Origin of the sequence: Klebsiella sp. I138 (assembly GCF_051131765.1) — a bacterium.
Lineage (GTDB): Bacteria > Pseudomonadota > Gammaproteobacteria > Enterobacterales > Enterobacteriaceae > Klebsiella.
Genome location: NZ_CP180447.1, coordinates 5,110,607 through 5,225,949 on the forward strand (window position 1 = coordinate 5,110,607; position 115,343 = coordinate 5,225,949).

Genomic DNA, 115,343 nt, shown 5'->3' on the forward strand with positions numbered 1-115,343 from the left:
CGGCGATGAAACTCATTTCCATGGTGCGTTTTCTCCACCGTGGCTTAAGGTATTGTGCATAACTGTCTCCCGCTCGTATTCGTGTTCTGTAGAGGAAAAGAATATCGGCATTTACGGGAAATGAGCTTTCAATGTTATGCTGAAAACCACCTGTTAAAGAGAAAATCTTCCAAATGGACAGCATAGATCGAAAAATTATTGCTGAGCTGCAATCCGATGGCCGCCTGTCGATTACGGAACTGGCCGAACGGGTCAATTTGAGCCTGTCGCCCTGCCATCGGCGGCTACGTGCCTTAGAGCAGGAAGGCGTTATCACCGGCTACCGCGCCAGTCTGGATCCCATCAAAATGGGCTTTAACTTTCTGGCCATCGTCTTTGCGACGTTAAAAGAAGGCGATAAAAAAGCGGTAAGCGCGTTTGAAGAGGCGGTTGAAGAGATCCCCCAGATCGTGCTGGCCCAGCGGCTGTTCGGTGACCCGGACTATTTGATGCACGTCGTCACTCGGGATCTGCCGGCCTTTCAAAAACTCTATGATGATAAGCTCTCCGCGATGCCCGGCGTGCAGCATCTGCGCTCGACGCTGGTGATGAAAACCGTGGTGCAGGATCGCCCCTTTCCCCTGGAAAGCTTAAACCCGCCGCGTTGAGCCGCCCGGTGGCCGTATTTGAGGACAGAAAATAATGGAAGCAGAGAGTCAGCGTTCGCAGCTGGCCGCACGGATCCGCACGTGGGCGCACGGGAACGATAACGTCCGGGCGCTGGTGCAAACGGGATCGCTGGCGCGCCGGGACGGGCTGGTGGATGCCTTTTCGGATCTGGATATGGACATTATTGCCCAGGATCCGGTCGGGATGGCTAAAAACGATGACTGGATCCATCGCTTCGGCGAGGTGATCACGATCCTGCATCTTGATGCCGTGGACGCGCAGTCCTGGCCTACGCGGCTGGTTATTTATGCCGGTGGCATTAAAGTCGATTTCACGCTGGCGGGGCTGGCGCGTCTACAGAAGATGGCGAGCCCCGCGGGGCTGGATCCGCTCTACGAACGAGGTTATCAGCTGCTTGTTGATAAAGACGCCTTCGCTAAAGCACTTCCGGCGGCGACGTACCGCTTCCCGGTTCATGCCATGCCTGACGAGCAACGCTTTCTCGCACGTGTTGAAGAATTTTGGTTTGAGGCGTTCCATGTTCCCCGCTATCTGGCCCGGGATGAGCTCTTACTGGCTAAGCAACGCGACGGGACCATGAAAGAGCTGCTGCTGGAAATGATCGAGTGGCACGCCATCGCCCGTCACCCCGAGCCGGTTGATATCTGGCATCTGGGGAAGGGGATCCGGCACTGGGCGGGAGAAGCTATCTGGGCAGAATTACAGGCCACTTATGGCCATTTTGATGCGTCGGATGCGCGGCGAGCTTATCAGGCAACCACGGCGCTTTATGCCAGACTGGCCAGAGAGGTCGCCCGTATTCAAGGCTGGCCTTACCCGGAAAGCGTAGAGCGGGCGCTGCGTTAGACCTCAGGCGCCGCCGATGACGGGAGCGAAGGCAGGCGTGGACACCGCGCCTGCCCGTTGGTGCTTAACTTACCATTTTTCGTCGCGGGCATCCTGGCGGCCATCGCGACGGTTATCGCGTTTATCATGGCGGCAGTTGGCGTTGCTTTTGTTGTTGTCTTTGACGCACTGTTGTTTGACATCACGTCCACCCTGGCGGGAATCCTGACGGGTGTCCCGTGCGTCCTGGCGGTTATCACTGCGGTAAGTTGCCTGGGCCGACAGGGCTGGCAGCAACAGCGCCGCAGTAACCAGAGAGAGAATGAGCTTTTTCATAAATGTTGCCTTTCTGATAAACCAAACAGCTGATATATGAATAATAATTAAGCGCTATTGTGACGTGGAAATATTTTTTATCTCTCAGCAATAACTGCCTGTTTATTCATTGTTTTGTTTAAAATTAAATTTGTCAGAGGCGAGTGTTTCCCTCAGGTGGGGTTGCCGGGCCAGCATGTACTCCTGTGGACTGACCCGGTTTGTGCGCTCTACAGGGCCGGCAGCCGCTGACGGGGGGCGGCGGGCTGGCGAATGCTGAACAGCGCCACCAGAGCCAGCAGAGCAAAGGCCAGCAACATCAGCGCCACGGGCACGTAGCTATCCCATTTTATCAAAAATGCGACCGCCAGCATCGGGCTTATCCCGCCGGAGATAACGGCTCCAATCTCATGGCCGAGCGCCAGGCCGGTATAGCGCACTTCCACCGGAAACAGCTCCGCCATCATGCACGGCTGAGCGGCGATCATCGCCCCGTGACACACCGGCAGCGCCAGCAGCATCGCCAGCAAAATAGCCGGGAAACTATGCATCTGCAGGAGCCAGAAGAACGGAAAAGCAACCAGCGCCATGCCTGTCACGCCGATATAATAGAGCGTTTTCCTGCCGATACGATCCGACAGCCAGCCCCAGGCGAGAATGGTGACGATCTCTACCGCCATTGCAATGGTCACGGCGGCAATCACCTGGCTGGTTTCAATGCCGATATGTTTGCAATAGACCACTGAAAAGGTGAAAAAGATGTACACCGCGCCGTTTTCCGCCAGCCGCAGGCCAATGGCCTGCAATATCGCTTTCGGATGATGTTTAAAAGCGCTAAGCACCGGCAGCTGCGCCTCTTCTGGCTGCGTTTTGCGGGCGACGAACTCGGCATTTTCCTCGATGTTGCGCCGGATATAGACCCCCACCAGAAAGATAAACAGGCTCAGCAGGAAGGGGATGCGCCATCCCCAGGCCAGCACATCTTCCTGCGGCAGCAGCTGTACCAGATAGAAAGCCAGCGACGAGAGGACAAAACCGCCGGACACTCCCACCTGGCTCCACGCGGTGTAGTAGCCTTTTTGTTTTTCCGGTGCATTCTCGCTCAGCATCAGTACGCCGCCGCCCCATTCGCCGCCGGAGGCGACGCCCTGAACGAAGCGCAGGCTAATTAAAGCGATCGGCGCCAGTACACCAATATGTTCGTAGGTTGGCAGCAGGCCAATCAGGAAGGTACTGGCGCCCATTAACGTCAGGGTGATAATCAGGGTCATTTTGCGGCTGTATTTATCGCCGAGATGACCGAAGGCGATACCGCCTAGCGGCCTGGCGATAAAGCCGATGGCGAAGCCGGAAAAGGCCAGGAAGGCCCCGAGCAGCGGATCGTCGGTTGCCGGAAAAAATAGCGGACCGAAGACCAGCGCTGCCGCCGTACCGTACAGAAAAAAGTCATACCATTCCAGGGAGTTACCCAAAAAAGAGCCGATAATCAACTTGCGCATTGATTGGGGCTTGCTGACCGGCGTCTCGCTCGCAGTTCCAGACATCACATGTACTCCAGTGCAGGTGAAAAGAGGGCGCCGAAGGGCCGGCGCCATGATGCAACCCGACTCTTACCGGGGCGGCATAATGCGATAGGGTATTTTGAGTTATGGTGAACCTTAGCGGTACGGTTGCGCGCTAAGGGTATGGAACTGGCGGTTGAACCACACCAGACCGTCGCCGGCCTGCTGATGGCGAATCTGTCTGACTTCGCAATAAAACACGCTGTGACTGCCCACTTCATGGCTGGTGGAAATAGTGCAGTCTACATTGGCGACGGCGGAGGCCAGCACCGGCGAACCGGTTTCCAGCGTCAGCCACTGGTCATGCAAAAAACGCGCCTCCGAACGCAGCTGACTATTGGCGAAAACGCCGGAGAGGTCCTGATGCTGAGCGGAGAGCACGTTCACACACAGCACGCCGTTCTCTTTAAACTTGCTATGGGCAAAAGAGGAGCGGTTCATACAGACCAGCAGTGTCGGGGGGGAATCGGTGACGCTGCATACGGCAGAGGCGGTAAAGCCAAAGCGGCCTGCCGGGCCATCGGTGGTGATTATCGTAATGGCACTACCCAGCTGTGCCATGGCGTTACGGAAATCAGATGTCAGGTTCATAGCGGTATCCGTTATTTCAGTTTGACGTATTCGAAGCTTTCGATAACCAACCGGGGCGTTTTGGCCCGCGAACAGCACAGCAGAATCTGGTCGTTAGCTTCGCGTTCTTCATCGGTTAAATACTCGTCGCGGTGGTCCGGCACGCCGCTGCACACGTTAGCGAGGCAGGTTCCGCAGACGCCCTGTTCGCAGGAGACTTTGACCTTGATCCCCGCTTTTTGCAGCGCGGCGACGATGGTTTCGTTCTCCCCGACGGCAACGGTGACGCCCAGTTCAGGGACGTCGACGGTAAAGCTGTCGCCGCCGGTTTCCACTTCCCGGTTAAAGAATTCCTGATGCAGCCGTTCGGGCGGGTAGCCGCAGCCGCGCGCCGCATCGGTTATTCCGCCCATAAACCCTTCCGGGCCACAGACGTAGACATGGGCGGCGGCGTGATGCGGAGCCAGCACCTCTTCTGGGCGGAATCTTTGCCCTTCGTCGCTGATATGCAGATGGACACGGTCGCTAAAGTGACAGTCTGCCAGCTCGTGCAAAAAGGCCATCCCGTCGCGGTGGCGTCCGCAATAGTGGATCGTGAACGATTTTCCGGCGCGGAACAGCGCATCCGCCATCGCCAGCATCGGCGTAATCCCGATCCCGCCGCCAATCAGCAGGCTATAGCTGGCGTTCATCTCAAGAGCAAACAGATTGCGCGGCGGGCTGATAACCACCGTTGCGCCGACCTGGAGCTCGTGCGCCGCCAGCGATCCCCCGCGCGATGCCCGATCCCTGAGAATACCCAGACGATACAGCTCCGGATGATGGGGGCTGCTGCACAGCGAATACTGGCGAACGATCCCTTCACCGAGATAGAGATCGATATGCGCCCCGGCGCTAAACGGCGGCAGGGGAGATCCGTCCAGCGAGGTCAGCGTCAGGACCGCCACATCAGCGCCCTGGATTTCGCGTTCTGCGACGCGTACGGTCAGTGTTTCAGCCATCTTATTTCTCCACCCTGACAGGGCTTAACGCATATAAATGCCGCCGTTAATATCCCAGGTTGCCCCGGTGATAAAGGTGGCGGTCGGAGCGGCCAGCAGTTCGACCGCCCGGGCAACCAGCAGCGGATCGCCAAGGCGCTTCATGGGGATCATCTCCAGCAGCGCCGGCATTTTTTCTTCCGGTACCGCCGCGTGAACGGAAGGTAAATCGAGCGGGCCAGGGGCAATGGCGTTGACGCTGACCCCGGCGGCGCTCAGCGCACGGGCGAACACTTTCGTCAGCGTCAGAATGCCGCCTTTCGACGCCGCATAATGGGCGCCAGAGGCGGTGCCGCCGTTTTGCCCCGCCAGCGAAGCGAGGTTGATAATGTTGCCCTGTCGACGTTCGCTAAAATAGCGGCCGACGATCTGACAGCCGAGGAAGGTGCCCCGCAGATTGGTGCTGGTGACGCGATCGAACTCCTCAACGGAGATCTCCATGATCGGCGTGGTCAGGGTGAGCGCGGCATTGTTGACCAGCACATCCAGCTCGCCAAAATGCGCGCAGATCTGTGCCAGCGCGGCGTGAAATTGATCGGGTTCGCGGATATCCAACGCCAGAGGCAGCAGTCGCTGCCGATCGGCATCGATCTCTCGGGCGCTTTCGCACGCAGCGTCGAGGGAGATATCCGCCATTGCTACCCGATAGCCCTGCTGCCACAGATGGCGGCTAATCGTCAGCCCCAGGCCGTTGGCCGCGCCGGTTACTAATACGGTTCTTGTCATTGCCGCCTCACAGGATGTAGCCAATGCTATGCAGATAGTCGTCGCCGTTAATCAGCCGGACGACCTTCTGCGCGATCAGAAAGCGATCACCCTGCGGGACCAGGGTGTAGCTCAGGTCAGCAACGTAATGGTGCTCGTTACCTTTGCGGTATTCATACAGAAACTGGGCGCAGCGGATCTCAACGCGCTCGTCGCTGGCATCGGTCAGGCGATGGCGGCCGGTCATGCGAATGGTGCGTGCGCGCGGTGTCGTCGAGATTGACTCGCCGCTGTACAGCCGATGGACGCGCTTTTCGCGCATGGCCTGATTGTCATAGGCGTAATTCAGCGCGTTGGCGAAATCGGTGGTCTGCTGGTCGACCGGAATGATGTACATCCCCTGCGGCTGCCACAGCGCCAGCCATTCGCGGAACTCACCCTGGTCGAGCAGATCTGCTTCATGATTAATAAAGTGAATGGCGGCGGTTAAGATCTGTTGTGCGCTCATTGTTGCCCCCGGCTTTCTGCGGTCATGTACTTTTTCCATTGCTGATAGGCGGCGCGCATGCCGGTTTCGGCGCTGACGTCGCTGCGCAACCCATCGGCGGTGCGCGTTTCACCCGGCAGACCGCGATTGAGCATGATCCACAGATCGTGACCCGCGCCCCCGCCGCGCTGAACGCGCTCCCAGGCCTCGGAGTCGTCCGGTGTGCCAAAGCCCATCGGGCCCTGGAAGTGTTCATGCATCCGTAGACGTGCCTGGTTGGCTATCGCCGGGCCATCTTTCATGGTCAGCACCACGTGGTGGATTTCGGTTTCCTGCACCGAGACGGGTTGCAGGACGCGGAAGAATGCCATCGAGCAGGCGATGTTGGGGAACAGGTTCAGGTTGAAACCGCTGCCTCCGACTGCGCGGACGATGCGACGAACCTGCAATTCTTCGTGGCCTTCTTCACGCAGCGCCTGAGCCAGTTCGAGGAAACGGTCCGGCACCGGCGCGTCGAGGTTCTCCTCAAGGTCAATCAGTTCCGGGATCATCACCATCACGCTATGACCGTTGCCGAGGTCTTCGACAAAGCCTTTGCCGTCGACGAAGTTGAGCATCTCTTCCGTTTGCTTATCGACCGAGCTAAGGAACGACTTGTGCACGATGGGGAAGTGATAGCCATCGGTGGTATTTTCCAGCTGAATCTTCCAGTTGCCTGGGAAACGGAAGCGGTGAGCGGTGGTGGCTTGTAACGGGTAGCCCGCCCCCTGTTTCATAAACAAATCCATCCACTTCATGGCCGGCCCGAGGAAGTCGGTCAGCGGTTCCATTTCGTGGTTGAAGGTGGCGAAAATCATCCCCGCATAGCTTTCGCTACGCAGACGCACCATGCCGAGCTGGTCTTTTTCCAGGGTATCGCCGTAGCTTTCCGGATGTGGCACGCCGCGCAGGGCACCGTCGAGGCCGTAGCCCCAGCCGTGATACGGGCAGACGAAGCTGTTGGTTTTCCCGCTGCGATGTTCGCAGACCGTTGCGGCGCGATGGCGACAGCGGTTAAGCAGAACGTTGATATTGCCTTTGCGATCGCGTACCACGATGACCGGCTGTGTTCCGACCATAGAAGACTTAAAGCTACCCGCGTCGGGGACTTCACTTTCGTGCCCGACCCAGACCCAGGTCTGGTTAAAAATTTTCTCAATCTCCAGGGCGAAAATATCGCCGGAGGTATACAGCGAGGTGTGAACCCGGTCAGACTGCACCAGGGTGGACAGCGCGGCGGCGTCGTAGCCGCTCTCAATATTTTTTACCGGAATACATTCAGACATTGCTTAATCTCCTGAGCCTCCGTGATGTTTCAGCGGGCAGACGCGTGGCTGCCCGGGAAATCATTCCGGGGACTGCGTAGTGTCAGGGACAGGTAAATCCGCCTGCGAGTGCCAGTAATCCACCGGGCGACTCAATAAGTTACGGGTGGTGAAATGGTCTATGAGCCAGCGTGCGTCTGCTTTTTTAAAGCGAATAACCAACTCCGCGCTGTTGAGATGCGATCCTCCGGCGCGGAAAGTCGAAACCTGCAACATTTTCCAGCGTCCGATGGCTTCACTCTCGGCGCAAATATCAATATATTCGGCCGTTAAATAGTGAACGTTAATGGCAAAGTGCGACGGTTCACTAATATATCTGGCCATCATTCGGGCAATATTTTGGCGTCCGGAATAACGCCCCAGCTTGTCTTGATATAAACTACCAATGCCTTCCCAGACCGCCTCTTCGCAAAATAAGTCAGCAATCTGTCGGGCAATATCCGGATGGGATAAATCGTCGCATAAATGCATATACTGACTCATCAGGTTGCGGATTTGATTGGCCGCTTCGAGTTTGTCCAGACGCTGCAGGCACTGTTCTGTATTCATGGGTTAGGCCTGAATAATTAATTCACGCCCGGTACGGGCTTCGACTTTGCAATATTTCCACAGACGGTCTGGCCCCAGGCCGACCTGAACGCTGCGAAACAGATTGCAGGCGGCGGTGACGGCGTCAAAATCACGTGCGTCGGCAAGGACGTAGGTGGTCCACGGCCAGCCGGTAGACGGCCCGACCATGACCCGATCGTCATCCATGTTGCCAATAACTTGAATGCCGTCGGTGTGTTCAATGCCTTTCATCATCTCGCCGAACGCGGCCCAGACCTGCTTGCCGACCTCCGGGGTGGCATCGAAAAAGTTCTGATTTACGCCAATACAAAATAGAACGCGGATCATCGTCATACTCCTTAAAGGGTTATAAATAGCCGGGCAGCGGCGGGTGGCCGAAGAACATATTTCCGGCGTTGATGTAGGTCAGTTCGCCCATAAAGGCGTGCTGAGTAATGACCATGGTGTCGCGAGCGTAGCGCTGGAGCGGGCTGCGCATGGTAATACCGGGCATTCCGGCCAGCTTTAGCGCGCGGGTGGTCACGGATGAAGAGACGCGGGTGACGTGCGTCGACGACAGACGCAGGGCGCTGATCATCCCTTCATCGGGCTCATCACCGCGTAAAATGACCTGCCAGACATCGTCAATGGCGTCGTAAAACCAGCAGCGGGCAGAGCGCAGCTCCGCTTCGCAGTGGGCAATGTCCATCTGCGCGAACTGGCGGTCGGCCAGGCAAGGGGCGCCGGTGACCGAACTTTGGCGCTCGGCGATGGCGTAGATTTCTCCGAGTGCGGCGCGGGCGATACCCAGCGCCACCACGGAGAGTACCTGCGTCGCCAGCGACAGCACCGGGTAGCGATACAGGGCGCCGTCGAGATTGAGTTCGCCACCGCGGATAAAGGTCCACTCCGCGGGGACAAAAGCATCCTTGAGTACCACGTCGTGACTGCCGGTGCCCGCGAGACCCACGGTATTCCACACCGGATCGATGGTGAAGCTAGCGGCGGGTAGGACCGCAATGCGCGGCAGCGGGCGGGCTGAGCCATCGTCCGGCAGAATGCCGACGCCAATCAGCTCGGCCCCGGTGCAGCCGCTGGCGAAGCTCCAGCGCCCGCTGATCTGAAAGCCACCGTCCTGAGCGATGGCGTTCTGCGGGGGAAAAATACCGCCGGCAAATACGACATCCGGACCGTGGCGGTAGATCTCATCCAGCGTGCTCAGCGGCAGGCCGCCAAGATAGAAGGGGTTCATCCCAAAGCTTGCCACCCATCCGGCGGAGCCGTCGGCGGTAGCGATGGTTTCAATCAACTGGCAGAATTCTGCCGGCGAGATTTCATCGCCGCCATATTGCGCAGGCACCAATGCACGGTAAACACCAATATTTTTAAAACGCGAAATAATATCGTGAGAGATATATCGCTGTTGTTCAAACTCCTCGCTGCGATTTTTTAATTCGCCGAGTAATTCGTTTAATGCATTATTGCTGGCGAGCGGGGTCTTTTCCGCGCGCAGAGTGGCAGATGAATTTAACATGCGACTGAGCCTCTTCCAGTTAAATAGAATAAACTTTTATACCCGGTATATTTCAGGCGGTGCGCGCGTGGCGACATCCATTTACCTGAACCACGGTCGTGCAGCGGTTCGGCAGCGTGAATTATTTAGGGCTTATTATTTTATTTGGCCTGCGAGTCTGACTTTTATGGCAATTTCGCCATCAGTGATTCAGCAAAACAGAGTAATTCAAATTCTTTATTTTTCCCGGCAACGATTTGTAGGGCTACCGGCCGCTGGTTTATCTCGCCGACGGGAAGCGTCAGCGCCGGATGACCGCTTAAATTAAACGGGCGTACCAGCCGGGTCAGGTTTACCACATTGAGTGGATCCGCCGCCTCTTCCAGCGTCGGCGGGCAGGCCGGCAGCGTAGGCAGTAAAATAAACGGCGTACGGGCCAGTTGAGCATCGACCGCGTCGGTAAACGCCTGGCGAGTGCGCTCTGCCGCCTGGCGCTGAGCCGGGCTAATGTCAGCGCCAGCGCGAATGCGCACCGCGACATCCCGGGCCAGTGCAGGCTCCTCAACGATGGAATGAAAGGCCTGCCAGTTTTCCTGGGCGATGATCGTTAGCCCCGCCTGATGCGCTTCGGCGAACCCTGTCAGCATCGCTTCCGTGGGAAGGAGCCCCGCCTGTGCCAGACGGGCGCGAATCAGCTGTTCAATATCTGCCGTGGCCTGGCCGAAGAGGAACGCCGTGGCCGCGGGGTAAGCGCCAGCGGCAGGGGCGACTTCGCCAAGGACCCGCTCCAGCACCGGGCGCAGCGTCGCAACCTCGCGGCTGAAAAAACCAACGCAATCCAGGGAGCTGTCGGCGGGCATCACCCCTTGGCGGCTCACGCGCCCCCATGTCGGTTTCAGACCCACAACCCCACAGCAGGCGGCTGGCATGCGCACGGAACCCCCGGTATCAGTGCCAATCGCAAAGTCGACCTCCCCGGCGGCCACCACGGTTGCCGAACCACTTGATGAACCGCCGGGAATCAACGCCGGATAGTGCGGGTTGACCGGCGTTCCGCTCCAGGTATTGATCCCGGTAACGCCAAAGGCCAACTCATGAAGCGTCGTTTTTCCCCGCAGCTGACACCCGCTATCCAGTAGTCGTTGAATCACCGCCGCGTGTACTTTCGCTTCCGGGGCATCTTGCCGTACCGGGCTGCCTGCACGAGTGGGGTAGCCCGCGATATCGAGAGTATCTTTGGCCGCAAACGTCAGCGCTCCGCTACCCAGCGTAAAGCGCGAGATAAACCCGGAATGTGCGGACGTCCTGCCTGTGCGATGTTCATTAGCCATGGTTCACTTCCCGTTTAGCGATACCCGGTGAAGGACGGGTGTATAAAAAACAGACTGAACTGAATCTGAGATAATCTTGTCATTAAAACTTGAAACTTCAAGTAATTTGTAACGTATTTTTCACATCGTTTTTGGCTATAAGAACATTTTATAAACAAACAATAATTTTTAATTAATTGATTTTTATCTTTATTTTGTGGTGCCTGTATTTTAATCTCTTGAGGGCTGTCACAAAATAAACCGCAAAATATAAGTTAATAAAATGATAAAAAAGCGTGCGAAAAACGAGGGGTAAGGTGATAGCACGATAATAACCTTTTTCTTTAAATGGCCATTATCGTGTCGTCAGAAAGGAAATCAGTCGTTGAGGTTATGGAGCAGCAGAGACAGAACGTGGTTCATTTTCTTTTCTTGCGCTGGCGTAATGCCTTTAAATGCCCGGGCGAACACTTTTTGGCTCAGCACCTGGGCCTCGGCAACTTTTGCCTGACCTGCGGGCGTGAGCTCCGCTTCCGTGACCCGACCATCGCTGGTGCTGACGTGGGTGGTCAGCAGTCCGTCGTCACGCAGGCGGCCGACGATTTTGGTGACGGTGGGCATTTTACTGACGGCGTATTCGGTGATGCGGGAGATACTGGCCCTGTGATACTGATGGACCAGCATCAGCACCCGGAAGCGGGAAAGATCGATGTCGATTTTTTTTAATTCGATCTCCATCAACTGCGTATACTTTGCATAAACGTTGACCACCCAGAAGAAGGGAAATTCTTCTTTATGAAAGCGGCTCTCGTGGCTGTCTGGTTGCGCTGATGCGTTATTGTGTTCCACAAGCCTCTCCTTGCCCGACGACGGTAGAATGGGCTGATGGTATGCGTATTTAGCGGGCAATGCAAAATGCAATCGACGGGGAACAGGGCAGGCTGGCGGGCGCTCTCGCCGGGACTGCCGGGTGGAAATTCAGACTCACTTAATGGCTAAAAATGATGACAACTCGCACTCTGACACGTGACTGGCGCCTGCTGTCGCTGGGGTTGCCGCTCCTGGTCCTGCTGTGGGGCGGGCTAGCGCTACATGCGCATTGGGGGGCTTTTCTTCAGTGGTGCCTGGCAACGCAAATCACCCTGCATCGCTACCTGGTGATGTATCTTTTACAGCTTAACAACCATCAATATAGCGGCGGGATGTGGCTGCTGGGCGGGGCATTTCTGTATGGCGTTCTGCATGCCATTGGCCCCGGGCACGGTAAATTTATCGTCACCACCTACCTCAGTACCAATCAAGAGAGCCTGCTGGCCGCGAGAGTGGTGCCGTTTCTTGGCAGCCTGATGCAGGGCGTGAGCGCTATTCTGTTTGTCTTTATTCTGGCGGTGGGACTGAACCTTGCTTCCGGCGACCTCAGCACCAGTCGCTGGTACGTGGAGAAAATCAGCGCGCTGATGGTGGGCGCCTTTGGCGCGTTTGTGATTTATCAAACGCTTAAGGGGCTGCGGCCGCGAAAAATGGCCATCAGCGCCCTGACCCCGCTGGACGAACATAGCGAAAACTGCGGCTGCGGGCACCACGGCGTTGGCCGCGAACTGGCGCATGTTGACTGGAAAACCCGGGTCGGCGTTGTGCTGGCAATCGGCGCCAGGCCCTGCAGCGGAGCGATAATGATCCTGCTGTTTTCTAATGCGTTAGGGATCGTTAGCTGGGGCATTGCCGCAGTGATGACGATGTCATTGGGGACGGCTTTATCGATTCTCGGCCTCTCGCTGGCGGTGCGCTATGCGCGTGAGCGGGCGGTCAGCCTGTTTGCCGGGAATAGCGGCCATCTGACATGGCTGGTACCGGCGGTAAAAATTGCCGGCGGGGCGATCCTTATTTTATTTGCCTGCGTGTTGTTTCTGACCGTGATCCCGATGAGCGCCAACGGCGATTATATTGCCGCCGGTTGTTAGCGCGCTTCCAGCAGGCGCATAAAGACCGCAAGCGCCTGATCCAGCTGCTGGCGCTGCTCTGCTGAGAGCCCGGCCAGCAGCTGGCGTTCGTTTTCCACGTGGCTTTCCACCGCCTCATCGATTCGCTCGCGTCCCTCTGGCGTCAGGGCGACCAGCAGACTTCTCGCATCGTCCGGGTCAGGTAATCTGGTGATAAAGCCCCGTTTTTCCAGTGCCTTAAGGCGATGCGTCATGGTGCCGGAGGTGATCATCAGCGTGGAAAAAAGCTGGGTCGGGGAGAGGATAAACGGTGCGCCGGCCCGGCGAAGCGTAGCCAGCATGTCAAATTCCCAGCGCACCAGATCGTGGCGGGTAAAGGCGGTTTCTATCCGCGGCTCCAGCAGCATGGCACAGCGCTTCAGGCGACCGAGGGGGCCCATTGGGCTGCAATCCAGATCCGGGCGCTCCCGTTTCCACTGTTCAAGAATACGATCTACGGCGTCAGCCTGGGATGATTTGTCCAATTGTGCCCACTTATCTTGATATCAAGACATTTATCGATACATACTTTAGCGACTAACTTACCTTGATATGAAGATAAAATCATGACCTTTTTCTCGCGCTCTCCCGCTGTCGATTTGCTGCTGACTGCCTTAGCCCCGGCTATCTGGGGGACGACCTACATCGTGACCTCCCAGTTTCTGCCGCCGGACAGACCTTTTATCGCCGCGCTGCTGCGGGTGCTCCCGGCGGGGATCGCGCTGCTCATCTGGTGCCGCTGTCTTCCTCTGCGTAATGAGTGGTGGAAGCTTGTTGTCACCGGGGTGCTCAATATCGGTGCCTTTCAGGCGCTGTTGTTTATTGCCGCTTACCGTTTACCCGGCGGTCTGGCTGCGGTGATTGGGGCAATCCAGCCGCTGCTGGTCATGATGCTGGCCTGGTGTGTGGACAGGCAGCGTTCGCCGTGGATGGCGGTACTCTCGGCATTCACCGGTATTATCGGCATGGCACTGCTGCTGCTTTCGCCGCATACGGTACTGGATCCGCTGGGGATTATGGCGGCGTTTTCAGGCGCGGTCAGCATGGCTCTGGGCACCTGGCTGTCCCGCCGCTGGGCGATTTCGTTACCGGTTGTGGCGCTGACCGGCTGGCAACTGCTGATTGGCGGTGCGGTGCTGGCGCCCGTTGCGTGGTGGGTTGATCCGCCGCTGCATGGGGTGACATTGACCCAGGCTGCCGGCTATCTGTGGTTGTGCGTCGCCGGGGCAATGCTGGCTTACGGGTTATGGTTTCGCGGGATTAGCCGTCTGCCTTCGGTCGCGGTGTCCGCACTCAGTCTGCTGAGTCCGGTAACGGCAGTGCTTCTGGGCTGGATCTTTCTGGGACAGAGGATTGAGGGTGTGGCGCTGGTGGGGTTGATCGTGGTGTTGCTGAGCGTGTTGTCGATTCAGCGTGCATTAACAAAAAAAGCCCCATAAAGGGGCCCGACATTGCTGCATGGTTATTGTGAAGCGGGAGCGAAACGGGCCGCCGTCAGGCGGCCAGTCCGGCAGCTCCCTCTGCAACCATTCTCTTATTTGGACAGCTCAGCGGTCATATGAACCTGATTACCGGTATAGGCTTCGGTAATGTGGTAAGACGCGCCCTGATCTTTAGCGATGGTCGCAATTTTTGCTTCTGCGCTGTCCAGAGTATCAGCGGTAACGCTGACCGGGTGCTGAGCGAAGCTGGCGAAAGAAACCAGAGAGAGCATACCGGCAGCGGCAAGTAATTTTACGTTTTTCATGGTGTTTTTCCTTTTAACTTTTTAGGTGGAAAGCGCTGTGCTTTCGATGGGTTTATAATAAGCCTGCTAACTATAACAGGCGTTGCAAAAAGTGCGATTTAGATCACACTTTTGTGGCGGTAAGATGACGAAAAGTGGATGGTCTCTGTATTTTTTAAATAAAAAACAATTGGTTGATGTGCATTCTGGCGAGCGCGATGAATTAAAAAAATGTTGCTATGGCTGCGTGTTTATTTGAAAAGCATCGAAATGCATTGCTTGCATGAATGTATTAGGGGGGAGAGCCGCATTTTTTATGGTTTATCGCGGACCAGGGGAATGCCGGTAAACGGTGGTTTGCGCGAAGCTTTGTTGTTGCCAGAACGGTGGAATGTTCCGTTCACCACACGTCCCGCGCCTCTCTGTAACCTGCGCGACAGATGAACGGCCCAGGGCCGGTTTCGCCCGGCCCTGGGAACCCGGCATTTCGGCAAGAAAAATCGTCGCTTCGCGATACCTTCGTCTCCGCCGTCTGGCTGTTCGGGGACGGCAAGATGTCACTTCCCTGTAAGGCTTGCCTCCGCCAGCATCCCTGCTGGCGGCCCCGGTCAGTCGCCTGCGTCTCAGCGATTTTTAGCTGCGCCACCCCCCTGCGGCATGTCCTGATATTCCATGCTGACCATTCTGCCGCTGAAAAACCTTCAGCAATGATATCGCGACGGGACGGCCAAGGGATGACAGCTCGGGGGGTAAGGCGCGTCAGGAAAACGGGCGGGAACGCAGGTGCGCATCCAGGACTGGCCGCCAGGACAAAAACGTCGGAAGCGTTTTTGAACGACGTTGACGTCGGCCCCGAAGGGGGGAGTCCCAGGGACGGGACGAATAAGGCGGCCAGAGGGCAGGTCGAGACAGGGACGTTGAGTCCAGCCCGGTCCGCCAGATGAAGCCGGAGTGGAGCATACCGCGCAGCGGCCGTTTTCAGCACAATGCCGGGGGTCATGGGGGGCGAGCGAAACGCCCCCCATGCCGTTCACCCGCAGCGGGTGCGAGAAAAGTGCCGGATTCATCGTGAACGGAACATGCCACAAAAGTGAACGGAATACTCCACAGAACACATGCACCGAAGTACGAAAAACACCTTCACGCGAACCACCGTAAAAATGAAATCCCTGACTTAAGGCTATCCGGCAGAGAGGTTGAAAGCTGGTTGCACCGTATAAAACATCGGCAATCTTTGTGAGATGACTAATTCTTACCCCACTGCCGGATCGGTCAAGCGACCGTTAAACGAGCGGCATTAGGGAAGGGCCCATTTTTTAGGGCGGGCATACTTCGCTTCGCGGCGAAGTATCGGGCAGTGTTGGTACGATAAAGTGGCGTCACGACTGATTGAGGAAGGACGACACGATGATTGCGGTACTCTTTGAAGCCGAAGTTACTCCTGAAAAACAGGCCCGGTATCTTGCTCTGGCGGCGGAACTGAAGCCGTTGCTCAGCACGCTTGACGGCTTTATCAGCATTGAACGTTTTCAAAGCCTGACCACGCCAGGCAAGATCTTGTCCCTTTCCTGGTGGCGTGATGAAGAGGCGGTGCAGGCCTGGAAAAATAATCTCTGCCATCAGGCGGCTCAGGAAGAGGGCAAGGCGCATATTTTTGCCTCTTACCAGATTCATATTGTGCAGGTTATTCGCGGCTGGGGTGCAGAAAGGCGGGAGGGGCACGGCGATGTATGATATTCATGTGATTCTGCCGAATCGCCCCGGCCAGTTGGCCCTGTTGGGGCAAACCCTGGGCAAACATGGCGTGGGACTTGAAGGGGGCGGCGTTTTCACCGTCGGGAATCAATGCCATGCTCATTTTCTGGTGACTGACGGGGAGCGGGCCCAGGCGGTGCTGGAACAGGCGGGGATCCCGGTGGCGGGCGTTTACCTGTCGCTAATTCGCCGTTTAAAACAGGAACAGCCCGGCGAGCTGGGGGCGATAGCTCACGCCCTGGCCGGGCACGGGGTGAATATCCTGACTCAGTACAGCGATCATGCTAATCGTTTGATTCTGGTGACCGATAACTTTTCACTGGCGCAGGACGCCACGCGTTCCTGGGCCACCACGTTGTGAGGCACTATGCTAAAACCTGACCACGTTATTGCCGATGATGAGTCGTTGGCCGTTGCCATCGCGGCGGTGGCGTCCGCCATGGCCGATGCTTCACGAGTGAAAATGCTCTGCGCATTAATGGATGGTCGCGCGTGGACTGCAACGGAACTTGCGACGGCGGCCGAGGTTTCGGCCTCGACCGCCAGCGCCCATCTCAGCCGTCTGGTCAGCGGTCATTTGCTGGTTTGTCTGGCACAGGGCCGGCATCGTTATTACCGGCTGGCGAGCGCCGATGTTGCCGGGCTGCTGGAGAATATGATGGCGATGGCCGGAAAAAACGCAATTGTGCTCACCACCCGAACCCCGGTGAATTTGCGTACGGCGCGAACCTGCTACGATCATCTTGCCGGTGAAGTGGCGGTGGACATCTATGATTTTTTATTACGTGAAGCGTGGATCGCTGCGGACGGGAGTGCGCTGACGGCGAACGGTGAGGCGCAGTTTGCCCGTTTAGGGATGACGTTGCCGACCGAAAGTCGGCGCAGGGTGTGCTGCGCATGTCTGGACTGGAGCGAGCGGCGTTTCCATACCGGCGGCGCCGTAGGGGCCGCATTGTTACGCCATGGCCAGCAAAAAGAGTGGTTCACCCTGACGCCAGGATTTCGCGAGGTGAGCATCACACAGAAAGGCAGGAAGGCGCTGTGCCAGTACTTTCACCTGCCGCTGTAACGTGCCGCAAACTCCAGGCCGCAGGTGGCAATCCCTGCGGTTGCAGCGAACGTTTTTTATTAGACAATTCTTCGCTATTTCAACATCCCCTGTCACCGTATTATTCAGATTGTTCTCTATAGCCAGCGGATCGCATTATTTGGCATGATACTCTTTGCTCCATATATATCTCCTGCGCCTTACTCCTCCTGATGTAAATCACTTTTTATTCGTTTTTAACTATTGTTAATCGTTCATCAATAGCTAAAATTTATCATCATCCCGATGTAACAAGTTATAAGCAAATGTATATTTGTTGGCGAAAAATAGCATTCTTTGACGCCGACAGCATTAACGAATTCTTTAAAAAGAGTTCGCGTCCTGACGCCTTAAATATTGCGGCTTCCGGTCAGTCGAAGTTTCTATTCACAGTTGCACAAGTGAGCATCGCATAACGCTTCTGACTATTGTGCAGGTTTACTGTTGGTTTATTGATATAAAACTCACTCTGACAAGGAAATGGCAATGAAAAAGGTTCTTCTCTCTGCAGCTATGGCTACGGCATTTTTCGGTATGACTGCGGCAAATGCTGCTGATACAACCGTTGGCGGTGGCCAGGTTAATTTCTTCGGTAAAGTTACCGATGTATCTTGTACTGTTTCCGTCAATGGCCAGGGTAGCGATGCTAACGTTTACCTGTCTCCGGTTACCCTGACCGAAGTTAAAGCTGCCACTGCTGATACTTACCTGAAACCTAAATCATTCACCATTGACGTGTCTGATTGCCAGGCTGCAAACGGTGACAAACAAGACGATGTGAGCAAACTGGGTGTGAACTGGACCGGCGGTAACCTGCTGGCAGGCGCAACGACTCAGCAGCAGGGCTACCTGGCGAACACCGAAGCCTCTGGCGCGAAAAACATTCAGCTGGTTCTGTCCACTGACACAGCTTCTACTCTGACCAACAAAATTATCCCAGGCGTGAGCACTCAGCCGAAAGCGAAAGGCGACGCAACGGCAGTTCAGGACGGCGCACGCTTCACTTACTACGTTGGCTATGCAACCAGCACCCCGACTACTGTCACCACCGGTGTGGTTAACAGCTACGCTACCTACGAAATTACCTACCAGTAATTATCGTCTGGAAATAAAACCGCCTTTATCCGGGGCGGTTTAAAACAATAATAAAGCGGCAATGGCTGCCGCTTATTTTTTTCTTCTGAGGTCAGCATGAAGCATATTGTCCTTTTTTTCTGTTTCATTTTTAGTTTTGCGGCCAATGCCAACAATATTATCGTCAACGGCACCCGCTTTATTTATCCTGGAAATGAAAAAGAAATAACGGTACAGCTTTCTAATACCGCAGAACGTCCGGCCCTGGCGCAGGCCTGGCTGGATAACGGCAATGCCGATGCCACGCCGGATACGATTACCACACCATTTATTATTACCCCACCTATTTCGCGCGTTGATGCGAAGAGCGGTCAGACATTACGCATTAAATTGGGTAGCGCGGCCGGGCTGGCACAAAATAAAGAAACACTGTGGTGGCTGAATCTGCTGGAAATACCGCCGGTGGAGGCCAGCCAGAAAAATGAAGGGCAGAATATCCTCCAGTTGGCGATCCGTTCGCGCTTTAAGTTTATCTACCGTCCGACCGGACTGGGCAACCGCGACGCTGCGCCGGAGAAATTAGCGCTTTCAGCCAGCGGTAGCACCCTGTCAATCAGCAACCCTACGCCATTTTATCTCACCGTGAGCCGTATTACCCGCGACGGTGGCAAAGCTCTGAACAGCAAAACGGTGATGCTTGCTCCGCAGTCCAGTCAGACCGTTGCTCTCTCTTCCGCCGTGAACCGGGGTGAGACTCTGACTATCAATAATATCAATGACTATGGCGCAGATGTGGCAGTGAAAGTAGCCGTTAAATAAGGGACACTATCATGAAGCAGAGGACCATCTGCCCGGGAAAGTTAAGTTCAGCGATTGCGATGGCGCTGTTCTGCTTTCCGCCATTTTCCAGCGGACAGGAAAACCCGGGAACGGTATACCAGTTTAACGACGGTTTTATCGTTGGCAGTCGGGAAAAGGTCGATCTGTCACGCTTCTCCGCCAGTGCTATCACTGAAGGGACCTATTCGCTCGACGTTTACACCAACAACGAGTGGAAAGGGCGCTATGAGCTGAACGTCACTCGTGGCAACGATGGCAAGATGGGGGTCTGCTACACCCGTGAAATGCTTGAGCGCTACGGCATTGCCGCAGAAAAGCTCAATCCTCAGTTGGGGAAGCAGGAAGGCTACTGCGGGCGGCTGAAGGACTGGCGTAACGAAGAAAACGTAAAAGACAACCTGATTCAGTCCTCTCTGCGACTGGAAATTTCCGTACCACAAATCTACGAAGATCAGCGCCTGAAAAACTTTGTCAGCCCGGAATTCTGGGATAAAGGCATTGCGGCGCTGAATCTCGGCTGGATGGCGAATACCTGGACCAGCCACACTTCTGCGAATAACGGCTCTGATAACAGCAGCGCCTATCTCGGCGTCAACGCCGGTCTCTCGTGGGACGGTTGGCTGCTCAAGCATGTCGGTAACCTTAACTGGCAGCAGCAGCAGGGGAAAGCGCACTGGAACAGTAACCAGACCTATCTTCAGCGGCCGATCCCGCAGATCAACTCGATCGTCAGCGGCGGGCAGATTTTTACCAACGGCGAATTTTTCGACACCATTGGTCTGCGCGGGGTAAACCTGGCGACCGATGACAATATGTTCCCGGACGGGATGCGCTCTTACGCGCCGGAAATTCACGGCGTGGCGCAGAGCAACGCCCTGGTGACGGTGCGCCAGGGTAACAACATTATCTATCAGACCTCGGTCCCGCCGGGTCCGTTTACCTTGCAGGATGTTTACCCATCTGGCTACGGTAACGACCTTGAAGTTTCAGTCAAAGAGGCCGATGGTTCGGTGCAGGTCTTTAGCGTCCCGTATGCCTCGGTGGCACAGCTGCTGCGCCCTGGGATGACCCGCTATGCATTGTCGGCCGGTAAAGTCGATGACAACGGACTGCGTAATAAGCCGATGCTCTACCAGGCCACCTGGCAGCATGGTCTGAGCAACCTGTTTACCGGCTATACCGGCGTCACGGGGTTTGATGATTATCAGGCGTTTCTGCTGGGGACCGGGGTGAATACCGGTATCGGGGCGCTGTCATTTGATATTACCCAGTCGCGGTTGAAGAGCGATACCCTGGATGAGAGTGGCCAGAGCTACCGCGCCACCTTTAACCGAATGTTTACCGATACCCAGACCAGCATTGTACTGGCGGCCTATCGCTACTCCACCAAAGGCTACTACAACCTGAACGATGCGCTGTACGCCGTCGATCAGGAGAAGAACCACAACAGCAACTACACCCTGTGGCGTCAGAAAAACGGAATGACCTTTACCGTTAACCAGAACCTGCCGGAAGGCTGGGGTGGTTTTTATCTGAGTGGTCAGGTGTCAGATTACTGGAATCGTTCGGGAACTGAGAAGCAGTACCAGCTCAGCTACAACAACATGTTTGGCCGCCTCTCGTGGTCTGCCAGCGCGCAGCGCGTATATACGCCGGATAACTCAGGCCACCGTCGCGACGATCGCGTCTCGCTGAACTTCAGCTATCCGCTGTGGTTTGGGGAAAACCGGACCGCCAACCTGACGTCAAACACCTCGTTTAATAACTCACGCTTTGGCAGTTCGCAGATCGGGATTAACGGTTCGCTGGATACTGAGAACAACCTCAACTACGGCGTCTCAACGACCACGGCAACCGGCGGCCAGCATGATGTCGCCTTGAACGGTAGCTATCGCACGCCGTGGACCACGCTGAACGGCAGCTACAGCCAGGGCGAAGGCTATCGCCAGAGCGGGCTGGGCGCCAGCGGGACGTTGATCGCCCACCGCCATGGCGTGGTGTTCTCGCCGGAAAGCGGCAGCACGATGGCGCTTATCGAAGCGAAAGATGCCGCAGGCGCCATGTTGCCAGGTTCACCGGGGACCCGGGTTGACAGCAACGGCTACGCCATTTTGCCTTATCTGCGCCCTTACCGGATTAACTCCGTCGAGATCGATCCGAAAGGCAGCCAGGATGATATCGCGTTTGATCGTACCGTGGCTCAGGTGGTGCCGTGGGAAGGGAGCGTGGTGAAGGTCTCCTTTGGTACCACGGTACAGAACAACGTCACGATTCAGGCGCGTCAGGCGAATAACCAGCCGCTGCCGTTCGCTGCCAGTATTTTTGATCCAAGTGGAAAAGAGATTGGCGTTGTTGGCCAGGGCAGCATGATGTTTATCAGTGACGCCAGCGTTAAGCACGCGACCGTTAAGTGGAGCGGCGGGCAGTGTACGGTGGAACTGGGTAAGGAAAAATCAAAGGAAAGTGTATGTCGCTGAGTAAACAACTGACGCTTTTTATTGGCTTAATGGCGCTGGGGAGTACCTCGGTCTGGGCTTCGTGCACGCGCCTTTCACAGCCGACGGTGAACCTGGATATGGCCGTGGGAAGGGTCGTCGTACCGCCCGATCTGCCGGTAGGTTCGGTCATCGTCTCTCGTGACTGGACGATGAGCGCTCCGGGTGGGGCCAGCTACAGCTGTACCAGCGGCACCAACCGGTTTGCGGCGAAAATCGTCTCCAGCGGGGCCACCGATCTGGGGAATAAGATCTATTCCACGAACGTGTCGGGTATCGGCATGCGCTTTAGCCGCGGCGGCGCAACGGTGAATATCACCTATCCCGATGTGTTCTCGTCGACCATCAACCGGAACACGAACTACTCGCTGGAAGGTTCGCGCTTTACGCTGGAGATTATTAAAACGGCGGCAACGACCGGTAGCGGCACCCTGGCGGCGGGGAAATACACTTCCTATGACTGGGAGAGGGGCAATAACCCCATTCTGGAAACCTTTCTGAGCGCGAACGCGATTACCGTGGTCTCTCCGTCCTGTACGGTGTTGAGCGGTAAAAATATGAATGTCGATGTCGGGACCATTAAGCGCAGCGACCTGAACGGCGTCGGTACCACCGCCGGCGGCAAAAATTTCAATATTGAGCTCCAGTGTAGCGGCGGATTAAGCGAAACCGGGTATGCCAATATTGAGGCCTCTTTCTCCGGGACTCTGGCGAGTAGCACCAACGTCAGGCAGGGTGCGTTGCTGAACGAAAAAGCCGGCAGTTCTATTGCCAAAGGGATTGGGATTCAGGTGTTGAAAGATGGCGTACCTGTGGAATTCAACAAGAAATACAATGCTGGTACCTTACGCAGCCAGGAAACGCGTTACATCACAATGCCTTTTCTGGCGCGCTTTTATCAGTATGCCGCGGACACGAGCTCCGGCGAGGTTGAGTCTCACATGATCTTTAACCTGACGTACGATTAATTCGGGAGGCGGGTATGAAAGAAAATGGACATAAGAAGAGCGGTAAACTGCGGATTGGCCTGGCAGCGATCGGTGGGCTGTTTATTGCTTCTTCCGCTTCTGGTTTTATGACCAATTATGATAACGGACGCGTTGATTTTGCCGGCCGGGTGACGGATATCTCCTGTAGCGTGGCGCTCAACGGCGGCCATAATGCCGGGAGCGGCAACGTCTGGCTGGCACCGGTGAGCCTGGCTGAAGTTCACGATCGCGGGGCAGGTGCATTTATGAAGCCGCAATCTTTCACCCTTGAGCTGTCGAACTGCCAGCTTCGCCATGATGGCGGCGCCGCGGATAAAAATGAGATCCGTGCGGTGAATGTACGTTGGGTCGATGGGTTTTTGGTCACTGCCGTGGCGAATGAAAATGCGGGCTATCTGGCAAACACGTTGCCGGATGGGGCGCAAAATATCTTTCTGGCGCTGTCCACGAATGATAATAATACGCTGGATAAGAGTAATAAAATTGTCCCCGCCGATCCGCAGCAAAACCGGGTACCGATTGTTGAAAAATCGGTGAATGGCGGCGTATTTACTTATTATATTGGTTACGTCACGCCGTCCCCGGAAAAGGCAACAAGCGGTCCGTTGACCAGTTGGGCAACCTGGGAATTAGTTTATAATTAAGGCTGATGTGTTTAGCGTATAAAAATACCGGATGGCTCCGGCATGTTTATGCGCTAATTCTTTCCTGAACCAGTTGCTCAATGCTGACTTCTTTCCAGTAATGGCCCTGAATAGCAAACCACTCCATTCCCTTAAGCCAGTTTTTATGCGCTGCGCTTTCCACTCCTTCAATAATCACATTATGATTGTTACGCGAAAGGAATGTCACCAGGGCATCCATTAGCGGCCGCCCGGACTCTTTCTGCATAAGATGCCAGAAAAAATCTTTGTCAATTTTGACGTAATCAAAATGATATCCGCGAATAGCGCTAATGCCGGCATAGCCAGAGCCAAAATCATCGAGCCATAATGTGGATGTCTGAGGGTTATGCCAGCTGGACAGTGCATTATTAAGTAAGCTGTTGGCATTTTCCGTAACTTCAAAATGCACACACTTCAAATGGTTAATGTATGCTTCAATTTGCGGTTGGTGCAAAATGCTAAGAATATGGTCGTCAACATTGATTGTGGCGGAAATACCATTATCAATAAACCATGCCTGATGTTTTTCAATGAGCGCCAGTTGCTCCATAAAAATACTTTCACGGAGTGCAGTATTGGCATGGCGGAAGAAAAATTCAGGCGCGACTGGAATAGAGTCGAAGCGGCTTAAACACTCCACTGCAACTAAAGTGTCCTGCGGCGAGAACATTTTTTGAAAAACATAACGAACAGAGATATCGCCACGGGATAAGTTATGGTCTGAAAATATTTTAGCGTTCATTTTCTCGCGTCAGGAACTTTACAAAAAATCGCTGCAGGGTGAAATTATTATAAGTGACCTTCCTGCAGTTTGGAATGTTTATTAAAAGTAACTTTTCAATTAATTTTCTGGTTTTGATTGATGGCCTGTTGTTTTTTAAAGAGACTTCAACTCAGGCCATTCTTAGCATCGATACATGTCGACTATTTTTTTGTTCATCGCCCGTGAACTGTTCATACCGAGTTTCTGCATGATATGAATTCTGTGACTGTGAACGGTTTTATGGTCAATATTAAGCAGTGTGGCAATTTTTTTGTTGTTGTGACAGGCAATAGTCAACTCCAGCACCTGCCGTTCTCTGGCAGAAAGCTTCTTCTGCAGCGGAATGCTGCTGCTGCTGCCAGCTGGTGTGCTGACGGCATGGGAAAAATCAGTTAGTGATGATTTTTCTGTAAGAATCATGATGTTATCTAAATCTATTAGTTCCCGAAACAGACTGGCGATGTCGCTCTTCACCATCAGGATGAGCCGGGAGCAGTGTAGTAAACACCAGCGCATATTGTTGAGCAATGACATCGTGTCGGCAGCAGAAAAGTCCTTATGAATGACGTTGAAAATAACGATGCCTGTCATGGGGGGCATTGCCCCCTGAGAGATATCCTGGTAACAAAGGGTGGTGATATTTTTATTGTTATCAACCAGGTACCGATGTATGGATTGGCCGATGAAATTATCATCGGTATACAGCAATATACTGTCCAAAAGGGTCAGACTCTCTTTTTTCGTTTGGCTTCCAGAATCAAATCGAGCAGCATCTTCTCTATTCTGATCTTATCTTCACGGTGACGGAATTTAAACTGACAGGACACCTGATGATAGCTTTCTCTGTTTTCACTGTCTTCGTCGAGCGTAACCTCAACAACATTCTTGATGACTAAATCGATGGTGATTTCTCCATACTCAGCCAGCGACAGAACTGAATTTTTCAGGATGGAGTTATGGGTGAGAAATTTCAGGTTCGGGTTTTTGGCCATCAGCGCGCAGCCGCCATCTGAAATATCTTTAATATCGAAAGCATAGTTTTCGCCATTCTTATGGCGGCCGCGGCAAAAAAAGTCATACCGGTGATGTAAGCGAAAACGAGGGTCGCGGCGTCGTTGCACCACCTGGATGCATTCAGGTAATGCAAATGCGACTTTATTACCGTGTTCCGGGTCGGTGCTGTAGCTTTTCTTTAACGACGAGCTGAACTCAATCTTTCCTGAATCACTATGCAGAATGAATTTATATTTATGCCCGGGAGGGATTTTGCTGTGGGTAACGATATGAAATTCAGCAAAATCTACCCGAGTAAGTTGGGTCATGATGTTTTTGTTATTAAAAAAAACTTCTATCTCGGACTGCTTTCTGAGTTCCTCCCTGAAAATAGCAATGATTTCATACCGACTGGTCTTTATTGTTCCCTCTGTCATGTAAATTCCTTGTAGATTTTTTATTGTGTGTAGTTAATTTTTCTTATAGCAATGCCAACATTCTGATTGCATTGACCAGATGTTTTTATGAGCATTTGATGTTATTAGCTATCTTTGTAGCTGAATTGATTTGTATAAACGTCGAATCAGATGTTGTTTTTCCTGTAATCAAGAGTTTTAAAATTTTATGGGAAGGCAAAAACGACAGAAGTCCCCAATAAGGAGACTTGTCAAAATAGTATAAATCAATGCTATGTATAGGGTTACTTGCTGCGGAACCGCAGAATAATGCAAACATGTACCCGTTTGTAGGATATATAGTGCCAGCAGTGTTGGCCTAATTCCAGGCAAATAATAGGAGGGCGAATGACGTTCTGTCGGCGCCTGTGCGGCAGAAGACCGCACAGGTTTGCCAGCAGTAATCAGGCCTTCAGATTATCTAATGTGGCGATCGCTTCGGGAGGAAGAGTTAATGCACCAGCGGCCAGGTTTTCCTGCAGGTGCTGGAGCGAAGATGTGCCGGGAATCAACAGAATATTGGGTGAACGCTGTAGCAGCCAGGCGAGTGCAACCTGCATCGGCGTCGCTTCCAGTGCGGCGGCAACATCGTTAAGTTCCTGCGCCTGTAGCGGGGTAAATCCGCCGAGCGGGAAGAAAGGGACATAGGCAATATTCTGTGCGGCCAGTTGATCAATCAGCACATCGTCCCCGCGATTGGCGACGTTATACTGGTTCTGCACGCAAGCAATCGGCGTCAGCTTTTGCGCATCCGCAACCTGCTTAGCGGTGACGTTGCTGAGGCCAATGTGGCGGATAAGCCCACGCTCTTTAAGCTCAAGCAGCGTGGTCAGCGGCCCTTCCAGCGAACCTTCTACCGGCCCGTGGGTGCCGAGCATGCTGCGCAGGTTCACGACTTCCAGCACGTCGAGCCCCAGGTTCCGCAGATTGTCTTCTACCGCCTGTGTGAGCTCTTCAGGCGACATTGCTGCCAGCCAGTTGCCTTTTTCATCGCGGCGGGCGCTGACTTTCGTCACGATACAGAGATCGTCGGTATAGGGATGAAGCGCTTTTCGAATCAGCTGGTTGGTAATGTGCGGGCCGTAAAAATCGGAGGTATCAATATGGTTAACCCCCGCGGCCACCGCGGCCTGTAGAACGCGGACCGCGCCGTCGGGATCGGCTGGTGGGCCGAAGACGCCGGGACCAGCTAACTGCATGGCTCCGTACCCCAGACGATAAACCTGGCGATGACCTAACGTGCCGCTTCCGGATAATTTGACGCTGGACATGGAGACTCCCCAATGATGTGCAAACCCTAAGTGTAAACCTGGCTGGGAAGTTCGGAAGGCGGGAATATTGGCAGAATGTGCGGCGGCAGGGAAACCGCCGCCGCAGAGGGGCTATTAGCTAAAGAACATCACTGAAACGCACAGCAGACCAACCACCAGGGTGATGAAATTCCCCACCGAACGGTAAGGTTTGAGCGCGGGAATGATATAGGTCGATAGCGTCGGCATGATGAACAAGATCATGGCGATCAGCGGGCCGCTGATGGCATAGATCATGGAGATAGCGTTCGGATTGATATAGCAGACCGCGAACGTCAGCGCCGAGACCAGCAGAATTGACATCGCGCGGTTAAAGGCGCGACTTTTGCGAATACCGACCTGGCCCAGCGAGGTTTTAACGATTTCGCTGGCGCCTTCAATCACGCCAAAATAGGTACCGAGAAACGACTTCGACATGGCGACTACGGCGACCACGATGCCGGTCACCGCGAGCCAGGCCGGAGAGCCGGGCATCATCGAAAGCGCAGAGAGGATCGTCACCCCTTCATTACGAGCGTTTTCAATATAGGAGGCCGGTATCGCCAGCAGGCAGCTGAAGACAAAAAACAGCACGCTGAGGCAGATGATGGTATAGGCCACCTTCATGATTTTTTTGCATTTACCCATGGCCTGCTCACCGTATTTCTCCTGCTGGTCGATAGCAAAAGTTGAAATGATTGGCGTATGGCTAAAGGCGAAAACCATCACGGGAATGGAGATCCAGATTTGGTGGAACGTATGCGAAGTCAGCTGCATCTGGCTGGTGAGGTGTTCCGGTTGCCAGTCGCCGATTAAATAGACAGACAGGAACAGGAAGCAGGCGATTAGCGGGAACACTAAAAAGCCCATCACCTTAATCGTGATATGACGTCCCATCAAAAAGATCAGGTTCAGCACCATAACCACGGCCAGGCTGAGCATCGCCCGAACGGCGGGCGTAATCGGCGTATGCCTTGCCAGCTGCTCGGCCAGGGAGTTGGTGATTGCCACGGCGTAAATCAGAACGACCACAAAGAAAGCCAGGAAATAGAGCGCGGTGATCAGATTGCCTACTTTCTTGCCGTAGTAATGGTTGACCGCCCCTGTGATACCGACGCCGGGGGCTACTTTTGCGGAAAGGATGAACTGGCTCAGCGCCTTATGTGGCCAGTAGGTTAACGGCCAGGCGACCAGCGCGGTGATGAGCAGAACAATGGCGCCGGCAGATCCTAGCTGGATCGGTAAAAACAGGGTGCCAGCGCCTACGGCAGTGCCATATAAGGCAAAACTCCAAAGAGTTTCTTCTTTAGACCAAATTTTAGACATTGTGTGAATTTATCAACCGTAAAACCAAAAAAAAGGAGTGTAATTTACCACAACAATGAATGAGTCGTTGCGATAGTTTCGGATGACAAATCAGGCTGAGGATCGCCGGACATCCTCCCGGCGATGGACAAATCATTAGCTACGAGCCAGGGTCCGCTGCTGACGGTACTTCAGTACACGCTCGCGCAGCGTATCCCACACCCAGTTAAACAGCATGGTGTAGGGCAGGAAGAACAGCATAAAGCCGATTTCCAGCATAAACGCCTGGATCAACGAGACCCCGAGAATGAGCGCGACGGCGGTGACCCCGATCAGGATAAACCCGGACTCGAAGCCGATGGCGTGCAGCGCCCGGACTTTCAGGGTACGCACCACGCGAGATACCGGCCAGAGGCGGTCAAAAGCGGCGTTATAAATCAGGTTCCATACCATGGCCAGCGTCGCGAGCAGGATGCTCAACCCACCCATTTCGACGACCGAGCGCTGCATTAACCAGGCGGCGGTCGGGGCGAGAATTAACGTGGCGAGTCCTTCAAAACTGACTGCATGAATAACGCGTTCTGTCAGCGTCTTGCGCTGAAAATTGTTCTGTTGCATGGCTTGCTACCTCCGAAAAAGCCGTTGTTCTCGTCGGTTCCTTTGCGAAACGGGGGGAACAGATTTTGAGAAATTCCTCCGCATTTTATGGATAAATATGATAAACAAAAGATAGGTTCCATCGATAAAGTAGATAGTTTATGCGCTATTCTCCAGAAGCACTCACCGCGTTTGTTGAAGCCGTAGCCTGCGGTTCGTTTTCTGCCGCCGCCCGCCGGTTACGCAAAAGTCAGTCCACTATCAGCACCGCCATTTCTAACCTCGAAGCCGATCTGGGCGTGGTGCTGTTCGATCGCGCGACCCGCCAGCCCACCCTTACGCCGCAGGGAGAGCAGGTGCTGAGTTACGTCAAAGCGATTCTGGCGGCCAGCGATCGGCTTGATGAGCTGGCGGTTTCACTCTCTGATGAAACGGAAGCGCGTCTCACTTTTGTCCTCTCCGACACCCTGCACCCGGATGTGCTGGAGGATCTGCTCCAGCAGTTCGACAGCCGTTTTCCCCATACCGAGTTTGAGTGCCTGATCGGGGAAGATGAGGATGTGATTGATCTGCTGCAAAAGGAGCGTGCGCAGGTGGGGCTGATTGAGGCCAGAGATAGCTACCCGACGGAGATAGGTAGTACCCGGTTGCCGCTACAAACGGCGATGGCTATCTATGTGGCGCCCGCGCATCCGCTGGCGGCGCAGGGGCGGGTGAACTGGGATGAACTGCACAGCTGGCGAGAACTACGCTTAAGTACGTTTCTGGCCAGCTCGCTGGAGCCGGCGAAAGGGCAGGTCTGGTCGGCGCCAAACTATTTGCTGCTGCTCAGCATGACGGTGCAGGGGCTGGGATGGTGTATTTTGCCCTGCGCGTTGGTTGAGGAGTTTGCCGGTTCAGGCTCGCTGGTGGCACTGAATATTCCCGGCTGGCCGCGGGCTATCTCCGTTGATTTGCTGTGGAATAAGAAGGCGCCGCCGGGAAAAGCCGGGAGCTGGTTGCGCCAGCATTTGCAGCGCCAGGAACCTTGAGGGTGAGGCAAATCTTTGTGATTCGCCTCACTTTTTTTAAACAATTGCGAAATTTTTTGATAACAATTCTCTACTATGTTGCTGTTTCTTTGCGCAGAGGCAGGGCAGAGGTAGAGGATGAAAGATGTCGTGATCGTCGGTGCGTTGCGTACCCCAATTGGGTGTTTTCAGGGAACGTTGTCGCGCCACTCGGCGGTAGAATTGGGCAGTCTTGTGGTCAAGGCGTTAGTGGAACGAGCCGGTATTGACCCGCAAAGCGTTGATGAGGTGATCCTCGGGCAGGTACTGACTGCGGGGACCGGGCAAAACCCGGCGCGCCAATCGGCGATCCGCGGCGGGCTGCCGAACACCGTTTCCGCAATAACGATTAACGATGTATGTGGCTCCGGACTGAAGGCGCTGCATCTGGCGACGCAGGCAATCCAGTGCGGTGAAGCCGACGTGGTGATCGCCGGCGGTCAGGAGAATATGAGCCGTGCGCCGCACGTTCTCACCGATAGCCGCACCGGCGCTCAGCTGGGCAACAGTCAGCTGATTGACAGCCTGGTCCATGATGGCCTGTGGGATGCCTTCAACGACTACCACATGGGCGTTACGGCGGAAAACCTGGCGCGAGAATACGGCATCAGCCGCGAACTACAGGATGCCTGGGCGCTCAGCTCACAGCACAAAGCCCGACGGGCGATTGATTCAGGGCGCTTTCGCGATGAGATTGTGCCGGTCACCACCGAGTTAAATGGGGCGCCGCGTACCGTTGATACCGATGAGCAGCCGCGGGTGGATGCCAGCGCCGAGGGGCTGGCCAGCCTGCTACCGACTTTCGACCGATTGGGGTCGGTGACCGCGGGTAACGCCTCCAGCATCAATGACGGCGCGGCGGCGGTGATGATGATGAGCGAATCGAAAGCGCAGGAGCTCGGTCTGCCGATCCTCGCGCGGATCCGTGCCTTTGCCAGCGTGGGCGTCGATCCGGCGCTGATGGGGATTGCACCGGTACATGCGACGCGCCGCTGTCTGGAGAGAGCAGGCTGGCGGCTGGATGAGGTCGATCTTATCGAGGCCAATGAAGCATTCGCGGCACAGGCGATTTCGGTGGGAAGGGTGCTGGAATGGGATGAGCGCCGGGTTAACGTGAACGGAGGGGCCATTGCACTCGGCCATCCAATTGGGGCATCCGGCTGTCGCATTCTGGTTTCTCTGGTGCACGAGATGATTAAACGTGATGCCCGCAAAGGGTTAGCCACGCTTTGTATCGGCGGCGGCCAGGGCGTCGCGCTGGCGGTTGAACGCGCATAGTTCCTCTTCGGTTTACCTTCTTCTCAAGCCTCCTCGTGGAGGCTTTTTTATGCAGATTTTTCCTATGGGTTAGGCGAAATTCAGCGAAATACGCCCGATAAAGGCGCTTTTTGTTGAGCTTTGTCACGTCTTGCTGTGCCATGTTTTTTGAAACAAATAATTACGATCTCGATCACTAAAACATGAGTGCTTAAAAAATAAAATGCAGTTTCATAAAATAGAAACATAATTTTAATTTTGAGGGGTACCCTATGTTTGCAAGATCTCTGGCCCTTGCTGCTCTCTGTGCCGCAACGTTTTCTGCTTCAGCCGTCACCGTCGATTTACGTCACGAATTCATTGATGGAGGTAAAACGGATAAGACCAATGCCGACCGCGTATCTGTCTCCCATCGTTTTTCTAACGGCTTCGGCTTCTCCGTAGAGGCGAAGTGGAAGTCAGGCGGTGATAATACCGATCAGCCTTATTCAGATTTCGTCGGCAACGGCCACGAAGAAACCATTAGCTGGCAGTGGAAGGCGAATCCAAACTTCTCTGTGACGCCAGGATTTAATATTGAGAGCAACGATAGCCGCTCAATTTACAAACCAAACCTGCGCGTACAATACAGCTTCGATAATGGTTTCTACGTGGCCGCTCGTTACCGCTACGACTACACCCGCTACCCGGCGAGCGCCGGAAAAGAAGACGATAAAGTGAACCGTGGCGATGCGTGGGCCGGTTTCGTTATGGGCAACTGGCGTACCGAGCTGAACTATGTTTATGCCCGCAGCACCGAAGGCGTGAACCGCAACGACAATAAGCCGTACTCCCAGGAGTACAACGTGAAGCTGGCCTATAAGCTGGACAAAAACTGGGCGCCGTATGGTGAACTGGGCAACGTTGGTGTGAATGACCGTAGCGATCGCCAGACCCGCTTCCGCGTCGGGGTAGCGTACACCTTCTAAAAAAACGATTCCGTCATGACCCCGGAGCCGTTAGCCGGGGTTTTCTGTTTTTGGGGCCGGGGAATAGGTTGGATAAATTGGGTGGCATATTCCTCATACTCCGGTCAGAACATTCCCGCTGCCTCAACAAAATATTCCACACGCCGGAACAGATTCCCCCTGTCATCAGCCCAAAAAAAGCCCTCCGCGAAGGAGGGCAAGGCCAGTGACAGAAACGACAGAAACACTCACTCAAAAAGGCGATTTCAGGCTGTTAACATCTCTGGGTTGTCGGGCAGCCTGGCAAGATAAAGCGCGGGCTTACCGTCTTTATCAGAACTGTACAGAATGGCGCTGTCGTCGGGTGTGAACGACGGGTGCGGGTGAGTCACCTGACGGCTGTTCGCCACGGTTGCCCAGGAGGTATCGTGACGAGCGACGCGATAATAGGCCTGCTTTGCGACATCAAAGACGTAGAGATAGGGGTCGTTATCAATGGTATAACCGCTGGTATCTTTCACATCCACCGGCGTCCCTGAGCCATCCCCGACCAGCAGCGTACCGTCGAAATTACTCATCAAATGCGAACAGGCGGGCATCTGCATCAGTGCGGTATTGATACCGGTGTCCGGATCGAAGCGGTAAATAGTACGTCCTTGCTGCCCTTTCAGATAAGAGACATAAATCAGCGCGGAGCCGTTCGGGACCCAGAATTCGTGCGTACAGCTTTCGCCCTCGGCATGCTCTTTAACTTTGCGGACGTTGCGGCCATCTTCATTGACCATCCACATACGGGCGTCGACCAGGTCGTGCGGCCCTTCGTGGCAGAAGGCGACAGTGTTGTCGTCAAACGGACGATAGATAGGATGGCCCAGCCATTTTTTCTCTTCATGGATAACGCTGCTCTCACCGCTTTTCAGGTCGACACGAAGCAGGCGGCAGCGCGGCCCTTTATGGAAGAAGTCATGAAAAAGCTGCCAGTCGTTAAGCGGCGTCCAGTCGCTTTTCGCAATTTCAATGCCGACCAGCTTGCTGCAATCGCTGTTGGCAACCCATGTACCGTAACCGACCCACTCATCCGGGACGCGGTAGACTTCACGCTCCTGCAGGGTCGACAGATTCACTTCCAGCAGCGTGCGGTCGTTTTTAACGTAATAGAAGGAGGAGTCATCCGGGGAGAGAAAGCCGCCGAAGGTGTTATCGCCGGCGCCTTCGGTGAGCTGAATAGCCTCGGCTTTGGCCACATTTAACAGATAGTAGTTCCAGTGGCCGTCAAACTCGCCGGCGAACAGCAGGTGGCTGCCGTCATTGAAAAAACACTTCTGATAGAAATAGTTACGATGACAGGTTACTTCCGCAGGGGTTAAGCGGGTGATCTCCGCGCCGGTATCCGGATCGCGACTGACTTCATAGTTCAATTTTACCCGCATGCCTTTAGCCATGATGTACTCCTTTTCCTTCCCGTGATGTCGCCTGTCTTGAGGGGACGTGTAGCCAGGTGAGGTTGATTTAAAAGATGAGTGTTAATTTATCAAAACGTTGTTTCATTATTTGTGATGGCGTGCGCAAATCACTATAAAATCTTGCTCTGGATCGCAGTTTCTTCGCTCTTGCGGCTGATGCCTCTGGGCGATCTTTGTTTTCATACCCGCTTTTTGCGTTCTGCTGTTGTTTTTTAAAGTTTAATTAATTCATTGTATTTTAATATATTTTCTAATTTTTTTCTTTGGGGTGATGCACCACTTCGTGATCCGTTTTGCATTTTTGATAAATAGAAAGTAAAAATATGAAACATCGTTTTAATAAAAATTGAAAACAACTTTTCTCAGGGGTAAGATGTCGACACTAGTAAAACGAAACTCTGTTTTATTTTTAAGATGGGTTGCACCCAGAGCGTTTCCCCTGGCGTCAGAAACCGCGAGGGTTGCGGATCGGACAAATAGAACCTTGCCTGTGCTGTACGGGCTCTGAAAGATTAAGGAACAAAGTATGATACTCGATGCATTCTCTCTACAGGGTAAAGTGGCTGTTGTGACCGGCTGCGACACCGGGCTGGGCCAGGGTATGGCGGTCGGTCTGGCGGAAGCGGGCTGCGATATTGTTGGTATTAATATTGTTGAGCCGGTAGAGACAATTGAACGCGTCACCGCGCTGGGGCGTCGTTTCCTGAGCCTGACGGCTGATTTGCGCCAGATTGATGGTATCCCTCAGCTGCTTGAGCGCGCGGTTGCTGAATTCGGCCATATCGACATTCTGGTCAACAACGCCGGTCTGATTCGCCGCCAGGATGCTCTTGAATTCAGTGAGAAAGACTGGGATGACGTGATGGATCTGAATATTAAGACCGTGTTCTTTATGTCCCAGGCGGCGGCAAAGCATTTCATTGCCCAGGGCAACGGTGGCAAGATCATTAACATCGCGTCGATGCTCTCTTTCCAGGGCGGCATTCGCGTACCGTCCTACACCGCATCAAAAAGCGGCGTAATGGGCGTAACCCGGCTGATGGCGAATGAGTGGGCGCAGCACAACATCAACGTCAACGCGATTGCGCCGGGTTATATGGCGACCAACAATACTCAGCAGCTGCGCTCGGATGAACAGCGTAGCGCGGAAATTCTTGATCGCATTCCGGCCGGCCGCTGGGGCTTGCCGAGCGATCTGATGGGCCCGGTGGTCTTCCTCTCCTCCAGCGCATCGGATTACATTAACGGCTATACCGTGGCAGTAGATGGCGGTTGGCTGGCGCGCTAATTTTGCGTGGCGATGGACAAGAAACCCTGCTTTGATGGCGGGGTTTTTTTATCCCTGATATCTGCTCCGGCATGATAAATAACGGACATTAATTATCCATATTGATACCGAAGTGAAATTGAATATCGTCCATATCATTTCTTCGCATTTTTATTGTTTATCCAATAAATAATGGGGTTTCAGCAACGGTGAAAGATGAAATCGTCATATCTGAAAGTTGAATGTCCATCACAAAACAAACCTTGCCAGCCAGTTAATCCATATTTTTGACGTGTCCTCCCTGACACATTGTCGCGCCGATCGCGTACTTTCACTGCACGTCTTACTTTGCTCAGGCAGGAAAAAATGACTTCAATCAGTGACGGCGCGACGGCCCTACCGCGTAGCCAGCGCGATACCCGACGTATGAACCAGTTTGTCTCTATTGCCGCTGCGGTGGCAGGATTGCTTTTTGGCCTCGATATCGGGGTGATTGCCGGGGCGTTGCCCTTCATAACCGAACATTTTGTCTTATCCAGTCGGCTGCAGGAGTGGGTGGTCAGCAGCATGATGCTGGGGGCCGCACTGGGTGCGTTGTTCAACGGTTGGCTCTCCTTCCGTCTCGGGCGTAAATACAGCCTGATGGTGGGGGCGGTATTGTTCGTTGCCGGATCCATCGGGTCAGCGTTTGCTGCGAGCGTAGAGATGCTGCTGGCGGCGAGGATTGTACTCGGCGTTGCGGTAGGGATCGCCTCCTATACGGCGCCGCTGTATCTTTCTGAAATGGCGAGTGAAAACGTACGCGGCAAGATGATCAGTATGTATCAGCTGATGGTCACGCTGGGTATCGTCATGGCGTTCTTGTCCGATACCGCATTCAGCTACAGCGGCAACTGGCGGGCGATGCTGGGGGTCCTGGCGCTGCCAGCTGTCCTGTTGATTATTCTGGTGATTTTTCTACCGAACAGCCCGCGCTGGCTGGCCGAAAAGGGGCGCCACGTTGAGGCGGAAGAGGTGCTGCGTATGCTGCGTGACACCTCGGAGAAAGCCCGCGATGAGCTGAATGAAATCCGTGAAAGCCTGAAGCTAAAGCAAGGCGGCTGGGCGCTGTTTAAGATCAACCGTAACGTCCGTCGCGCAGTCTTTCTTGGCATGCTGTTACAGGCGATGCAGCAGTTTACCGGCATGAATATCATCATGTACTACGCGCCGCGAATTTTTAAGATGGCGGGTTTTACCACCACTGAACAGCAGATGATGGCCACGCTGGTGGTGGGCCTGACCTTTATGTTTGCGACCTTTATCGCGGTCTTTACCGTCGACAAAGCGGGGCGTAAGCCGGCGCTGAAAATCGGCTTTAGCGTGATGGCGGTCGGGACGCTGGTGTTGGGCTACTGCCTGATGCAGTTCGATAATGGTACCGCCTCAAGCGGTTTATCCTGGCTTTCCGTCGGTATGACCATGATGTGTATCGCCGGCTATGCGATGAGCGCCGCCCCGGTGGTGTGGATCCTGTGTTCGGAAATTCAGCCGCTGAAATGCCGCGACTTTGGCATCACCTGTTCAACCACCACTAACTGGGTGTCGAACATGATTATCGGCGCGACCTTCTTGACGCTGCTCGATACGATTGGCGCCGCGGGGACCTTCTGGCTCTACACCGTGCTGAACGTGGCGTTTATCGGCGTGACTTTCTGGCTGATCCCGGAAACCAAAAATGTCACCCTCGAACACATCGAGCGCCGGCTGATGTCCGGGGAAAAGCTGCGTAATATCGGTAATTAATTACAGGGATGATCTCGGTAGCCACGGGCTGGTGACGCGCACCGTTTCCCGATGGCTATCGCCGTTAATGATGTGCAGGGCGCTCAGGCGCCCGATATCATAATGCGGCAGCTGTACCGTCGACAGCGGGGGTAAAAACAGATCGCCAATGCCGACCATATTATCGTAACCCACCACCGCCACGTCCTGCGGGATCCGCAACCCCTGCGCCAGCAGCGTTTGATAGACCATAAACGCGATACGGTCGTTGCCGCAGATAACCGAGTCGAATGATGGTTTTCCCCGGCCGATATTAGCCAGCACCACGGCGGGAATATCATGGTAGTGCTTGTCACCATACGCCATATAGCTATGAACCAGCGTGTCCGGGTCGATACCGGATTCCCGGCAGGCGCGTTCCAGACCCTGGCGGCGGCGGACGGTTGCAAGATGGTTCGCCGGAAGGTGTAAACAGAGCGGATTGCGATAACCTGCGGCCAGCAGTGCCTGTGTCGCGGCGTACTGACCCTGCTCATCATCCGGAATATAGCTGGCGACCGGGTCGTTAAGGCTTTCACAGTTGGCGAGCACGCAGGGCAGCGTGAGCAACTTGGCCGGAACAGGCACCTGACGCAGCCCCATGGTGGTGTAGATGATGCCATCGGGACGGTGGGAGAGCAGCAGATCGACGATGGTTTCCGGGCTGTCATCGGAAAACATATTCACCACGAAGCTGTTCCAGCCGTGGGCGCGTGCGGTCTCTTCGATAGACAACGTGATCTCGACCGAAAAAGGCGTGGTGACGGTATCCAGCGCCAGCACGCCAATGGTATTCGGCGTGGCGTGGGCGCCGCGTATTTTCTTCGCTGAAAGGTCGGGGACGTAGTTAGTCTGTTCGATAGCGGACTGAACGCGGGCCAGCGTTTCGGGTTTCAGACGTTCCGGGTTGTTTAGCGCCCGTGAAACCGTCATCAGAGATACGTTTGCCAGTTTTGCCACATCTTTCAAGGATGCCATATTTCATACTCCACCGTTACCGCCAGGCAACAGGCTATACAACTAAGTCGCTGATGTAAAAGGATCATACGATATTCTATCGCACGCGCTGTTCTCTCAGTGGTCGGAATCTTTGATCGCGATCTCACCTCTGTTATGTTAACGTTAACTTTTGTGATTAACATCATGTATCTCAGCAAAACGGCATGATTTATGTTTTTTGTTAACGTTACCATTGTACGCATTACTCCTACACGAGAATGTCTCGATGAAAGCACATCACTCTCACAGCTATCCGTTACTCAGTGCCTTACTGTTTTTCTTTTTCGTGACCTGGTCTTCTTCCGGCTCATTGCTCTCTATCTGGCTGCACCAGGAAGTGGGACTCAAGGCAGGGGATACCGGGATAATCTATGCCGTGCTTTCCGTTTCAGCGCTGTTTGCCCAGGTGTGTTACGGCTTTATTCAGGACAAGCTCGGGCTGCGTAAACATCTGCTCTGGTATATCACCGTGCTGCTGATCCTCTCCGGGCCAGGCTATCTGCTGTTCGGCTATCTGCTGAAAATTAACGTACTGCTCGGCAGCATCTTTGGCGGGATCTATATCGGTTTAACCTTTAACGGCGGTATCGGAGTGCTCGAGTCCTATACCGAGCGCGTCGCGCGTCAGAGTCAGTTTGAGTTTGGTAGAGCGCGCATGTGGGGTTCGCTGGGCTGGGCCGTCGCGACCTTTTTTGCCGGATTGCTGTTTAACATTAACCCGAAGCTCAACTTTGCCGTCGCCAGCTGTTCCGGTCTGGTGTTCTTTGTGCTGCTGGCCAGATTGAAGGTGTCATCCGCGCCGCAGGCCATGCAAGAAGCGATATCGGGCGGCAAAGTCACTCTTGAGGATGCGCTGCGTCTGCTGACTCTCCCACGTTTCTGGGCGCTGGTCTTTTTCGTCGTCGGGACCTGTATTTACGGCGTCTACGACCAGCAATTCCCGGTCTATTTCTCCTCGCAGTTCGCGACCTTGCACGAGGGGAACGCGATGTACGGTTACCTGAACTCTTTTCAGGTATTCCTTGAAGCGGCCGGGATGTTCTGCGCGCCGTGGCTGGTTAACCGTATTGGCGCAAAAAATGGTCTGATTTTCGCCGGGATGGTGATGGCGTCACGCATGGTAGCCTCCGGCCTGGTGGAAGGACCGCTGCTGATTTCCATCACCAAGCTGCTGCACGCGGTGGAGCTACCGGTACTGCTGGTCGCCATCTTTAAATACAACAGCTTAAATTTTGATAAACGCCTCTCTTCCACGCTGTATCTGGTGGGCTTTGCCTGCACGAGCTCGGTGATTGCTACGGTGCTGTCGCCGCTGGCGGGCTACAGCTACGAGAAGTACGGCTTCGCCCAGTCCTATCTGATTATGGGACTGCTGGTGTTCTGCACCACCTTTATCTCCATTTTCTTGTTGCGATCCAGTCGTTCATCTTCGGACCCGATGATGTCGCAACCCTCCGCTATCTGAATGAAAAGAGTGAAGACTATGATGTACACCATTGCCAACGCTGAACAGGAACTGCAGGCGAAACGCGAGACGTTGAACCTGCGCTGGTACCCTCGCTACCATCTCGCCGCCCGCGCAGGCTGGATCAACGATCCCAATGGCCTGGTCTGGTTTGACGGCTGGTACCACGCCTTTTATCAGCATCATCCCTACTCCACGCAGTGGGGGCCGATGCACTGGGGCCACGCACGCAGCAAGGATTTAGTCCACTGGGAGCATCTGCCGGTAGCGCTGGCCCCGGAAGGGCCGGAGGATAAAGACGGCTGCTTCTCCGGCTCTGCGGTAGTAGACGGTGATACGCTGGCGCTTATCTATACCGGACATAAATTCCACGGCGATGCCCGTCATGACGATAATCTCTATCAGGTGCAGTGCCTGGCAACCAGCCGCGACGGCATTCACTTTGAACGACAGGGAATGGTGCTGGATACCCCGCCGGGGCTGCACCACTTCCGTGACCCCAGGGTGTGGCGCGAAGGGGATAGCTGGTACATGATCGTCGGCGCCCGCGTCGGTGATACCGGCCAGGTGCGGCTGTTTCGCTCGGCGGATTTGCGCCAGTGGCACGCCGAAGGGATCCTTGATGAAGCCGAAGATAAGATGGGCTATATGTGGGAATGTCCCGATTTCTTCACCCTCGGCGGCAAGCGCGTACTGATGTTTTCACCGCAGGGGATAGCGGCGCAGGGCTATCAGAATCGTAATTTATTCCAGAGCGGCTATCTGCTCGGCAACTGGCAGCCTGGGCAGCCGTTTGTCCGGGAAGGTGAGTTCGTTGAGATGGACCATGGCCACGATTTTTATGCTCCGCAGAGTTTCCTGACCCCCGACGGCCGCCGCCTTGTTATCGGCTGGCTGGACATGTGGGAATCGCCGCTGCCGGAGCAGCAGGACGGTTGGGCAGGCATGCTCTCTCTTCCGCGCGAGCTGAGCCTGAGTGCCGATAACCGTCTACAGATGCGTCCGGCGAAAGAGGTGGAGTGCCTGCGCCGGGCCTGGTTCCCGTGGCCGGTTAGCACGCTGAAAAACCAGCGGTCGCTGATGGTGGAAAACGCCGAAGCGATGGAGGTTATCCTGAACTGGGACTGCGCAGCCAGTACCGCCGAGCAGTTTGGGCTGAGCTTCGGCGATGGCCTGCGCGTCTATGTTGATGCACAGATGCAGCGTCTGGTACTCGAACGTCACTATCCGCAGCACGGTCTGTGCGGTGTGCGTAGCGTCCCGCTCTCGCTGTCATCTCCGCTGAAGCTGCGCCTGTTTTTGGATAGCTCCTCGGTTGAAGTGTTCGTCAATGACGGAGAGGCTTGTCTGAGCAGTCGTATTTACCCGGACGCCACCCGACGGGAATTATCACTGTTTTCCTGGAGCGGTACGGCTTTATTATCAGAAGCCGGTGCCTGGCAATTAGAATAAGTTAACGGGATCTAGTCAATAACCTGTCCGTGGCGACGGGCGGGTTATTATTGCCATCATCGCCGGTTTTTCCATAAATAAAAAATATCTTCAATGAAATAATAATAAAGGGTTTGCCGATGAAAAATATCTGGGTCGGATGTTTGCTGACGTCTTTATTTACCCCTGCGGTGAGTGCACAGGAACCCGTTTCGCTTGAAGAGCGCCTGGCGCAGATGGAGCAGCGCCTGAAAGCGACGGAGCAGAGGGCGGCCAGCGCAGAAGCGGAGATTCGGGCGCTGAAGCAGCCGCAGAGCGCGCCGGTCAAGGTCAGTGCTGTGGCCGAAAAACCGACATTACAACTCAATCATGAGGGTGAATTAAAATTCTATGGTGACGTTGAGTTTAATATGGACGGTGCCAGTCGAACCGGCAGTCTGACATCGGTGAAAACCAGCGCAAATAAAAACTGGGCACCAGGAGATAAAGAACGCTGGGATATTAATGGACGAATATTACTGGGGGTCGATGGCCTGCGCAAAGGCGCCGACGGAAAATATGCAGGATTCAGCGTGCAGCCTCTGGCGGATATGACCGGGAAAATGAATCTCGATGATGCGGTATTTTTCTTTGGTCGCGAAGATGACTGGAAAATTAAAACAGGTCGTTTTGAGGCCTATGATATGTTCCCGCTGAACCAGGATACATTTATTGAGTACTCCGGCAATACGGCCAACGACCTGTACAGCGACGGCTACGGTTATATCTATATGATGAAAGAGGGGCGCGGGCGCAGCAGCAGCGGCGGTAACATCCTGTTTAGTAAAACCATTGATAACTGGTACTTTGAGCTGAACACGCTGGTGGAGGACGGAAGCTCGCTGTTCGTCGACCGCAGCTATCACGGTAATGCGCTGGATAACCGCAAAAACGTGGCCTACGTGCGCCCGGTCGTGGCCTGGCACTCAGGCGCCTGGTCGGTGGCGGCTGCGGCGGAAAGCAACCTGGTGAATAATGCTTACGGCTATGAAAAGCAGAACGGCAGCTGGGTTGACCAGTCAAGCCGTACCGGTTACGGGATGACCATGAGCTGGAATACGCTGAAAACGAATGCCGAGAACGGCGCGGTGGTTAACCTGAGTTCGGCCTATCTGGATGCGACAGATGAAAAAGACTTCAGCGCCGGAATCAATGCATTATGGCATCGGGTTGAGCTGGGCTATATCTATGCACACAATAAAATTGACCAGTTCAACATGTCAGGCGTGAGCGCCGAGTGCGACAGCGAGTGTGCGATTCTGGCGCCGGGGCGCTATGACATCCACACCCTTCATACCTCCTGGCACCTGCCAAACATCATGGATATGCCAAACTTTAATATTTATCTCGGCGCCTATGCGTCCTGGCTGGACTCTTCGGCGGTGAAGAGTGGCAACACCGATGAACGCTACGGCGCGCGGGTACGTTTTAAGTATTTCTTCTGATCACGCGGTACATGATGTCGGGGCCCGGAGGATCTCTCCCGGGCCTCGGCATCACCGCCATCACCAACGGCTGGCGATTGTTGCATCGCGGCGGCATGTCGTGACTATCTGCAATAGCGTCTTGAGTAGGCCTCTTTCAGTCTGGACATTGCCTCAATCAATACCGAACGAGGACATCCGACATTTATCCGCATATGCCCCTCTCCACCGGCACCATACTGAATTCCGGGGGAGAGGCCCAGCCGGGCCTCTTTGATGAAAAAGGAAGCCAGAGAGTCATCACTCAGCCCCATCTTTTCGGCATTGAGGAACAAAAGATAGGACGCGCCGCCATGGATAACCGATATGTTCGGACAGTGTTCGCTGATTTCCTTTTTAACGTACGCAATATTGTCTGACAGATAGGGAAGTAACTGTTGATACCAGCTATCGCATTCCGTATAGGCAGAGTAAAGAGCGGCCTGCTGGGCATAGTTTGTTTCTGCAAGGTGGCAGTTATCCAGAAAACTGTAGAATTTATCCCGCAGTTGGCTGTGTTTAATGATAATTACGCCCCCCTGAACACCCGGCGCATTAAAAGTCTTACCCATCGAGGTTAATACAATGGACTGACTATCAGTGACATTATCGACTGTGAAAAAAGGCGTGTGATGCTTTCCGGGTAACGTCAGATCGCAATGCACTTCATCTGACACCACAATAACGCCCTCTTCATGGCAATAGCGGTTCACCTTCGCCAGCGTTTCCCGATCCCACACCATCCCACCGGGATTATGCGGCGAAATCAACAAGAACATTTTGGCTTTTTTCAGCTTCTGCCTGAAGTCCGGCCAGTCAAATTCATAGATGCCATTACATTCAAGTAAACGAGATTGTATTAAATTTCGCCCGCAGCCGGGGACGAGGTTTCTGTAAGGATCATAGACCGGGGTACAGGTCAGAATATTGTCGCCCGGTTCACTCAATGCCAGTATGGAAAGTGAAATTGTTTTTATAACGCCGGGCGTAAAATGTAACCATGGCTCCATCAGGTCTGCGCGATACTGTTTTTGATACCAGTCAATAACCGATTTTTTCCAACCAGGGTAATCCATATTGTAACCCTGAACAGGTTGGGCTGCGACAGAGATAAGATTGTCCAGGATGGGCGTCGGCGTTTGAAAATCCATGTCGGCAATCCAGAGCGGTAATATATTCTCCGTGCCAAACATTTGCTTCGCTTGCCCATATTTACGACAGCCGGGATCTCGTGCCACAACGTTATCAAATAAAGACATTATTGCTCCATGTACAACGAATATTCTCAACAGAAAAAATAAAGATTACAGTGTAATTTAGTGTTCCAGAACGTGTTCGGGATCGTCATTTGGGTCATATCGGGCAATACCAATTCCAGTGGCTGCCCATAGCAGCGCAAAGATAATGCCGCTGTAACATAAAATAGCCCACGGAAGATAATCCAGGGTGGCCACGCCGAGCATCGTTGCACAATACACGCCGGAAGCAGACCAGGGGATAATGGGCTCTACAACCGTTCCTGCATCTTCTGTCGTTCGCGACAGGTTTTTTGCAGCGAGTCCTCTTCGTTTATATTCATCTTTGAATGCATCGCCACACAGTAGCAGCGGTAGCGTGCCGTTGGCGGTACAGGCGCAAATAGTCAATGCGGTCACGATAGTAATGGATACCAGCCTGAAGGTTGATTTCACCCCTTTGGTCAATCTCTGAATGACAGTATGGAGTGAACCGGTCGCGCTCATTGCCCCGGCAAAGCTAAATGCACTAAAGACGGTCACAAAGCTGCTGAACATTGAGATGGCGCCGCCGCGCTCAAGCAGGCGTGATAAATCTGAAGAGAGCGTAGAAACATCAATGCCTTGCGCCATTGCCAGCTTAAATCCGCTCACCACGGATTCACCTACGGATGAAGGCGAAAATGTCTGATAGACCAGGGCCAGAATTACCGATACCAGAGTAGACAGAAAGAGCATCGGGATGGGGGGTTTCTTTGTCAGCGAACCGTAGAGGACAATCGCCGGCGGCAGAATAAGGAGAAGGTTGAAATGATAGACTGTTGCAATCGACGTCATCAGTATCGTGATGGTTTCCGGAGTGCTGGCGGAGGTATCAATATTCAGACCCATATATGAATAAACAATACAGCAGATAATGAATCCCGGCCCGGTGGTCCAGATCAAATGTCCTATATGAGAGTATAAGTTCACCCCGGCAGCCAGGGCCGCCATGTTGGTTGAATCTGATACCGGCGACAGTTTATCGCCAAACCAACATCCAGAGACGATGGCTCCTGCGGCAATGGCTAAGGGGATATTAAGGCCAATCGCGACACCGATCATCGCAATCCCGATAGTACCAATCGATCCCCATGAGGTACCGGTACAGACTGATATCAGGGCACCAAGAAAGAATGCTGAAATATAAAAATACTGTGGGTTAATGATTTTCAGACCGTAGTAAATCATCATTGGAATGGTGCCGGAAACCATCCATGAGCCGATCAAAAAACCAATGCTTGCGACAATTAAAATGACCGGCAAAGCCTCAGATATTTTGTTGCAGATAGATTTTAAAATATCATCCCAGGTATACCCATGGGCGATAGCAATAAACGACGCTGCTGCGGTTCCGACAAGAATCATCGGCTCGGCACGAATATTGAAAATAAAATATCCGATGCTGATGCAACCAAGCATAATCACCATGGGGAGTAGCGACCAAAAGAATGAAAGCTGCCGCCTGTCTGTAGGGTTACAGTTATTTGATTTCATGTTTTATCCAGTTTTAGTTAATCAAATGTATGAGTCATTTGTTCATGACGATCTGTGCATTAATAAAAGCGATGGGCTGGAACGAAATCCTCCTCAGAGACTGAATACAATCCTTGCCATTTGTTTTAATAGTTAAGGCCGCGCGACATGCTAAGATAAATGATGGCGTCGCTGCTGACAAAGTTTTCGATATTGTATCGGCGGCATTCCTACATGTTTTTTAAAAATATTGTAGAAGCGGCTGCTGGAGTTAAACCCCGCCAGCATTGCTATATCCAAAATGGTTTTATCCGTCTCACTTAACAAGGCTCTGACGTGGTTAATACGCAATGTGGTAATGTATTGTTTCATGGTCATTTGCATCACTTTCTGAAATATACTCATCGCATAATTTGGATTCAATTTAACATGCCCGGTAATCGCATTGACGGTCAGCGGTTTATCGCTGTTAGTGGCAATATATTCCAGCATTTGGTTGACATAAAACTGGGCGTGTCGGGAGGTACCATGTTTATGGAACGGCGACGTTTTATTCACCGATACCGAATGCCAGCCAGAAAGACTAAGGCGTTTGAGCATCAGCGCAATTTCATCAATCGCCAGCTGGCGAATCTGGGGGTTATCGCTTTGTAGCTCATGCTGCCAGCGCTGAACTTCAAACACGCTAAGTTGCTGAACAGCCAGCGACTGGATCACCATGCCATGCGTGACGTGGTTTACCAGCTCGCGATCCAGTGGCCATGAGAGGAAAAGATGCATCGGCAGATTAAATATAGCCATCTGCTTGCAGTGGCCAGGATTCGTCAGCTGATGAGGCGTACAGGCCCAGAACAGCGTGATGTAACCCTGGTTGATCAGTACCGCTTCATCGTTGATCAGGTATTCCACATCACCATCAAAAGGAACGTTAATCTCTATCTGGCCATGCCAGTGGCTGTATGTCATCGCCAGCGGAGCGCGGAGCTCGATATCCATCCTCTGAGACTCAGAATAAAGGGCCAGCGGGCTTCTTGTTTGCTTATCGAAACTACGGCACATATGCGGATCGTGCGGCAGTCGCGGGAAGGTCGTGTCCACCATAGTAATGCTTCCTGAGTCATTAGGCTGATTGGTACGCTACGCCAGAGCATGTTCACAGCTTACCCGAAACAAAACTTCGTTTTCTCTACATTTCCGACAATTCATTCCCAGAAAATCATTTTTTTTGCTCCTGAAAAACCAATCTGAGTTTTTGGGAGGAATTCCTCTTAATCGTGCAAGGAAAGAGCGGACAGGAGAAAAACGACGCGCGTCAGGGCGGTGCAGAATGCGTCTTCGTGCAGAGAGGGGGTTATCCGCGGTAAAAGGGCAGGGCGAGGGTGATTGATACAGATTCGGGGGATGATTTCCCCGCAAGCAAAAAATAAACCCGGAAAAATCCGGGTTTAGCGACGTTCGCAGCGTTCATTTCAGGAAGAAACGGGAGCCACTTCAGCCAGGTACAGCGCCGGCATGCCTTCTTTATCAGAGGTAAACAGCACCCAGCGGTCATCCGGTGAAAAGGATGGGTGCGGGTGGGCAACCTGACGCTCGCCGTTGAGTACCTTCCAGGTGGAGTCGTGGCGACAGATGGCCTGCTGCTGACCCGAACGCAAATCAAAGACCCAGATGAACGGATCGTTCAGATGAATATCTCCGGTATGGTGCGGGGCGCCATCGCCGACGACCAGTGAGCCGTCGTGGTTGCTCATCAGATGGGAGCAGGGGGGAATCGTCATCAGCTGACTATTTTCCAGAGTCAGCGGGTCGGCGCGGTAGAGGTAGCGGTGCGGATCGTTTTCCCGATGGGCGACGTAATACAGCGCGGAGCCGTCCGGTACCCAGAACTCATGGGTGAAGCTCTCGCCCGGCTGGTGCTGACGCACGTTGCGCAGCTGACTGCCGTCGGGATTAATCAGCCACATTCTGGCATCGATCGCATCGCGCGGGCCTTCATGGCAGAAAGCTATCGTCTGGTCATCAAACGGTCGATAAATCGGATGGCCCAGCCAGCGCTTTTCCTGCAAGACCACGCGGCGTTCACCGCTGTGCAGGTCAATATTGATCAGGCGGCATTCGGGATGGGTAAAGTAAAAGGCGCGGAATTTACTCCAGTCGGTCAGCGGCTGCCAGTCGCTTTTTTTTATCTCGATGCCGACCAGTTTGCTGCAATCGCTGTTCGCCACCCAGGTACCATAGGCGACCCACTCGTCATCCACTTCGTAAATGACCTGCTCTTCCAGCGTGCTCAGATCCACGCGGCGCAGCTGCTGGTTATTTTTCACGTACCACAGCGCGCGGTCGTCGCCGGATAAAAAACCGCCGAAGGTATTGTCGCCGGGGCCATCGGTCAGTTGAATGGCCTGCTGTGCGGCGATATCTAATAAATAGTAGTTCCAGTGGCCTTCAAACCCGCCGCCGAAAATTAGCCGACCGCCGTCGCGGGTGAAACATTTCTGGTAGAAGTAGTTGCGGTGACAAATAACGTGCGGGGGCGTCATCCGGATCACCTGGCGACCGGTTGCGCTGTCTTCCGTGGAACGGAAATTCAGCGGGATGATTTTGCCTTTCATGACTCGCTCCTGACGAAAACCCCCGCAGCCTGGGCCGCGGGGGAGAGACAATAACAAACGATTAGCGCATGGCGCGCTTCAGAATGCGGTCCGACTGGCGCTGGAAGTCCGCGGCCGCTTCTTCAACGCTTTTCTGTCCGTAGTCGATGTACTGCAGCGACGTACCAAACTGGGCAACGATTTGCGGGTCGTCAAAGTACGGCGATACCGAGAGCTTCGCCGGCAGCGACTGCGCCAGCTTGAGCCCGGAAACGGCCGGATCGTCGGTTTTGATCGTGCCGTCTTCGGTCAGATAGTTCACCGCGGCTTTGCTCAAAGGCACCCCCCGCTCCAGCCCCAGCGTATCCACGCCTTCTTTGCTGTTCAGCAGGAAGTTAATCACCTTCGCCGCCGCTTCCGGGTTTTTCGTCGATTTACCGATGGAGAGCATCTGCGCCGGTTTAAAGAACAGGCCAGCATCGGTGGCGCCCGGCAGCATCGGGTAGTCGCCGAGAACCAGTTTCGCCGGTGGCTTCAGGTTGTCAGAATATTTGTTGATGGTGGAGTTCCACATATAGGTCCCCGCCCACTCGCCCTGAATCCACGGCTTCATTTCGTACATGTTGCTCTTACCAAATGAGGCGTAGTACTTGGTGTCTGGCATTACATGGCTGTCGATGAGCTTTTTATACATCTGGAAGAATTCGACCCACTGCTCTTTGCTGTAGGAGAATTTCTTCGTTTTTTCATCTACTGCCGGAATGTTGTATTTCTGCGTCATGTAGGAGTTGAGCAGCGCCAGCGTATCCTGATGCTCCAGCACAACCGGATAGTATTGTTTCCCCAGCTTGCTTTCGAAGGTTTTGCCTGCCGCCATCAGCTCATCCCAGGTTTTTGGGAATGTCACGCCGGCTTTTTTCCAGGTTTCGTCGTTGAAGTAGAACACCCTGGCGGTAACGGAAATCGGGATACCGTTGAGCTTGCCGTTTACCGTGGTGGACTGAAGCTCTTTTGCATCAAACTGGCTGAGGTCGATGACATCCTTCATCTTGTTCAGGTCGTAGAAACCCTCACCGTTTTTCGAGAAGATCGGCAGCCAGTTCCAGTTGGTCTGCATCACATCCGGCTCGGTCCCGCCGGCAATCTGGGTGGTCAGGCGCGAGAGATGGCCGTCCCAGCCGGTGTATTCGGCTTTAACGTTGATGTCCGGATTCTGTTTATGAAACTCCTCCAGCGCTTTCAGAGTGACCTGATGACGGCCGTTGCCGCCCCACCATGACATACGAAGATCGACATCCTTTGCCAGAGACGGTAACGCGGTAAGGCCCAGAGTGGCGGAGATTGCGGCGCTTAAAAGCACTTTTTTCATTTTAATACTCCAGTGATTACAGAGAGATGTTCTGTTCGGTGTTGGCATCAAAGAGATGGCACTTATTCATGTCGAATTTGAACCACACTTTGCGATGAAGCCCTTTATCAATCATCGGCTTCGCTTCGTCAGAAGGAACGCGAGCGGTCAGCTCATAGTCGGCGACCTTCAGGTAGACGAAAAATTCGTGCCCCATGTTTTCGACTCGCACCATTTCGCCTGAACAACCGCCTTCGGCGAACGGCTCATCGGCAATGGAGACAAACTCCGGGCGCACGCCGTAGAACAGCGACTGGTTTTTATGGCCGTCGACTTTATCCTGCAGGGCCGCACTTAATGGCAGCAGCTCGTCCCCAATAGTCAGATGCAGGCGACCCGCTTGTTCAACCAGCTTGCTGGGGCGAATGTTCATTTCCGGCGCGCCGATAAATCCGGCCACGAACATGTTTTTCGGTCTGTGGTACAGGTTGTCCGGGGTATCGACCTGCATGATATGGCCCAGCTTCATGACGCAGATACGATCGCCCATGGTCATCGCTTCGGTCTGATCGTGGGTCACGTATACGGTAGTGGCCGGCTTACCGGATTTCTTCAGCTGCTTGTGCAGGTCGGAAATGCGAATGCGCATGGAGGCGCGCAGCTTTGCATCGAGGTTGGAAAGTGGTTCGTCAAACAAGAACACGTCCGGTTTTTTGACGATGGCGCGTCCCACCGCGACACGCTGGGCCTGGCCGCCGGACAGCTGGCGTGGCAGGCGGTCGAGCAGCTCTTCCAGCTCAAGAATTTTGGCCGCTTCGTTGACCTGGCTTTCAATTTGATCTTTCGGCAGCTTGCTCAGCTTGAGGCCAAAAGCGAGGTTCTCACGCACCGTCATGTGTGGGTAGAGCGCATAGTTCTGGAACACCATCGCAATACCGCGCGATTTTGGCGCGAGGTTATTGACTATCTTCTCGCCGATACGGACTTCACCGCCGCTGATGGTTTCCAGCCCCGCCAGCATGCGCAGGGTGGTGGATTTCGCACAGCCGGATGGCCCGACGATCACCATAAACTCGCCGTCCGCGATTTTCAGGTCGATAGCATGTACCGCTTTGAAGCCGTTGGAGTAAACCTTTTCCAGTTTGTTGAAAATAACTTCAGCCATGATATTTCCCTCTTAACCTTTAATTCCGCTGCTGGTTACGCCCTGTACGAAGTAGCGTTGTGCCAGGAAGAACACGATGATGGATGGCAGAATGGAGATACTCGCCATTGCCAGAATTTCGTTCCACGGAGCGCCTTCCGTGACGTCGATGGACATTTTCAGCGCCAGTGCGATCGGATACTTATCGACGCTGTAGACGTAAATCAGCGGGCCGATAAAGTCGTTCATTGACCACATGAACTGGAACAGGGCGACGGAGATAATCGCCGGTTTTAAAATCGGTACGACGACGTACCACAGCACCTGGAAGGAGTTACAGCCGTCAATCTGCGCCGCTTCTTCCATATCACGCGGTACGCCGCGCAGGAACTGGATCAGCATGAAGACGAAGAACCCTTGCGTCGCAAATGCCAGCGGCAGATACAGCGGCAGGTAGCTGTTCAACATGCCCATTTCACGGAACATCAGGTACTGCGGGATCAGCAGGACGGTGCTCGGCAGCAGCATGGTGGTGATAAGCGTCGCGAACCAGAATTTCTTCCACGGGATCTCGAAGCGGGCAAAGCCGTAGGCCACGATGGTGGAGGAGATAATGGTCAGCAGAACTTTCGGGATCACATACTTAAAGGTGTTCAGCATGTAGTGCCCAAAGTTGTACTCGGTCCCGGTTTTCCAGCCGTTAATAAAACCGTCCCAGGTCGCGTGGGCAGGCCACAGGCTCAGGGTGGTGAAGATTTCATGGTTCGGTTTGAACGACGCAGAGAACATCCACACCAGCGGGTAGAGCATCAGCAGGCCGACGAACAGCAGAATCACGTAGCGGATTGACCGGCTGACTTTTTCACGGCGCAGAGTGCGGGCAACTTCACGCTCCGCAATTTCCATTGCCGGGGTGATTTGTTGAATATCAGCCATTTTTGCCTCCCTTATCGGCGGAGTAGAACACCCAATATTTCGATGACTTGAACGCGATGGCGGCAAAGACCGCGACCACCAGGAACAGCACCCACGCCAGCGCCGCGCCGTAGCCCATATCGAAGTACTTAAACGCGGTGTCGTAGATGTAGAGCGAGAACAGATAGGTGGAGTAGGTCGGGCCACCGCCGGTGATGACGTATGGACCGGTAAACTCCTGGAACGCCTGGGTGGTCTGCATAATGAAGTTGAAGAAGATAACCGGCGTAATCAGCGGCACGGTGACCTTCATAAACATCTGCCATTTAGAGGCGCCGTCGATCATCGCCGCTTCATATTGTGACTGCGGGACGTTTTGCAGCGCGGCGAGGAAGATGACCATCGCCGAACCGAACTGCCAGACGCGCAGCAGGGTAACGGACATCAGCGCCAACGATGGCTCGCCGAGCCAGTTCACCGGATCGAACCCCAGCACGCCGATAAAGCTGTTCAGCAGGCCATCAATAGCGAACAGCGCGCGCCACAGGACCGCAATTGCCACCGAACTGCCGAGAATGGAAGGGATGTAATAAGCGGTACGGAAAAAACCGATGCCGCGCAGCTTAAAGTTAAGGACAAACGCAATACCCAGCGCGAAAGCCAGTTTTAACGGAATCGTTAAAAAGACGTAAGCAAAGGTCACGCCCATGGATTTCCAGAAGAGGGCATCTTCGGTCAGCATGTAGCGATAGTTTTCAATGCCGTTAAACACCGGCGGACTCATCAAATCGTACTCAGTGAAACTGAGGAAGAAAGATGAAACAAAGGGAAAAGCGGTAAAGACTATCAGCCCGATGATATAGGGCGATATCCATGCCAATCCCAGCATCTTGTTTTCATTCATACATACCTACCTGGCTTACGAGTTTGTAAAACGGATTCGGTGTCATGGTTTTTCTGTGCCCAGTTACGGGCAGAGAGTGAATCGGTATCTGGTGTGTCAGCTGGCGTTGGCTTCCTTTTTAACCTTGTGTTTGTTATGGGCTTTTGCTCGCAGCTTCCCTGCTGAGCCTGGATGTTTCGGTTTTTACTTGTCCGGCGCCTTGATTTTATAAAACACCGTTTTAATTTTATTTTATTGCTATTTATTACAGAGTCATTCGATTCATAGCGGAAATGTGATCGAAGTCGAAACGATGTTTCAAAAAGTGAGATGGCAAGCATTTTCCAGAGATGGTGAGGGATGGCGTAACAGGAGGAAAATGAGGCCTGATGCAGAAATGAAGGAGATAAATGGTTAGCTAATTATGTTTATTTAACATATTTATTAACAAATTTATCTGGCGAAAAGGAAAAAAAAGGAAAAGGACTGTGGGGGGAAGGGGCACGGCGGAGATGCCCCCTGGAAAGGTGGGTTTTACAGGAAATCCTCACGAACCGGAGTAAAGGTATCCAGCAGGGTTCCCGGCTTCAGGCAGATGCAGCCGTGCATAATATGCGGCTTTTTGTAAAGCGTATCCCCGGCGCGGACGACGCGTTTCTCTTCGCCAATGGTGAACTCAAATTCGCCGGAAAGCACATAGGTCAGCTGTTCGTGGGGGTGATTGTGCATCGGCCCGATGGCACCCGCTTCGAAATTGACCTCCACGGCCATCATGTTGCCATCATGCGCAAGAATGCGACGGGTCACGCCATTGCCCAGATCTTCAAGGGTAGTCTCGTTGTGAAAAATAAACATCCGGCAGTCCTGTTGTTAAGTGAAACAATGTTTCATTTAATTTATCGCAGAATCACCGGGAAAGAAACGATCGACAAGAGAAGTGGAAAGTTGATCACAAGTTTGGTTCACTGGAGCAAATCATAATCAGGAGCAGACGATGAAAACGATTGGCCTGTTGGGCGGCATGAGCTGGGAATCAACGATTCCCTATTACCGCCTGATTAACGAAGGTATCAAGGCAAATTTAGGTGGCCTGCACTCAGCAAGCCTGCTGCTGCACAGCGTCGATTTCCATGAGATTGAGGCCTGTCAGTCTGCAGGGCAGTGGGATCGCGCCGGCGAGATCCTGGCCCAGGCGGCCGTAGGGTTGCAGCAGGCGGGTGCGGAAGGGATCGTCCTGTGTACTAACACCATGCACAAAGTGGCGCAGGCTATCGAAACGCGCTGTGAAGTGCCGTTCCTGCATATTGCCGATGCCACCGGGCGGGCGATTACCGCCAAAGGCCAAAGCCGGGCCGCCCTGCTCGGAACGCGTTATACCATGGAGCAGGATTTTTATCGCGGTCGCCTGCAAACACAGTTCGCTATCGAAACCCTCATCCCGGAAGCTGACGACCGCGAACGCATTAACCGGATCATTTTTGATGAGCTGTGCCTGGGGGCGTTTAACGACGACTCCCGCGATTATTACCTGCAGGTGATTGAGTCGCTGGCGGAGCAGGGAGCGGAAGGGGTTATCTTTGGCTGCACCGAGATTGGCCTGCTGGTACCCGCGCAGAGCAGCCCGCTGCCGGTGTTCGATACCGCCGCGATTCATGCTGCTGATGCGGTGACATTTATGCTCTCTTAAGCACCGCGTCGAGCGGGCGCTGTATATGCGTCAGGCTGCCCTGCAGGTGCTGGATAAATGTCTCGACCAGCGCCGACCCGGGACGATGCAGAGGGCGGATCAGGCTCACGGTAAAGGGCACGTCGACGCTAAAGTGCCGCACCACTACGCCGCTTTCGGCATAATCGAGGGCGGTGAGCGGGTTGACGACTGAGATCCCGACGCCCGCTCGCACCATTGCACAAATGGAGGCCGCGCTATGGGTCTCCACCACCATCCGGCGTTTAACCTGATGGTCAAGAAACAGGGCATCAAGCAGCTGACGGTAGCTGTCAGTACGCGACAGGCTGATATAGTTCTCACCGTGGAAATCGGCCGGAGTCAGCACCTGTTTACTGGCAAGCGCGTGGCCCTGCGGCAGCACGCAGACCTCGTTGAGCGTTAACAGCGGCGTTCGTTCGGTCCCGGCGGGCGTATGCAGGGTTTCCGTCAGACCGAGATCGTGGCGTTGTGCGGAGAGCCACTCCTCCAGCAGCGGTGATTCCTGCGGTACAATTTGCAGGCTGACCTCCGGATAGCGCGCCAGAAAGGGCTGCAGCAGCAGCGGCAAAAACGACTGGGAAAACACCGGCAGACAGACGACGGACAGCTCGCCCTGGCGGAATTCGCGCAGACTTTCGGCGGCGCTGACGATCCGGTCCAGCCCGTACCAGGAGCGCTGAACCTCTTCAAACAGTCGTAATCCCTGCACCGTAGGCTGCAAACGCCCGCGGGTACGCTCAAACAGCTTTAGTCCGATCACCTTTTCAAAGCGCGCCAGCTCACGGCTGACGGTCGGCTGAGAGGTATGCAGCAGGCGGGCCGCCTCGGTCAGGTTGCCGGCGGTCATCACCGCATGGAAGATTTCAATATGGCGCAAATTGACGGCAGGCATGGCGGCTCTCTGTTGATATTCGTTATCCATATCATTTTTGCATAGAGTCACGATAAAACGATATTTTTTATTCTCTTCAGGCTATGGCGTAATCATAAAAAAGACGCACAACACAGATAACGCCGGAGTTCACCATGCCACGCTCGCTTTACGCCACCGATACCGACCTGACCGCCGAGAACCTGCTTCGCCTGCCTGCCGAGTTTGGCTGCCCGGTATGGGTTTATGACGCACAGATTATCCGCCGCCAGATAGCCCAGCTCAGTCAGTTCGACGTGGTGCGCTTTGCCCAGAAGGCCTGCTCCAATATCCATATTTTGCGCCTGATGCGCGAACAGGGTGTGAAGGTGGATTCCGTCTCCTTGGGGGAGATTGAGCGTGCGCTGGCGGCGGGTTATGACCCGCAGCAGCATCCGGAAGATATCGTTTTTACCGCCGATCTGATCGATGAAGCGACGCTGGAACGCGTCAAAGCGCTACAGATCCCGGTCAACGCCGGTTCGGTGGATATGCTGAGCCAGCTGGGAGCCGTGTCTCCGGGCCATCGCGTCTGGCTGCGCGTCAACCCGGGCTTCGGTCACGGCCACAGCCAAAAAACCAACACCGGTGGTGAAAACAGCAAGCACGGGATCTGGTACAGCCATCTGCCGGCGGCGCTGGAAGTGATCCGTCGCTATCAGCTCCAGCTGGTGGGAATTCATATGCATATTGGTTCCGGGGTGGATTACGCTCATCTGGAACAGGTGTGTGGGGCGATGGTGCGCCAGGTGGTTGAGTTCGGACAGGATCTGCAGGCGATCTCTGCCGGCGGCGGGCTGTCGATCCCTTACCGCGAAGGCGAAGAGACGATCGATACCGATCACTACTATGGTCTGTGGAACGCCGCGCGCGAGCAGATCGCCAGACACCTGGGTCATCCGGTAAAACTGGAAATCGAACCGGGACGTTTCCTGGTCGCCGAATCCGGCGTGCTGGTCTCTCAGGTGCGCAGCGTAAAAGAGATGGGCAGCCGCCATTTTGTCCTGATTGATGCCGGTTTTAACGATCTGATGCGTCCGTCAATGTACGGCAGCTACCATCACATCACCGCGCTGGCGGCGGATGGCCGTGACCTGAGCGCCGCGCCGCTTATCGAAACCGTGGTGGCCGGGCCGCTGTGTGAATCGGGCGATGTTTTTACTCAGCAGGAAGGGGGTAAAGTGGAGACGCGTCTGCTGCCGGATGTGGCGCCGGGTGATTATCTGGTATTGCACGATACGGGAGCCTACGGCGCATCGATGTCCTCGAACTACAACAGCCGCCCGCTGCTGCCTGAAGTGCTGTTCGACAACGGCAGCGCCAGGCTTATCCGTCGTCGGCAGACGATCCAGGAGCTGCTGGTCTTAGAGCAGTTCTAAAAGTATGGCCCCGTCGTTACCGACTCACGCAATACCAGCGTGCCGGTGAACGGCGGGATCGTTTCGATCGGCTGGTCGTTGGCGAGTTTGATCGCCTGATCGATGGCGGTGGTGATCATATTATCGATCGGCAGATAGACCGTCGACAGGCCGGGCTCGAGCCATTTTGCGCTGGGAGCATCGTCGAAGCCGAACAGCGAAACGTCCTGCGGGATCCGCAGCCCCGCCTGATGCAGCGCTTTTGAGGCACCCAGTGCCATATCATCGTTACAGGAAAACAGCGCGCTGAACGTCGTTTTCTCATCAAGCAGCTCCCGGCAGAGTTCATAGCCGCGGGTCATCGTCGAGTCACCGTATTTTACTTTCGCCGGATCCCACGCGATGCCGTGTTTTTTCAGGGCCTTGCGGTATCCCTGCAGGCGAGCTTTTCCCGTAGGAGTATGCATCGGCACTGTCATGCAGGCGATATCCCGGTGCCCCTGGGTAATCAGATAGCTCACTGCCTGAAAGGCCGCATCTTCTTGCTCGAAGAATACGCAGCGTTCCCGCGCCAGGCTGACGTCGCGGTTAATCACGATAAGCGGCATATCGATGGATTCGATCAGCGACATGATCTTCTTTTCGCTCATATGGCGGGTATAGAGGATGATGGCGTCGCACTGACGGTCGGCGAGCATCTGTACCGCCTCTTCTTCGCGCTCCGGGGCATCGTGGCCGTCGGTGACGATCAGCTGTTTTCCCCAGGCCTCCGTCTGGCGAGAAGCCTGTTGCAGCAGGCGGCCAAAGTAGAAACCGTCGAAGGTAGAAACCACCAGTCCAATACTGTTGCTGGTGCGGTTCGCCAACGAACGAGCGAGAAAGTTTGGCCGGTATCCCAGCTCTTCCATCGCTTTAAACACCTGTTGGCGGGTGCTCTCTTTAACCTGACCTGTGCCGTTCAACACGCGGGAAACCGTCGCTTTAGAGACGCCTGCGCGAATTGAGACATCCAGCATTGTAGCCATTCATCGATTCCTGATTTCACGTGATAAGCCGAAGTTTATCACAGACATTCATAGGGATATGCGCTCAACCGGGCGCAAAGAACTATCGCGATCACGCTTTTTGCAGGAAGTGAACGCAAAATACCTTTTCCGTGCGTTCAGCCCTCCGGTACGGGCCGCTGCGCGCGCGGTATACTGGCAACCACAGGATTTTTCAGCAGGGGATTGGTCATGCATATTCAACCCTTATACGCGCTACCACAGCATGCCGACCAGGTCATAATGTGGCTCTGGCAGGCTTTTGGCGGCGAGACGCTGCCACAGGCTTTTTTTGCCAGCATCATCGCGCACAGCCAGACGCCGGAGGCGCTACCGCTCACCTTTGTTGCCGTCGAAGGCGAAATGCTTTTAGGGACCGTGGGGCTATGGCGCTGTGACTTAATCAGCCGCCAGGATCTGTTTCCGTGGATGGCGGCGCTGTACGTCGACCAGAATGCTCGCGGGCAGGGCGTCGCGGGAAAATTACAGCAGCACGTCATCGACTACGCCCGCCGGCTTGGGCATCCGCAGCTGTATCTTTACTCCGCCTGTCGCGATTTTTATGAGCGCTACGGCTGGCAGTATATCGGCGAAGGTCTGGACTACCCGGCCACCGCCGTCAGCCTCTATCGTTACGATTTATCGCCTTGTGGCGGTGTCATTACCGAGTGACGACGGACCAGCGTTGGGCTGAATAAATGCGTGATTTCAGGTGCCGGGCGCTGATCCGCCAGTGCCAGCGCCAGTTCTGCGGCCTGTGTCGCCATCGTTACGATGGGATAACGCACCGTCGTCAGGCGCGGGCGAACGTAGCGAGAGATCAGCACATCATCGAAGCCAATCAGCGAAATCTCGTGCGGGACGTCGATGCCATTATCATTCAGCACGCCCATCGCGCCTGCGGCCATTGAGTCGTTATAGCAGGCGACGGCAGTAAAATTCCTGCCGCGGCCCAGTAGTTCGGTGATGGCGTGTTCGCCGCCGCTTTCGTCAGGCTCGGCAAAGGTTACCAGCCGATCGTTGCAGGGCAAACCGCTCTCTGTTAACGCCGCGTAATAGCCCTGCAGGCGATCTTCAGCATCCGAAATCGCGTGGTTGGAACAGAGATAGCCGATACGCGTGTGTCCTTGCTGAATCAGGTGACGCGTCGCCAGCCAGGCGCCATAGCGGTCATCCAGAGCGACGCAGCGTTGTTCAAAGCCGGCCAGAATGCGGTTGATCAGCACCATCCCCGGGATTTGTTTCATCAATCCGGCGAGCTCGTCGTCAGGGATCATTTTGGCGTGCACCACCAGCGCCGCGCAGCGGTGGCGAATAAGCTGTTCAATGGCCTGGCGCTCTTTTTTGATACTGTGATATCCGTTGCCGATCAGCAAAAAATTACCGGTGTTGTAGGCCACCTGTTCAACGGCTTTGACCATGGCACCGAAGAAAGGATCGGACACGTCGCCCACCACCAGACCGACGGTCTCCGTCGATTGCTGCGCCAGCGCGCGGGCGTTGGCATTGGGGTGATAATTCAGCGTTTCCATCGCTGCGGTAACCGACTGGCGCGAGGTTTCACTGGCTTTGGGGGAGTTGTTGATGACGCGGGATACGGTAGCGACGGACACTCCAGCGAGTCGGGCTACATCCTTAATTGTCGCCATACCAGACCTTTTTTAGGGTAAGCGTTTACATAGTGGTTATGTTACGGGAAAGCTGGGCAGATTCAAGGCTGGAGGCGTTCGGCTTCACGCAAATGTGATGCAGACTTGCCTTAATGGTGAAAAAGTTACACACCCGACAGCGCCGGGAAGGAGAGACGAATGAAACGGCGATGGGAAGATTCACACCTTTGCTTACACTTTGCGATTAGCTGTTGCGAATGTTCGCTGGTCTCTCTATTCACTGCATTGATATTCTGGCTATCCCAGAGGTATTGATAGGTGGAGTCAACACTACGTTGGCCACTCTAATTACACCAGCCTGCGCAGATGCGCAGGTTTTTTTTTGCCTGCAGGATATGCCGTGATTTGCTCGCGGCGAAAACCCGCCGCCTCACCGCGCAATACAACGCTTTCCGCCCGCAGCTCACCCTTGTTACAGATAGCGAAAATGGCAATAACTGGTTGCACTTAGGCTTATTCCCTTGCGTTTATTTGCTGGTGCAGCAGGGGCGAAAACCGGGACAATCAGGGTCCCAGAGGTATTGATAGGTGAGTTTTTAAGTACGCATTTCGTACTGATTATCTTGCACCGGCCTGCGCAGATGCGCAGGTTTTTTTTATGCCAAATATTCCCCCCGCACTGCTTTCAAACGCCTTCTCGTGTAACCTGCAATGACTTAATCACCGGTCAAAGGGAGTTGTTATGCTGTTGGCATTTTTCAGGCTGTTGTTCAAAGGGTTGTATCGGGTCAGATTGACCGGCGACACGCAGTCCTTGCAACAACAAAAGGTCTTGATCACCCCGAATCACGTCTCTTTCATCGATGGGATCCTGTTAGCCTTATTCCTGCCCGTGCGACCGGTCTTTGCGGTGTACAGCTCTATCAGCCAGCGCTGGTTTATGCGGGTACTGACGCCCCTGATCGACTTTGTCCCGCTCGACCCAACGAAACCGATGTCAATTAAGCACCTGGTGCGGCTGATTGAGCAGGGACGTCCGGTGGTTATCTTCCCGGAAGGGCGTATCTCGGTCAGCGGTTCGCTGATGAAAATCTATGACGGGGCGGCGTTTGTGGCCGCAAAGTCGCAGGCAACGATTATTCCGCTGCGTATAGAAGGCGCGGAACTGACCCACTTCAGCCGCCTCAAGGGGCTGGTTAAGCGTCGCCTGTTCCCACGCATTCAGCTCCATCTTCTGCCGCCGACCCGCATTGACATGCCTCAGGCTCCTCGCGCCCGCGATCGCCGCAAAATCGCCGGGGAGATGCTGCATCAGATAATGATGGAAGCACGAATGGCGGTGCGCCCGCGAGAAACGCTGTATGAGTCGCTGCTGGCGGCGCAGGATCGGTTTGGCGCGCGGAAACACTGCGTGGAAGATATTAACTTTCAACCCGATACCTATCGCAAGCTGCTGACCAAAACCCTTTTTGTGGCGCGCATTCTGGAAAAATACAGCGCTCAGGGCGAAAGAATCGGTCTGATGCTACCCAACGCCGGCATTAGCGCGGCGGTTATCTTCGGCGCCATTGCCCGCGGGCGTATTCCGGCCATGATGAACTATACCGCCGGGGTGAAGGGGCTCAGCAGCGCTATTACCGCCGCCGAAATCAAAACCATTTTTACCTCCCGCACCTTCCTTGATAAAGGCAAACTCTGGCACCTGCCGGAACAGCTCACCCAGGTGCGTTGGGTATTCCTTGAAGACCTGAAGGGGGACGTGACGACCGGCGATAAGCTGTGGATCTTCGGCCACCTGCTGGCGCCGAAACTGGCGCAGGTTAAGCAGCAGCCGGAAGATGCGGCAATTATCCTCTTTACCTCCGGCTCCGAAGGCAACCCGAAAGGGGTCGTGCACAGCCATAAGAGCATTCTGGCCAACGTCGAGCAGATTAAAACGATTGCCGACTTTACTGCCCACGACCGCTTTATGTCGGCGCTGCCGCTGTTCCACTCCTTTGGTCTGACGGTCGGCCTGTTTACCCCGCTGTTTACCGGCGCGGAGGTCTTCCTCTACCCCAGCCCGCTGCATTATCGGGTGGTGCCGGAGCTGGTTTATGACCGCAACTGTACGGTGCTGTTTGGGACGTCGACCTTCCTTGGGAACTATGCGCGCTTTGCCAATCCTTATGATTTTTATCGTCTACGCTACGTTGTGGCCGGGGCAGAAAAGCTTCAGGAGAGTACGAAGCAGCTGTGGCAGGATAAATTTGGCCTGCGTATTCTGGAAGGCTATGGCGTGACCGAGTGTGCGCCGGTTGTGTCGATTAACGTCCCGATGGCGGCAAAAGTCGGTACCGTAGGGCGTATTCTGCCGGGGATGGATGCACGCCTGCTGGCGATGCCGGGTATTGAAGAGGGCGGCCGCCTGCAACTTAAAGGGCCGAACATCATGAACGGCTATCTGCGGGTGGAGAACCCGGGCGTGCTGGAAGCACCTACGGCGGAAAATCAGCACGGTGAAGTTGAAAGCGGCTGGTACGACACCGGGGATATCGTCGCCTTCGACGAGCAGGGCTACGTACGTATTCAGGGGCGTGCCAAACGTTTTGCGAAAATCGCCGGTGAAATGGTGTCGCTGGAAATGGTCGAGCAGGTCGCTTTGGCCATCTCGCCTGACAAGATGCATGCCACGGCGGTTAAACAAGATGCCGGTAAAGGCGAGGCGCTGGTGCTCTTTACCACCGATAATGAACTGAACCGTGAAAAACTGCTGCGTTATGCCCGTGAACATGGCGTACCGGAGCTGGCGGTACCGCGCGACATTCGCTGGCTGAAGCAGCTGCCGGTTCTCGGCAGCGGTAAGCCGGATTTTGTCACCCTTCAAAGTATGGTTAAGCAGACGGAACATTCTGATGAGTGAGTCAGTACACACTAACACCTCGCTGTACTCGAAAGGCATGATGGCGGTCATCTGCGCCCAGTTTCTCTCGGCGTTTGGCGATAATGCCCTGCTGTTTGCCACGCTCGCGCTGATGAAGCAGCAGTTCTACCCGGACTGGAGCCAGCCGGTGATGCAGATGTTGTTTGTGGGTGCTTACATTCTATTTGCGCCGTTTGTCGGCCAGTTTGCCGACAGCTTTGCCAAGGGGCGAGTGATGATGGTGGCCAACGGCATGAAGCTGATTGGCGCAGGCTGCATTTGTTTTGGCCTCAACCCGTTTCTCGGCTATACGCTGGTAGGCGTCGGTGCGGCGGCTTATTCACCGGCAAAATATGGCATCCTCGGCGAGCTGACCACCGGGGATAAGTTAGTGAAGGCTAACGGTTTAATGGAGTCGTCCACCATTGCGGCTATTTTGCTGGGGTCGATGGCCGGGGGCATTCTTGCCGACTGGCACGTGCTGGCCGCGCTGGCCATCTGTGCGGTGGTGTATGGCGGTGCAGTGATCGCTAACCTGTGGATCCCGAAGCTGCCGGCGGCGCGTCCGGGGCAGTCATGGCGCTTTACGCCGATGACGCACAGCTTCTTCAGCGCTTGTAAAACGTTATGGCGTAATGGTGAAACGCGCTTTTCACTGGTGGGTACCAGTCTGTTCTGGGGCGCTGGCGTGACGCTACGTTTCCTGCTGGTGCTGTGGGTGCCGGTAGCGCTTGGCATCACCAGTAACGCGATGCCGACCTATCTCAATGCGATGGTGGCGGTCGGGATTGTGCTGGGAGCGGGCGCGGCGGCGAAGCTGGTCACGCTACAAACGGTCTCTCGCTGTATGCCTGCCGGGATTTTGATCGGCGTTGCGGTGATCTTTTTCGCGATACAGCATGCGCTATTGCCGGCATTTGGTCTGCTTCTGCTGCTCGGTATCTTCGGCGGTTTCTTTATCGTGCCGCTCAATGCGCTGTTGCAGGAGCGCGGTAAGCACACGGTTGGCGCAGGCAACGCAATTGCGGTACAGAATCTCGGTGAAAACGTGGCCATGCTGCTGATGCTAGGGCTCTATTCGCTGGCGGTGAGTATCGGCATTCCGGTGGTGGGTGTCGGAATTGGCTTTGGCGCGGTGTTTGCGCTGGCCATCACTGCCCTGTGGGTCTGGGGACGCCGCGCATAATCCCCGTTGGCGCTACGCTGACCGGACTACAGAATCGTGCATGCTGTGGTTTCGTCGCCCGGACGTTGCGGTTTGCAGGGTTGGTAGCCCGGACAGGCGCTGCGCGCCGCCTCCGGGCAGAGGACGGCGCGATTCGATGATTTATCTTTCTTACGGTGCCGGGTAGGTATACACCTGATGTACCGCTTCAATTTCCGCTAAGACCGCTTCACTCAGCTCAAGATGCAGACTTTCAACGTTAGTTTTAAGCTGCTCCAGCGAGGTTGCGCCCAGCAGCGTGCTGGCAACAAACGGCTGACGGCGGACAAAGGCCAGCGCCATCTGGGCCGGATCGAGGTTATGGCGTTTGGCGATATCGACGTAGGCCGCTACTGCTTTCTGCGACTGCTCGCTACTATAGCGCGTGAAGCGGCTAAACAGCGTATTACGTGCACCAGCCGGTTTTGCACCGTTAAGGTACTTGCCGGTTAGCGTGCCGAACGCCAGGCAAGAATATGCCAGCAGCTCAACGCCTTCATACTGACTGACTTCCGCCAGGCCCACTTCGTAACTGCGGTTCAGCAGGCTGTAGGGATTCTGGATGGTGACAATCCGCGGCAGATCGTGTTTATCCGCCAGATGCAGATAACGCATGACGCCGAAGGCTGTTTCATTGGAGACGCCGATATAGCGGATTTTACCGGCGCGCTGGAATTCAGTAAGCGCTTCCAGGGTGTCCAGCAGAGTAACGACCGGCGCGGAGTCGGTCCAGGTATAGCCCAGCTTACCGAAACAGTTGGTCGGACGCTGCGGCCAGTGAACCTGATAGAGGTCGAGATAGTCGGTTTGCAGGCGCTTCAGGCTATCGTGCAGGGCGTCACGGATGTTTTTACGATCGAGCACATGGTTAGGGCGAATGCTGCTGTCGTTATTGCGCGCCGGACCGCTGACTTTCGAGGCGATAATCAGCTTTTCGCGATTGCCGCGTTTCGCCAGCCAGTTGCCGACGTAGGTTTCCGTCAGCCCCTGAGTCTCCGGGCGTGGCGGAACGGGATACATTTCAGCGACATCAATCAGGTTAATACCCTGGCTGACAGCGTAGTCGAGCTGTTCGTGCGCGTCGGCCTCGCTATTTTGCTCACCAAAAGTCATAGTGCCCAGCCCAAGCGTGCTGATCTCAAGAGAACTGTGTGGGATACGGTGATACTGCATAGCCGGCTTCCTTTTTTATTAACAAGGTCAGGAGTTCCCCGACAAAGGAGTATCAAAATGGCAGAGGGGAAGAAAAAGAGGAAGTAAAAAGATCAAAAAAGCCGGGCTTTCGGCATCCGAAGACATGATGCTGCGGATGTATCAGAATATCCCGACTCTTTTTTAAGACAGTACTGTGTCGGGGAAGGCGGCCTCGCCAGGCGATAGCTGGCAGGCGGCTGGCCGACGAAAAATCTTAACGTTTAATAATCTGTGACACGTCGTCGCGATTGATCTGCATTTTGTTGCCCTGCTGATCTTCGTAACTGATAAGACCGGTATCATCATCAACGGCTGGCTTACCATCGGTCAGAATCATGCGGCCATCTTTTGTTGCCATCACATAATCGCTGCTGCAACCGGAAACCGAGAACGCCAGTCCTACGGCGGAAATCAATACTGCCCATTTTTTCATCGTCACTACCTCTTTAATGGTCGCACCTCACACCAGTGTATTAATAGCCTGATTTGTGAGACATAAAAAGCAGTAAAGTCTTAAAAAAGATTGCAGCCCAGGTTTGGGCTGCATTTTTGTGGGTTACAGCGGATTTTTTTTATTGCGCAGCAGGTTAAGGCTTTCGACGGCAATCGAGAAGAACATCGCGAAGTAGATGTAGCCTTTCGGAATATGTATCTCGAAGCTTTCCAGCATCAGGGTAAAGCCGACCAGGATCAAAAACGACAGGGCCAACATTTTCACCGACGGATGACGGTCAACGAAGTCACCGATTGGCCGGGCGGCAAACATCATCACGCCGACGGCAATGACCACCGCCGCCATCATAATGAACAGATGGTCCGACAGCCCCACGGCGGTAATCACCGAATCGAGGCTGAAAATGATATCCAGCAGCATGATCTGCACGATGGCGCCCATAAAGGAGTGCACGTTGGTTTTGAGCCCCTCTTCTTCACCCTCAATAGACTCGTGGATCTCTTTGCTGGCTTTCCAGATAAGGAACAGGCCGCCGAGCAGTAAGATCAAATCGCGGAAGGAAATCTCATGTCCCATCACGGCAAACAGCGGGTTGGTCAGCTTGACGACCCAGGCTATCGAGGCCAGCAGCCCGAGACGCATCAGCATTGCGCCCATCAGGCCGATGCGTCGCGCGTGAGCGCGCTGGGCGGTAGGGAGTTTCGCCACAACGAGGGAGAGAAAAATAATATTGTCGATCCCCAGCACTATCTCCAGCAGCGTCAGCGTACCGAGCGCCAGCCAGGCGTTAGGATCGGTTATCCATGCAAATAACATTGTTCAAAGTCCTGCAAAAAAGAAAGTCGCAATTATATGCAACCCGGCAGGCAGAACAAAAAATTAATCGTGCCCGAGGAGAAAATGACGGGCCAGCAGGGCGGCGGTAAAATTCTTTTTCAGGTAGAAGCCGCGTGGCAGGGTGAGAATGGGCTCGCCGCGGGCGCCAATAGCCTCGGTCAACGCTTTGCTGTTGGCGGCTTTTGGACGCAGCTGTAGCACCTCGCCATGACGGGCTGTGATGCGTTCAACCTGGCCGAGGACAATCAGATCCATCAGTTCCTCCCAGTCCATTCGCAGCTGGCGATCCTCTTCTTCATTCGGGCTCCACAGCAGCGGGGCGCCGACGCGACGTTCTGCCAGAGGAATGGCGCGTTCACCCTCCACCGGCACCCACAGGACGCGTTTGAGCTTATGGCGCACGTGACTGCTTTCCCAGGTCACGCCGCTGTTTCCGGTGAGCGGGGCGACGCAAACAAAGGTGGTCTCCAGCGGGCGGCCCTGGCTATCGACGGGGATAGTTTTCAGCTCGACGCCCAGCGCGGCGAAATCCTGCTCCGGTTTACTTCCGGCGCTGGCACCCAGCCAAATTTCCAGCAGGATGCCAATCCATCCTTTATCGCGTTTTAAATCTCGTGGGATGGGAATACCGGCCAGCGCCGCCAGTTCACCCAGCGAATAGCCCGCCAGCCCCTGTGCCTGGGCCAGGAGCTGCTGCTGGGATTGCGGTGGAGACGTTAACGGTGCGATGGCGGACATACGGTAAAACCCCTGGTCAAAAAATGAACGGTAATTTGCTGCGTTGTGGACAGAGTTTACCTTTTCCTGGGTAACTATGACAATTTGATGATTCGTATGGATTTTTTTTCATTTTTTTGCCGTTGTGAAAATAGTGAAAATGGGTTTTCCAGAACTGGTCACTGGCAATGAACAGGATCTTACACCATGTTATCCACAGAAAAATGGGATAACTGGGGAAAAGCGGCACTACTGTTTCCATTTACAGCCTTGACGTGCGACGAAAATCGAATTTTTAGACAAAATGTGCCCAGCAGGCTCGCATAATCTGTGGATAAAATCGACATTGTTCGATCTTTCATCAGTTCCAGGATCGCATGTGTGATGATCATCACGTTTAGCTGTAATTATTGAAAGGTTTGTGTGCTAACGTAATGAATATAATGCCATTATTAAATCGTACTATCCGTACGTGTTTCAGACTGCTCTGGGTTTTCCCTGGGTAATTCCATACTTCTTCACAACTCTATCCACAGAAAAAGTGAATAAAATGGGGTCGCGATCGCTTTCGTTGTTTATAACTCTGCTGATTACTGTGAGTTATTCAAATGTTATTCGGCCGCACAGGGGCAACAGAGTGGTTTACCGTTTACAGCGAGTGTGAAACAATCGTTCACATTGAAGATTATTTTGAGGTAGTCCGGTGATTGATGACGATGGCTACCGCCCAAATGTCGGTATTGTAATCTGTAACCGCCAGGGCCAGGTTATGTGGGCCAGGCGCTATGGTCAGCACTCGTGGCAGTTCCCGCAAGGGGGCATTAATCCAGGGGAATCAGCCGAGCAGGCCATGTATCGGGAATTGTTCGAAGAGGTTGGGTTAAGTCGTAAAGATGTGCGAATCCTGGCCTCAACCCGTAACTGGCTGCGTTACAAGTTGCCTAAACGTTTGGTGCGTTGGGACACAAAGCCGGTTTGTATCGGCCAGAAACAGAAGTGGTTTCTTCTGCAGTTGATCGGCAGTGATGCGGAAATCAATATGCAAACCAGTAGTACACCTGAGTTTGATGGTTGGCGCTGGGTAAGTTACTGGTACCCGGTTCGTCAGGTGGTGTCGTTTAAGCGCGACGTGTACCGCCGGGTGATGAAAGAGTTTGCCAGCGTCACCATGTCGCTGGCGGAAAGTGCACCTAAACCGCAAAGCGCGCCTGCATATCGACGTAAAAGAGGTTAAGCCACGCACATTATGCTCACTCGGTTACGAGAAATCGTCGAGAAGGTCGCGAGTGCGCCGCGTTTAAACGAGGCGCTGGATATCCTGGTCACCGATATCTGCAAAGCGATGGAAACGGAAGTCTGTTCGGTTTACCTGGCCGATCACGACCGACGATGCTACTACCTTATGGCCACTCGCGGGCTGAAAAAACCTCGCGGGCGTACCGTTGCGCTCGCATTTGACGAAGGCCTGGTTGGCCTGGTCGGGCGCCTTGCGGAGCCTATCAACCTTGCCGATGCGCAAAAACACCCCAGCTTTAAATATATTCCGGCCGTCAAAGAGGATCGTTTCCGCGCGTTTCTTGGCGTCCCGATTATCCAGCGGCGCCAGCTGCTTGGTGTGCTGGTGGTGCAGCAGCGCGAGCTGCGTCAGTTTGACGAAAGCGAAGAGTCGTTTCTTGTCACTCTGGCGACGCAAATGGCCGCCATTCTTTCCCAGTCACAGCTGACGGCGCTGTTTGGCCAGTATCGACAGACGCGTATCCGCGCGCTGCCTGCCTCCTCCGGGGTCGCTATTGCCGAGGGCTGGATGGACATCAGCCTGCCGCTTATGGAGCAGGTGTATGAAGCTTCAACGCTCGATACGGCTTCTGAACGCGAACGTCTGACCGGCGCGCTGGAAGAGGCGGCGAATGAGTTTCGTCGCTACAGCAAGCGCTATGCCGCCGGGGCGCAGAAAGAGACCTCGGCTATCTTCGACCTCTATTCACACCTCCTGTCTGACGCACGTTTGCGCCGCGAGCTTTTTGCGGAAGTCGACAAAGGATCGGTGGCTGAATGGGCGGTGAAAAAGATCATCGAGAAGTTCGCCGAGCAGTTTGCCGCGTTGAGCGATGGCTATCTGAAAGAGCGGGCCGGCGATCTGCGTACGCTGGGCCAACGTCTGCTTTTCCATCTCGATGATACAACTCAGGGCCCCAATACCTGGCCGGCGCGTATTGTGCTGGTGGCGGACGAGCTGTCGGCAACAACGCTGGCGGAAGTTCCGCAGGACAGGCTGGCAGGCGTCGTTGTCCGCGATGGCGCGGCAAACTCGCACGCCGCCATTATGGTGCGGGCGTTAGGGATCCCGACAGTCATGGGGGCCGATATTCAGCCTTCGCTGCTTCACGGTCATATGCTGGTGGTGGACGGCTATCGCGGCGAACTCCTGGTCGACCCGGAACCGGCGCTGTTGCAAGAGTATCAGCGCCTGGTCAGCGAAGAGAACGAACTCAGCCGGCTGGCGGAAGATGACCTGGAGCACACCTCCGAGCTGAAAAGCGGCGAGCGGGTGAAGGTCATGTTAAATGCCGGCCTGAGCCTTGAGCACGAGGAAAAGCTCGGCAACTTTATCGACGGCATTGGCCTGTACCGAACGGAAATTCCGTTCATGCTGCAAAGCGGGTTCCCGTCGGAAGAGGAACAGGTTGCCCAGTATCAGGGCATGTTGCAGATGTTTAATGAAAAGCCCGTGACCCTGCGTACGCTGGATATCGGTGCTGACAAACAGCTGCCGTATATGCCGATTAGCGAAGAGAACCCGTGCCTGGGCTGGCGCGGGATCCGCATCACCCTCGATCAGCCGGAGATATTCCTCATTCAGGTGCGGGCCATGCTGCGCGCTAACGCCGCCACCGGTAATCTCAGTATTTTACTGCCGATGGTGACCAGTCTTGATGAGGTAGACGAGGCGCGTCGGTTGATCGACCGCGCCAGCCGTGAAGTTGAAGAGATGATTGGCTATGCCATTCCACGCCCGCGTCTTGGCGTGATGCTGGAAGTGCCTTCGATGGTCTTTATGCTGACGCATCTGGCCAGTCGCGTGGATTTTATCTCAGTCGGAACGAATGACCTGACCCAGTATATCCTCGCCGTCGATCGCAACAACACCCGGGTTGCCAGCATGTATGACAGCCTGCATCCCGCCGTACTGCGGGCGCTGGCGATGATCGCGCATGATGCCGAACGCTTCGGCATCGACCTGCGGTTGTGCGGTGAAATGGCGGGGGATCCGATGTGCGTGACGATTCTGATTGGCCTCGGCTATCGCCATCTGTCCATGAACGGTCGTTCGGTAGCAAGGGTAAAATACCTGCTCCGACGTATTGATATTGAAGAGGCTCAGGAGCTGTCACGCCGTAGCCTTGAGGCGCAGATGACCACGGAGGTTCGCCACCAGGTGGCGGCCTTTATGGAGCGACGCGGACTGGGCGGTCTAATCCGCGGTGGCCGTTAGCATCCGTATACATATCTTTTACAACAACGGCGCGGCCAGTGAATTAACCTTATGTTATTATTCGCCCCCTTGGAGCACCCGCATAGGTCGGGCGTGTATGATTACCGCTGTCCACTTTCGGCGGAATAACAAGTCTTTATGGTGACAGATGAATAGTGGCTACCTGCATTTTCCGGAGTTTGATCCGGTCATATTTTCCGTTGGGCCGGTCGCCCTCCACTGGTACGGCATGATGTATCTGGTCGGGTTTGTTTTTGCGATGTGGCTAGCCACCCGTCGGGCCAACCGTCCGGGCAGTGGCTGGACCAAAAACGAAGTCGAAAATCTGCTGTATGCCGGATTCCTGGGGGTCTTCCTGGGGGGCCGTATTGGCTATGTCCTGTTCTATAATCTGCCGGTCTTCCTGCAGGATCCGCTGTATTTGTTCCGCGTCTGGGACGGCGGGATGTCGTTCCACGGTGGCCTGATTGGCGTCATCCTGGTGATGATCATTTTTGCCAAACGGACTAAGCGCACCTTTTTCCAGGTCTCCGATTTTATCGCGCCGCTGATTCCGTTCGGTCTTGGTGCAGGACGTCTGGGGAACTTTATTAACGGTGAGCTGTGGGGACGCGTCGATCCGAGCTTCCATTATTCGATGATTTTCCCCGGCTCGCGCGCGGAAGATCTGGCTTTACTGCCGTCTCATCCGGAATGGCAATCGTTGTTTGATACCTATGGCGCGCTGCCGCGTCACGCCTCGCAGCTCTACGAGCTGGCGCTGGAAGGTGTCGTTCTGTTCCTGATTCTGAACCTGTTTATCCGTAAGCCGCGTCCGACGGGCTCGGTCTCCGGCCTGTTCCTGATTGGCTATGGCTTATTCCGCATCATCGTGGAGTTCTTCCGCCAGCCGGATCAGCAGTTCACCGGTGAATGGGTGCAGTACATCAGCATGGGGCAGATTCTTTCCATCCCGATGGTGCTTGCTGGCGTCATTATGATGGTCTGGGCCTATCGCCGCCGTCCGCAGCAACAAACTTCTTGAGGAACCATGAAACAGTATCTTGATTTGATGCAGAAAGTGCTCGCTGAGGGCACGCAAAAAAATGACCGCACCGGTACCGGCACGATTTCTATTTTCGGCCATCAGATGCGTTTTAACCTGCAGGAAGGCTTCCCGCTGGTGACGACCAAACGCTGTCATTTACGCTCCATCATCCATGAACTGCTGTGGTTCCTCCAGGGTGACACCAACGTCGCGTATCTGCACGAAAACAACGTCAGCATCTGGGACGAATGGGCAGATGAGAATGGCGATCTGGGGCCGGTTTATGGCAAGCAGTGGCGCTCCTGGCCTGCGCCAGACGGTCGCCACATCGACCAGATCAGTACCGTGATGGAGCAACTGAAAAACGACCCGGATTCACGTCGTATCATCGTTTCCGCATGGAACGTGGGCGAGCTGGATAAAATGGCGCTGGCACCGTGCCATGCGTTTTTCCAGTTCTACGTCGCCGACGGCAAACTCTCCTGTCAGCTCTACCAGCGCTCCTGCGACGTGTTCCTCGGCCTGCCGTTTAACATCGCCAGCTATGCGCTGCTGGTGCATATGGTCGCTCAGCAGTGCGATCTGGAAGTCGGTGATTTTGTCTGGACCGGTGGGGATACTCACCTTTACAGCAACCACCTTGAGCAGACGGATTTGCAGCTGAGCCGCGAGCCTCGTCCACTGCCGAAGCTGATTATCAAGCGCAAACCGGCGTCGATTTTTGACTACCGCTTTGAAGACTTCGACATCGAAGGTTATGACCCTCACCCGGGAATTAAAGCGCCGGTTGCGATTTAATTCGCGCAGGATATGACCTCATAGAGAATAAAACCGGTGCCTCGTGGCGCCGGTTTTTTTTTGCATCTGGAACCGCGTTGCCTGTTTTTTTGCAACCCTCTGCACACGTTGCGCCTGGTTTCGGCACGCCACGCGAAACGCTGTTTTGCCCGTCGCCTGCACTATGTTTTTTCCCCATACTCGCGGCATGAACCGACAACGTGGCTACACCCTCATTGAAACCCTGATCGCGCTGGCGCTGATACTTATCCTGAGCACCAGCGGGCTCTACGGCTGGCAGCGCTGGCAGCAGCAACAGCGTTTGTGGCAAACCGCCGGCCAGGTGCGCGATTATCTGGTGCTGTTGCGTGACGACGCAAACTGGCATAACCGCAACCGCCTGGTGCGCGTGGGGCAACGTGACGGCAGCTGGTGCCTGAGTGCTGCGGATGAGCCTACGGGATGCGCACCAGTAACGCCCTTTACGTTGCACCCGCGCTGGCCCGAAGTGGCTCTCAGCCACATCACGCCGGGGCTAGGTTTTTATGGGGTGCGTAACAGCGCCTGGGCCGGGCATATCCGTCTGCAAAGCGCAGGAGGCAGCTGGAATATTATCGTCTCTGACTGGGGGCGAATTCGCCTGTGCCGCAATGAGGAGACTGCCTCATGCCTCTAATTTCCCGCGGATTTTCGCTGGCCGAGACGCTTATTGCGATGGCCATCAGCGCTATATTGCTGGTGGGTACATCGCGTTTTCTGCCGGCATTACAGCGGCAGGTGCTGCGGCAGACTCAGCAACAGTCGCTGGACAACGAACTGTGGCAGCGTGTTTATACGGTAGCAAAACATCTCCAGCGAGCGGGGTATTGCCATGGGCAGTGCGTCGGACAGCCGCTGCTCATCGCCAGCGCTGGTTCCTGCGTTATCGTTCGTTGGGATAGTAATAGCAACGGCGTCTGGGAATCTATGCCGGCAGCGACATCCGATTCGACAGGGTTTCGTCTGAATAATGGGGCGCTGGAAACGCGGCGTGGCGCGGTCGGGTGCAGCGAAGGAGGGTGGGAAAAAATGACGAACCCCGGAGCACTCAACGTGACCCATTTTCAGATTACCCGCCAGAATATGGCCGGTTTTTCCCCTGAGTTCACCGTGGCGCTGGCGGCGCATTCGGCTACAGACCCTCGCATTTCGGCTCAGGCAGAATATCGCGTAACGGGATATAACCTGTGAGCCGTCAGCGAGGGTTCTCCTCTTTGCTTATGGTGCTCTTGCTGTTGGCGCTGGGCAGCCTGTTATTGCAGGGGCTGAACCAGCAGCAGCGCGCTCTGCTGGCGCAAACCGCCGGTGAAACTCAGGCCATCCGCGAAACGGCCAGGGCCCATTCTGCGCTGCAGTGGGGCAAAGGGCTCGCATGGTTGATACAAGATGCCAGCGCCTGCCAGCACGCCGACGCCGAGGGCTGGCACGCCTGCCTGCGAATTTTTGACGATGCATCCGTCCTGCTGATCGCCAGCGGCGGGGGCGTTTTACTGTGGCAGTCCGGGGGGATTGAGGAGGGCATGGTGCGGTTTTCTCCCCATGGCTGGAGTGATTTTTGCCCACTGACGGAGGCGAACCTGTGTCTGATGCCGTAAACCACGAGAGCGGGTTTAGCCTGCCGGAGACGCTGCTGGCGATGGCGCTACTGGTTATGGTGGTGACTGCACTTAGCGGCTATCAGCGCGGGCTGGCCAGCGGCTTCATTCAGCTAAATCAGTATCGCCAGCTATGGCGTGATGCATGGCGCTACGGCCAGATTTACCCGCCGGCGATCCCCGGCGGTGGGTCCGTCACCCGCTTGCAGACATCGACGGCAAGATGTGTCAGCATCACGGTAACGATCACCATGCCCGTAGACAAACGGGCGCAGATGACCCGGCTGCATTGCCCGGTAAATCAGTAGTCAGGAGCGAATATGTTAAGGGTGTACCACTCAAACCGTCTGGATGTTCTTGAAGCGTTGATGGAGTTTATCGTCGAGCGCCAGCGGCTGGACGACCCTTTCAAACCGGAAATGGTGCTGGTGCAAAGTACCGGGATGGCGCAGTGGCTACAGATGACGCTGGCAAAACGGTTTGGCATCGCCGCCAATATCGAGTTCCCGCTACCGGCGAGCTTTATCTGGGACATGTTTGTTCGCGTACTGTCGGATATTCCTGGTGAAAGCGCCTTCAGTAAACAGAGTATGAGCTGGAAACTGATGACCCTGCTGCCGCAGCGTCTCGAAGATGATGCGTTTACGCTGCTGCGTCATTATCTCAGTGACGATAGCGACAAACGTAAGCTGTTCCAGCTGGCTGCCCGGGTTGCCGACCTCTATGACCAGTATCTGGTCTATCGCCCGGAATGGCTGATGCGCTGGGAGGCCGATGAACGTGTCGAGGGCCTCGGCGAAGCCCAGCAGTGGCAGGCACCGCTATGGAAGGCGCTGGTTGAACACACCTCGGAGCTGGGGCAGCCGCTCTGGCATCGTGCCAATTTGTATCAGCGTTTTATCAGCACCCTGGAGGCCGCGGATGCGCCTCCGGTCGGGCTACCTTCGCGAGTCTTTATCTGCGGTATTTCGGCGCTGCCGCCGGTCTATCTGCAGGCGCTTCAGGCGCTGGGCAAACACGTCGATGTGTATGTTCTGTTCACCAACCCCTGTCGTTATTACTGGGGCGATATTAAAGACCCGGCCTTTCTGGCGAAGCTGATGTCGCGTCAGCGCCGCCATCATCGTGAATCCCGCGAACTCCCGCTGTTTCGCGATACCGAACAGGCGCCGGGGCTGTTTAACGATGCCGGGGAACAGGATGTGGGCAATCCGCTTCTTGCCTCCTGGGGGAAACTGGGGCGCGATTATATTTATCTGCTGGCCGGGCTGGAACGCTATGAAGAGCTGGATGCCTTTGTGGATATCACGCCGGATAATCTGCTGCACAATTTACAGGCGGATATCCTTGAGCTGCGTAATGCCGCGGTAGCCGGGCGGAGCGCTGAAGAGTTTGCCCACAGCCGCAGCAAACGCCCGCTGGCTCCGGACGACCGTAGCCTGACCATCCACGTGTGCCATAGCCCACAGCGCGAGGTCGAGGTGCTGCACGACCGGCTGTTGGCGATGCTTGAGGACAATCCTGAGCTGACGCCGCGCGATATTATTGTGATGGTGGCGGATATCGACAGCTACAGTCCGTATATCCAGGCGGTATTCGGCAGCGCCAGCGGTGAACGCTGGCTGCCGTGGGCGATTTCCGACCGGCGTGCCACTGAATCGCATCCGGCTCTGCAAGCGTTTATTACGCTGCTCTCTCTGCCCGACAGCCGCTTTGCCAGTGAGGATGTCCTGGCGCTGCTGGATGTCCCGGTTCTCGCCGCGCGATTTAACATTAACGAAGAGGGGCTGCGCTACCTGCGTCAGTGGGTTAACGAATCCGGCGTGCGTTGGGGGATGGACGACGATAACGTACGCGAACTGGATTTACCCGCCACCGGGCAGCACACCTGGCGCTTTGGCCTGACGCGCATGCTGCTGGGCTATGCGATGGACAGCAGCCAGGGCGAATGGCAGTCGGTTCTGCCGTACGATGAGTCCAGCGGACTGATTGCCGAGCTGGTTGGTCATTTGGCCTCGTTGCTGATGCAGCTCAACCTGTGGCGGCGGAAGCTGGCCCAGGAACGTCCGTTGGCGGAATGGCTGCCGCTTTGTCGCGAGCTGTTAAACGACTTTTTCCTGCCCGATAGCGACACCGAAGCGGCGCTGGCGCTGATTGAACAGCAGTGGCAGGCGGTCATTGGCGAAGGGGCTCAGGCACAATATGACCAGGCCGTTCCCTTGTCTTTATTGCGCGATGAGCTATCACAGCGGTTGGATCAGCAGCGTATCAGCCAGCGCTTTCTCGCCGGCCCGGTCAATATCTGTACCCTGATGCCGATGCGCTCTATTCCGTTTAAAGTGGTGTGCCTGCTGGGGATGAACGACGGTATTTATCCACGCACGCTGGCGCCGCTGGGCTTCGATTTAATGAGCCAGAAGCCGCAGCGCGGCGATCGCAGTCGCCGCGACGATGACCGCTATCTGTTTCTCGAAGCGCTGATGTCCGCCGAACAAAAACTTTATATCAGCTATATTGGCCGCTCGATTCAGGACAATAGCGAACGCTACCCCTCTGTTCTGGTGCAGGAGCTGGCGGACTATATTGGCCAGAGCCACTGTCTGGCCGGGGACGAAGCGCTGGATTGTGACGCCAGTGAGCGGCACGTCAAAGAACATATTACGCACCTGCACACGCGAATGCCCTTCGATGCGGCGAATTTCCGTGATGATGAGCATCAAAGCTATGCCCGGGAGTGGCTGGCGGCCGCCAGCCAGCAGGGAGAAGCGCATAGCGACTTTATCCAGCCGCTGCCGGCACCGGCCATCGAGACGTTGCCGTTTGAACAGCTGCTGCGCTTCTGGCAGCACCCGGTTCGCGCCTTTTTCCAGCAGCGCCTGCGGGTCAACTTTCGCTCCGAAGAGAGTGAGATTCCGGATGACGAACCCTTTACCCTGGAAGGGCTGAGTCGCTACCAGCTGAATCAGCAGCTGCTAAATACGCTGATTGAACAACCGGATGCATCAATGATGTATCGCCGCTTTCGTGCGGCAGGAGAGCTGCCCTTTGGTGCATTTGGTGAACTGGCCTGGGAGACGCAGCGTCAGGAGATGCAGAATCTTGCCGCACGGGTCATCGACAGCCGCCTGCCGGGGCAAAGCATGGAAATCGATCTGCAATGTAATGGAGTCAACATTACGGGGTGGCTGCAACAGGTACAATCCGACGGCCTGCTGCGCTGGCGGCCTTCGCTGTTGAGCGTTGCGCAAGGGATGCAACTTTGGCTGGAACACCTTGTCTACTGTGCTAGTGGCGGAACCGGTGAAAGCCGGCTGCTGGTGCGTAAAGAGGGCGAATGGCGTTTCCCGCCGCTGGCGCAAGAGCAGGCAAAGGCATACCTTGATGAACTGGTAGAGGGCTATCTGCAAGGTTTGTCCAGGCCGCTGCTGCTGCTGCCGGAAAGCGGCGGTGCATGGCTAAAAGTCTGTTATGACGCTGAAAAGGATGTCATGTTAATGGACGAAGAGACGCAGCAAAAAGCGCGTAGCAAATTTCTTCAGGCCTATGAAGGCAATATGGTGGTCAGCGGTGAAGGGACGGATGTCTGGTACCAGCGTCTGTGGCGCACGCTTGAACCGGCTTACTATGAAGAAATTATTACGCAAACACAGCGCTACCTGTTGCCGATATTTCGTTTCCATCAGTCCGAATAAATTTGTAATAGTATAAAAATTGCGCAGAATGAGGTGTTCAATTATCATGCGCAACCAATCACGGACTGATGTGCATAACGCTGACGCTGTCAGCGCAAAGTTTGTTAATGATGAGGTTCGTGAATGCCCCGCAGTGTATGGTTCAAGGTTATTGTAGTGCTGGCTGCCCTCTGGGCGCCGTTAAGTCAGGCAGATACCGGATGGCAACCGATTCAGGAAACCATTCGAAAAAGCGAAAAAGATCCCCGACAGTATCAGGCTATTCGCCTGGATAATGACATGGTGGTCCTGCTGGTTTCCGATCCGCAGGCGGTGAAATCACTGTCTGCGCTGGTGGTGCCCGTGGGGTCGTTACAGGATCCTGTCGATCATCAAGGCCTGGCTCACTTTCTGGAGCACATGACGCTGATGGGCTCGAAGAATTATCCGCAGCCTGACAGTCTCGCCGAATTCCTGAAAATGCACGGTGGCAGCCATAATGCCAGCACCGCGCCTTATCGCACCGCGTTCTATCTCGAAGTCGAAAACGACGCGCTTGATGGGGCCGTCGACAGACTTGCCGATGCCATTGCAGCCCCGCTGCTGGATAAAAAATATGCCGATCGCGAACGTAACGCGGTCAACGCCGAGCTGACCATGGCGCGGACCCGTGACGGGATGCGCATGGCGCAGGTGAGTGCCGAAACCATTAACCCGGCGCACCCGGCCTCGCATTTTTCCGGCGGTAACCTCGAAACATTGAGCGACAAACCCGGTAAACCGGTGCTCGATGCTCTGCATACCTTCCGCGACAGCTGGTATTCCGCGAACCTGATGAAGGCGGTCATATACAGCAACAAACCGCTGCCGGAGCTGGCGAGCATCGCGGCGAAAACCTATGGCCGGGTGCCAAACCACAACATCAGCAAACCGGAAATTACCGTCCCGGTTGTGACCGATGCGCAAAAGGGCGTCATCATTCACTACGTCCCGGCCATGCCGCGAAAAGTGCTGCGCGTTGAATTCCGTATTGATAACAACAGCGACCAGTTCCGTAGCAAAACAGACGAACTCGTGACCTACCTGATTGGCAACCGCAGCCCGGGGACCTTATCTGACTGGCTGCAGCAGCAAGGCCTGGTAGAAGGTATCCGCGCCGATTCCGATCCGGCTGTTAACGGCAACAGCGGCGTGCTGGCGATTTCCGCAACCCTGACCGATAAAGGCCTGGCCCATCGTGATGATGTGGCGGCGGCTATCTTCAGCTACCTCAACGTATTGCGTAGCCAGGGCATCGACAAACGCTATTTCGATGAGCTGTCCCATGTTCTGGCGCTTGATTTCCGCTATCCGTCGATCAACCGCGATATGGACTACGTAGAATGGCTGGCGGACACCATGATCCGCGTACCGGTGGAGCACGCGCTGGACGTGGTCAACATTGCCGATCGTTACGATCCGCAGGCGATTAAAGACCGGCTGGCGATGATGACGCCGCAAAATGCGCGCATCTGGTATATCAGCCCGCAGGAGCCGCATAACAAGACGGCTTACTTTGTAAATGCGCCGTATCAGGTCGACAAGATTAGCGCCCAGACCTTCAGCGACTGGCAGCAGAAGGCGAGCGCTATCGATCTGAAGCTGCCGGTGCTGAACCCTTATATCCCCGATGATTTTACGCTGATTAAAAGTGATAAAGCCTACCCGCATCCGCAGCTGATCGTCGATGAGCCGACCCTGCGCGTGGTCTATGCGCCGAGTCAGTTTTTTGCCAGTGAACCCAAGGCTGACGTTTCCCTGGTACTGCGTAACCCGCAGGCCATGGACAGCGCCCGGAGCCAGGTCATGTTTGCGCTGAATGACTATCTGGCAGGCATCGCTCTCGATCAGCTCAGTAACCAGGCGGCAGTCGGCGGGATCAGCTTCTCTACCGGCGCCAATAACGGCTTGATGGTCAACGCCAATGGCTACACCCAGCGGCTGCCTCAGCTGTTTACCGCGTTGCTGGACGGCTATTTCAGCTACACGCCCACCGAAGAGCAGCTTGATCAAGCCAAATCCTGGTATGCGCAGATGATGGATTCGGCGGATAAAGGCAAAGCCTACGACCAGGCGATAATGCCGGTTCAGATGCTGTCTCAGGTTCCCTATTTCCAACGCGAGGAGCGTCGGGGTCTGCTGCCGTCAATTAGCCTGAAAGATGTGCTGGCCTACCGCGATAACCTGAAAGCGAAAGGGCGCCCGGAACTGCTGGTTATTGGTAATCTCACGGCTGAACAGTCCACTGCCATGGCGCGCCAGATCCAGCAGCAGCTGGGGGCCGATGGCAATGAGTGGTGTCGCAACAAAGACGTATTGATCAACAGTAAACAGCTGGCGATTTTTGAAAAGCCTGGCAACAGCACCGATTCGGCACTGGCTGCCGTCTTCGCACCGCCGAACATGGATGAATACAGTAGTTCCGCCGCCAGCTCCCTGCTCGGGCAGATCATTCAACCGTGGTTCTATACTCAACTGCGTACCGAAGAGCAGCTTGGCTATGCGGTCTTCGCTTTCCCGATGAACGTCGGGCGTCAGTGGGGCATGGGTTTCCTGCTGCAAAGCAGCGATAAACAGCCGGCTTTCCTCTGGCAGCGCTTCAAAGCGTTCTTCCCAACGGCGGAAGCCAGACTCCGGGCGATGAGCCCGACAGAGTTTGCGCAAATCCAGCAGGCGGTGATTAGCCAGATGATCCAGGCGCCGCAAACCCTGGGTGGTGAAGCCTCGCAGCTCAGCAAAGATTTCGATCGCGGTAATATGCGCTTCGATTCACGTGATAAAGTAGTGGCTCAGATTAAACTGCTGACGCCGCAAGTACTTGCCGACTTCTTCCATCAGACGGTAGTGGATCCGCAAGGCATGGCGATATTGTCCCAGATTTCCGGCAGCCAGAATGGCAAGACGGATTACGTCCACCCTGAGGGTGGCAAAGTCTGGGAAAACGTCAGCGCATTGCAGAAATCCTTACCCCTGATGCGAGAGAACGAATGACCGAAACCGCTGAGCCTCTGGATCCCCTGCGCTTGCCCTTGATGGGTGAGCGCCTGATAGAAGCCTCTGCGGGCACAGGAAAAACCTTTACCATCGCCGCACTTTACCTGCGGCTGCTGCTGGGACTTGGCGGGGAATCCGCCTTTCCTCGCGCGGTCAGCGTGGAAGAGCTGCTGGTGGTGACCTTCACCGAGGCGGCTACCGAAGAACTGCGTGGCCGTATTCGCAGTAATATCCACGAGCTACGTATTGCCTGCCTGCGTGAAAACGCGAGCGACCCCCTCTATGCCGCATTGTTGGCCGAAATCCCGGATAAGCAGCAGGCGGCGAATACGCTGCTGCTGGCGGAACGGCAGATGGACGAAGCGGCGGTATTTACTATCCACGGCTTCTGCCAGCGGATGCTCAGCCTGAACGCCTTTGAGTCCGGCATGCTGTTTGAGCAGCAGCTGATCGAGGATGAGTCCCGGCTGCGCTACCAGGCCTGCGCCGACTTCTGGCGTCGTCATTGCTATCCGCTGCCGCGGGAGATTGCCGCGGTTATTCATGACGCGTGGAAAGGTCCGCGCGATCTGCTGAAATCCCTCGACCGCTGGTTGCAGGGCGAAGCGCCACAGCTCAAATCCCCGCCGGCGGAAGAAGAGACGCTGGCCGAACGCCATCAGCAAATTATTACGCGCATCAATGCCATGAAAACGCAGTGGCGGGAGCAGGTTGCTGAGATTGACAGCGTGCTGGAGAACTCCGGCCTCGACCGGCGCAAGTTCAATCGCGGCAACCAGGGAAAATGGATAGAGAAAATCAACCTCTGGGCGCAGGAAGAGACGCTAAGCTACCAGTTGCCAGAAGCGCTGGAGAAATTTTCTCAGGCCTTCCTGTATGAACGCACCAAAGCGGGCGGCGAGCCGCCGGTGCATCCGCTGTTTAGTGCGGTTGAACAGCTGCTGGCTTCCCCGCTGACGTTGACGGATCTGGTTATCGCCAGGGCGATGGTGGAAATCCGTGAGGCGGTAGCACGCGAGAAGCGCCGACGCGGCGAACTCGGCTTCGATGATATGCTCAGCCGGCTTGATGACGCACTGCGCGGAGAGAGTGGAGACGCGCTGGCCGGCGCCATTCGCCAGCGCTTCCCGGTAGCGATGATTGATGAATTTCAGGACACCGACCCGCAGCAGTATCGTATTTTCCGCCGCATCTGGCGGCAGCAGCCGGAGACGGCGCTCCTGCTTATCGGTGACCCCAAGCAGGCCATCTACGCCTTTCGCGGCGCGGATATTTTCACCTATATGAAAGCGCGCGGCGACGTGGCGGCGCACTATACGCTGGATACCAACTGGCGTTCGGCCCCCGGGATGGTTGCAAGCGTTAACCGTCTGTTCAGCCTGAGCGATAATCCCTTTATGTTCCGCGAGATCCCTTTCCTGCCGGTCAAACCGGCAGGGAAAAACCGCGGACTGCGCTTTACCGTTGATAACGACGCAGTTCCAGCCATGAACATCTGGCTGATGCCGGGCGAGGGCGTCGGGGCCGGTGATTATCAGGCTTATATGGCGCAGCTGTGCGCGGCGCAAATTCGCGACTGGCTAAGCGCCGGTCAACAGGGGCGCGCGCTGCTCTGGCGTGGAGAAGAAGCCCTGCCGGTACAGGCCTCCGATATTACGGTCCTGGTGCGTAACCGCCAGGAAGCGTCGCTAATCCGCGATGCGTTACGGCGGCTTGCTATCCCGTCGGTGTATCTTTCTAACCGCGATAGCGTGTTTGATACGCCGGAAGCGCAGGAGATTTTATGGGTACTGCAGGCGGTACTGGCTCCCGAACGCGAAAATACGTTGCGCAGTGCGCTGGCGACATCGATATTCGGCCTGAATGCGCTGGATATTGAACGCCTTAATCAGGATGAACGTGCCTGGGACGAACTGGTTGAAGAGTTCAGCGGCTACCGACAAATCTGGCGCCAGCGTGGCGTGATGCCGATGCTGCGTGCGCTGATGAGCGCCCGGCAAATTGCGGAAAACCTGCTGGTGACCGTCGGCGGCGAACGTCGTTTAACCGATATCCTGCATATCAGCGAACTGCTACAGGAGGCGGCCAGCCAACTGGAAAGTGAACATGCGCTGGTGCGCTGGCTGACGCAGCATATTGCCGAACCGGACAGCAACGCGTCCAGTCAGCAGATGCGCCTGGAAAGCGATAAGCACCTGGTACAGATAGTCACCGTGCACAAATCCAAAGGGCTGGAGTATCCGCTGGTCTGGCTGCCGTTTATTGCCCGTTTCCGTAAACAGGATCAGGCGTTTTATCACGATCGCGACTCGTTTGCCGCAGTGCTCGATCTGGGTCAGGACGAAGGCAGTCTGGAGCTGGCGGAAGCGGAGCGCCTGGCGGAAGATTTACGCCTGCTCTACGTCGCCCTGACTCGCGCGGTCTGGCACTGTAGCCTCGGTGTTGCCCCGCTGAGTACCCGGCGCAGCGACAAACCCGGCGCCAGTGATTTTCATCAGAGCGCGCTCGGGCGCCTGCTGCAAGGCGGCGAAGCGATGGATGCCGCCGGGCTGGCCGCGCGTTTGCAGGCGTTCTGCTGCGAGGATATCGCCCTGCAAATGCCCGATGCGCCGGATCCCACACCCTGGCAGGCGCCGCAGGAGACGCTGCCGCCGCTGTCCGCGAGGATCCTTGCCCGGCAGGTCACCGATGACTGGCGGGTCACCAGCTATTCCGGGTTGCAGCAGCATGGCCACAGCGTGGCTCAGGATCTGCTCCCGCGTCTTGATGTCGACGCCGCTGGCGTCGGCGAGGTTGCCACAGAGCCGCAGCTCACGCCGCATCAGTTTCCGCGCGGGGCATCGCCGGGGACATTCCTGCACAGCCTGTTTGAAGACCTCGATTTTACCCAGCCGGTTCCTGCCGACTGGATGGCGGAAAAGCTGCAGTCCGGGGGCTTCGGAGAACAGTGGACGCCGGTACTCACGCAGTGGCTGGACGACGTGCTGCGGACTCCGCTACCGGGCGCCGGAATAGCGCTCAATCAGCTCACCGCAGGCGATAAGCAGGTGGAGATGGCTTTCTATTTGCCGATCGAACGGCCGCTGGAACCGCAGCGCCTGGACGCCTTGATTCGCCGCTACGATCCGCTCTCTGTGGACTGCCCGCCCCTGGACTTTCGCCAGGTCCGCGGAATGTTAAAAGGCTTTATCGATCTCGTGTTCCGCCATAACGGCCGATATTATCTGCTGGATTATAAATCGAACTGGCTGGGGGAAGACCGCGAAGCCTATACCCGTCAGGCAATGGAACAGGCCATGCGGACGCACCGTTACGATTTGCAGTACCAGCTCTATAGCCTGGCGCTGCACCGCTACCTGCGCCACCGCATTGCTGACTACGATTACGAACGCCATTTCGGCGGCGTGATTTATCTTTTTTTACGCGGCATGGACGGACAGGGTGGCGAGCAGGGGATTTTCACCGCACGCCCCGCGCAGCCGCTGATTGACGGCCTGGATGCGCTGTTTGCCGGAGATGTACAGGAGGAGGTCCTGCCATGACGATGGATGAACTGCTGCTGGAAGCGGTAAATCAGCGCATGCTGCGCCCGTTAGATGTGCAGTTTGCGCTGATGGTGGCACAAGACGCGCATCCGGCGGTGAAGCTGGCGGCGGCAGTGCTCAGTCGCGATGCCGGCGAAGGACACGTTTGTCTGCCGATTTCACGTTTGCGCTCGGACGAGCTTCTGAGCGGAAAAGCCAACGATCTGCGCGAACAGCTGCTGGCGCAGGCGGGGTCACCTGATGACTGGTCGGCGCTTCTGCTCGCCTCGCAGGCGGTTAGCGGCGGCGAGCGGCCGACGCCGATCGTCCTCTGCGGCGACCGGCTCTACCTCAACCGGATGTGGCGTAATGAACTGACCGTCGCGCGTTTCTTCAATGAAGCCAACCAGGTTGTGGACGTTGATGAGGTTCAACTGGCTCACACGCTGGATGCGCTGTTCCCTGCAAGCGCGGAAACAGACTGGCAAAAGGTTGCTGCTGCGGTGGCGTTGACCCGCCGTATTTCGGTGATTTCCGGCGGCCCCGGCACCGGGAAAACCACTACCGTCGCCAGGCTGCTGGCGGCGCTGATTCAGACGACCCGTCAGCCACGCTGCCGGATCCGTCTGGCGGCGCCGACCGGGAAAGCGGCGGCAAGATTGACGGAATCGCTGGGGGAGGCGCTGCGTCGCCTGCCGCTGAGCGATGAGCAGAAGACGCTGTTGCCCACCGAGGCCAGCACACTGCATCGTCTGCTGGGCGCTCAGCCCGGCAGTCAGCGGATGCGCTATCACGCTGGCAATCCGTTGCATCTGGATGTGCTGGTGGTAGATGAGGCCTCAATGATTGACCTGCCAATGATGGCGCGGTTGATTGATGCGTTGCCGGAACATGGACGGGTCATTTTCCTCGGCGACCGCGATCAGCTGGCGTCCGTGGAAGCCGGAGCGGTGCTCGGGGATATTTGTGCCTGGGTGAATACTGGCTATACCGCGGCGCGCGCGGCGCAGCTGACCCGGCTGACCGGCCACCCGGTACCGGCTGGCGAAAGTGAGGCTGCGGGCGCACTGCGCGACAGCCTGTGCCTGCTGCAAAAAAGCTACCGTTTCGGCAGCCATTCCGGCATCGGCAGTCTGGCCCGTGCGGTGAACAACGGCGATCGCAGCGGCGTGAGAGCGACGCTACGCCAGCCCTTCGACGATATTGTTTTGCATCCGCTGAGTACGACTGAAGAATACGAAGCGATGCTCATGCAGTCGCAGGCGGGATATGGTCGCTATTTGCAACTGCTGCGCGAGCGGGCAGAGCCGGAGGCACTGATTGCCGCCTTCGGTGAATTCCAGCTGCTGTGCGCCCTGCGCGATGGCCCCTACGGCGTCAGCGGAGTGAATGAACAGCTGGAGCAGATGCTTAACCGTCGGCGGGCGATTACGCTACCGAGGCATTCGCGCTGGTATGAGGGGCGCCCGGTGATGATTTCGCGCAACGACAGTGCTCTGGGGTTGTTCAATGGCGATATCGGGATTGCGCTGGAACGAGGAGAGGGGCTACGTGTCTGGTTCCCGATGCCGGATGGCAGCATTAAGTCGGTGCAGCCAAGCCGCTTGCCGGAGCACGACACCGCGTGGGCAATGACGGTACATAAATCGCAGGGATCGGAATTCACTCATGCGGCGTTGATTCTGCCCGCTAAAATCGTACCGCTGCTCACCCGTGAGCTGGTCTATACCGCAATCACGCGGGCCAAACAGCGGCTGTCGATTTATGCCGACGAGCAGGTATTGACCCAGTCCATCGTCGCCCGAACCGAGCGGCGCAGCGGGCTGGCGGATATTTTTGCCCGCGGCGCGTAACCTCTGGTTCGTTATTTCCCCGGCCAGGCGTCGTGCCCACCGGGGAGGTTGCTTCAGCCGAGGTCGGCCATCATCACTTTTGAACGACGCTGGTAGTTGTACATCTCTTTCTTACTCTCCGGCAGCAGGTCGATATCAACCGGCGTAAAGCCGCGCTCCTGGAACCAGTGAATACTGCGGGTGGTGAGGACAAATAATTTGCTCAAGCCCATCTGCTTCGCCTGAGTGGCAATGCGGTTCAGCAGCACTTCACCGCGCGATGAGCTGCGGTAATCCGGATGCACCGCGACGCAGGCCATCTCACCGATTTTCTCTTCCGGGAACGGATAGAGCGCGGCACAGGCGATAGTGGTGTTATCACGTTGAATAATAGTGAATTTATCGATTTCCATTTCCAGCTGCTCGCGCGAGCGGCGCACCAGAATACCCTGCTGCTCCAGCGGGCTAATCAGCTCAAGAATTCCGCCGATATCATTAATGGTGGCGCGGCGAATCTGCTCGGCGCTTTCCATGACTATCTGGGTCCCGATACCATCGCGTGAGAACAGCTCCTGCAGCAACGCCCCGTCTTCCTGATAGCTGATCAGATGGCAGCGACGCACGCCGCTGCGACAGGCCTTCACGGCCCCGCGCAGAAAACGCACCGTACCAGAGTTGTAATCCTCTTCGGCCTCCAGCTCTTCTACGCGCGCCTGAGCTTCGTTCGGGAACAGCTCGGAAACAATCATGCCATCCTGATTGTAAACCCCCTGGGATGAGCAGAAACCGATCATTTTTTCGGCCTTCAGCTTAACGGCCAGCTGCGTAGCAATCTCTTCAGAGGTCAGGTTAAAGCTTTCGCCGGTCACCGAAACGGCAACGGGGCCCATCAGTACAATCGCGCCGTTATCCAGCTGGCGATGAATCGCATCTTCATCGATACGGCGGATGCGCCCGCTATGGCAATAATCAACGCCATCATCGACGCCCAGCGGCTGAGCGATAATAAAGTTACCGCTCACCACGTTGATATGCGCGCCCTGCAGCGGGGTGTTATTCAGGCTCATCGACAGGCGTGCGGTAATTTCCAGCTGCAGCATGCCCGCAGCCTGCTTAACCAGCTCGAGGGTTTTGGCGTCGGTAACGCGGGTCTGTTTATGATAAACCGGCTCGTGGTGGTGCTCTGCCAGATTGGCGTCAATCTGCGGGCGTGCGCCATAGACCACTACCAGGCGGATGCCCAGGCTGTGCAAAAGACCAATGTCATTGACAATGCTGGAGAAATTTTCATGCTCAATTGCTTCGCCGCCAAGCATGATGACAAACGTTTTCCCCCGATGGGCGTTAATGTAGGGGACAGAATGGCGGAATCCTTCTACCAGTTCGGTGCGACGTTCCTTCACCATGACTTGACCTCAATGCATGATTATTCGTAATTAGTGTATTTTTATTCTGTTTCAGCATTAAACGCAAGTCTAAATTTGCGCCGAAACTGATAAAAATCTGTGATCAAAAGCGTGCTGTCTAAGATTGTTTACCCTTTTATTGATGACAGGTTATGCAGCTTTCGTTAAAGTTTCCGGTCAATCTGTCTGTTTTGAGTACGAATACGTTTTTATTGCTTGGGAGTGGCATGCCGGGATACAAGTCAGGATTAAGCCGTCGTCGTTTTTTACAGGGGGCGGGCGCAATGTGGTTAATGAGCGTCAGCCCGGTAGGCTTAGCGGCTGCCGCGCAGGTCGTCGCTGTACGCGTCTGGCCGTCGTCAACCTATACGCGCGTCACGGTAGAATCGAATCATGTGCTGAAATATCGACAGTTTGCCTTGAGCAATCCGGAACGGCTGGTGGTGGATCTGGAAGGCGTCAATCTTAACTCCGTGCTAAAAGGCATGGGAGCGAGTATTCGCGATGACGATCCTTATATTAAGTCCGCGCGCGTCGGGCAGTTTGATCCGCAAACTGTGCGCATGGTGTTTGAACTTAAGCAGAACGTTAAACCGCAGCTCTTTGCCCTGGCGCCGGTGGCTGGTTTTAAAGAACGTCTGGTCATGGATCTTTATCCTTCGACCGCGACCGATGTTCAGGATCCGCTGCTGGCGTTACTGGAAGATTACAATAAAGGCGATCTTGAGCGTCAGGTGCCTCCTGCCGAAAGCGGGCCGAAGCCGGGCAAAGCCGGGCGCGACCGGCCGATCGTGATTATGCTCGACCCGGGCCACGGCGGCGAAGACTCCGGCGCAATAGGAAAATACCATACCCGCGAGAAGGACGTGGTGTTGCAAATTGCCCGCCGGCTACGTGCGCTTATCGAAAAAGAGGGCAACATGCGGGCCTACATGACCCGGAATGAAGATGTCTTCATTCCGCTGAAGGTCCGCGTTGCCAAGGCGCAAAAGCAGCGTGCCGATCTGTTCGTCTCGATTCACGCCGATGCCTTTACCAGCCGACAGCCGCGAGGCTCATCGGTGTTTGCGCTATCGACCAAAGGCGCAACCAGTACCGCCGCAAAATATCTGGCCCAGACCCAGAACGCCTCTGACCTGGTCGGGGGGGTGAGTAAAAGCGGCGATCGCTATGTCGACCATACGATGTTCGACATGGTGCAGTCGCTGACCATCGCCGATAGCCTGAAGTTTGGCAAAGCGGTGCTGCAAAAAATGGGCAGAGTGAATAACCTGCATAAAAACCAGGTGGAGCAGGCGGGTTTTGCGGTGCTGAAGGCACCGGATATACCGTCTATCCTCGTGGAAACGGCGTTTATCAGCAACGTGGAAGAAGAACGTAAGCTGAAAACGGCGACCTTCCAGCAGCAGGTCGCCGAGTCGATTCTGGCGGGAATTAAAGCCTACTTCGCCGATGGCGCTACGCTGGCAAGGCGCGGATAACACAGGAGCAGGAGATGGCGCTACTGAAGAGCGCGCACGGCGGGAATACCCGGGAAGCCGCCGCGCTGCTGGGCATCTCGGCGGAACAGCTGCTGGATTTTAGCGCCAACATTAATCCCCTCGGCATGCCGGAATGCGTAAAGCGCGCGCTTATTGATAATCTTGAACGGGCAGAACGCTATCCTGACGTTGAATATCAGCAGCTGCATCTTGCGCTGGCGGAACACCACCGCATTCCCGCATCGTGGATACTGGCTGGCAATGGCGAAACCGAGTCTATTTTTACGCTTGCGCACGGCCTGAAGCCGCGCAGGGCGATGGTGGTGACGCCCGGTTTTGCGGAGTATCGCCGCGCGCTGCAGGCGGTCGATTGCACGGTCCTGGAATTCGCGCTGCGTGAGGAAGATGGCTGGCAGTTGACCGACGCTATTCTTGAGGCACTGACGCCAGAGCTGGACTGTTTATTCCTCTGTACGCCCAATAATCCTACCGGTCTTCTGCCTGAACACGCGCTGCTTGAGGCGATTGCCGCCCGCTGCCGGGACGCGGGGATTGCCCTTATCCTGGACGAAGCATTTATCGATTTTATTCCCGACCGGTCGGGTTTTATTCCCTTTCTGCAGGATAACCCCCACATCTGGGTGCTCCGCTCCCTCACCAAGTTTTATGCGATTCCCGGCCTGCGTCTTGGCTACCTGGTTAACAGCGATGAACGAGCCGTGGCCCGGCTGCGTGAGAAGCAAATGCCGTGGTCAATTAATGCCTTTGCGGCTCTGGCGGGTGAAATAGTGCTCAAGGACAGCGCCTATCAGCAGGCTACCTGGCAATGGCTGGCGCAGGAGGGCAGTCGCCTGTATCTGGCCCTCCGCCAGCTGCGCGGCCTGACCGTTTACCCGGGGCGGGCAAACTATCTGTTTTTACGCTGCGATCTCAGCGGGCTCGATCTGCAACAGGCTTTGCTGCACCAGCATATTCTGATCCGCAGCTGCGCAAACTATTCGGGACTGAGTGCCGGTTATTTCCGCGTGGCCATTCGCAGCCCTGAGGAGAATCAGCGCCTGCTTACCGCGCTCAGCGCCCTCCTCTCCGCCGACGTCTGACTCCGCAAGCGACCGGCTCCTGCGTATGGCATAATACGCTGCCTGATGCTTCAGAGATCCGGGATACGTCAGGCCGGATCTCTGAAGCATCAGGCTAACCAACAGGTGCCAGGGAAGGAGGTGACAATCCTCCGCAGCCCCCGCTGCTGTGATGCTGACAACCCCGTAAATACCACCGATCGTGAGACCGGGAAGGGCGGGTGAGGATGACGCTAAGCCAGAAAACCTGCCTGTCGGTGATTATCAACAACTTCGGTGGGAAGTGGGTTGCTCAGATGCGTGCCGTCGAAAGATGGCGTCAGGCGCACCTTTACACCCCGACCACCCTGAACAGGAACAGGGTATGGCGGTACAACTCCATTCATTCATTTTCGCCCGTTGGCGGTTAGTCACGGGGCCGGGACGATGACGCTGCTTGCCTGGTGCGTCGCCTGGATCCTCGATTCTGTTATCGGCGATCCGCCGCGCTGGCCGCATCCGGTGCGCTGGATTGGCAATCTCATCACTATTATTCAACGAATCGTGCGCCGGCACTGTCACAGCCAACGCGCGCTGCGCATCGGCGGTGGGCTGATGTGGCTGACGGTGGTTGGGCTTACGTGGTTCCTGGCCTGGGGCATATTGAAACTGGCGGAAACTCTCCATCCCTGGCTTGGCTGGGTGATTGAGGTGTGGATGATCTTTACCCTGCTGGCCGGGCGCTGCCTTGCGGATTCCGCCAGAGAAGTTGAACGTCCGCTACGCGCGGGCGACCTGGCGCAAAGTCGGGAAAAACTTGCCTGGATTGTCGGGCGTGATACTTCGCAGCTACGGCCTGAGCAGATAAATCGCGCGGTGGTGGAGACGGTTGCAGAAAACACCGTCGATGGCATTATTGCGCCGCTGTTCTTCCTGCTATTGGGCGGCGCGCCGCTGGCGATGGCCTATAAAGCGATTAACACACTCGACTCCATGGTGGGGTATAAACATGAAAAATATCGTGCTATCGGTATGGTCAGCGCCCGTCTTGACGATGTGGCGAATTTTATTCCCGCGCGCCTGAGTTGGCTGCTGTTCAGCCTGGCGGCGTTTTTATGTCGTTACGACGGTGCGCGTGCCCTGCGTATTGGCTGGCGCGATCGCTATCAACACAGCAGCCCTAACTGCGCATGGTCGGAAGCCAGCGTCGCCGGTGCGTTAGGTATCCGGCTCGGCGGTCCAAACGACTATTTTGGCGAGCGGGTGGAAAAACCCTGGATTGGCGACACCGTACGCGATATTTCGGTCGATGATATTCCCCGCACCCTGCGCCTGATGTGGGTGGCTTCGACGCTGGCGCTGGTGCTGTTTATGGCGGTGCGGTATCTGTGGGCAGGCGTGGCCTGAGAACGAAAGATGGCTTTTTGTGGCCAGGGCAGTTGCAACATAAAACAGAAGCGGGATGGAAGAGTAATGCGAAAAAATGCGAACGAGGAGACGTCATGACGCAGGCAATCATGCTGCAGGGAACGGCGTCCGACGTCGGTAAAAGCGTGCTGGTGGCTGGATTATGCCGCATTTTTTATCAGGATGGCCTGCGCACGGCGCCGTTTAAATCGCAGAATATGGCGCTCAATTCAGGGATCACGGCGGATGGCAAGGAGATGGGCCGGGCGCAGATCTTTCAGGCTGAAGCGGCCGGTATCGCGCCGGATGTGCGCATGAACCCCATCTTGTTGAAGCCAACCAGCGATCTTAAAGCCCAGGTGGTGCTGATGGGCAAAGTGGCGACGGATATGGATGCGGTGAGCTACCACGAATATAAACCGCGCCTGCGCGAACAGATCCTGACGGTCTATCGCAGCCTGGCGCAGGAGTATGACGTGCTGGTTCTGGAAGGGGCCGGCAGCCCGGCGGAGATCAACCTGCGCGATCGCGATATCGTCAACATGGGGATGGCGGAAATGGCGCAATGCCCGGTGATCCTTGTTGCCGATATCGACAGAGGGGGCGTGTTTGCCGCGATTTACGGGACGCTGGCGCTGCTTGAGGAGCAGGAACGCGCCAGGGTTAAAGGGGTGATCATCAATAAATTCCGCGGTGATATCGCGCTACTCTATTCCGGAATCGAACAGATCGAAGCGTTAACCGGTGTTCCCGTGCTGGGGGTGCTGCCGTGGCTGGAGGTCGATCTGGAGGATGAAGACAGCGTGGCGCTACAGAAAGGGAAGTATCTGAGCACGGCGAAGCGCGAAATCGACATTGCGGTCGTTCAACTGCCCCATACCTCAAACTTCACCGATTTCAATGCGCTGGCGGCGCAGCCGGATGTACGCGTGCGCTACGTGCGGCACCCGCAGGATCTGACGCAGGCCGATTTAGTTATCCTGCCCGGCAGTAAAAATACGCTGGGCGATCTGCTGTGGCTGCGCGACAGCGGAATGGAGCTGGGCGTATTGCAGGCGCATCAGCAGGGAATACCGGTGCTGGGGATTTGCGGCGGTTATCAAATGTTGGGTGAGGCGATTGTCGATGAAGTAGAGTCCGGTCTGGGAACGCTGCCCGGACTCGGTCTGCTCGATACGGTGACGCAATTTGCCCGACATAAAACCACCACTCAGGTGGAGGCTACGATGGCGGCAGCCCTTCCGGACTGGCTGGCAGGGGCTTCTGCCCTGCAGGTACGAGGCTACGAAATACATATGGGTGAAACGACCCTGAACGGGAACTGCCGGCCGGTGATGCAGCTGGAGAAAAATGGCCGGCGGGTGGCTGACGGGGCAATGACGGACGACGGGCTGGCGTTTGGTACTTACCTTCATGGCCTGTTCGACAGCGATGATTTCACTCGCGCGCTGGTCAACGGCCTGCGGCAGCGCAAAGGGCTGGAAGCGCTGGATACCACTCTTCACTACGCGCAATACAAATCGCAGCAGTTTGATGTGCTGGCCGCTGCTATGCGCCAGCATATTGATATCGAAAAGATTTATCATATTATGCAGCAGCATCAGGAGCCATCATGCTGATTCTGGTTACCGGCGGTGCCCGTAGCGGAAAAAGCCGCCACGCCGAGGCACTCATTGCCAATTCGCCACAGGTTTTGTATCTCGCGACCTCGCAGAGTGTTGATGAGGAAATGGCTCAGAGGATTCAACACCATCGCGATAGCCGACCGGCCCACTGGCGCACCGTCGAACGCTGGCGCCATCTCGATGAGGTGATTACGCCGGGCAACGACCCGCAGGAAGCCGTGCTGCTGGAATGCATGACCACCATGGTAACCAATATGCTGTTTGCCCAGGGGGGCGATAGCTCTCCGGACGACTGGGATTTTTCGGCGATGGAACTGATGATAGATGACGAGATTCAGTCGCTGATTGCCGCCTGTCAGCGCTGCCCGGCGACGGTCGTTCTGGTTACCAATGAAGTGGGGATGGGGATTGTCCCGGAAAACCGCCTTGCGCGGCATTTTCGCGATATTGCCGGTCGGGTCAACCAGCGCCTGGCAGCGGCAGCGGATGAGGTCTGGCTGGTAGTGTCAGGTATTGGAGTCAAAATTAAATGATCAAACTATTTTGGGCAATGCTCTCTTTTATGAGTCGCTTACCGGTGCCGGAGCGCTGGTCGCAGGGGTTGGAGATCGATCGGTATGTCCGTGGGATTGTCACTTTCCCTCTGGTCGGCGTGCTGCTGGGCGGGCTGAGCGGGCTGGTGTTTCTGGCCGTTCAATCCTGGTGCGGTATTCCGCTCGCGGCGCTGTTTTGTATTTTAGCGCTGGCGCTGCTGACCGGTGGTTTTCACCTCGATGGCCTGGCCGATACCTGCGACGGCGTGTTTTCCGCTCGCCGCCGGGAACGGATGCTGGAGATTATGCGTGACAGCCGGCTGGGGACTCACGGCGGACTGGCGCTCATTTTTGTTCTGCTGGCAAAAGTGCTGGTCGTCAGCGAGCTGGCGCTGCGCGGAACGTCGATGCTGGCCGCGCTGGCTGCCGCCTGTGCCGCCGGGCGTGGCGTTTCCGCACTGCTGATGTACCGCCATCGCTATGCCCGTGAAGAAGGACTGGGCAATGTATTTATCGGCAAAGTGAGCGGGCGGCAAACCTGCGTGACGCTGGGGTTAACGGCAATTCTCGCCGCTATGTTACTGCCAGGGATGCACGGCGTGGCGGCGTTGGGGATCACCGTGGTGGCCATTTTTGTCCTTGGGCAATTGCTGAAACGCACCCTGGGCGGGCAAACCGGCGACACGCTGGGGGCGGCGATTGAGCTGGGCGAGCTGATATTCCTGCTGGCTCTGCTGTGAGTCCGGCTATTTGAACAGTATTGCCGTAACAGAGGTGTTCAGCATCGTGCGCCATTTCCGCTCCGTAAGGGGAGGCGATGGCGCATCTGACATCATCGTGGCAAGAAAAGGCCAGTATTAACGTGACGAGTATTCATCGCGCCTGATTGGCGGCGGGTAAGAATAGTTGTTGGTATTGCTGGCGTGACCGTGACCGGTATGCAGAAACAAAAAAACACCCGTCAGGGTGTTCATTGTGTTGGTTGCGGGGGCCGGATTTGAACCGACGACCTTCGGGTTATGAGCCCGACGAGCTACCAGGCTGCTCCACCCCGCGTCCGTCTTTTACTCTTCCATCGAGTAAAGCTTACTGCTATCAGATCTAAAATTGGTTGCGGGGGCCGGATTTGAACCGACGACCTTCGGGTTATGAGCCCGACGAGCTACCAGGCTGCTCCACCCCGCGTCCGTCATTACTCTTCCATCGAGTAACGTTTACTGCTATCTGATTTTAATTGGTTGCGGGGGCCGGATTTGAACCGACGACCTTCGGGTTATGAGCCCGACGAGCTACCAGGCTGCTCCACCCCGCGTCCGTGGAAGCGCACTATACTCCGCTCGCGTTTTGATGCAACCCTTTTTCAGCAAAATCATCAAATTTGTAATAAGTGGTGTATAAAGAGCCATTTCCGGCCTGTTTTTTGAGCAAGATTGTATTTGTGGTGCTTTAGCGCATTTCAATAGCCCTGGGGGTTTGTTATCTTCCTTCATCACGAACCGCGACTAAGCAGCATAAAGAAGAGATACCATGAAAGGATGTTGGGCAAAGTATGTAGCGACAGGAGCAATGCTGGCGATGCTCGCCGCCTGTTCCTCAAAACCGACCGATCGCGGTCAGCAGTATAATGAAGGAAAGTTGACCCAGCCGTTTTCATTGGTTAACCAGCCTGATGCGGTCGGTTCACCGATTAACGCCGGGGACTTCTCTGAGCAGGTTAGTCAGATCCGTAGCGCATCGCCGCGTCTTTATAATAGCCAGAGCAACGTCTATAACGCGCTGCAGGAGTGGCTACGTGCCGGCGGCGATACCCGCACGCTGAGTCAGTACGGTATTGATGCCTGGCAGATGCAGGGGGCCGATAGCTACGGCAACGTTCAGTTCACCGGCTACTACACCCCGGTGGTGCAGGCGCGTCATACCCGCCAGGGCGAATTCCAGTATCCGATTTATCGCATGCCGCCGAAGCGCGGCAAGCTACCGTCTCGCGCCAGCATTTACGCCGGTGGTCTGAGTGACAACTATATTCTGGCCTACAGCAATTCGCTGATGGACAACTTTATTATGGACGTACAGGGCAGCGGCTACATTGATTTTGGCGATGGCTCGCCGCTGAACTTCTTTAGCTATGCCGGGAAAAACGGCTGGTCGTATCGCAGTATTGGGAAAGTCCTGATCGACCGCGGCGAAGTGAAGAAAGAAGATATGTCGATGCAGGCGATCCGTGAATGGGGCGAAAACCACAGCGAAGCCGAAGTTCGTGAGCTGCTTGAGCAAAACCCGTCGTTCGTCTTCTTTAAGCCGCAGTCCTTTGCGCCGGTGAAAGGCGCCAGCGCGGTTCCGCTGATTGGCCGTGCGTCTGTGGCTTCCGACCGCAGTATTATTCCGCCGGGTACGACCTTGTTGGCGGAGGTCCCGCTGCTGGATAATAGCGGCAAGTTTAACGGTCAGTACGAGCTGCGTCTGATGGTCGCGCTGGATGTTGGTGGGGCGATTAAAGGCCAGCACTTCGACATCTATCAGGGTATTGGATCCGATGCCGGTCATCGTGCCGGTTGGTATAACCACTATGGTCGCGTTTGGGTGCTGAAAAACGCCCCGGGCGCCGGGAACGTCTTTAGCGGTTAACGCGCTAACGTTAGCTATTTTGTCGCCCGGCGGACGCAGCGCGCCGCCAGCGGGATTGTCTGACGGTCGTATCCATTTTTAATCCGTACTACGGGGTCTGCGCTGGCAGGCCCTAATGCATTCTGAGGTTTTATGTCTGTTGTAATCAGCGACGCCTGGCGCCAGCGTTTTGGCGGTACGGCGCGTTTATATGGTGAAAAAGCGCTACAGTGTTTTGCCGATGCGCACTTCTGCGTAGTCGGTATCGGCGGCGTCGGTTCCTGGGCGGCTGAAGCGCTGGCAAGAACCGGAATTGGCGCAATCACCCTTATTGATATGGACGATGTTTGCGTCACCAACACCAACCGGCAGGTTCATGCTCTGGGCGGTAACGTCGGGCTGGCGAAAGCCGAGGTGATGGCAGAGCGTATTCGTCTGATTAACCCTGAATGCCAGGTAACGGTGATTGACGATTTTGTGACGCCGGAAAACGTGGCTGAGTATATGGGCGGCGGTTTTAGTTACGTGATTGACGCCATCGATAGCGTGCGTCCCAAAGCGGCGTTAATCGCCTGGTGCCGCCGGTATAAGGTGCCGCTGGTGACCACCGGCGGTGCGGGTGGGCAAATCGACCCGACGCAGATTCAGGTGGCTGACCTGGCGAAAACCATCCAGGATCCGCTGGCGGCGAAGCTGCGTGAACGGTTGAAAAGTCAGTTTGGCGTGGTGAAGAACAGCAAAGGTAAGCTGGGGATTGATTGCGTCTTCTCTACCGAAGCGCTGGTCTATCCGCAGGCCGACGGCAGCGTATGCGCCATGAAGAGCACTGCCGAAGGCCCGAAACGCATGGATTGCGCCTCCGGCTTTGGCGCGGCGACGATGGTCACCGCGACCTTTGGATTTGTCGCCGTCTCTCATTCGCTGAAGAAGCTATTAGCCAAAGCAGAACGTGACGCGGCATCTGCCGGGTAATTCCCCTGGAGGTGCTGTGCACCTGTCCGGGCTACCGGGCGACATGAACCCGTAGCCCGGTCAGCGTAACGCCACCGGGCTCGCGGAGATTTAAGCTTCGCGGGCGGCGGCGAGCACCGCTTCGCTGAGGGCCGCCAGCCCCTGGCCGCGCGAGGCGCTAAGCTGAGCGCGCAGCCCCAGCTCATCAAACAACGCCAGCGGATCCTGAGCCAACAGCCCGGCGGCGCTTTTCCCTTCGACCGCGGTGAGCAGCACGGCCAGCAGGCCACGCACGATGCGCCCTTCACTGTCGCCAAAGAAATGCATTTTGCCATCGATAACGGTAGAACCCAGCCAGACGCGGTTTTCACAGCCGGCAATCTCTGTCGCCTTTTCTTTCAGCTCACTCGACAGCGCAGGGAGCCGCTTACCCAATAAAATCAGCTGGCGATATTTATCTTCCCACTGGCTGAGCGGGGTAAACATCTGGCGTAGTGTCTCTTCGGTGATGTCGGTACCAAAAGGGTGAGAAGTCGTCATTAATCCACCAGTATTTCCAGGGCGCGGTCAACGGCATGAACCAGCGCGTAAACATCATCCTGAGTATTATAGGGCGCAAACGAGGCGCGTAGGGTGCCGCTGACGCCAAGCGCCGCCAGCAGCGGCTGAGCACAGTGCTGTCCGGCACGAAGCGCAATCCCGGATTCCGCCAGCAGAGTGACCATATCGCTGTGGTGCACTCCAGCGAAATCAAACGCCAGCAGACTGGCGTCCTGGCAGCGAAAGGAGCGAAAGCCTGGCCGTTTCGCCAGTTCGTCTTCCGCCAGCGTCGCCAGGCTGCGGCTCCAGCTTTCAGCCTGGGCGATATCCGTCTCTTCCAGCCACTCCAGCGCCGCGCTCAGGCCAATCACGCCGGCAACGTTTGGTGTCCCGGCTTCCAGACGATAGGGTACCGGCTGAGTGGTAAATCCTTCGAAGGTGACTTCGGTAATCATTTTGCCCCCCCCGAGCCAGGGCGACATGGCATCCAGCAGCGCTTTTTTACCATACAGCGCGCCAATCCCCGTCGGACCGTACAGCTTATGGCCGGAAAACGCGTAAAAATCGACATCCAGCTGTTGGACGTCGGCAGGGAAATGGACCGCCCCCTGAGCACCGTCAACCATCACCACCATACCGGCCTCATGCGCGTGGCGGATAGCCGTCGCCAGGTCCGGGCAACCGCCGGTGACGTTGGACATTTGGCCGATAGCCAGCAGCTGACTGCGTGGCGTAATAAGAGAAGGCAGGAGTGAAACGTCGGGCAGACGATCGGCGCCGATAGGCAACTTCACTATTCGGGCGCCGGTTTGCTCCGCGACCATCAGCCAGGGAACCAGGTTGGCATGGTGTTCAGCTTCGCTGACGATGATTTCATCGCCGGGCTGCAGGCGGGGGCGAAGATAGCTCTGCGCCACCATATTAATGGCTTCGGTCGTGCCGCGTGTCCAGACGATATCTTTAGCGGACGGTGCATTAAGCAGGGCCGCAACGCGCTCGCGGGCATCTTCATAGCGTTCGGTCAGGCGCTGTGCGGCGGCGAACTGGCTACGGTGAACGTTGCCCGCGCTGAGACGGTAAAACTGGTCGCTGGCCTCGATAACGGCAAGCGGTTTCAGCGCCGTTGCTGCGCTATCAAGGTACACGCCGGCATCGGCCAGGGCAGGAAACTGGGCGCGAAAGTGAGCAGGATTGAATGCGTTCATGGAATTCCTCGTTGCAATACGACGATCGTCGCGCAATTTAGTCATCAGGGCAAGGCTGGCGAAAGGAAGAGAAGAGCGGATTCAGGTCAGCGCGGTGGCAGACAGGCAAAAAAAAGCACCGCTCGTTGCGGTGCTACATTAAATCACTATGGACAGACAGGGTAAATGTACAGGAAGTGAAAAGGGTAGCTTAACTACCATGGTCTGCAAACACAGACCAATTGCAAACACAACAACACAACATCACAACCGTAAGCCAAAAGCTTGTTGGAACACGCATTCCAAAAAAAGCTCTTCGTTCCGGCTCAGGAAGTGCCGCCACTATAGGTATTTGCTGGTAGAACCTCAACGGACAAATTATAATGGCTCAGATAAAAAAAACTAATAGGTTAACTGTTGTTTCCTGTTTGTTAAAACGCCTTAACATCTAAGCCAGAATAACCATGTCAAAGCGATTACCGCCCCTGAATGCATTACGTGTTTTTGATGCAGCCGCACGTCATTTAAGCTTCACTCGCGCAGCCGATGAGCTTTTTGTGACGCAGGCCGCAGTCAGTCACCAAATCAAGTCACTAGAGGATTTTCTAGGGCTAAAACTGTTTCGCCGCCGCAATCGTTCGCTGCTGCTGACGGAAGAAGGCCAGAGCTATTTTCAGGATATTAAAGAGATTTTTTCGCAACTGACCGAAGCGACGCGTAAACTGCAGGCCCGCAGCGCAAAAGGGGCCTTAACGGTGAGTTTACTGCCCAGTTTTGCGATCCAGTGGCTGGTGCCGCGACTCTCAAGCTTTAACTCAGCTTATCCGGGGATTGATGTCCGAATCCAGGCGGTGGACCGCCAGGAAGACAAGCTGGCGGATGACGTCGACGTGGCGATTTTCTATGGCCGCGGCAACTGGCCAGGGCTGCGCGTCGAAAAATTGTACGCCGAATATCTACTGCCCGTCTGCTCACCGGCGTTGCTTACCGGTGACAAAGCGTTGAAAACGCCTGCGGATCTGGCGCAACATACGCTGTTGCACGATGCTTCCCGTCGCGACTGGCAAACTTATACCCGCCAGTTAGGTCTAAGCCATATTAATGTGCAGCAGGGGCCTATCTTCAGCCACAGCGCGATGGTGCTGCAGGCTGCTATTCACGGGCAAGGGGTCGCGCTGGCCAATAATGTGATGTCCCAGTCCGAAATTGAGGCCGGCCGGTTGGTCTGTCCGTTTAATGATGTTCTGGTCAGTAAGAATGCATTTTATCTCGTTTGTCATGACAGTCAGGCTGAACTGGGTAAAATAGCCGCTTTTCGCCAGTGGATCCTGGCGAAGGCGGCGAGTGAACAAGAAAAATTTCGTTTTCGTTACGAACAATAAATGATTGTAGGGTAAAAACATGACCAGCCGATTTATGCTGATATTCACCGCCATAAGCGGTTTTATCTTTGTTGCTCTGGGCGCCTTTGGCGCGCACGTATTAAGCCGGTCGCTAGGCGCAGCGGAAATGGCCTGGATTCATACCGGGCTTGAGTACCAGGCCTTCCATACGCTGGCCATTTTTGGTCTGGCGGTGGCGATGCAGCGCCGTATCAGTATCTGGTTCTACTGGAGCAGCGTCTTTATGGCGCTTGGTACCGTTTTATTCAGCGGCAGCCTCTATTGTCTGGCGCTGTCGCATTTACGCCTGTGGGCGTTCGTGACGCCGGTGGGAGGCGTGTGCTTCCTTGCCGGTTGGGTTTTAATGTTAATTGGTGCAATTCGTCTGAAACGTAAGGGCGTTGTTCATGAATAAGGTTGTCCTCTATTGTCGCCCCGGGTTTGAGAAGGAGTGCGCAGCAGAAATTACTGACAAGGCTTCTCGCCTTGAGGTGTTTGGTTTTGCCCGGGTGAAAGAAGATTCCGGTTACGTCATTTTTGAATGCTATCAGATGGAAGATGGCGACAAGCTGGTGCGTGAACTGCCGTTCAGCTCGCTGGTGTTCGCCCGGCAGATGTTTGTCGTCGGAGAACTGCTGCGCGACCTGCCGCCGGAAGATCGCATCACGCCGATTGTCGGCATGCTGCAAGGAGTCGTGGAGAAGGGCGGCGACCTGCGGGTTGAAGTGGCCGACACCAACGAAAGTAAAGAGCTGATGAAGTTCTGCCGTAAGTTGACGGTTCCGCTGCGCGCTGCGCTGCGTGAAGCGGGCGTGCTGACCAGCTATGAAACGCCGAAACGCCCGGTGGTCCATGTGTTCTTTATTGCGCCAGGCTGCTGCTACACCGGCTACTCCTACACCACGAACAACTCGCCATTTTATATGGGGATCCCGCGTCTGAAGTTCCCTTCCGATGCGCCTAGCCGTTCTACGCTGAAGCTGGAAGAGGCGTTTCACGTCTTTATTCCGGCAGACGAGTGGGACGAGCGTCTGGGTAACGGGATGTATGCGGTGGATCTCGGGGCCTGCCCCGGCGGCTGGACCTATCAGCTGGTGAAACGCAATATGTGGGTCTCTTCCGTGGATAACGGTCCGATGGCGCAGAGCCTGATGGATACCGGCCAGGTGACCTGGCTGCGTGAAGATGGCTTCCGCTATCGCCCGACCCGTAACAACATCTCGTGGATGGTGTGCGACATGGTGGAAAAGCCGGCTAAAGTGGCGGCGCTGATGGCCCAGTGGCTGGTGAACGGCTGGTGTCGCGAAACCATCTTCAACCTCAAGCTGCCGATGAAAAAGCGCTACGAAGAGCTGTCACGTAATTTGGCCTATATCCAGGAGCAGCTGGATGAACACGGCATTAATGCTCAGATTCAGGCGCGCCAGCTGTACCACGATCGTGAAGAAGTGACCGTCCATATTCGCCGCCTGTGGGCTGCGGTCGGTGGTCGTCGCGACGAACGTTAATCGCGCTACGCTTCCCGGATAACGACGCCGTTATCCGGGCACTCCTCTGCTTCACCCGCCGGCTATTTTGCCGCTATCTGTTCATCCGAAATAATATGCGTCACATCATCCAGATGGCCAATGCTGGCCTCCCCCGAACGATTAAACTTACTTTTATCAATCAGCAATAGCGATTGCGCCGCGCGTTTGAGCAGCAGCGATTTAAAATCGGCGTTTACCGTATTCGAATCCCACAGCGCACCGTGGCTGTCGATGCCTTCGCAGGAAAAAATAAACAGATCGATCTCAAGCTGTTTGAGCTGCGAGATAAGCGATGGGCTGACGTAGCAGCCATATTTGCGCTGGAGCGTGCCGCCGGAACAGGTGAGCTGAATATTTTCGCGTTTGCTCAGCTCCTGGCAAATCGGCTGGCTGTTGGTAAACACGTGCAGGTTGATATCCGGCAATTGGCGGGCCAGATACCAGCAGGTAGAGCTGGCGTCGAGAGCTATCACCATCCCTTCGTCAATCCAGGCCAGGGCGCCGCGGGCGATATCCGCTTTATGGGCATAATGGCTTTTGAGGCGAATATGGAAAGGATCGCCGCTGTCCTGGCTTTCCCGATGGATGATTTTGACCCGCCCATGATTACGCAGCACTTTTCCCCGCGACTGCAGCTCGCTGAGATCGCGACGAATTGTCTCTTTACTGACGTTAAGCCGTTGCGATAAGGCATCCGTTGTCAGGCTGCTGTGGTTGATCAGCAGGTCTATTATCGCTTGCTGGCGTGCCGCTTTCATGTTCTCACCCTGTCATTCGATGAGCGCCCGCATCAGGCGGACGCTCCGGCATGAGATTACGGCGTTACCCCTTTTTTTAAAAGAATATTCCCGTACTTAGCGCGTTCGCCTGTGATAACGATCGCAAAGGCTTTTTGCGCCCGCTCATAGAAGGCAAAGCGGTCGATACGAGCGATTTCCGGGCACGGGCTCTGTGGCGAAAGGGCGTCGCGATAGCGCATTTCCACCTGCGGGTCGAGCGTGTCGCCTTCGACCGCCGCCATCATGACCAGCGGCGGCGCATAGCTGTCGAGCTCGAACAGCGGAATCACCGCGCGTAAGAGATCGCTGACCTGCAGGCCATCGACACGCAGCACCTGTGGCCCGACGCTGTGAGCCGGGAAGTGCGCATCAGAAAAAATAATCTCATCCCCGTGGCCCATCTCGGCCAGCACCTTGAGCAGTTCAGGGGAAATGAGCGGAGAGATCGTTTTTAACATTTCATACTCCCTCTATCAGTTCGGATTCGGTTTGCGGGTAGAAGTAGCGGTACTGGTAGCACACCTGCGCTCTGGCCTGCTCGGCGCTGGTAAATTCCCCGGCGCCAAACCAGCCGTACATCGCGGCCCCTAAGACGGTAGTTTCGGCGTCATCCAGTACTTTAATCGGTATATCGAGCATGTTGGCTTTGATTTGGTTCCACAGCACATTGCGGCTGCCGCCGCCAACCAGCAGCAGTTCACTGGCTTTAAAGTGGCCGATTTTTTCCAGGGTACGCAGGTTATTTTTCAGCTGGATGGTTAGCCCCTCCAGCGCGGCACGATAAAAATGGCCGCGGGTGGTATTGAGCGTGACGCCTTGCCAGCCTGCATTCTGGCAGGCCAGCAGATCGCACTGCATCTTCACACCTTCTGCACCTGCGGGAATCAGCCGCGCTTCATCAATCAGCGTTTGCCAGGGCGTTTGCGGCGTCCAGAGCAACTGGCGTACCCACTCCAGAACGCCGGAGGCCAGCCACTGCATGCCGGGGTTTGTCAGCCCGGCCTGGCTGTCCAGCTCACAGGTTGAGCCGGGATACTGACTGAGTAAGGGGGTGTTGACCTCGGCGCTTCGCACCATCAGGATTTCCCATGTGCCGGATGAGAGCACCGGTTCATCCTGCTGCGCGCCGGCGCCAAACAGCGCAAACTGCGTATCGTGGCCGGCGGAAAATACCGGGATCCCGGCAGGGAGCCCCAGCAATGCGGCAGCATCATGCTGGAGTGAGCCAACCCTTTCGCCCGCCTCGACCAGCGTGGGAAACAGCCGACGTGGTATACCGGTGGCTTCGAGGATCTCGGGGCTGAAATCCCGCTGATGAATATCCAGCATCTGGCTGGTGCCCGCCATGGTGATATCGGTGGTGAAGGCGCCGGTGAGGCGGTGGTTGATCAGCGAGGAGATAAACAGCCAGGCGTGTGCGCTTTCCAGCAACTGCGGGTGATGCTCTTTGAGCCACACCAGCTTATATAACGTATTGAAACTGAATGCGCCGACGCCGGAGATATTCTGTAAGCGCCGTGGGGCAATCAGCCGTCCGATATTCTCCATCACCGCGAGCGTGCGCGGGCATTTCCAGCTGATCGTCGGATAGAGCAGCGTGCCGTGTTCATCAACCAGCGCGCCGTCAACGCCGAAGGTGGTGACCGTGATCCCACGAATTCGGCACGCGGCCAGTTCGGCTGCCAGCGTCTGGCAGCAGTCGGCGAAGCGTTGCAGAATCGCCTCCAGCGACCACTGATGCCACGTGCTGTTCTCCGCGGCGCTTTCGCTGGCATTGGCGGTCGAGGCTCGGGCGACAATTTTCCCCTGACGGTCGACCGCGATGGCCCGCACGTTGGTGGCGCCGCAGTCGAGAACCAGGATGACATCTTGTTTCATAGATAACTCCATAAACGTCGCCGGATGGCGCTGCGCTTATCCGGTCTACGGTTCAGATACCCGCCGTAGGCCCGGTAAGCCTGCGCCACCGGGCAAAGCCAGATTAACGTTTATACAGCGGGCCATAGTTCTGGCAGGCGCGATAATCCTGACCTTCCGTATCCATGCCGTGGGCGGACCAGCTGGAAGGACGGTAGATTTTTCCCTCTTCCACGTTATGCATGCAGACCGGGATCCGCAGCATGGCTGCAAGGGTGATAAAGTCAGCCCCGACGTGGCCAATGGTCAGTACGCCATGGTTAGCTCCCCAGTTGGCCATCACTGAATAGACATCGGCGAACGGACCTTTGCCGGTGAGGCGCGGGGCAAACCAGGTGGTAGGCCAGGTGGAGTTGGTGCGCGCATCCAGCCGATCGTGCATCGTTTTTGGTAGCTCGACGCTCCAGCCTTCGGCAATTTGCAGGACCGGTCCCAGACCTTTAATGATGTTCACCCGGGTCATGGTAAACGGCACGCCGCCTTCGGTCAGGAAACGTGAGGAGTAGCCACCGCCGCGGAAGTATTCATGGATCGCCGGGCACCATTCGGTTGCCGCCAGGCAGGCATCAGCCTCTTTTTGCGAAATCTCCCAGTGCGGTTTCATCGTCGGTTTGCCTTCGCTGTCGCGCTGCTTACAGGAACCGTCCAGCGCCGCAGAGCCCGAGTTAATCAGGTGGATAATGCCATGCTCCGCCAGTCCGGTGAGCGGCTGACCGGTCACGCGCTCAACCGCATCCGGCGACCAGTAGGTCCGCACATCGGCAAACACCTGCGCGGTACCGGTTAACTGGTGGCCCATCAGCATCGCCACCCCGTTCAGGCTGTCGTTCTCAGTGGCGACAACAAAAGGTTCACGCACGCCGTTCCAGTCGAATGAGCTGTTGAGCAACGCCTCGGCGGTATCGCCGTTCGGGTATTGATCGGTCCAGTGTCGCTGACCCTGGAAACCGGCGGCAATGGCGTTGTAGCCCATTGACTCTTCGACCAGCCCTTTTTCCGCCAGTTTCTTGTTGCCCTGCATCATGTCGCGAATGCACATCGCCATCAGCAGGCTCTCTTTCAGCACCGCACGGCTCTGTGCTTCATTGCGTTTATACTGCTGCGCGTTTTGGTCTTCACCGTAGCAGAAGTTTTTGTCCGCCCAGGCCAGGGCCATTTCCAGCTCGACTTCATCATAGATTTTCTGGTCGATGCGGCGGCGCAGCTCGGTCATATCGACGGCCTGGACCTTCATCCCCAGCCAGGATTCAAAGAAGTTATGGTCGACGATAGAGCCGGCGATACCCATCGAAACCCCGCCCACGGAGAGATAGCTTTTGCCTTTCATACTGGCAACGGCCAGCCCGGCGCGGGCAAAGCGCAGCAGCTTTTCTTCAACGTCGGCGGGGATGGTATTGTCGTCGGCATCCTGGACGTCATGACCATAGATAGAGAAAGCCGGGATCCCTTTCTGGCTATGGGCGGCCAGTGCGGCAGCCAGGTAGACGGCGCCGGGGCGCTCGGTGCCGTTAAATCCCCAGACGGCTTTCGGACGCAGCGGATCCATATCGATGGTTTCGCTGCCGTAGCACCAGCACGGTGTGACGGTAATGGTGACGCCAACGTTTTGACTACTGAATTTATCCTCACAGGCGGCAGACTCCGCCATGCCGGCGATGCAGGTATCAGCAACTACGCACTCAATCTGCGCGCCGCAGGCATGACGGAGTTTCTCGCTAATCAGTGCGGCGGTGGCTTTCGCCATATTCATGGTTTGCTCTTCCAGCGACTCGCGTACACCCATACGACGTCCGTCAATAACCGGGCGAATACCAATTTTCGGTAAGCTGATTTTTTTCATTACAGACTCCTCACGTTATTCGGAAAATGTTCAGTTCGTTGCCGCTTGTGAACGGAAACGGGCAAAAATAAAGATGACGGCGAAGCACAGCGCCGGGACCAGTTCGGCTGTGGGGATGTTGCCCGCGGCATCGCTGACAAAGCCCATCACCGGCGTGACGATCCCGCCGCCAATAATCGTCATGACGATAAACGACGACCCGTATTTGGTGTCCTGCCCCAGATTCTTGATCCCCAAAGAGAAGATGGTTGGGTACTGGATGGACATGAACGCGCTGCACAGCGTCAGGGCCAGCAGGCCGAGATGCCCGCCGCTGACTGCGGAAATCAGGCACAGCACCATCGACAGCAGGGCGTAGGCCGCAAGGACTTTGTGCGGGGCAAAGCGGCTGATAAGCCAGGTTCCGCTAAAGCGGCCGATGAAGAAGCACACCATCGTGCCGGTCAGGTAGTTGGCGGCGAAACCAGGGGTCATGCCGGGAATTTCTTCAATGGCGTAGCGAATCAGATAGCTCCAGCAGGCAGTTTGCGCGCCGACGTAGCAGAACTGCGCCAGCACCGCCCAGCGCCAGTGGCGAATGCGGGCGAGTCGGGTGAAGGAGGCGGCGAAGGAGCTCTGCTCGGTTTCACTGTGGTCGTCGCTTTGCAGCGCCGGGAATTTGGTCAACATAATCAGCAGAGCGACCAGCAGTACGACGGCGACAATAATCATGTACGGGGTCTGAACCGACAATACCAGGCTGTGCTTATAGGCGCTGAGCTGGTCGGGCGCCATTTTATCGAGCACGTCCTGCGATTGATGTGGCACGTGAGACAAAATAAGACTTTGCCCAAATACAACCGCAATAATGGCGCCGAAAGAGTTAAAGGTTTGTGCCAGGTTAAGGCGGAAATGCCCACCGCTTTCCGGCCCTAATACGGTGACAAATGGATTGGCGGCGGTTTCAAGACACCCGAGTCCGGCGGCAATAATAAACAGACCAATTAAAAATAAAGTGTAATTCATAACTTCAGCGGCGGGCCAGAATAGCGCGGCGCCAAATGCGTAGAGAAATAATCCGGTGATTATTCCAGCTTTATAACTGAGTTTTTTCATCAGTATTCCGGCAGGGATCGGAATAACGAAGTAACCAAAATAGAATGCTGACTGAATCAGACCGGCCTGAAAATTGGTTAATGTAAAGGCCTGTTGGAACTGGGGTAGTAAAATATCATTAAGGTTATTGGCGACAGCCCAAAGAAAAAATAATGAGCACAGCAGGGCGAATGGAATAATGTAGCGTTGTCGTTGGCCGACATCCACCGCGCGAAAACTCTGCGTTTGTATTGTTGTGTTTCCCATAGCATCCTCATCAGTTCAGAAGCGTATTCAGCATCTTTAGCGTGCGGTTGGCATCACTGACCAGACCGTCAACAGGGTGAGTTCCTGTGTTGATGTCCTCGTTACTCACGGCCCGCCGCGATAGCGTTTCTTGAATAATTAGGGGGTATGAATGAACTCATGGCGCCATTTTCAAATAAAAAAGGGCTTTTAATATGATAACGGTCACACTTCCCTCAATAACGATAGTTTTATGTGATTGCTATCACTTTAATTTCCATAAAACGATGCCCGTTTGAGAGAATTTAATTTAAAAGCCACATGGTGACTGCCCGATTTAATTTATTGCGCTGAAAACGGTCAGTTGTTAAATAATGAGTGAAAGTGCCCGTTTAGAAAAAGAAAAATAATAACGGGCATTTTCCATTGCTCAAAAAGATAACGGGTTAATTAAAGTGAAGGAATTAATTGATGGCGGTCACAGAATACGCGTATGTAAATTCCCTTCTGATTATTCAATATGATGATAGCCAGTAAATATAAAGCTTATGCAACAGGGCGTGAAAGCGGTTCTGTTGGCCCGTTTTTGAATCACTGAGAGAGGTAAATAATGGAACGGAACAGACTGGCGCGGCAGATTATTGATACCTGCCTGGAAATGACCCGGCTGGGGCTGAATCAGGGTACCGCAGGGAACGTGAGCGTGCGCTATGAGGGGGGGATGCTGATTACGCCGACGGGCATTCCTTATGAAAAACTCACCGAATCTCACATCGTGTGGATCGATGCCAACGGGCAGCACGAGCAGGGAAAACTGCCGTCGAGCGAGTGGCGTTTTCATATGGCTGCCTACCAGACCCGGCCCGATGCGCAAGCCGTTGTGCATAATCACGCGGTGCACTGCACGGCGGTATCGATCCTCAATCGTCCGATCCCGGCCATCCACTACATGATTGCCGCCGCCGGTGGTAACTCCATCCCTTGCGCGCCGTACGCCACCTTCGGGACCCGTGAACTGTCCGAGTTTGTCGCCGTGGCGTTAAAAAACCGCAAAGCGACGCTGTTGCAGCATCATGGCCTGATTGCCTGTGAAGAGAATCTGGAAAAAGCGCTGTGGCTGGCCCACGAAGTCGAGGTTCTGGCGCAGCTTTATTTAAGTACTCTGGCGATCGTCGACCCCGTTCCGGTGCTGGACGATGAGGCCATTGCCATTGTGCTGGAAAAATTTAAAACCTACGGGTTACGTATCGAAGAGTGATTCGCGAAGCGAGGGGAAGCGACGATGGCGAACAGAATGATTTTAAACGAGACAGCATGGTTCGGGCGGGGAGCGGTGGCGGCGTTAGCCGATGAAGTGTCCCGCCGGGGATATCGCAAGGCGCTAATCGTTACGGATAACAATCTGGTGCAATGCAGTGTGGTCGACAAAGTGACCCGCAAGATGGATGACGCAGGTCTGGACTGGGAGATGTTTTCCGGGGCGATCCCGAACCCGACAATTGCCGTGGTGCAGGAGGGGCTCGGCGTGTTTCAACGCAGCGGAGCGGACTACCTGATCGCGATTGGCGGAGGCTCGCCGCAGGATACCTGTAAGGCGATCGGTATTATCAATAATAACCCGGAGTTTGCCGACGTGCGTAGCCTGGAAGGGCTATCGCCGACTCGTCATCCGAGCGTACCGATCATGGCTATCCCAACCACCGCAGGCACTGCGGCGGAAGTAACCATTAACTACGTCATCACCGACGAAGCGCAGCGGCGCAAATTTGTCTGCGTCGACCCGCATGATATCCCTCAGGTGGCTTTTATCGACGCCGATATGATGGACGGCATGCCACCGGCGTTAAAAGCCGCGACCGGCGTGGATGCGTTGACTCATGCGATTGAAGGCTATATCACGCGAGCGGCGTGGGCGCTGACCGATGCGCTGCATATCAAAGCCATTGAGGTGATTGCCGGCGCGCTGCGAGATTCGGTGGCCGGAGATAGTCAGGCCACTGAAGCGATGGCGCTGGGCCAGTATATTGCCGGTATGGGCTTTTCCAACGTCGGGCTGGGACTGGTACACGGTATGGCGCATCCCTTAGGCGCGTTTTACAACACCCCACACGGTGTAGCAAATGCCATTTTATTGCCCCATGTGATGCGCTATAACGCTGACTTCAGCGGCGAGAAGTTTCGCGATATCGCTCGCGCAATGGGGGAGAAAGTCGAGGGGATGAGTCAGGAGCTGGCGCGCCAGTCCGCCGTTGATGCGGTCTTCCGTCTGAATCGCGATGTGGGTATTCCTCCGCATCTGCGTGACGTTGGGGTGCGTAAAGAGGATATTCCGGCGCTGGCGCAGGCGGCGTTTGACGATGTCTGTACCGGGGGTAATCCCCGCGAAGCCAGCCTCGCAGACATTATTACCCTGTATCATACGGCGTGGTAGTGTCGCTAGCGGTGGCTGTACAGGGCGATGCCGACATCGCCCTTTTATCCTTTACCCCTGGGGGGCCAGCCGCAGCTGCTGTAAATTACCGTCGAGCTGCAAATCAGTTTGCAGGCGGGCTATTTCGCGGCAGGTAAACGCCATCTCTTTATGTTCTTCGAGCTTTTTGCGCCATTTTTCAGGCACCTTCGCCAGTTGGGCATAGATGCCCTCCAGGTCCTGATACTCCGTTAACAACTGGGCCGCACTCTTTGGCCCGATCCCCGCTACGCCAGGGACTTTTGAGCTGCTGATCCCCGCCAGCCCCCAGTAATCAGGCAGCTGCTCCGGCGTGACGCCGAATTCTTTGGCGATGAAAGGCGCGTCCAGCCAGCGTTTCTGAAAGTAGTCACGGATCAGGATCGTGGGTGACAGCAGCTGGCAGTAGCCTTTGTCGGTGGAGACAATTGTCGTCTGATGCCCGGCGTGCGTGACTTTTATGGCCAGCGTGGCCGCGAGGTCGTCAGCTTCGCTCCCCGGCAAGGCCCAGCAGCGGATCCCGCGCTGCTCAAACGCCGCACGAAGGGAGGGCATTTCGGCCTCAAGAGTCTCCGGCATCGGCGCACGCCCGGCTTTGTATTCCGGCAGGCGCTGGTGCCGCCAGCTGTGTGCGCGATCTTCGTCATCAAAAACCGCCACGGCATGGGTTGGCTGGCTATGCACGATGAGCTGTTCCAGCGCATGCAGACAGGTGTCAACGCAGGGAGAACCCTGGACCGCATGGATGCGACGGATCAGATTGAGTGCGTCGACAATTAACAGATGAACGGCCACAGATACCCCCTTGAGCCTGTCGGAATAAGCCCTTATTCACAGAGCCTTAAGGGTATCATTGCCGTGGCGGAGAGGCTATCGACGCGGGAAGATTCGGGAACATGCGCCGCAAAGGTGCTTAATCGGCGTGCAGCAGCAGGCCCGGTTCGCTGTTGGTGGCCTCGCCGTACCAGACCGCTTCGCGGACCGAAATCGGCTTGCCGATCAGGCCCAGCGCATAAAAACGGTCGGCAATGGTTTGCTGCGCGCGGATCACTTTGAGGTCCATCATCCGCGGACGATGGCTGCGGCGGGCCAGCGCCAGGGCCAGCGATGCAACGTTAATCCCCAGCTCCGCCGACAGCAGACCGGCGGCTTCATCGCGCCGACGATCGATAAACTGCCCGGTTTGCGTCAGCTCGTGGAGCAGGCGCTGCATAATGTCGCCATGATGCGTTGCGTAGTCGCGGCGCGACAGGTAGAACTGGTGGTTTTGCACCCGGCCTTCGCCGTTAGCTACCACCCGCAACTCCCCGGTATGCTCGGCATCGCTTAACAGCGGATCCCACATCATCCAGGCATCCACCGCCAGATAGTCGCTGGCGGTCAGAGGGTATTTAGGTGGGGTGTAGACAATTCTGACGTCATTTAAACCCAGCCCCGCTTCTTCCAGGATCTGCAACAGCAGCCAGTGCACGTTTGACCCTTTGTTCAACGCAATACGCTTCCCGCGCAAGTCGGCAATGGTGCGGATTGCGCTATGCTGCGGGACAACCATGGCGACGCTTTGCGGTGCGGGTGGTTCCCACGCCACATACACCAGCTCGCTGTTGCCCGACTGGGCAAAGACCGGCGGTGCCTCGCCGGTGGTGCCAAAATCGATTTCGTGGCAGGCGAGGGCGTGCAGCAGCTGCGGCCCGGCGGGGAACTCGCTCCACAGTACGCTAACGCCGAGATGGGCGAAGGCGCTTTCCAGGCTCTGGCGGGCCTTTAAAATGCCCAGATTACCGAAACGCTGATAGCCAATGCGCAGCTCGCGGTCAGCGGAAACGGTACCGGACAGCGGGCGCAGCGTGGACGCTACCCGGCGGCGGCTCTTAATCAGCCCAACGTTGGCCAACTGGGTGCGTAAGGTGTGACGGCTGATGCCCAACAGTAATGCCGCCTGACTTTGGTTATCGTCGCAGTGGGCCATTGCCCCGCGGATCAGCGCGCCGGTGATCCGTTCCCACAGCGCCTCGCCGGGCTGATCAAGCTGCTGATGGATAAAGCTATCCAGCTCATTGTCCGTCGCCGTCGCTGGCGTATCGTGCAGCGTGCTCAGGCGCAGTTGGGCGGGGGTTATCTCTTCCTCTTTACTGAGCAGAACCGCGTTATGCAGCGTATTTTCCAGCTCGCGGATATTGCCGGGCCACGGATAGTCCATCAGTCTCGCCAGCGTTTCCGGCGCCAGGCGGCGGGTTGGACGACCCAGGCGGCGGGCATACAGCGTTAAAAAGTGATTGGCCAGTTGGGGAATGTCCTGACGGCGCTGGCGCAGCGGCGGTAGCGGGACAATGGCGATATTCAGGCGGTAATAGAGGTCCTCGCGAAAACGGCGTTCGCGGATCGCCTGCGCCAAATCCACATGGGTAGCGGCAATCACTCGCACATTCACTTTGATCGCCTTGCGCGAACCGACGCGGGTTATCTCGCGCTCCTGCAAAACGCGCAGCAGCTTAACCTGCAACGGCAGGCTCAATTCGCCAATTTCATCGAGCAGCAGCGTCCCGCCCTCGGCGGCTTCAAACCAGCCGGGATGGCTCTGCACCGCGCCGGTAAAGGCGCCTTTTTCATGGCCGAAGAGTTCAGCTTCCGCCAGGCTTTCGGTCAGCGCCCCGCAGTTTACGGCAAGAAACGGCTGGTGGCGGCGCGTGCTGTGATGGTGAAGATAGCGGGCAACCACCTCTTTACCAGTGCCGGTTTCACCGACGATCAGGACGGTGGCTTCAGTGGGCGCCAGTTTGTCCAGCAGGCTCTGAAACGCTTTCGACGCCGGGTCGACGAGCACGGGCGTATCGGACAGGGATTCAGGATTGAGCATGGCGGACCTCCGTTAAATGACGCTTTGAACTTATCCTTTGCCGGCGGCGGAAACCAGAGGGGAAGGCCGTCGGTTTGTTGCAAAACCGACAGCACAAGTGCAGGCGCTGGCGTATTTGCAACAGCTCAGGCGCCGGGTTTGTTTTTTAATGCATTGATTTTATTTGATTTATTTTTCACTTCTTGTTGGCACGATTATCGCTAACACTCATATAACTAAATTAAAACATCTCTTCGATAAATATCGAATATGGTTATATAGGAAATAGATAATGACGCAGCATGCGAGCGATAAAATCAATGTGTTCTGGTTTTTGCCCACCCACGGCGATGGCCGTTATCTGGGCACCACCGAAGGCGGGCGCCCGGTAGATTTACCTTATCTCCAGCAGGTTGCACTGGCCGCCGATAGCCTGGGCTACTACGGCGTACTGATCCCGACCGGAAAAAGCTGCGAGGACTCCTGGCTGGTGGCATCGGCGCTGGCGCCGTTGACCCGTCGCCTGCGCTATCTGGTGGCGGTCCGCCCTGGACTACAGCCGCCGACGCTGGCGGCGCGCATGGCAGCCACGCTCGATCGTTTGTCGGATGGCCGACTGCTGATTAACGTGGTCACCGGCGGTGACCCGGTTGAGAACAAAGGCGATGGGATCTTCCTTAACCACAGTGAACGCTACCGGGTGACCCGCGAATTTCTTGACGTCTATACCCGTTTGCTGAAAGGCGAAAAGGTGGACTATCACGGCGAGCATATTCATGTCGAAGGGGCAGAAGTGCTGTTTCCGCCGGTGCAGGAAAATGGTCCGCCGTTGTACTTTGGCGGCTCTTCAGATGAGGCCATTGACGTTGCCGCCGATCACATCGACAGCTATCTGACGTGGGGCGAACCGCCGGAAAAGGTGGCAGAGAAACTGGCTATCGTCCGTGAACGCGCCGCCGCCCGCGGGCGCACCTTGCAATACGGCATCCGCCTGCACGTGATCGTTCGTGAGACGGAAGAGGAGGCCTGGGCCGCCGCTGACCGGCTGATTGCTCATCTGGATGATGACACCATTGCTCAGGCTCAGAAGATATTTGCGCGAATGGATTCCGCAGGCCAGGCGCGGATGAGCGCGCTGCACAACGGTTCCCGCGATAACCTGCGCATTGCGCCAAATCTGTGGGCCGGCGTCGGGCTGGTGCGCGGCGGGGCGGGAACGGCGCTGGTTGGCAACCCGCAGCAGGTGGCGGAACGCATCCGCGAATATCAGGCGCTGGGCATAACCAACTTTATCTTCTCCGGCTACCCGCATCTGGAAGAGGCGCATCGCTTTGCCGAGCTGGTGATGCCGCTGCTGCCGCTGGCCAGCAACGCGCAGCCAAAAGCACGCAGCGTCAATACCGGGCCATTTGGTGAAACTATCGGCGGCGACAAACGCCCGGTTAAACAGGTCAGCGCCAGCTGAGCGGAGGTCGGTATGTTTCACTTCTTCCATCATAAGGTGGTGACCTATGCCAGCTGAACCTCACATCGTTATCGTGGGCGGCGGCTTTAGCGGCGCGGCGGTGGCTATTCACCTGCTGGGCCTGATGCCGGAAGGGCTACGAGTGACGCTGCTGGAGCCGCGTACCGTTCCCGGTGCCGGAGTCGCCTATTCCACCGCCGAACCGAGCCACCGGATCAACGTTCCCGCCGCACGGATGCAGCTTGCTGGTGATGAAGAGGGCGCCTTTGACCGCTGGTATCGCGACCAGCCTGCTTTTACGGATGACCTACAGGCGCGACGGGAAGACGGCTCGCTGTATCCGCAGCGTGGCCAGTTCGGGCGCTACGTCAGCCAGCGTTTCACTGAGGCGGTACGGGCGAGCGCCGGACGGCTGGTTCATCTGCGCGAGCAGGGGCTGACCTTTGACGAAGGTGGCATCACCACTGATACCGGCCGCCTGCTGCAAAGCGATCTGCTGATTCTGGCGATTAGCCATCCACCGCCGTCGCTGCCGCGGCTGGCAGTGCCTTTTCGTGAACACCCGGCGCTGATTGCCAACCCGTGGCAGCCCGATAGCCTCGCTGCGATCGATCCCGATGCGCGAGTGGCGGTGATGGGAACCGGGCTGACGATGGCGGATTGCATCGCCACCCTGTCCCGGCTTGGGCATCGGGTGCCGATTACCGCCTTTTCGCGCCGGGGCCTGCTCTCCCGAGGCAACGTCAGCAGCGGCGCGGCGCCATGGTCGGGGGATTACTCTCAGGGCTCGCTGCGTCAGCGGCTGCGCCAGGTACGAACCGATGTTACCCGTGCGGCAGAGCTGGAGCTTCCCTGGCAGGTGGTGCTGGATGCGGTGCGCCAGCAGGGACAGCATATCTGGCAGGCTCTGTCGTTTGCTGACCGCCAGCGCTTCCTGCGCCACCTGCGGCGCTACTGGGACGTGCATCGTTATCGTATTGCGCCGCAGGTCGCCGAGGTGCTGGAGCTGCGTCAGCACACGGGGAGTTTGCAGGTGCTGGCCGCCCGGCTGGCGGCGCTGGAGAGCGAGGATGACGCGTTGCGGCTCACCCTGACCCCGCGCGCGGGCGAGCGCATAGCGCTCACCGTCGATCACCTGCTTCTGACCACCGGCCCGGCGCACGGAGGGCTGGTCGACAGCCAGCCTTTGCTGCGTGACCTGGCCCGCCGCGGGCTGATTCGTGCCGATGCGCTGGGGCTGGGGCTGGATGTTGATGCCCATTCCCGCGCGATTGGCCGCTCGGGCCGCGCGGTACCTGATGTGCTGATCTCCGGCCCGGCGGCCCGTGGCTATTTTGGTGAACTGATGGGGCTGCCCCAGGTTGCCGATCACGCTGCCGCCGTCGCCACCGAGGCTTTACAGGCGCTGGGGATTGGGCAATTCGCCCGATGTCCCACGATTTAACCCCCCATTTCCCTTATTCCCTGATGTGTTATGCGTGCATTCCGTTGATGGAATGCACCGTGGAGAACGCTATGTCATCACAACGTGAAATTCGCCTGAATGCTTTTGATATGAACTGTGTCGGTCATCAGTCGCCGGGGCTGTGGACCCATCCGCGCGACCGTTCCTGGCAGTATAAGGACCTGGATTATTGGGTCGACCTCGCCCGTCTGCTGGAACGCGGTAAGTTCGACGGCCTGTTTATTGCCGACGTGCTGGGTATTTATGACGTGCTGAACGGTAGCGGAGATGCGGCGATTCGCCAGGCGACGCAGGTGCCGGTGAACGATCCGCTGGCGTTGATAACCCCAATGGCGCTGGTGACGGAGCATCTTGGTTTTGGCTTGACTGCCTCGCTGTCGTTTGAGCATCCGTACCCGTTTGCCCGTCGTCTCTCCACGCTCGATCATTTAACCAAAGGCCGGGTAGGCTGGAACATCGTCACCTCGTATCTGGAAAGCGGGGCGCGCAATATCGGCCATCAGACTCAGACCGATCACGATGCGCGCTATGACTATGCGGATGAGTATCTCGACGTCGTCTATAAGCTGTTGGAAGGCAGCTGGGAAGATGGTGCAGTCCTGCGCGATCGTGAGCGCGGGATCTTCAGCGATCCGCAAAAAATCCATCCGATCAACCACCAGGGCAACTTTTTCTCGGTACCGGGGATCCATCTCTGCGAACCGTCACCGCAGCGCACGCCGGTGCTTTATCAGGCCGGAGCCTCCAGCCGGGGCAAGCAGTTCGCCGCCGGTCATGCCGAGTGCGTTTTTGTCGCCGCGCCGTCGAAAGTGCTGCTTAAAAAGACCGTGGCGGACATTCGCCGCCGCGCTGCCGAAGCCGGGCGCGATCCGCGCAGTATCCTGATTTTCAACCTGCAAACGGTCATCG

The 115,343-nt window shown here is 55.7% G+C and carries 103 protein-coding genes, 3 tRNA genes and 1 riboswitch (2 of these 107 running past the window's edge); of the genes, 53 read left to right on the plus strand and 53 right to left on the minus strand.

Features of this window, described 5'->3' with window-relative positions; translation table 11 throughout:
- Window positions 1-22, minus strand: partial view of a LysE family translocator gene (locus ACMYSK_RS23955; protein WP_434638930.1) — the beginning only. Its footprint begins 590 nt before the window's first position; the window shows 22 of its 612 coding nt (coding positions 1-22); the start codon lies at window positions 20-22; its stop codon lies beyond the left edge, outside the window.
- A 151-nt stretch (window positions 23-173) separates the two neighbouring features.
- On the opposite strand from ACMYSK_RS23955, the gene ACMYSK_RS23960 reads away from it, so the two are divergent.
- Together ACMYSK_RS23960 and ACMYSK_RS23965 are read left to right on the plus strand one after the other, a co-directional pair.
- Window positions 174-647 carry an Lrp/AsnC family transcriptional regulator gene (locus ACMYSK_RS23960; RefSeq protein ID WP_434638931.1) on the plus strand — a complete coding sequence of 158 codons (474 nt, stop codon included), beginning with the start codon at window positions 174-176 and terminating at the stop codon, window positions 645-647.
- Between the two features lie 34 nt (window positions 648-681).
- Window positions 682-1,515, plus strand: a complete 834-nt coding sequence (locus ACMYSK_RS23965; RefSeq protein ID WP_434638932.1) for an aminoglycoside 6-adenylyltransferase — start codon at window positions 682-684, stop codon at window positions 1,513-1,515.
- A 69-nt stretch (window positions 1,516-1,584) separates the two neighbouring features.
- Here the strand turns inward: ACMYSK_RS23965 and ACMYSK_RS23970 are convergent, their stop codons facing one another.
- The 12 genes from ACMYSK_RS23970 to ACMYSK_RS24025 all read right to left on the minus strand — a co-directional run bounded on the left by ACMYSK_RS23970 (window position 1,585) and on the right by ACMYSK_RS24025 (window position 11,758).
- Window positions 1,585-1,830, minus strand: a complete 246-nt coding sequence (locus ACMYSK_RS23970) for a hypothetical protein (protein WP_434638933.1) — start codon at window positions 1,828-1,830, stop codon at window positions 1,585-1,587.
- Between the two features lie 209 nt (window positions 1,831-2,039).
- Window positions 2,040-3,308, minus strand: a complete 1,269-nt coding sequence (locus ACMYSK_RS23975; protein WP_434644327.1) for an MFS transporter — start codon at window positions 3,306-3,308, stop codon at window positions 2,040-2,042.
- A gap of 159 nt (window positions 3,309-3,467) precedes the next feature.
- Entirely contained in the window at window positions 3,468-3,962 is a 495-nt protein-coding gene (locus ACMYSK_RS23980) for a flavin reductase (protein ID WP_434638934.1), read from the minus strand.
- Between the two features lie 11 nt (window positions 3,963-3,973).
- Window positions 3,974-4,942: a PDR/VanB family oxidoreductase gene (locus tag ACMYSK_RS23985; RefSeq protein WP_434638935.1), complete on the minus strand. Its 969-nt coding sequence runs from the start codon at window positions 4,940-4,942 to the stop codon at window positions 3,974-3,976.
- Between the two features lie 24 nt (window positions 4,943-4,966).
- Complete coding sequence (locus tag ACMYSK_RS23990; protein ID WP_434638936.1) at window positions 4,967-5,707, minus strand: SDR family NAD(P)-dependent oxidoreductase; 741 nt, start codon at window positions 5,705-5,707, stop codon at window positions 4,967-4,969.
- 7 nt (window positions 5,708-5,714) lie between these two features.
- On the minus strand, window positions 5,715-6,194 hold the full coding sequence (locus tag ACMYSK_RS23995; protein WP_434638937.1) for an aromatic-ring-hydroxylating dioxygenase subunit beta: 480 nt from the start codon (window positions 6,192-6,194) through the stop codon (window positions 5,715-5,717).
- The gene (locus ACMYSK_RS24000) at window positions 6,191-7,498 is read right to left on the minus strand and encodes an aromatic ring-hydroxylating oxygenase subunit alpha (protein ID WP_434638938.1); all 1,308 of its coding nucleotides are present in this window, start codon (window positions 7,496-7,498) and stop codon (window positions 6,191-6,193) included. Before ACMYSK_RS24000 ends, ACMYSK_RS23995 begins: the two co-directional genes overlap by 4 nt.
- A 60-nt stretch (window positions 7,499-7,558) precedes the next feature.
- Entirely contained in the window at window positions 7,559-8,086 is a 528-nt protein-coding gene (locus ACMYSK_RS24005) for a nuclear transport factor 2 family protein (RefSeq protein WP_434638939.1), read from the minus strand.
- Window positions 8,087-8,089: 3 nt separating this feature from the next.
- Window positions 8,090-8,434 (minus strand): IacB protein, encoded by a 345-nt coding sequence (locus tag ACMYSK_RS24010; RefSeq protein WP_434638940.1) that lies wholly within the window; start codon window positions 8,432-8,434, stop codon window positions 8,090-8,092.
- Window positions 8,435-8,453: 19 nt separating this feature from the next.
- Window positions 8,454-9,620: an acyl-CoA dehydrogenase family protein gene (locus tag ACMYSK_RS24015; RefSeq protein WP_434638941.1), complete on the minus strand. Its 1,167-nt coding sequence runs from the start codon at window positions 9,618-9,620 to the stop codon at window positions 8,454-8,456.
- A gap of 164 nt (window positions 9,621-9,784) precedes the next feature.
- A complete protein-coding gene (locus ACMYSK_RS24020) occupies window positions 9,785-10,930 on the minus strand; it encodes an amidase (protein WP_434638942.1) in 1,146 nt (381 codons plus the stop codon).
- 357 nt (window positions 10,931-11,287) lie between these two features.
- On the minus strand, window positions 11,288-11,758 hold the full coding sequence (locus tag ACMYSK_RS24025) for a MarR family winged helix-turn-helix transcriptional regulator (protein ID WP_434638943.1): 471 nt from the start codon (window positions 11,756-11,758) through the stop codon (window positions 11,288-11,290).
- Window positions 11,759-11,913: 155 nt separating this feature from the next.
- Here ACMYSK_RS24025 and ACMYSK_RS24030 point away from each other — a divergent pair, with 155 nt between their 5' ends.
- Complete coding sequence (locus tag ACMYSK_RS24030) at window positions 11,914-12,870, plus strand: nickel/cobalt transporter (protein ID WP_434644329.1); 957 nt, start codon at window positions 11,914-11,916, stop codon at window positions 12,868-12,870.
- Here the strand turns inward: ACMYSK_RS24030 and ACMYSK_RS24035 are convergent.
- Window positions 12,867-13,373 carry a MarR family winged helix-turn-helix transcriptional regulator gene (locus tag ACMYSK_RS24035; protein ID WP_434638944.1) on the minus strand — a complete coding sequence of 169 codons (507 nt, stop codon included), beginning with the start codon at window positions 13,371-13,373 and terminating at the stop codon, window positions 12,867-12,869. The two genes, ACMYSK_RS24030 and ACMYSK_RS24035, sit on opposite strands and share 4 nt — an antisense overlap.
- Before the next feature lie 81 nt (window positions 13,374-13,454).
- Between ACMYSK_RS24035 and ACMYSK_RS24040 the strand changes: the two genes are divergently transcribed.
- A complete protein-coding gene (locus ACMYSK_RS24040; protein ID WP_434638945.1) occupies window positions 13,455-14,327 on the plus strand; it encodes an EamA family transporter in 873 nt (290 codons plus the stop codon).
- Between the two features lie 95 nt (window positions 14,328-14,422).
- Here ACMYSK_RS24040 and ACMYSK_RS24045 read toward each other — a convergent pair whose 3' ends face one another.
- On the minus strand, window positions 14,423-14,635 hold the full coding sequence (locus ACMYSK_RS24045) for a YdgH/BhsA/McbA-like domain containing protein (RefSeq protein ID WP_015585822.1): 213 nt from the start codon (window positions 14,633-14,635) through the stop codon (window positions 14,423-14,425).
- A 1,386-nt stretch (window positions 14,636-16,021) separates the two neighbouring features.
- On the opposite strand from ACMYSK_RS24045, the gene ACMYSK_RS24050 reads away from it, so the two are divergent.
- From ACMYSK_RS24050 to ACMYSK_RS24085, 8 genes are all read left to right on the plus strand, one after another.
- Window positions 16,022-16,348 carry an antibiotic biosynthesis monooxygenase family protein gene (locus tag ACMYSK_RS24050; protein WP_434638946.1) on the plus strand — a complete coding sequence of 109 codons (327 nt, stop codon included), beginning with the start codon at window positions 16,022-16,024 and terminating at the stop codon, window positions 16,346-16,348.
- Complete coding sequence (locus ACMYSK_RS24055; protein WP_434638947.1) at window positions 16,341-16,730, plus strand: amino acid-binding protein; 390 nt, start codon at window positions 16,341-16,343, stop codon at window positions 16,728-16,730. The genes ACMYSK_RS24050 and ACMYSK_RS24055 overlap by 8 nt, the downstream gene beginning before the upstream one ends.
- A 6-nt stretch (window positions 16,731-16,736) precedes the next feature.
- Window positions 16,737-17,438: an ArsR/SmtB family transcription factor gene (locus ACMYSK_RS24060; RefSeq protein WP_434638948.1), complete on the plus strand. Its 702-nt coding sequence runs from the start codon at window positions 16,737-16,739 to the stop codon at window positions 17,436-17,438.
- A gap of 504 nt (window positions 17,439-17,942) precedes the next feature.
- The gene (locus tag ACMYSK_RS24065; protein WP_434638949.1) at window positions 17,943-18,551 is read left to right on the plus strand and encodes a fimbrial protein; all 609 of its coding nucleotides are present in this window, start codon (window positions 17,943-17,945) and stop codon (window positions 18,549-18,551) included.
- A 96-nt stretch (window positions 18,552-18,647) separates the two neighbouring features.
- Window positions 18,648-19,349 carry a fimbrial biogenesis chaperone gene (locus ACMYSK_RS24070; RefSeq protein ID WP_434638950.1) on the plus strand — a complete coding sequence of 234 codons (702 nt, stop codon included), beginning with the start codon at window positions 18,648-18,650 and terminating at the stop codon, window positions 19,347-19,349.
- A gap of 11 nt (window positions 19,350-19,360) precedes the next feature.
- Complete coding sequence (locus ACMYSK_RS24075) at window positions 19,361-21,847, plus strand: fimbria/pilus outer membrane usher protein (RefSeq protein ID WP_434638951.1); 2,487 nt, start codon at window positions 19,361-19,363, stop codon at window positions 21,845-21,847.
- Entirely contained in the window at window positions 21,838-22,833 is a 996-nt protein-coding gene (locus ACMYSK_RS24080; protein WP_434638952.1) for a fimbrial protein, read from the plus strand. Before ACMYSK_RS24075 ends, ACMYSK_RS24080 begins: the two co-directional genes overlap by 10 nt.
- 14 nt (window positions 22,834-22,847) lie before the next feature.
- A complete protein-coding gene (locus ACMYSK_RS24085; RefSeq protein WP_434638954.1) occupies window positions 22,848-23,498 on the plus strand; it encodes a fimbrial protein in 651 nt (216 codons plus the stop codon).
- Window positions 23,499-23,544: 46 nt separating this feature from the next.
- Here the strand turns inward: ACMYSK_RS24085 and mrkJ are convergent, their stop codons facing one another.
- The 6 genes from mrkJ to ACMYSK_RS24115 all read right to left on the minus strand — a co-directional run bounded on the left by mrkJ (window position 23,545) and on the right by ACMYSK_RS24115 (window position 28,942).
- On the minus strand, window positions 23,545-24,261 hold the full coding sequence (gene mrkJ / locus ACMYSK_RS24090) for a cyclic-di-GMP phosphodiesterase MrkJ (protein ID WP_434638956.1): 717 nt from the start codon (window positions 24,259-24,261) through the stop codon (window positions 23,545-23,547).
- 162 nt (window positions 24,262-24,423) lie between these two features.
- Window positions 24,424-25,002, minus strand: coding sequence for a helix-turn-helix transcriptional regulator (locus tag ACMYSK_RS24095; RefSeq protein WP_434638957.1), 579 nt, complete (start codon window positions 25,000-25,002; stop codon window positions 24,424-24,426).
- A gap of 5 nt (window positions 25,003-25,007) precedes the next feature.
- Window positions 25,008-25,712 (minus strand): flagellar brake protein, encoded by a 705-nt coding sequence (locus ACMYSK_RS24100; protein WP_434638959.1) that lies wholly within the window; start codon window positions 25,710-25,712, stop codon window positions 25,008-25,010.
- A 422-nt stretch (window positions 25,713-26,134) separates the two neighbouring features.
- Window positions 26,135-27,001: an aldo/keto reductase family oxidoreductase gene (locus ACMYSK_RS24105; RefSeq protein ID WP_434638960.1), complete on the minus strand. Its 867-nt coding sequence runs from the start codon at window positions 26,999-27,001 to the stop codon at window positions 26,135-26,137.
- A gap of 114 nt (window positions 27,002-27,115) precedes the next feature.
- The gene (locus ACMYSK_RS24110; protein ID WP_434638961.1) at window positions 27,116-28,345 is read right to left on the minus strand and encodes an amino acid permease; all 1,230 of its coding nucleotides are present in this window, start codon (window positions 28,343-28,345) and stop codon (window positions 27,116-27,118) included.
- A gap of 135 nt (window positions 28,346-28,480) precedes the next feature.
- Window positions 28,481-28,942 carry a multidrug/biocide efflux PACE transporter gene (locus ACMYSK_RS24115; protein ID WP_434638962.1) on the minus strand — a complete coding sequence of 154 codons (462 nt, stop codon included), beginning with the start codon at window positions 28,940-28,942 and terminating at the stop codon, window positions 28,481-28,483.
- 140 nt (window positions 28,943-29,082) lie between these two features.
- Here ACMYSK_RS24115 and ACMYSK_RS24120 point away from each other — a divergent pair, with 140 nt between their 5' ends.
- From ACMYSK_RS24120 to ACMYSK_RS24130, 3 genes are all read left to right on the plus strand, one after another.
- On the plus strand, window positions 29,083-29,952 hold the full coding sequence (locus tag ACMYSK_RS24120) for a LysR family transcriptional regulator (RefSeq protein WP_434638963.1): 870 nt from the start codon (window positions 29,083-29,085) through the stop codon (window positions 29,950-29,952).
- Window positions 29,953-30,069: 117 nt separating this feature from the next.
- The gene (locus ACMYSK_RS24125) at window positions 30,070-31,248 is read left to right on the plus strand and encodes an acetyl-CoA C-acetyltransferase (RefSeq protein WP_434638964.1); all 1,179 of its coding nucleotides are present in this window, start codon (window positions 30,070-30,072) and stop codon (window positions 31,246-31,248) included.
- Between the two features lie 251 nt (window positions 31,249-31,499).
- Window positions 31,500-32,195 (plus strand): oligogalacturonate-specific porin KdgM family protein, encoded by a 696-nt coding sequence (locus tag ACMYSK_RS24130; RefSeq protein WP_434638965.1) that lies wholly within the window; start codon window positions 31,500-31,502, stop codon window positions 32,193-32,195.
- A gap of 245 nt (window positions 32,196-32,440) precedes the next feature.
- Here ACMYSK_RS24130 and ACMYSK_RS24135 read toward each other — a convergent pair whose 3' ends face one another.
- The gene (locus ACMYSK_RS24135; protein WP_434638967.1) at window positions 32,441-33,616 is read right to left on the minus strand and encodes an oligogalacturonate lyase family protein; all 1,176 of its coding nucleotides are present in this window, start codon (window positions 33,614-33,616) and stop codon (window positions 32,441-32,443) included.
- Window positions 33,617-34,163: 547 nt separating this feature from the next.
- Between ACMYSK_RS24135 and kduD the strand changes: the two genes are divergently transcribed.
- Both kduD and araE read left to right on the plus strand, forming a co-directional pair.
- A complete protein-coding gene (gene kduD, locus ACMYSK_RS24140; protein ID WP_434638968.1) occupies window positions 34,164-34,925 on the plus strand; it encodes a 2-dehydro-3-deoxy-D-gluconate 5-dehydrogenase KduD in 762 nt (253 codons plus the stop codon).
- A gap of 345 nt (window positions 34,926-35,270) precedes the next feature.
- Window positions 35,271-36,689 (plus strand): arabinose-proton symporter AraE, encoded by a 1,419-nt coding sequence (gene araE, locus ACMYSK_RS24145; protein ID WP_434638969.1) that lies wholly within the window; start codon window positions 35,271-35,273, stop codon window positions 36,687-36,689.
- Here araE and ACMYSK_RS24150 read toward each other — a convergent pair whose 3' ends face one another.
- A complete protein-coding gene (locus ACMYSK_RS24150; protein WP_434638971.1) occupies window positions 36,690-37,685 on the minus strand; it encodes a LacI family DNA-binding transcriptional regulator in 996 nt (331 codons plus the stop codon). It abuts the gene before it with no gap.
- A gap of 247 nt (window positions 37,686-37,932) precedes the next feature.
- On the opposite strand from ACMYSK_RS24150, the gene ACMYSK_RS24155 reads away from it, so the two are divergent.
- The 3 genes from ACMYSK_RS24155 to ACMYSK_RS24165 all read left to right on the plus strand — a co-directional run bounded on the left by ACMYSK_RS24155 (window position 37,933) and on the right by ACMYSK_RS24165 (window position 42,086).
- Window positions 37,933-39,171, plus strand: coding sequence for an MFS transporter (locus ACMYSK_RS24155; protein ID WP_434638972.1), 1,239 nt, complete (start codon window positions 37,933-37,935; stop codon window positions 39,169-39,171).
- Window positions 39,172-39,189: 18 nt separating this feature from the next.
- Window positions 39,190-40,623, plus strand: coding sequence for a glycoside hydrolase family 32 protein (locus ACMYSK_RS24160; RefSeq protein WP_434638973.1), 1,434 nt, complete (start codon window positions 39,190-39,192; stop codon window positions 40,621-40,623).
- 119 nt (window positions 40,624-40,742) lie between these two features.
- The gene (locus ACMYSK_RS24165) at window positions 40,743-42,086 is read left to right on the plus strand and encodes a carbohydrate porin (RefSeq protein WP_434638974.1); all 1,344 of its coding nucleotides are present in this window, start codon (window positions 40,743-40,745) and stop codon (window positions 42,084-42,086) included.
- A 104-nt stretch (window positions 42,087-42,190) separates the two neighbouring features.
- Here ACMYSK_RS24165 and ACMYSK_RS24170 read toward each other — a convergent pair whose 3' ends face one another.
- The 9 genes from ACMYSK_RS24170 to ACMYSK_RS24210 form a co-directional block, all read right to left on the minus strand.
- A complete protein-coding gene (locus tag ACMYSK_RS24170) occupies window positions 42,191-43,363 on the minus strand; it encodes a MalY/PatB family protein (protein WP_434638975.1) in 1,173 nt (390 codons plus the stop codon).
- Window positions 43,364-43,420: 57 nt separating this feature from the next.
- The gene (gene nhaC, locus ACMYSK_RS24175; RefSeq protein ID WP_434638976.1) at window positions 43,421-44,875 is read right to left on the minus strand and encodes a Na+/H+ antiporter NhaC; all 1,455 of its coding nucleotides are present in this window, start codon (window positions 44,873-44,875) and stop codon (window positions 43,421-43,423) included.
- A gap of 150 nt (window positions 44,876-45,025) precedes the next feature.
- Entirely contained in the window at window positions 45,026-45,955 is a 930-nt protein-coding gene (melR, locus tag ACMYSK_RS24180; protein WP_434638977.1) for a transcriptional regulator MelR, read from the minus strand.
- A 368-nt stretch (window positions 45,956-46,323) separates the two neighbouring features.
- A complete protein-coding gene (locus tag ACMYSK_RS24185) occupies window positions 46,324-47,466 on the minus strand; it encodes an oligogalacturonate lyase family protein (protein WP_434638978.1) in 1,143 nt (380 codons plus the stop codon).
- 61 nt (window positions 47,467-47,527) lie between these two features.
- Window positions 47,528-48,814 carry an ABC transporter substrate-binding protein gene (locus ACMYSK_RS24190; protein WP_434638979.1) on the minus strand — a complete coding sequence of 429 codons (1,287 nt, stop codon included), beginning with the start codon at window positions 48,812-48,814 and terminating at the stop codon, window positions 47,528-47,530.
- A 16-nt stretch (window positions 48,815-48,830) separates the two neighbouring features.
- Window positions 48,831-49,958 (minus strand): ABC transporter ATP-binding protein, encoded by a 1,128-nt coding sequence (locus tag ACMYSK_RS24195; RefSeq protein WP_434638980.1) that lies wholly within the window; start codon window positions 49,956-49,958, stop codon window positions 48,831-48,833.
- Window positions 49,959-49,970: 12 nt separating this feature from the next.
- Complete coding sequence (locus ACMYSK_RS24200) at window positions 49,971-50,873, minus strand: carbohydrate ABC transporter permease (RefSeq protein ID WP_434638981.1); 903 nt, start codon at window positions 50,871-50,873, stop codon at window positions 49,971-49,973.
- Window positions 50,866-51,756 (minus strand): carbohydrate ABC transporter permease, encoded by an 891-nt coding sequence (locus tag ACMYSK_RS24205; RefSeq protein ID WP_434638982.1) that lies wholly within the window; start codon window positions 51,754-51,756, stop codon window positions 50,866-50,868. The genes ACMYSK_RS24200 and ACMYSK_RS24205 overlap by 8 nt, the downstream gene beginning before the upstream one ends.
- Before the next feature lie 513 nt (window positions 51,757-52,269).
- On the minus strand, window positions 52,270-52,590 hold the full coding sequence (locus ACMYSK_RS24210; protein WP_434638983.1) for a cupin domain-containing protein: 321 nt from the start codon (window positions 52,588-52,590) through the stop codon (window positions 52,270-52,272).
- Between the two features lie 139 nt (window positions 52,591-52,729).
- On the opposite strand from ACMYSK_RS24210, the gene ACMYSK_RS24215 reads away from it, so the two are divergent.
- Window positions 52,730-53,422, plus strand: a complete 693-nt coding sequence (locus ACMYSK_RS24215; RefSeq protein WP_434638984.1) for an aspartate/glutamate racemase — start codon at window positions 52,730-52,732, stop codon at window positions 53,420-53,422.
- Here ACMYSK_RS24215 and ACMYSK_RS24220 read toward each other — a convergent pair.
- The gene (locus ACMYSK_RS24220; protein WP_434638985.1) at window positions 53,409-54,335 is read right to left on the minus strand and encodes a LysR family transcriptional regulator; all 927 of its coding nucleotides are present in this window, start codon (window positions 54,333-54,335) and stop codon (window positions 53,409-53,411) included. The genes ACMYSK_RS24215 and ACMYSK_RS24220 overlap by 14 nt on opposite strands.
- 134 nt (window positions 54,336-54,469) lie before the next feature.
- On the opposite strand from ACMYSK_RS24220, the gene lysA reads away from it, so the two are divergent.
- The gene (gene lysA / locus ACMYSK_RS24225; RefSeq protein WP_434638987.1) at window positions 54,470-55,732 is read left to right on the plus strand and encodes a diaminopimelate decarboxylase; all 1,263 of its coding nucleotides are present in this window, start codon (window positions 54,470-54,472) and stop codon (window positions 55,730-55,732) included.
- On the opposite strand, the gene ACMYSK_RS24230 is transcribed toward lysA, so the two are convergent.
- Entirely contained in the window at window positions 55,729-56,727 is a 999-nt protein-coding gene (locus tag ACMYSK_RS24230) for a LacI family DNA-binding transcriptional regulator (RefSeq protein ID WP_434644331.1), read from the minus strand. The genes lysA and ACMYSK_RS24230 overlap by 4 nt on opposite strands.
- A 219-nt stretch (window positions 56,728-56,946) precedes the next feature.
- Between ACMYSK_RS24230 and ACMYSK_RS24235 the strand changes: the two genes are divergently transcribed.
- Window positions 56,947-57,426: a GNAT family N-acetyltransferase gene (locus tag ACMYSK_RS24235; RefSeq protein ID WP_434638988.1), complete on the plus strand. Its 480-nt coding sequence runs from the start codon at window positions 56,947-56,949 to the stop codon at window positions 57,424-57,426.
- Here the strand turns inward: ACMYSK_RS24235 and galR are convergent.
- Together galR and ACMYSK_RS24245 are read right to left on the minus strand one after the other, a co-directional pair.
- Window positions 57,387-58,403, minus strand: a complete 1,017-nt coding sequence (galR, locus tag ACMYSK_RS24240; protein ID WP_434638990.1) for an HTH-type transcriptional regulator GalR — start codon at window positions 58,401-58,403, stop codon at window positions 57,387-57,389. The genes ACMYSK_RS24235 and galR overlap by 40 nt on opposite strands.
- Window positions 58,404-58,712: 309 nt before the next feature.
- A complete protein-coding gene (locus ACMYSK_RS24245) occupies window positions 58,713-58,871 on the minus strand; it encodes a hypothetical protein (RefSeq protein WP_434638991.1) in 159 nt (52 codons plus the stop codon).
- 235 nt (window positions 58,872-59,106) lie between these two features.
- Between ACMYSK_RS24245 and aas the strand changes: the two genes are divergently transcribed.
- Window positions 59,107-61,266, plus strand: coding sequence for a bifunctional acyl-ACP--phospholipid O-acyltransferase/long-chain-fatty-acid--ACP ligase (aas, locus tag ACMYSK_RS24250; RefSeq protein WP_434638992.1), 2,160 nt, complete (start codon window positions 59,107-59,109; stop codon window positions 61,264-61,266).
- Window positions 61,259-62,452, plus strand: coding sequence for a lysophospholipid transporter LplT (lplT, locus tag ACMYSK_RS24255; RefSeq protein WP_434638993.1), 1,194 nt, complete (start codon window positions 61,259-61,261; stop codon window positions 62,450-62,452). Before aas ends, lplT begins: the two co-directional genes overlap by 8 nt.
- 150 nt (window positions 62,453-62,602) lie before the next feature.
- Here the strand turns inward: lplT and ACMYSK_RS24260 are convergent, their stop codons facing one another.
- The 4 genes from ACMYSK_RS24260 to mutH form a co-directional block, all read right to left on the minus strand.
- Window positions 62,603-63,643 carry an NADP(H)-dependent aldo-keto reductase gene (locus ACMYSK_RS24260; protein ID WP_434638994.1) on the minus strand — a complete coding sequence of 347 codons (1,041 nt, stop codon included), beginning with the start codon at window positions 63,641-63,643 and terminating at the stop codon, window positions 62,603-62,605.
- Between the two features lie 235 nt (window positions 63,644-63,878).
- On the minus strand, window positions 63,879-64,097 hold the full coding sequence (locus tag ACMYSK_RS24265) for a YgdI/YgdR family lipoprotein (RefSeq protein WP_004867116.1): 219 nt from the start codon (window positions 64,095-64,097) through the stop codon (window positions 63,879-63,881).
- A 123-nt stretch (window positions 64,098-64,220) separates the two neighbouring features.
- A complete protein-coding gene (locus tag ACMYSK_RS24270; protein ID WP_434638995.1) occupies window positions 64,221-64,934 on the minus strand; it encodes a TerC family protein in 714 nt (237 codons plus the stop codon).
- Between the two features lie 63 nt (window positions 64,935-64,997).
- Complete coding sequence (mutH, locus tag ACMYSK_RS24275) at window positions 64,998-65,693, minus strand: DNA mismatch repair endonuclease MutH (RefSeq protein WP_434638996.1); 696 nt, start codon at window positions 65,691-65,693, stop codon at window positions 64,998-65,000.
- 682 nt (window positions 65,694-66,375) lie between these two features.
- On the opposite strand from mutH, the gene rppH reads away from it, so the two are divergent.
- From rppH to recD, 12 genes are all read left to right on the plus strand, one after another.
- The gene (rppH, locus tag ACMYSK_RS24280) at window positions 66,376-66,906 is read left to right on the plus strand and encodes an RNA pyrophosphohydrolase (RefSeq protein WP_004867097.1); all 531 of its coding nucleotides are present in this window, start codon (window positions 66,376-66,378) and stop codon (window positions 66,904-66,906) included.
- Between the two features lie 12 nt (window positions 66,907-66,918).
- Entirely contained in the window at window positions 66,919-69,165 is a 2,247-nt protein-coding gene (gene ptsP, locus ACMYSK_RS24285; RefSeq protein WP_434638997.1) for a phosphoenolpyruvate--protein phosphotransferase, read from the plus strand.
- Between the two features lie 148 nt (window positions 69,166-69,313).
- Window positions 69,314-70,189: a prolipoprotein diacylglyceryl transferase gene (gene lgt, locus ACMYSK_RS24290; protein ID WP_434638998.1), complete on the plus strand. Its 876-nt coding sequence runs from the start codon at window positions 69,314-69,316 to the stop codon at window positions 70,187-70,189.
- A 6-nt stretch (window positions 70,190-70,195) separates the two neighbouring features.
- Complete coding sequence (gene thyA / locus ACMYSK_RS24295; protein WP_434638999.1) at window positions 70,196-70,990, plus strand: thymidylate synthase; 795 nt, start codon at window positions 70,196-70,198, stop codon at window positions 70,988-70,990.
- 187 nt (window positions 70,991-71,177) lie between these two features.
- Window positions 71,178-71,645, plus strand: a complete 468-nt coding sequence (locus ACMYSK_RS24300; RefSeq protein ID WP_434639001.1) for a prepilin peptidase-dependent protein — start codon at window positions 71,178-71,180, stop codon at window positions 71,643-71,645.
- Complete coding sequence (locus ACMYSK_RS24305) at window positions 71,636-72,199, plus strand: prepilin peptidase-dependent protein (RefSeq protein ID WP_434639003.1); 564 nt, start codon at window positions 71,636-71,638, stop codon at window positions 72,197-72,199. Before ACMYSK_RS24300 ends, ACMYSK_RS24305 begins: the two co-directional genes overlap by 10 nt.
- On the plus strand, window positions 72,196-72,603 hold the full coding sequence (locus ACMYSK_RS24310; RefSeq protein WP_434639004.1) for a DUF2509 family protein: 408 nt from the start codon (window positions 72,196-72,198) through the stop codon (window positions 72,601-72,603). Before ACMYSK_RS24305 ends, ACMYSK_RS24310 begins: the two co-directional genes overlap by 4 nt.
- Before the next feature lie 41 nt (window positions 72,604-72,644).
- The gene (locus ACMYSK_RS24315; RefSeq protein ID WP_434644334.1) at window positions 72,645-72,911 is read left to right on the plus strand and encodes a prepilin-type N-terminal cleavage/methylation domain-containing protein; all 267 of its coding nucleotides are present in this window, start codon (window positions 72,645-72,647) and stop codon (window positions 72,909-72,911) included.
- A gap of 12 nt (window positions 72,912-72,923) precedes the next feature.
- Window positions 72,924-76,295, plus strand: a complete 3,372-nt coding sequence (gene recC / locus ACMYSK_RS24320; protein WP_434639005.1) for an exodeoxyribonuclease V subunit gamma — start codon at window positions 72,924-72,926, stop codon at window positions 76,293-76,295.
- Window positions 76,296-76,418: 123 nt separating this feature from the next.
- Entirely contained in the window at window positions 76,419-79,304 is a 2,886-nt protein-coding gene (gene ptrA / locus ACMYSK_RS24325; RefSeq protein ID WP_434639007.1) for a pitrilysin, read from the plus strand.
- Entirely contained in the window at window positions 79,301-82,849 is a 3,549-nt protein-coding gene (recB, locus tag ACMYSK_RS24330; protein ID WP_434639009.1) for an exodeoxyribonuclease V subunit beta, read from the plus strand. Before ptrA ends, recB begins: the two co-directional genes overlap by 4 nt.
- On the plus strand, window positions 82,846-84,684 hold the full coding sequence (gene recD / locus ACMYSK_RS24335; protein WP_434639010.1) for an exodeoxyribonuclease V subunit alpha: 1,839 nt from the start codon (window positions 82,846-82,848) through the stop codon (window positions 84,682-84,684). The genes recB and recD overlap by 4 nt, the downstream gene beginning before the upstream one ends.
- 53 nt (window positions 84,685-84,737) lie before the next feature.
- Here the strand turns inward: recD and argA are convergent, their stop codons facing one another.
- Window positions 84,738-86,069, minus strand: a complete 1,332-nt coding sequence (gene argA / locus ACMYSK_RS24340) for an amino-acid N-acetyltransferase (RefSeq protein ID WP_434639012.1) — start codon at window positions 86,067-86,069, stop codon at window positions 84,738-84,740.
- A 227-nt stretch (window positions 86,070-86,296) separates the two neighbouring features.
- On the opposite strand from argA, the gene amiC reads away from it, so the two are divergent.
- The 6 genes from amiC to cobS all read left to right on the plus strand — a co-directional run bounded on the left by amiC (window position 86,297) and on the right by cobS (window position 92,913).
- Window positions 86,297-87,550, plus strand: a complete 1,254-nt coding sequence (amiC, locus tag ACMYSK_RS24345; RefSeq protein ID WP_434639014.1) for an N-acetylmuramoyl-L-alanine amidase AmiC — start codon at window positions 86,297-86,299, stop codon at window positions 87,548-87,550.
- 14 nt (window positions 87,551-87,564) lie between these two features.
- Window positions 87,565-88,650, plus strand: coding sequence for a threonine-phosphate decarboxylase CobD (gene cobD / locus ACMYSK_RS24350; RefSeq protein WP_434639015.1), 1,086 nt, complete (start codon window positions 87,565-87,567; stop codon window positions 88,648-88,650).
- Between the two features lie 86 nt (window positions 88,651-88,736).
- Window positions 88,737-88,898, plus strand: a riboswitch (cobalamin riboswitch).
- A 157-nt stretch (window positions 88,899-89,055) separates the two neighbouring features.
- The gene (cbiB, locus tag ACMYSK_RS24355) at window positions 89,056-90,015 is read left to right on the plus strand and encodes an adenosylcobinamide-phosphate synthase CbiB (protein WP_434639017.1); all 960 of its coding nucleotides are present in this window, start codon (window positions 89,056-89,058) and stop codon (window positions 90,013-90,015) included.
- A 95-nt stretch (window positions 90,016-90,110) separates the two neighbouring features.
- Window positions 90,111-91,634, plus strand: coding sequence for a cobyric acid synthase (locus ACMYSK_RS24360; protein WP_434639018.1), 1,524 nt, complete (start codon window positions 90,111-90,113; stop codon window positions 91,632-91,634).
- Window positions 91,628-92,173, plus strand: coding sequence for a bifunctional adenosylcobinamide kinase/adenosylcobinamide-phosphate guanylyltransferase (gene cobU / locus ACMYSK_RS24365; protein WP_434639019.1), 546 nt, complete (start codon window positions 91,628-91,630; stop codon window positions 92,171-92,173). Before ACMYSK_RS24360 ends, cobU begins: the two co-directional genes overlap by 7 nt.
- The gene (gene cobS / locus ACMYSK_RS24370; protein WP_434639020.1) at window positions 92,170-92,913 is read left to right on the plus strand and encodes an adenosylcobinamide-GDP ribazoletransferase; all 744 of its coding nucleotides are present in this window, start codon (window positions 92,170-92,172) and stop codon (window positions 92,911-92,913) included. The genes cobU and cobS overlap by 4 nt, the downstream gene beginning before the upstream one ends.
- Window positions 92,914-93,152: 239 nt before the next feature.
- Here cobS and ACMYSK_RS24375 read toward each other — a convergent pair.
- The 3 genes from ACMYSK_RS24375 to ACMYSK_RS24385 all read right to left on the minus strand — a co-directional run bounded on the left by ACMYSK_RS24375 (window position 93,153) and on the right by ACMYSK_RS24385 (window position 93,485).
- Window positions 93,153-93,229, minus strand: a tRNA-Met gene (locus ACMYSK_RS24375).
- 52 nt (window positions 93,230-93,281) lie between these two features.
- Window positions 93,282-93,358: transfer RNA gene (locus ACMYSK_RS24380), tRNA-Met, on the minus strand.
- A gap of 50 nt (window positions 93,359-93,408) precedes the next feature.
- Window positions 93,409-93,485, minus strand: a tRNA-Met gene (locus tag ACMYSK_RS24385).
- Between the two features lie 215 nt (window positions 93,486-93,700).
- Between ACMYSK_RS24385 and mltA the strand changes: the two genes are divergently transcribed.
- Both mltA and tcdA read left to right on the plus strand, forming a co-directional pair.
- Window positions 93,701-94,798: a murein transglycosylase A gene (gene mltA, locus ACMYSK_RS24390; protein WP_434639021.1), complete on the plus strand. Its 1,098-nt coding sequence runs from the start codon at window positions 93,701-93,703 to the stop codon at window positions 94,796-94,798.
- Window positions 94,799-94,930: 132 nt separating this feature from the next.
- On the plus strand, window positions 94,931-95,749 hold the full coding sequence (gene tcdA / locus ACMYSK_RS24395; RefSeq protein WP_434639022.1) for a tRNA cyclic N6-threonylcarbamoyladenosine(37) synthase TcdA: 819 nt from the start codon (window positions 94,931-94,933) through the stop codon (window positions 95,747-95,749).
- Between the two features lie 90 nt (window positions 95,750-95,839).
- Here tcdA and csdE read toward each other — a convergent pair whose 3' ends face one another.
- Window positions 95,840-96,268: a cysteine desulfurase sulfur acceptor subunit CsdE gene (gene csdE, locus ACMYSK_RS24400; RefSeq protein WP_434639024.1), complete on the minus strand. Its 429-nt coding sequence runs from the start codon at window positions 96,266-96,268 to the stop codon at window positions 95,840-95,842.
- Window positions 96,268-97,473: a cysteine desulfurase CsdA gene (csdA, locus tag ACMYSK_RS24405; protein ID WP_434639025.1), complete on the minus strand. Its 1,206-nt coding sequence runs from the start codon at window positions 97,471-97,473 to the stop codon at window positions 96,268-96,270. Before csdA ends, csdE begins: the two co-directional genes overlap by 1 nt.
- 443 nt (window positions 97,474-97,916) lie before the next feature.
- Here csdA and gcvA point away from each other — a divergent pair, with 443 nt between their 5' ends.
- Genes gcvA through rlmM form a run of 3 tightly spaced genes read left to right on the plus strand, consistent with a single transcriptional unit; the run spans window position 97,917 to window position 100,342 of the window.
- Window positions 97,917-98,834: a glycine cleavage system transcriptional regulator GcvA gene (gcvA, locus tag ACMYSK_RS24410; RefSeq protein ID WP_015585849.1), complete on the plus strand. Its 918-nt coding sequence runs from the start codon at window positions 97,917-97,919 to the stop codon at window positions 98,832-98,834.
- 19 nt (window positions 98,835-98,853) lie between these two features.
- Window positions 98,854-99,249 (plus strand): DUF423 domain-containing protein, encoded by a 396-nt coding sequence (locus ACMYSK_RS24415; RefSeq protein ID WP_434639026.1) that lies wholly within the window; start codon window positions 98,854-98,856, stop codon window positions 99,247-99,249.
- A complete protein-coding gene (rlmM, locus tag ACMYSK_RS24420) occupies window positions 99,242-100,342 on the plus strand; it encodes a 23S rRNA (cytidine(2498)-2'-O)-methyltransferase RlmM (RefSeq protein ID WP_434639027.1) in 1,101 nt (366 codons plus the stop codon). Before ACMYSK_RS24415 ends, rlmM begins: the two co-directional genes overlap by 8 nt.
- Window positions 100,343-100,404: 62 nt before the next feature.
- Here the strand turns inward: rlmM and fucR are convergent, their stop codons facing one another.
- The 5 genes from fucR to fucP form a co-directional block, all read right to left on the minus strand.
- Complete coding sequence (fucR, locus tag ACMYSK_RS24425) at window positions 100,405-101,121, minus strand: L-fucose operon activator (RefSeq protein WP_434639028.1); 717 nt, start codon at window positions 101,119-101,121, stop codon at window positions 100,405-100,407.
- Between the two features lie 56 nt (window positions 101,122-101,177).
- A complete protein-coding gene (gene fucU / locus ACMYSK_RS24430) occupies window positions 101,178-101,600 on the minus strand; it encodes an L-fucose mutarotase (protein WP_434639030.1) in 423 nt (140 codons plus the stop codon).
- Between the two features lies 1 nt (window position 101,601).
- Window positions 101,602-103,020, minus strand: a complete 1,419-nt coding sequence (gene fucK / locus ACMYSK_RS24435) for an L-fuculokinase (protein ID WP_434639032.1) — start codon at window positions 103,018-103,020, stop codon at window positions 101,602-101,604.
- A 103-nt stretch (window positions 103,021-103,123) separates the two neighbouring features.
- Entirely contained in the window at window positions 103,124-104,899 is a 1,776-nt protein-coding gene (gene fucI / locus ACMYSK_RS24440) for an L-fucose isomerase (RefSeq protein WP_434639033.1), read from the minus strand.
- A gap of 30 nt (window positions 104,900-104,929) precedes the next feature.
- A complete protein-coding gene (gene fucP, locus ACMYSK_RS24445; protein ID WP_434639034.1) occupies window positions 104,930-106,240 on the minus strand; it encodes an L-fucose:H+ symporter permease in 1,311 nt (436 codons plus the stop codon).
- A 589-nt stretch (window positions 106,241-106,829) separates the two neighbouring features.
- Here fucP and fucA point away from each other — a divergent pair.
- Window positions 106,830-107,477, plus strand: a complete 648-nt coding sequence (gene fucA / locus ACMYSK_RS24450) for an L-fuculose-phosphate aldolase (protein ID WP_434639036.1) — start codon at window positions 106,830-106,832, stop codon at window positions 107,475-107,477.
- Window positions 107,478-107,501: 24 nt separating this feature from the next.
- On the plus strand, window positions 107,502-108,650 hold the full coding sequence (gene fucO, locus ACMYSK_RS24455) for a lactaldehyde reductase (protein WP_434639038.1): 1,149 nt from the start codon (window positions 107,502-107,504) through the stop codon (window positions 108,648-108,650).
- A gap of 51 nt (window positions 108,651-108,701) precedes the next feature.
- On the opposite strand, the gene xni is transcribed toward fucO, so the two are convergent.
- On the minus strand, window positions 108,702-109,463 hold the full coding sequence (gene xni / locus ACMYSK_RS24460) for a flap endonuclease Xni (RefSeq protein WP_434639039.1): 762 nt from the start codon (window positions 109,461-109,463) through the stop codon (window positions 108,702-108,704).
- Between the two features lie 118 nt (window positions 109,464-109,581).
- A complete protein-coding gene (locus tag ACMYSK_RS24465) occupies window positions 109,582-111,525 on the minus strand; it encodes an aliphatic sulfonate ABC transporter substrate-binding protein (RefSeq protein ID WP_434639041.1) in 1,944 nt (647 codons plus the stop codon).
- A gap of 271 nt (window positions 111,526-111,796) precedes the next feature.
- Here ACMYSK_RS24465 and ssuD point away from each other — a divergent pair, with 271 nt between their 5' ends.
- From ssuD to ACMYSK_RS24480, 3 genes are all read left to right on the plus strand, one after another.
- Window positions 111,797-112,969: an FMNH2-dependent alkanesulfonate monooxygenase gene (ssuD, locus tag ACMYSK_RS24470; protein WP_434639042.1), complete on the plus strand. Its 1,173-nt coding sequence runs from the start codon at window positions 111,797-111,799 to the stop codon at window positions 112,967-112,969.
- Between the two features lie 46 nt (window positions 112,970-113,015).
- Window positions 113,016-114,413, plus strand: coding sequence for an FAD/NAD(P)-binding protein (locus ACMYSK_RS24475; RefSeq protein ID WP_434639043.1), 1,398 nt, complete (start codon window positions 113,016-113,018; stop codon window positions 114,411-114,413).
- A gap of 71 nt (window positions 114,414-114,484) precedes the next feature.
- Window positions 114,485-115,343, plus strand: the 5' portion of a protein-coding gene (locus tag ACMYSK_RS24480) for an LLM class flavin-dependent oxidoreductase (protein ID WP_434639044.1). 548 nt of this gene lie beyond the right edge of the window; only the first 859 of its 1,407 coding nucleotides appear in the window; its start codon is at window positions 114,485-114,487; its stop codon lies beyond the right edge, outside the window.

Coding starts and splice junctions, on each gene's coding strand:
- ACMYSK_RS23960 (WP_434638931.1), top strand. CDS start 174: ATGGACAGCATAGATCGAAAAATTATTGCTGAGCTGCAATCCGATGGC.
- ACMYSK_RS23965 (WP_434638932.1), top strand. CDS start 682: ATGGAAGCAGAGAGTCAGCGTTCGCAGCTGGCCGCACGGATCCGCACG.
- ACMYSK_RS23970 (WP_434638933.1), bottom strand. CDS start 1,830: ATGAAAAAGCTCATTCTCTCTCTGGTTACTGCGGCGCTGTTGCTGCCA.
- ACMYSK_RS23975 (WP_434644327.1), bottom strand. CDS start 3,308: ATGCGCAAGTTGATTATCGGCTCTTTTTTGGGTAACTCCCTGGAATGG.
- ACMYSK_RS23980 (WP_434638934.1), bottom strand. CDS start 3,962: ATGAACCTGACATCTGATTTCCGTAACGCCATGGCACAGCTGGGTAGT.
- ACMYSK_RS23985 (WP_434638935.1), bottom strand. CDS start 4,942: ATGGCTGAAACACTGACCGTACGCGTCGCAGAACGCGAAATCCAGGGC.
- ACMYSK_RS23990 (WP_434638936.1), bottom strand. CDS start 5,707: ATGACAAGAACCGTATTAGTAACCGGCGCGGCCAACGGCCTGGGGCTG.
- ACMYSK_RS23995 (WP_434638937.1), bottom strand. CDS start 6,194: ATGAGCGCACAACAGATCTTAACCGCCGCCATTCACTTTATTAATCAT.
- ACMYSK_RS24000 (WP_434638938.1), bottom strand. CDS start 7,498: ATGTCTGAATGTATTCCGGTAAAAAATATTGAGAGCGGCTACGACGCC.
- ACMYSK_RS24005 (WP_434638939.1), bottom strand. CDS start 8,086: ATGAATACAGAACAGTGCCTGCAGCGTCTGGACAAACTCGAAGCGGCC.
- ACMYSK_RS24010 (WP_434638940.1), bottom strand. CDS start 8,434: ATGATCCGCGTTCTATTTTGTATTGGCGTAAATCAGAACTTTTTCGAT.
- ACMYSK_RS24015 (WP_434638941.1), bottom strand. CDS start 9,620: ATGTTAAATTCATCTGCCACTCTGCGCGCGGAAAAGACCCCGCTCGCC.
- ACMYSK_RS24020 (WP_434638942.1), bottom strand. CDS start 10,930: ATGGCTAATGAACATCGCACAGGCAGGACGTCCGCACATTCCGGGTTT.
- ACMYSK_RS24030 (WP_434644329.1), top strand. CDS start 11,914: ATGACAACTCGCACTCTGACACGTGACTGGCGCCTGCTGTCGCTGGGG.
- ACMYSK_RS24040 (WP_434638945.1), top strand. CDS start 13,455: ATGACCTTTTTCTCGCGCTCTCCCGCTGTCGATTTGCTGCTGACTGCC.
- ACMYSK_RS24045 (WP_015585822.1), bottom strand. CDS start 14,635: ATGAAAAACGTAAAATTACTTGCCGCTGCCGGTATGCTCTCTCTGGTT.
- ACMYSK_RS24050 (WP_434638946.1), top strand. CDS start 16,022: ATGATTGCGGTACTCTTTGAAGCCGAAGTTACTCCTGAAAAACAGGCC.
- ACMYSK_RS24055 (WP_434638947.1), top strand. CDS start 16,341: ATGTATGATATTCATGTGATTCTGCCGAATCGCCCCGGCCAGTTGGCC.
- ACMYSK_RS24060 (WP_434638948.1), top strand. CDS start 16,737: ATGCTAAAACCTGACCACGTTATTGCCGATGATGAGTCGTTGGCCGTT.
- ACMYSK_RS24065 (WP_434638949.1), top strand. CDS start 17,943: ATGAAAAAGGTTCTTCTCTCTGCAGCTATGGCTACGGCATTTTTCGGT.
- ACMYSK_RS24070 (WP_434638950.1), top strand. CDS start 18,648: ATGAAGCATATTGTCCTTTTTTTCTGTTTCATTTTTAGTTTTGCGGCC.
- ACMYSK_RS24075 (WP_434638951.1), top strand. CDS start 19,361: ATGAAGCAGAGGACCATCTGCCCGGGAAAGTTAAGTTCAGCGATTGCG.
- ACMYSK_RS24080 (WP_434638952.1), top strand. CDS start 21,838: ATGTCGCTGAGTAAACAACTGACGCTTTTTATTGGCTTAATGGCGCTG.
- ACMYSK_RS24085 (WP_434638954.1), top strand. CDS start 22,848: ATGAAAGAAAATGGACATAAGAAGAGCGGTAAACTGCGGATTGGCCTG.
- mrkJ (WP_434638956.1), bottom strand. CDS start 24,261: ATGAACGCTAAAATATTTTCAGACCATAACTTATCCCGTGGCGATATC.
- ACMYSK_RS24100 (WP_434638959.1), bottom strand. CDS start 25,712: ATGACAGAGGGAACAATAAAGACCAGTCGGTATGAAATCATTGCTATT.
- ACMYSK_RS24105 (WP_434638960.1), bottom strand. CDS start 27,001: ATGTCCAGCGTCAAATTATCCGGAAGCGGCACGTTAGGTCATCGCCAG.
- ACMYSK_RS24110 (WP_434638961.1), bottom strand. CDS start 28,345: ATGTCTAAAATTTGGTCTAAAGAAGAAACTCTTTGGAGTTTTGCCTTA.
- ACMYSK_RS24115 (WP_434638962.1), bottom strand. CDS start 28,942: ATGCAACAGAACAATTTTCAGCGCAAGACGCTGACAGAACGCGTTATT.
- ACMYSK_RS24120 (WP_434638963.1), top strand. CDS start 29,083: ATGCGCTATTCTCCAGAAGCACTCACCGCGTTTGTTGAAGCCGTAGCC.
- ACMYSK_RS24125 (WP_434638964.1), top strand. CDS start 30,070: ATGAAAGATGTCGTGATCGTCGGTGCGTTGCGTACCCCAATTGGGTGT.
- ACMYSK_RS24130 (WP_434638965.1), top strand. CDS start 31,500: ATGTTTGCAAGATCTCTGGCCCTTGCTGCTCTCTGTGCCGCAACGTTT.
- ACMYSK_RS24135 (WP_434638967.1), bottom strand. CDS start 33,616: ATGGCTAAAGGCATGCGGGTAAAATTGAACTATGAAGTCAGTCGCGAT.
- kduD (WP_434638968.1), top strand. CDS start 34,164: ATGATACTCGATGCATTCTCTCTACAGGGTAAAGTGGCTGTTGTGACC.
- araE (WP_434638969.1), top strand. CDS start 35,271: ATGACTTCAATCAGTGACGGCGCGACGGCCCTACCGCGTAGCCAGCGC.
- ACMYSK_RS24150 (WP_434638971.1), bottom strand. CDS start 37,685: ATGGCATCCTTGAAAGATGTGGCAAAACTGGCAAACGTATCTCTGATG.
- ACMYSK_RS24155 (WP_434638972.1), top strand. CDS start 37,933: ATGAAAGCACATCACTCTCACAGCTATCCGTTACTCAGTGCCTTACTG.
- ACMYSK_RS24160 (WP_434638973.1), top strand. CDS start 39,190: ATGATGTACACCATTGCCAACGCTGAACAGGAACTGCAGGCGAAACGC.
- ACMYSK_RS24165 (WP_434638974.1), top strand. CDS start 40,743: ATGAAAAATATCTGGGTCGGATGTTTGCTGACGTCTTTATTTACCCCT.
- ACMYSK_RS24170 (WP_434638975.1), bottom strand. CDS start 43,363: ATGTCTTTATTTGATAACGTTGTGGCACGAGATCCCGGCTGTCGTAAA.
- nhaC (WP_434638976.1), bottom strand. CDS start 44,875: ATGAAATCAAATAACTGTAACCCTACAGACAGGCGGCAGCTTTCATTC.
- melR (WP_434638977.1), bottom strand. CDS start 45,955: ATGGTGGACACGACCTTCCCGCGACTGCCGCACGATCCGCATATGTGC.
- ACMYSK_RS24185 (WP_434638978.1), bottom strand. CDS start 47,466: ATGAAAGGCAAAATCATCCCGCTGAATTTCCGTTCCACGGAAGACAGC.
- ACMYSK_RS24190 (WP_434638979.1), bottom strand. CDS start 48,814: ATGAAAAAAGTGCTTTTAAGCGCCGCAATCTCCGCCACTCTGGGCCTT.
- ACMYSK_RS24195 (WP_434638980.1), bottom strand. CDS start 49,958: ATGGCTGAAGTTATTTTCAACAAACTGGAAAAGGTTTACTCCAACGGC.
- ACMYSK_RS24200 (WP_434638981.1), bottom strand. CDS start 50,873: ATGGCTGATATTCAACAAATCACCCCGGCAATGGAAATTGCGGAGCGT.
- ACMYSK_RS24205 (WP_434638982.1), bottom strand. CDS start 51,756: ATGAATGAAAACAAGATGCTGGGATTGGCATGGATATCGCCCTATATC.
- ACMYSK_RS24210 (WP_434638983.1), bottom strand. CDS start 52,590: ATGTTTATTTTTCACAACGAGACTACCCTTGAAGATCTGGGCAATGGC.
- ACMYSK_RS24215 (WP_434638984.1), top strand. CDS start 52,730: ATGAAAACGATTGGCCTGTTGGGCGGCATGAGCTGGGAATCAACGATT.
- ACMYSK_RS24220 (WP_434638985.1), bottom strand. CDS start 54,335: ATGCCTGCCGTCAATTTGCGCCATATTGAAATCTTCCATGCGGTGATG.
- lysA (WP_434638987.1), top strand. CDS start 54,470: ATGCCACGCTCGCTTTACGCCACCGATACCGACCTGACCGCCGAGAAC.
- ACMYSK_RS24230 (WP_434644331.1), bottom strand. CDS start 56,727: ATGCTGGATGTCTCAATTCGCGCAGGCGTCTCTAAAGCGACGGTTTCC.
- ACMYSK_RS24235 (WP_434638988.1), top strand. CDS start 56,947: ATGCATATTCAACCCTTATACGCGCTACCACAGCATGCCGACCAGGTC.
- galR (WP_434638990.1), bottom strand. CDS start 58,403: ATGGCGACAATTAAGGATGTAGCCCGACTCGCTGGAGTGTCCGTCGCT.
- aas (WP_434638992.1), top strand. CDS start 59,107: ATGCTGTTGGCATTTTTCAGGCTGTTGTTCAAAGGGTTGTATCGGGTC.
- lplT (WP_434638993.1), top strand. CDS start 61,259: ATGAGTGAGTCAGTACACACTAACACCTCGCTGTACTCGAAAGGCATG.
- ACMYSK_RS24260 (WP_434638994.1), bottom strand. CDS start 63,643: ATGCAGTATCACCGTATCCCACACAGTTCTCTTGAGATCAGCACGCTT.
- ACMYSK_RS24265 (WP_004867116.1), bottom strand. CDS start 64,097: ATGAAAAAATGGGCAGTATTGATTTCCGCCGTAGGACTGGCGTTCTCG.
- ACMYSK_RS24270 (WP_434638995.1), bottom strand. CDS start 64,934: ATGTTATTTGCATGGATAACCGATCCTAACGCCTGGCTGGCGCTCGGT.
- mutH (WP_434638996.1), bottom strand. CDS start 65,693: ATGTCCGCCATCGCACCGTTAACGTCTCCACCGCAATCCCAGCAGCAG.
- ptsP (WP_434638997.1), top strand. CDS start 66,919: ATGCTCACTCGGTTACGAGAAATCGTCGAGAAGGTCGCGAGTGCGCCG.
- lgt (WP_434638998.1), top strand. CDS start 69,314: ATGAATAGTGGCTACCTGCATTTTCCGGAGTTTGATCCGGTCATATTT.
- thyA (WP_434638999.1), top strand. CDS start 70,196: ATGAAACAGTATCTTGATTTGATGCAGAAAGTGCTCGCTGAGGGCACG.
- ACMYSK_RS24300 (WP_434639001.1), top strand. CDS start 71,178: ATGAACCGACAACGTGGCTACACCCTCATTGAAACCCTGATCGCGCTG.
- ACMYSK_RS24305 (WP_434639003.1), top strand. CDS start 71,636: ATGCCTCTAATTTCCCGCGGATTTTCGCTGGCCGAGACGCTTATTGCG.
- ACMYSK_RS24315 (WP_434644334.1), top strand. CDS start 72,645: ATGGCGCTACTGGTTATGGTGGTGACTGCACTTAGCGGCTATCAGCGC.
- recC (WP_434639005.1), top strand. CDS start 72,924: ATGTTAAGGGTGTACCACTCAAACCGTCTGGATGTTCTTGAAGCGTTG.
- ptrA (WP_434639007.1), top strand. CDS start 76,419: ATGCCCCGCAGTGTATGGTTCAAGGTTATTGTAGTGCTGGCTGCCCTC.
- recB (WP_434639009.1), top strand. CDS start 79,301: ATGACCGAAACCGCTGAGCCTCTGGATCCCCTGCGCTTGCCCTTGATG.
- recD (WP_434639010.1), top strand. CDS start 82,846: ATGACGATGGATGAACTGCTGCTGGAAGCGGTAAATCAGCGCATGCTG.
- argA (WP_434639012.1), bottom strand. CDS start 86,069: ATGGTGAAGGAACGTCGCACCGAACTGGTAGAAGGATTCCGCCATTCT.
- amiC (WP_434639014.1), top strand. CDS start 86,297: ATGCCGGGATACAAGTCAGGATTAAGCCGTCGTCGTTTTTTACAGGGG.
- cobD (WP_434639015.1), top strand. CDS start 87,565: ATGGCGCTACTGAAGAGCGCGCACGGCGGGAATACCCGGGAAGCCGCC.
- cbiB (WP_434639017.1), top strand. CDS start 89,056: ATGACGCTGCTTGCCTGGTGCGTCGCCTGGATCCTCGATTCTGTTATC.
- ACMYSK_RS24360 (WP_434639018.1), top strand. CDS start 90,111: ATGACGCAGGCAATCATGCTGCAGGGAACGGCGTCCGACGTCGGTAAA.
- cobU (WP_434639019.1), top strand. CDS start 91,628: ATGCTGATTCTGGTTACCGGCGGTGCCCGTAGCGGAAAAAGCCGCCAC.
- cobS (WP_434639020.1), top strand. CDS start 92,170: ATGATCAAACTATTTTGGGCAATGCTCTCTTTTATGAGTCGCTTACCG.
- mltA (WP_434639021.1), top strand. CDS start 93,701: ATGAAAGGATGTTGGGCAAAGTATGTAGCGACAGGAGCAATGCTGGCG.
- tcdA (WP_434639022.1), top strand. CDS start 94,931: ATGTCTGTTGTAATCAGCGACGCCTGGCGCCAGCGTTTTGGCGGTACG.
- csdE (WP_434639024.1), bottom strand. CDS start 96,268: ATGACGACTTCTCACCCTTTTGGTACCGACATCACCGAAGAGACACTA.
- csdA (WP_434639025.1), bottom strand. CDS start 97,473: ATGAACGCATTCAATCCTGCTCACTTTCGCGCCCAGTTTCCTGCCCTG.
- gcvA (WP_015585849.1), top strand. CDS start 97,917: ATGTCAAAGCGATTACCGCCCCTGAATGCATTACGTGTTTTTGATGCA.
- ACMYSK_RS24415 (WP_434639026.1), top strand. CDS start 98,854: ATGACCAGCCGATTTATGCTGATATTCACCGCCATAAGCGGTTTTATC.
- rlmM (WP_434639027.1), top strand. CDS start 99,242: ATGAATAAGGTTGTCCTCTATTGTCGCCCCGGGTTTGAGAAGGAGTGC.
- fucR (WP_434639028.1), bottom strand. CDS start 101,121: ATGAAAGCGGCACGCCAGCAAGCGATAATAGACCTGCTGATCAACCAC.
- fucU (WP_434639030.1), bottom strand. CDS start 101,600: ATGTTAAAAACGATCTCTCCGCTCATTTCCCCTGAACTGCTCAAGGTG.
- fucK (WP_434639032.1), bottom strand. CDS start 103,020: ATGAAACAAGATGTCATCCTGGTTCTCGACTGCGGCGCCACCAACGTG.
- fucI (WP_434639033.1), bottom strand. CDS start 104,899: ATGAAAAAAATCAGCTTACCGAAAATTGGTATTCGCCCGGTTATTGAC.
- fucP (WP_434639034.1), bottom strand. CDS start 106,240: ATGGGAAACACAACAATACAAACGCAGAGTTTTCGCGCGGTGGATGTC.
- fucA (WP_434639036.1), top strand. CDS start 106,830: ATGGAACGGAACAGACTGGCGCGGCAGATTATTGATACCTGCCTGGAA.
- fucO (WP_434639038.1), top strand. CDS start 107,502: ATGGCGAACAGAATGATTTTAAACGAGACAGCATGGTTCGGGCGGGGA.
- ACMYSK_RS24465 (WP_434639041.1), bottom strand. CDS start 111,525: ATGCTCAATCCTGAATCCCTGTCCGATACGCCCGTGCTCGTCGACCCG.
- ssuD (WP_434639042.1), top strand. CDS start 111,797: ATGACGCAGCATGCGAGCGATAAAATCAATGTGTTCTGGTTTTTGCCC.
- ACMYSK_RS24475 (WP_434639043.1), top strand. CDS start 113,016: ATGCCAGCTGAACCTCACATCGTTATCGTGGGCGGCGGCTTTAGCGGC.